The sequence below is a fragment of the Streptomyces sp. NPDC104106 genome (genome assembly GCF_055584345.1).
This window is the reverse complement of the sequence record NZ_JBVJMF010000007.1, coordinates 169599-283162: the sequence shown is the minus strand read 5'-3', so window position 1 is coordinate 283162 and position 113564 is coordinate 169599. Positions and strand designations below refer to the sequence as shown.

Sequence of the window (113564 nt, the reverse complement as noted above, 5' to 3'; positions counted from 1 at the left end):
CCCGGACCGCCTCGTCGTCCTCGGCGCTCAGGTCGTACAGGCCCGCCTTGCCCAGACCAGCCATCAGCACCTGGTGGCGGCGGTCCGTCATGCGCTCCGCGAGCTTGGCCGGTTCGTCGGCACCGGGCGCCAGGGCGTCCGCCGCAGGTGCCCGGACGGCCGCCGCTGCCGGGGCGGCGGGGGTGTCGAAGAGACGCCAGGAGCCGTCCTGCGGCCCGGGTCCCCACAGCGCGAGCGTCACCTCCTCGCCCCGCGCCCGTACGGTCCGGGTCATGTCGGCGACGGCGTACAGCACGGGAGTCCGGTCCGGCGACTCGGCGCCCACCACCCAGGAGTCCTCCGCGGGGGGTTCCTGTGCGGGCCGGCGGAACATCGCGACCCAGCGCGGAGCGCCGGGCGGGCACGGGGGACGCTTCTCCATGACACTCACCCCTTCGGGAACATCCGGCTGGGGCACGTTATCTGACGGAGCGTCAGATAGCCAGGACGAGGCCGGACCGGAAGCGCAGCCACAGTCGCAGTCACGGAAGAGCGCGTCACGCCAGCCCGAATAGGGCGAACTATGGGCGTATGTGACCAAGCGTGAACGTATGAGTACGGTATGAGTCCACCGCCCGCTCGGCACCGGTCCCTCCCCTCGTGGGGACCGGTGCCGAGCGGTACGGCCTGTCGACCCATGACGCGTCGGCTCGCCACGGGTCGCGCAAGGGGAGCCGGTCGCCGGACCGGGCGTGGAATCACGCGACGGCCCCGCAGCCGCTCCCTGCCTGCCGCGGAACCCGCTCGCTCGCCCTCGGCCTAAGTTGGCCGAGAACCTTCGGCGAGATGAGCCATGTCCGCGAGCGCCAGGCCGATGGCCTGTCCGGACGGTGTGTGACGGGTCCGCTACCCGGTCCGGATCCTGCCATCTGTTGCCGTCGCGCAGGAGGCTGCGACGTCCGGACCAGTGCTTCCCCGCAGGTCAGGCATATAAGGTGAGTTTTCCGGTCCGGACGTCCAGATGCGGGGGGAGAGAAAAGGGGAGGGGCCTTGAGTTCCGACTCAGGGGCACGCACAGCTTTCGCCGAGCGCCTCGCGCTGCTCTACAAGGAGGCCGGAAATCCTCCCCTCAAGAGCGTCGCCGAGGGGGTCGTACGGCTGCAGCGGGTCGACGAGCGCGGGCGGCCCGTGCGCGTGTCCGCGCAGCGGATCAGCGACTGGCGCCGGGCCAGGAACGTACCGGCGCAGTTCACCGCCCTCGCGGCGGTGCTGCACATCCTGATCCCGGAGGCGCGTCGGCTGCGGCCCGCGCCGGTCTCCACCGGCCTGTACGACCTCGCGCACTGGCAGCGGCTGTGGGAGCGCGCGCTGGCCGACCCGGTCGGCGACCGTCCCGCGCCGGCCGCCGAGGAGAACCGCCGGCCACCGGCCCAGGCCCCGCCCGTCACCGGAGGCGTGTGCCCCTACCGGGGACTCGCCTCGTACCGGCAGGAGGACGCCCGCTGGTTCTTCGGCCGGGAGCGCAGTACGAGCGCGCTCGTCACCCAGCTGCGGGCCGCGGAGCGCACCGGCGGTCTGGTGATGCTGGTCGGCGCGTCCGGAGCGGGCAAGTCGTCCCTGCTCAACGCCGGTCTGGTGCCCGCGCTCAGGGACGGCGCCCTGACGGGGGACCCCACCGGCCCGGCCGGCCCCGTGCTCCAGCTGGTCCCGGGTGCCGATCCGCTCGGCGAGCTGGTCGGCCGTGTCCCCGAGCTGGGTCCGGTCGCCGCCGAGGCACGCGAGGCGGAGCGGGAGGCGACACGGAACCCGTCCGTCCCCGGCTCCGACGCACCCCGGATCGCCCGCGCGGCCCGTGAGGCGATCACGGCCTGGGCGCGTCGCGGGGGCTGCGGCGCTCCCCGGCCGACCCCCGAACAGCCACGGACGGCCGACAGCGAGACTCGGAACGCGGGCGTCGGCGAGCCACAGAACGCCGGCGTCGGCGAGACACGGGACGGGGCCCCCGGCACGCCCGCGCCCGCCGGTCCCCCGACCCCCGAACCGGCCCCGGCCCCCGAATCCCACCCCCTCGCCCACCGCACACCCGACCAGCACCCCTCCCCGGCGCCCCCTCCTCTCCCCCGTCCGGTCCTCATCGTCGACCAGTTCGAAGAGGCGTTCACCCTCTGCTCCGACGAGGCGGACCGCCGTACCTTCATCCAGCTCCTGCACGCCGTCTGCACGCCGCCCGCCGGTGCCCAGAGTGCGGCGCCGGTCGTCGTCGTGCTCGGCATACGGGCCGACTTCTACGAGCAGTGCCTCGGTTACCCGGAACTCGCCGACGCCCTCCAGCACCGGCACATGGTGCTGGGCCCGTTGAGCAGCGGCGAGTTGCGTGACGCGGTGACCGGGCCGGCCAAGGCGGTGGGGCTGGAGCTGGAGCCGGGGCTCGCCGAGCTGATCGTGCGCGAGGTGAGCGCCGACGGCCCGCGCGGAGCGCACGACGCGGGCGTGCTCCCGCTGCTGTCGCACGCCCTGCTCGCCACCTGGCAGCGCCGCAAGGCCGGGCGGCTGACCCTGGCCGGCTACCGCGCGGCCGGCGGCATCCAGGGCGCCGTCGCCGCCACCGCCGAGCGCGCCTGGTCGGGGCTCGACCCCGCGGCCCGTACGGCGGCCCGGCTGCTCCTGCTGCGCCTCGTCCGGCTCGGCGAGGACACCCACGCCACGCGCCGGCGCGGCACCCGGCGGCAGCTCGCCGAGGAGTCGGCCGACCCCGGCAAGACGGAGGAGTCGCTGGAGGCGCTCGTCCGGGCCCGGCTGGTGACGCTGGACGCGGACACCGTCGAGATCACGCACGAGGCGCTGCTGCACGCCTGGCCGCGGCTGCGGCACTGGATCGACGACAACCGCAACGACCACCTGCTGCGCCAGCGGCTGGAGGAGGACGGCCGGGCCTGGGAGGACTCGGGCCGGGACAGCTCGCTGCTCTACCGGGGTTCCCGGCTGGAGCAGGCCCGCGGCTGGGCCAGGTCGGCCGGTGACACCGTCCTCACCCGCAGCGCGGTGGAGTTCCTGGCCGCCTCGGTGCGGCTGCGCCGGCGCTCGGTGCTGCTGAGCCGGGCCGCGGTGGCCGCGCTCGTCGTGCTGGCCCTGGTGGCCGGCGGGTCGGCGGTGATCGCCCGGCAGCAGCGGGACGACGCCGTCTTCGAGCAGGTCCTCGCCGAGGCCGACCGGGTCCAGCACACCGACCCGTCCCTGTCCGCCCAGCTCGACCTGGTCGCCCACCGGCTGCGCCCGGACGACGAGGGGACGTACAGCAGGCTGCTGTCGATCGTGAACGCGCCGCTGGCCACCCCGCTGTCCGGCCACACCGGCGCCGTCTACCTCACCTCCTTCAGCCCCGACGGCCGGACCCTGGCCACCGCCAGCTACGACCGCACGGTCCGGCTGTGGAACGTGGCCGACCCCGGCCGCCCGAAGCCGCTCGGCAAGCCGCTGACGGGCCACACGAGCTGGGTGAGCAGCGCGGTCTTCAGCCCGGACGGCAAGACCCTGGCCAGTGCCGGGGACGACGCCGCGATCCGGCTGTGGAACGTCGCCGACCCCGCCCACCCGGTGTCCCTCGGCGGGCCCCTGACCGGGCACCGGGGCACGATCTACCTGGTCGCCTTCAGCCCGGACGGCCGTACGCTGGCCTCCGCCGGCGAGGACCACGCCGTACGGCTGTGGGACGTGGCCGATCCGCGCCACCCGCGGCAGATCGGCGCCCTGCGCGGGCACACCGCCGCCGTGCGCAGCGTGGCGTTCAGCCCCGACGGCCGCACCCTCGCGGCGGGCGGCGACGACGACAGGATCATGCTGTGGAACGTCGCCGACCCGCGGCACCCGACGCAGTACGCCACGGCGCTGACGGGCCACACCGACCTCGTGCACTCGGTGGCGTTCAGCCCCGACGGACACACCCTCGCCAGCGGCAGCGCGGACGACACGGTCCGCCTGTGGAACGTCACCGACCCCGCCCACCCCGCCGCGCTCGGCGCCCCGATGGCCGGGCACACCGGGCCCATCTGGTCGGTGGCCTTCAGCCCGGACGGCAGTCGGCTGGCCGCCGCGAGCGCGGACAGCACGGCCAGCCTGTGGAACGTGACCGATCCGGCGTCCCCGTCGCAGATCGGGCAGTCGCTCGCGGGCAGCAGCGGGGAGATGTACGCCCTCGGGTTCAGCCCCGACGGACGGACCCTCGCCACCGGCAGCGGCGACAGCAAGGTGCGCCTGTGGTCGCTGCCGACCTCGGACATCATCGGCCGCACCGGCGCGTTCCGGCCGGACGGACGGGTGCTGGGCACGGCGGCGCGGGACGGCAGGCTCCGGCTGTGGAACGTGACGCGGTCCGACCGGCCGGTGCTGCTGAGCAAGCCGTTCATGCAGGGCGACGCCGGCCATCGCGCGCTGCGGTTCTCGCCCGACGGCCGCCTCCTCGCCGTCCTCACCTACGACCACCTGGTGTACCTGTGGAACGTCGGCGACCCGTCCCACCCGGTCGCCGCCGGATCGCCCATCGCCCTGCGGACGCGCTTCTCGGGGCCGAACACGCTCGCCTTCAGCCCGGACGGCCGGACCCTGGCCACCGCCTACGACGACACCACCATCCAGCTGTGGGACATCACCGACCCGGCGCACCCGACCGCGCTGGGCAGGCCGCTGGCGGGCCACCGGGGCTACATCAACGCGATCGCCTTCAGCCCCGGCGGACGGACCCTCGCCTCCGGCAGCGCGGACAGCACGGTCCGCCTGTGGAACGTCACCGACCCGGCCCGCGCCACACAGCTCGGCCGGCTGACGGAGCACACCGGCCCGGTCAACGCGATCGCCTTCAGCCCCGACGGCCACATGCTGGCCAGCGGCAGCGACGACGACACGGTCCGCCTGTGGAACATCACCCGCCCCGCCTCGGCGACCGCCCTGGGCGCCCCGCTCACCGGCCACACCGAGGCGGTCAAGCTGCTGACGTTCAGCCCGGACGGGCACGTTCTGGCCAGCGGTGGCAACGACAACACGATCCGGCTGTGGAACGTCGAGCACCCGTCCTCGGCCGCTCCCATCGGCCAGTCGATGAGCCCCAACGCCCCCTCTGGCACGTTCCTGTCCTTCGGCCCCGGGAGCAACGTCATGGGCGTCTCCAGCGGCACGAACACGGTCCGCCTGTGGAACCTGGACGACCAGGCGGCGATCAGCCACATCTGCTCGGTCACCCGGGGCGTCCTGACCCCCCAGAAGTGGCACGAGTACCTCCCGCGCCTCTCCTACGCCCCTCCCTGTGGTCGCTGATCGGCCAACCTGCCCGTTTTCCTGCCGACTTGGCCCCGCAACCCGCTCAACCTTGTTACCCTTGGCCATAACCCGATCGCTGGTGCATCCCCCGTCGCCAGCGGTCGGGCCTTTTCATTCCCCGCCCAAGCCGGGACCAACATCCACAAACGCCGAAGACCCCGGTCCAGTGGACCGGGGTCTTCGGCACATGTGGGGCTAACAGGATTTGAACCTGTGGCCTCATCCTTATCAGGGATGCGCTCTAACCAACTGAGCTATAGCCCCGCCGCGCTGTGCGGTGTGTGTCCCGCGCGCTGACTCCTGAAGATTAGCGCACGACCACGTCAGACCCAAAATCGGTTGTCGAGGGCCCGACAGAAGGGCTCCGGCGGGAGGATCACTCGTCCTCCGCCAGAGTCAGCTCGATGCCGCCCACGAAGCCCGCGGAGAGGTTGTAGATGAACGCGCCGAGCGTGGCGAGCGCCGTGGCCAGGACCACGTCGATGACCGCGATGACCGACGTGAACATGAGGACGTGGGGGAGGGACAGGAACGACTGCAGGTCGAAGCCGTTGGCCTCGTTGGAGCCGGTCGCCTCGGAGATCGTGCCGCCCACCGTGGAGAACACCCCCATCGCGTCCATGACCATCCACAGCACCGCCGAGGCGACGATCGTGCAGATGCCGAGCGCGATGGAGAGCAGGAAGCTGACCTTCATCACCGACCACGGGTCGGCCTTGGCCACCCGCAGCCGCGCCTTGCGGGTGCGCGGCGTGGTGCGCACGCCGGTGCGCGGGCGGCGCACGGCGCCCTCGGGCGCCTGCGCGGGGTAGGCCTGCGGCGGGTGGTACGGCCCGGCGGGCTGCTCGGGGCTCCGCTCACGGGGCAGCGGCGACGCCTGCGCCTCGCCGGCCGGGGCCGGGCCTCGGGTGTCCGTCACAGTTCCCCCCTGGGGTGCAGACGTGCCGGAGGAGGCCTTCCCCGGGGCCCCGGAGGCCCCTGTGTCCCTCACCGGCTTCAGGTTGGTCGTGTGCGGGTCGGAGGCACCGCCCGCACGCGTCCTGCTCGCGGCGGAGCCACGGCCGCCGCCGTCCGTTTCCGTACCCGGGGAGGTACCGGCCGATCCGGCGCCCGTGGCTCCGCTCACGATGACTCACTCCTCGTGCTACTCGGCCGAGGGCGCCTCACCCTCGTCCGTGCCGGCGGCCTGCGCGCCCTCGGCGGTCTCGTCGATGGCGTCCTCGCCGTCGACCTCCTCCGCCTCGCGCCCGGCCTCGGCGTTACGTGCGATGCCGACCACGGCATCGCGCTTGCCCAGGTTGATCAGTTGGACGCCCATGGTGTCACGGCCCGTCTCCCTGACCTCGCTGACTCGCGTACGAATCACACCGCCGGAGAGAGTGATCGCGAGGATCTCGTCACTCTCCTCGACGATCAACGCCCCGACGAGCGAACCGCGGTCCTCCACGATCTTGGCGGCCTTGATACCGAGGCCACCGCGGCCCTGGACGCGGTACTCGTCGACGGCGGTCCGCTTCGCGTACCCGCCGTCGGTGGCAGTGAACACGAACGTACCGGTCCGAACAACATTCATCGACAGAAGTTCATCGCCCTCGCGGAAACTCATGCCCTTGACACCGGAGGTGGCGCGGCCCATCGGGCGCAGGGAGTCGTCGGAGGCGGTGAAGCGGATCGACTGCGCCTTCTTGCTGATCAGGAGCAGATCGTCCTCGGCGGAGACCAGTTCGGCGCCGATCAGCTCGTCGTCCGAACCGTCCTCGCGCTCACGCAGGTTGATCGCGATCACACCGCCGGAGCGGGGCGAATCGTAATCCTTCAGAGGCGTCTTCTTGACCAGACCGGACTTGGTCGCGAGGACCAGGTACGGCGCCGCCTCGTAGTCGCGGATGGCGAGGATCTCGGCGATCGCCTCGTCCGGCTGGAAGGCGAGCAGGTTCGCCACGTGCTGGCCGCGCGCGTCCCGGCCGGCCTCGGGCAGCTCGTACGCCTTCGCCCGGTACACCCGGCCCTTGTTGGTGAAGAACAGCAGCCAGTGGTGCGTGGTGGAGACGAAGAAGTGGTCGACGATGTCGTCTTCCTTCAGCTTCGTGCCGCGCACGCCCTTGCCGCCGCGCTTCTGCGCCCGGTAGTCGTCCGTCTTGGTCCGCTTGACGTAGCCGCCGCGCGTGACCGTGACGACGATGTCCTCCTCGGCGATCAGGTCCTCGATGGACATGTCGCCCTCGTACGGGATCAGCTTGGTCTGGCGGTCGTCGCCGTACTTCTCGACGATGGCGGCCAGTTCCTCGCTGACGATCCCGCGCTGGCGGACCGGCGAGGCGAGGATCTCGTTGTACTCGTTGATCTTCGCCTGGAGTTCGTCGTGCTCCTGGACGATCTTCTGCCGCTCCAGGGCCGCGAGGCGCCGCAGCTGCATCTCCAGGATCGCGTTGGCCTGGATCTCGTCGATCTCCAGCAGACCCATCAGGCCGCCGCGCGCGACGTCGACGGTCTCACTGCGCCGGATCAGCGCGATGACCTCGTCGATGGCGTCCAGGGCCTTCAGCAGACCGCGCAGGATGTGCGCGCGCTCCTCGGCCTTGCGCAGCCGGAAGCGGGTCCGGCGGACGACGACCTCGATCTGGTGCGTCACCCAGTGGCGGATGAACGCGTCGAGGGAGAGGGTGCGCGGAACGCCGTCGACCAGCGCCAGCATGTTGGCGCCGAAGTTCGTCTGCAGATCCGTGTGCTTGTACAGGTTGTTCAGGACGACCTTGGCGACCGCGTCCCGCTTGAGGACGATGACCAGGCGCTGGCCCGTACGGGACGACGTCTCGTCGCGGACGTCCGCGATGCCGCCGATCTTGCCGTCCTTCACCAGGTCGGCGATCTTCTGCGCCAGGTTGTCCGGATTGACCTGGTACGGCAGTTCGGTGACGACCAGGCACTGGCGGCCCTGGATCTCCTCGACCTCGACCACCGCGCGCATCGTGATCGAGCCGCGCCCGGTGCGGTACGCCTCCTCGATGCCCTTGCGGCCCACCACCAGGGCGCCGGTCGGGAAGTCCGGGCCCTTGATGCGCTCCATGAGCGCGTCCAGCAGCTCCTCGTGGGAGACGTCCGGGTTCTCCAGGTACCACTGGGCGCCCGCCGCGACCTCGCGGAGGTTGTGCGGCGGGATGTTGGTCGCCATGCCGACCGCGATGCCGGCCGAGCCGTTGATCAGCAGGTTCGGGAAGCGGGCCGGCAGGACGGTCGGCTCCTGGGAGCGGCCGTCGTAGTTGTCCGTGAAGTCGACGGTCTCCTCGTCGATGTCGCGGACCATCTCCATCGACAGCGGCGCCATCTTGCACTCGGTGTAGCGCATGGCCGCCGCCGGGTCGTTGCCCGGGGAGCCGAAGTTGCCGTTGGAGTCCACCAGCGGCATCCGCATCGACCACGGCTGGGCGAGGCGCACCAGCGCGTCGTAGATCGAACTGTCGCCGTGGGGATGGTAGTTGCCCATGACGTCGCCGACGACACGGGCGCACTTGTAGAAGCCGCGCTCGGGGCGGTAGCCGCCGTCGTACATCGCGTACAGCACGCGCCGGTGGACGGGCTTGAGGCCGTCCCGGACGTCGGGCAGGGCACGCGAGACGATGACGGACATCGCGTAGTCGAGGTAGGAGCGCTGCATCTCCGTTTCGAGCCCGACGGGCTCGACGCGCATCTGCACGGCGTCGCCGCCCTCGGTCTCAGGAGTTGCCGGAGTGTTCTCGTCGGCCATTGCTGGTGAAGATCCTTCCTGGTGCGGTCAGCTGAGACCGACTCAGATGTCGAGGAAGCGGACGTCCTTGGCGTTGCGCTGGATGAACTGGCGGCGGGCCTCGACGTCCTCGCCCATCAGGACCGAGAACAGGTCGTCGGCCTGGGCGGCGTCGTCGAGGGTGACCTGGCCGAGGACCCGGTGCTCCTGGTCCATCGTGGTCACGCGCAGCTCCTCGGCGTTCATCTCGCCGAGACCCTTGAAGCGCTGGATCGAGTCCTCGCGGACGCGCTTGCCGCGCTGACGGCCCATCTCGATCAACGCGTCGCGCTCGCGGTCGGAGTAGGCGTACTCCACGTCGTCCCGGCCCCACTTGATCTTGTACAGCGGCGGACGGGACAGGTAGACGTGACCGGCCTCGACCAGCGGCCGCATGAAGCGGAACAGGAAGGTCAGCAGCAGGGTGCTGATGTGCTGGCCGTCGACGTCGGCGTCCGCCATCAAGATGATCTTGTGGTAGCGGAGCTTCTCGATGTCGAAGTCCTCGTGCACACCCGTGCCGAAGGCGGAGATCAGCGCCTGGATCTCCTGGTTCTGCAGGATCTTGTCGATCCTGGCCTTCTCCACGTTGAGGATCTTGCCGCGGATGGGGAGGATCGCCTGGTACTGCGGGTTGCGGCCGGACTTGGCCGAGCCGCCGGCGGAGTCACCCTCGACGATGAAGATCTCGCACTTGGTGGGGTCGTTGGACTGGCAGTCGGACAGCTTGCCCGGCAGCGACGCCGACTCCAGCAGGCCCTTGCGGCGCGTCAGGTCACGGGCCTTGCGGGCCGCCACGCGCGCGGTGGCCGCCTGGATGCCCTTGCGGACGATGTCCGCGGCCTCGACCGGGTTGCGGTCCAGCCAGTCGTTGAGGTGCTCGTAGACCGCCTTCTGCACGAAGGTCTTGGCCTCCGTGTTGCCCAGCTTGGTCTTCGTCTGGCCCTCGAACTGCGGCTCGCTCAGCTTGACCGAGATGATCGCGGTCAGGCCCTCGCGGATGTCGTCGCCGGTGAGGTTGTCGTCCTTCTCGCGCAGCAGCTTCTTGTCGCGCGCGTACTTGTTGATCAGGGACGTCAGCGCGGCGCGGAAGCCCTCTTCGTGCGTACCGCCCTCGTGGGTGTGGATGATGTTGGCGAACGAGTACACGCCCTCGCTGTAGCCGCTGTTCCACTGCATCGCGACCTCGAGGGACAGGCTCTTGTCCTTGTCCTCGGCCTCCAGGTCGATGACGGTGTTGTGAACCACCTCTCCCTTGCGGGAGTTGAGGTACCTCACGAAGTCGACGATGCCGCCCTCGTAGTGGTACGTGACCTCCTTGACCTCGGCCTTCTCGTCGGCGCCGGCCTCGTCCGCGCCGGACGTGGCCTTCGCCGACTCGCGCTCGTCGGTGAGCCGGATCGTCAGGCCCTTGTTGAGGAAGGCCATCTCCTGGAAGCGCCGGGACAGCGTCTCGAAGGAGTACTCGGTGGTCTCGAAGATCTCGGGGTCCGCCCAGAAGGTGACCGACGTACCGGTCTCCTCGGTCGCCTCGTGCTGGGCGAGCGGGGCCGTCGGCACGCCCATCTTGTACTCCTGCGTCCAGCGGTGCCCGTCGGTCCTGACCTCGACGGAGACCTTCGTGGACAGGGCGTTCACGACGGAGACACCGACACCGTGCAGACCGCCGGAGACCGCGTAACCGCCGCCGCCGAACTTGCCGCCCGCGTGGAGGACGGTCAGCACGACCTCCAGGGCCGGCTTGCCCTCGGAGGGCACGATGCCGACCGGAATGCCACGGCCGTTGTCGACGACGCGGACGCCGCCGTCGGGGAGGATCGTGACGTCGATGGTGTCCGCGTAGCCCGCGAGCGCCTCGTCGACCGAGTTGTCGACGACCTCGTACACCAGGTGGTGCAGACCGCGCTCGCCGGTGGAGCCGATGTACATACCGGGTCGCTTGCGGACCGCGTCCAGCCCTTCGAGCACGGTGATGGCGCTGGCGTCGTAGGAGGCGGAGGCGCCACCGGATCCGGCGGCCTCGCCGTTGACGGAGGCCTCGGCGGCCTCCGCGCTCACGCCGGCGTCGGTGGACGGGTTGTTCTCGTTGGGGTTGCCGGAATCGGCCACGAAGCGCCCTTTCTGGCACAGCACGAGCCGGGCTCGTCGGCGGTTTGCCGGAGCGGCTGCGGCATGTTGCGTTGGTAAGCCTTGATCAGCGTTGCTCAGCTTTTCCCGGGCGGTCCCCACGTTGGGGCGGGATTGTCTTCCAGTCTACCGGTAGCACTGACATCGATGGGGGTTTGCCGGTACCTGAGCCCCCATGTGCCGCCCTGAACCGTCCTCGGCCGGGTCCCGATATGCGGATGGGGGCTCCAAGCGGCTCACAGCGGCACTCAGAGCTTCGAGCCGTCAACCCTTGGCTACTGACGGGTCAGAGGGCACGGCACACGCGCGCGCGGCGGTGCGAACAGGCCGCGACAGGGGTACGCCGACCCCGCGCACCCCCGCTCAAGACGTGACGCACGTCACCCGTATGTGTCGCCGGGCCCACTGCTCCCCGGCGCTCTGAGCGGCCCGTAGCGGCGGGCCGGAGCCCCCGGGTTCAGCACCTTGATCATCCGTACGGTGCCGTGCCCGAGGTCCTCGTTGAGCCGGGCGACCAGCGCGGGCGCGAGATGGCGCAGCTGGGTCGCCCAGGCCGTGGAGTCGCACGCCACGACCAGCACGCGCTCGTCCTCGTCGTAGCGCTGCGGCACACAGTGCTTGGCCAGATCCTCGCCGACGATCTGCGGCCAGCGGCCCATCACGCCGCCCACCGCGGCCGGGGTCTCCCAACCGCGCTCGGTCAGCAGCCGGTTGATCGCCGCGCCCAGCGCCATGGGGTCCCGGCCGTCGGCGCGCGCGCCGGAGCGCAGCCCGCCGCGCCGGGCCTGCTTCTTCTGCCGCGCCGCGTCTCCTCGCGCGCGTGCCTGTTCCTTCGCCGCGCGCAACGCCACGCGCGCGAGGTCGACACCCGAGGCCTCGGGCGCCTTCTTCGGGGCCCCGGGAGCGGGCTCTCCGGTACTGCCCGTACCCCCGGTGCTGCCGGTGCTCATACGCGCTCCACCGTCCCGCCGGACACCGCGTACCGGGCGCCGGCCAGCACGTCCGGTACGTCGTCGTCCACGGCCGCGGTGACCAGCACCTGCTCGCCGGGCGCGACCAGCTCGGCCAGCCGCTCGCGCCGGCGCGCGTCCAGCTCGGCGAAGACGTCGTCCAGGACCAGCACCGGTTCGTTGCCCTCGGCGCGCAGCAGGTCGTAGGAGGCCAGCCGCAGCGCGAGGGCGTACGACCAGGACTCGCCGTGCGAGGCGTAGCCCTTGGCGGGCAGCTGCCCGAGCCTGAGGACGAGGTCGTCGCGATGGGGCCCCACCAGGGTCACCCCGCGCTCGATCTCCTGCCCCCGGGCATCGGCCAGAGCCGCCATGAGCTGGGCGTACAGCTCCTCGCGCGCGTGCGCCTCACCGGGCGCGGACGGCTTGTACTCCAGCGCGAGCGGCCCGCCGCCGGGGGCCAGCTGCTCGTAGGCCTTGTCCGCGAGCGGCTGGAGCGCGGCGATCAGGTCCAGCCGCTGGGCCAGCAGCTCGGCGCCCGCGCTCGCGAGGTGCTGGTCCCACACGTCGAGCGTGGACAGATCTGCGCCCCTCCGCCCGCCGTGCCGCCGGGCCAGAGCGGCCGTCTTCAGCAGGGTGTTGCGCTGCTTGAGCACCCGCTCGTAGTCGGACCGCACACCCGCCATCCGCGGCGACCGCGCGGTGATCAGCTCGTCGAGGAACCGCCGCCGCTCACCCGGATCGCCCTTGACGAGGGCGAGGTCCTCGGGCGCGAACAGCACGGTCCGTACGATGCCGAGGACGTCACGGGGTCTGACCTGGGAAGACCGGTTGACGCGGGCGCGATTGGCCTTGCCGGGGTTCAGCTCCAGCTCGACCAGTTGCTGCCGCTCGCCCTGGCGGACCTGCGCCCGGATGACGGCCCGCTCGGCGCCCATGCGGACCAGGGGCGCGTCGGAGGCCACCCGGTGGCTGCCCAGGGTCGCCAGATACCCGACCGCCTCCACCAGGTTCGTCTTGCCCTGCCCGTTGGGACCGACGAAAGCCGTGACGCCCGGGTCGAGCGGCACCTCGGCCCGGGCGTACGAGCGGAAGTCGGCCAGCGAAAGATGCGTGACGTGCATGGTCGTTTCGCCGGCCTTCCCCAGAGTGCTGATGGGCTGTGGATCACGGCACGCCGGGAGGCGGCCCTGTGGATCTCGGTGGATCCCTGTGGATTACTTCTTCTCCACGGCGTGACCGCCGAACTGGTTGCGCAGCGCGGCGATCATCTTCATCTGCGGCGAGTCCTCCTGGCGCGAGGCGAAGCGCGCGAACAGCGACGCCGTGATCGCCGGCAGCGGCACGGCGTTGTCGATCGCGGCCTCCACAGTCCAGCGTCCCTCACCGGAGTCCTGTGCATAACCGCGCAGGCCCTCCAGGTGCTCGTCGTCGTCGAGCGCGTTGACGGCGAGGTCGAGCAGCCAGGAGCGGATGACCGTGCCCTCCTGCCAGGAGCGGAAGACCTCACGGACGTCCGTGACGGAGTCGACCTTCTCCAGCAGCTCCCAGCCCTCGGCGTAGGCCTGCATCATCGCGTACTCGATGCCGTTGTGGACCATCTTCGCGAAATGGCCCGCGCCGACCTTGCCGGCGTGCACCGCGCCGAAGGAGCCCTCGGGCTTGAGCGCGTCGAAGACCGGCTGCACCTTGGCGACGTTCTCGGCGTCTCCGCCGTACATCAGCGCGTAGCCGTTCTCCAGGCCCCACACGCCGCCGGAGACGCCGCAGTCGACGAATCCTATGCCCTTGGCCGCCAGCTCCTCGGCGTGCTTCTCGTCGTCGGTCCAGCGGGAGTTGCCGCCGTCCACGACCACGTCGCCCGGCTCCAGCAGCTCGGCGAGCTGGTCGATGGTCGACTGGGTCGGCTCGCCGGCCGGGACCATCACCCAGACCACGCGCGGCCCGCTGAGCTTGCCCACAAGCTCTTCCAGGCTGTGGACATCCGCGAGGTCCGCGTTGCGGTCGTATCCGATGACGGTGTGACCCGCGCGGCGAATGCGCTCGCGCATGTTGCCGCCCATCTTGCCGAGGCCGACGAGACCGAGCTCCATCAGTTGGTTCCTTAGGTTGCTGTGTGGCGTGAGGGGCACCTGCGTACCCGGCTCCGAGCCTAGTCCCGGCCCCTCGTGCACAGCTGTGGGCCTACGCGCTCATACGCATGGCCTGACCTGCGGAATCCTGACCGTCGGCAGCGGACGCCGGGCACCCACAGGGGCGCCCGGCGCTGTGGACAACCGGTCAGCCGCTGAGCCGCACCGGCATGATCAGGTACTTATACGCGTCGTCGGCCTCGGCGTCCACCGCCGGCTTGCCGCTGAGCAGCGCGGGCTTCGTGGACGTCGTGAACGACAGCTGCGCCACCGGGGAGTCGATCGCGCTCAGACCGTCCAGCAGGAAGGTCGGGTTGAAGGCGATGGAGATGTCGTCGCCGTCCAGCTGGGCGTCGACCCTTTCCACAGCCTGTGCGTCGTCGCTGGAGCCCGCCTCCAGGATCAGCACACCCTTCTCGAAGCTCAGCCGGACCGGGGTGTTGCGCTCGGCCACCAGGGCCACACGCTTGACGGCCTCCACGAACGGCGCGGTCTCGATCACGGCGACGGAGTTGAACTCGGTCGGGAACAGCGTGCGGTACTTCGGCAGGTCGCCCTCGAGCAGACGCGTGGTCGTACGCCGTCCCGCGCCCTCGAAACCGATCAGGCCCTCGCCCGCGCCCGAACCGGACAGAGCCAGCGTGACGCTGTCACCGGCGCCGAGCGACTTGGCGGTGTCCAGCAGGGTCTTGGCGGGCACCAGGGCGACCGCCGAGGCGTCCGGGTTCTCGGGCTTCCACAGGAACTCGCGGACCGCGAAGCGGTAGCGGTCGGTGGAGGCCAGGGTGACCGTGTCGCCCTCGATCTCGATGCGCACACCGGTGAGGACGGGCAGCGTGTCGTCACGGCCGGCGGCGATGGCCACCTGGGACACGGCGGCCGCGAAGACCTCGCCGGGGACGGTGCCGGTGGCGTTCGGCATCTGCGGCAGCGCCGGGTACTCCTCCACAGGCAGTGTGTGCAGGGTGAAGCGGGAGGATCCACAGACCACGGTCGCCCGTACACCGTCTGTGGAAATCTCCACCGGACGGTTGGGCAGGGCGCGGGAGATGTCGGCGAGCAGACGGCCGGAGACGAGGACCGTGCCCTCCTCCTCGACCTCGGCCTCGACGCTCACGCGAGCGGAGACCTCGTAGTCGAAGCTCGACAGGCTCAGCTGACCGTCCTCGGCCTTGAGGAGAAGGCCGGCGAGGACAGGCGCCGGCGGACGGGCCGGGAGGCTGCGTGCCGCCCACGCCACTGCCTCCGCGAGTACGTCGCGTTCCACCCGGATCTTCACCGTAAGCCGCCTCCTGCTGCTGTTGCCTTCGAGTCCTCCGACTCGGTGTCACCGCCCACTGCGGAGGGAAGGACACCGGGGACCAGTCTGACGCACCGCACTGACAGTAGGTGCCCGTCGGGGTCAAGTCGGTCCGAGAGGCAGCCGGGCGCGAGACGGCGAGTTGTGCACAGCCCCCGCTTCAAAGCGATTGCCGAGCTCTCTCTAGTCGGGAGTAGTAGTAGGGCCTGTGGATACCGTGGATAACCACGTTTGCCCAGCTCAGCGCAGGAATTTTGTCCACTGGCCCTGTGGGTGGAAGCAGTGGACAACCCGGGCTCTCTGTGGAGAACGGAAAGTTCTGCACACACCGCCCACAGCCTGAGGGCAGTTCTCCCCAGGTGTGTCCCCAGGTTTACCCACGTTTCCCACACCCCAATCCGGCACCTTCGTGTGACGGCTTTCACTCGACGCGGTGAGCGGGTGCGTCGCGTTGCCGAACAGTGGACAGCCATGTGGAGAAGCGACCGATCACTGGGGAAAACCACCCCCAGCCCTGTGGGCGGTCAGTGGAAAACCTTATGCACAGCCTGTGGATCTTCTCTTCGTCCACACCCTGTGGAGATCGCTCGTCCACGTTTCCACAGGGGTCTGAGCTGCGCTGATCCGCAGTGAACAGGCTCCCTGTGGACGGCGTTCGGGACAACTCCACAGTCCCCAGCATGTGGACGGAAGAAACTCAGCGAATCTGTGGAGAGTGGCCGTAACCCGGCACGTAATCGAACACCAGGTGCCAATCGGGCAACGCTCCACAGCGCGCCGAAGCCCGCGCGCGTCCGTCATCCCCTCCGGGAAACGCGAAGGCGCCCCCGGGATGTGAGTCCCGGAGGCGCCCAGAAGCCGCGTGCGCCCGGCGCAGCCGCCCTCAGCCGTTCTTGATGCGGTTCGTCAGCTCGGTCACCTGGTTGTAGATCGACCGCCGCTCGGCCATCAGCGCACGGATCTTCCGGTCGGCGTGCATGACGGTCGTGTGGTCGCGCCCGCCGAACTGCGCCCCGATCTTCGGCAGCGACAGGTCCGTCAGCTCGCGGCACAGGTACATCGCGATCTGCCGGGCCGTGACCAGCGCGCGCCCGCGGGAGGTGCCGCACAGGTCGTCCACGGTCAGTCCGAAGTAGTCCGCGGTCGCCGCCATGATCGCCGTGGCCGTGATCTCCGGGGCCGAGTCCTCGCCACCCGGGATCAGGTCCTTCAGGACGATCTCGGTCAGGCCCAGGTCCACCGGCTGCCGGTTGAGCGAGGCGAACGCCGTCACGCGGATCAGCGCGCCCTCCAGCTCACGGATGTTCCGCGAGATCCGCGAGGCGATGAACTCCAGCACCTCGGGCGGGGCGTTCAGCTGCTCCTGCACCGCCTTCTTGCGCAGGATCGCGATGCGCGTCTCCAGCTCGGGCGGCTGGACGTCGGTGATCAGGCCCCACTCGAAGCGGTTCCGCAGCCGGTCCTCCAGCGTGACCAGCTGCTTGGGCGGCCGGTCGCTGGACAGCACGATCTGCTTGTTGGCGTTGTGGAGCGTGTTGAAGGTGTGGAAGAACTCCTCCTGCGTCGACTCCTTGTCCGCGAGGAACTGGATGTCGTCGACGAGCAGGATGTCCATCTCGCGGTAGCGCTTGCGGAAGCTGTCGCCCTTGCCGTCGCGGATGGAGTTGATGAACTCGTTGGTGAACTCCTCGGAGCTGACGTACCGCACGCGCGTGCCCGGGTAGAGGCTGCGCGCGTAGTGCCCGATCGCGTGCAGCAGATGGGTCTTGCCGAGCCCCGACTCCCCGTAGATGAACAGGGGGTTGTACGCCTTCGCCGGCGCCTCGGCGACGGCCACCGCGGCCGCGTGCGCGAACCGGTTGGAGGCGCCGATGACGAACGTGTCGAAGAGGTACTTCGGATTCAGCCGCGCCGTCGGCTCACCGGGACCGCTCGCCGGCGCCGGCTGCGCCGCCAGCGGGCCGGGGGCACCGGTTCCGGGCAGGTCCGGGCGCCCGTGGCCGCCCCGGTGCGCCGGGCCGCCCGTCGGCTGATCGGGCAGCTCCCGGCGGACGGGGTCGCGCTGGTCGTACTCGGTGCGGGACGTCTCGTAGTCACCGCGCCCGCTGTCGTAGTCCGGGCGGGACGGTTCGTAGTCACCGCGCGGGGCGTCGTAATCGCCGTAGTCGCGCTGCTGCTCGTACTTCGGCCGGTCCATGCCCTGGGGGCGGTAGTCCTGGGACGGCGGGGCGTAGGAATCGGGGCCGGGGCCGTAGGCGTCCTGGGACGACGGCGAGGCGTACGGGTCACGGTCCGGGAAGCCGAGCCGCGGCTGCTGCCAGCTGTACTCGTCCTGCTGCGGCCGCGGCCAGGTGCCCGGCTCCCGGCGCTGGAACTCGGACGGGTAGGCGGGGCGGACGACCGGAATCTGATCCGTGCGGTCGATGCGCTCGGCGCGGGACTGCGGCCCGTCGGCCGGTGCCTGGTCGGTGGCGCGGTGACGGCCGTAGCCCTCGTACGCCCGTTCGTCGTACGACGGGCCGGAGGGCAGCTCGGGCTCCTCGTAGCGTGGCTTGGGCGGCTGCTGCGCGGGCGGTGCGGCGGGGGCCGGCGGCTCGCCCGCGGAGTCGTCCACGGTGATCGCGATGCGGATGGGCCGGCCGCACTCGCGGCTCAGGGTCTCGCTGACGATCGGCGCGAGACGGCCCTCCAGTACGCCCTTCGCGAATTCGTTCGGTACGGCGAGCAGGGCGGTGTCCGCGACCAGCGCGAGCGGCTGGCAGCGCCGGATCCAGTGCTCGTCCTTCGTCTCGACACCCTGTCCGCGCTCCCCGAGGAGCTGTTCGAGTACTCGCGGCCACACTGCGGCAAGATCGGCGGGTACGTCAGCCACAGGGCACGCTCTCTCACAGGTCCCACGAACGTGTGACGCGGGACGGGTCGGGGTGTACTTCGGGGGTTTCGGTGGGGCAAACCCGCCGGGGCGGGGGACAAAAGAACGAATGGGAGTTCAGCCACGGTAGTCAGCGCGGCGGGTGCGGTTCAAGTTGTTGTCCCCAGCCTGTGGATAGTGTCTCTCCGTGACCCTCGGTTTGACCGGATGGCGTAGCCCCGCGTACCGTAACCAGGTCGAGTTGTCGATGGCTGCTGCCGCCTGCCTACCGATGGGCACAGATCACGTCAGGTGATCGGGAAGCGGTGCACTCGGGCGTGAAGCGAGCTACTCGTGGGCGCACGGTGACAGCCAAGACGGCACCCCGCCACTACCGATTTTCTGGAGCCCCCGAGTGAGCAAGCGCACCTTCCAGCCGAACAACCGTCGTCGCGCGAAGACCCACGGCTTCCGGCTGCGTATGCGCACCCGTGCCGGCCGCGCGATTCTCGCGTCCCGCCGTAGCAAGGGTCGCGCCCGTCTGTCCGCCTGATCCCGGTCAGGTCATGACATCGTGCTGCCCACCGAGAACCGGCTGAGGCGGCGCGAGGACTTCGCGACCGCGGTCCGACGAGGTCGCCGGGCAGGCCGCCCGACCCTCGTCGTCCACCTTCGAAGCGGTGCCACGGACCCGCACGCGCCTGGGGAGAGCGCTCCCCCGACGCGTGCGGGTTTCGTCGTGAGCAAGGCTGTGGGTGGTGCGGTCGTGCGCAACAAAGTGAAGCGCAGACTGCGTCATCTGATGCGTGACCGAGTCGTCCTCTTTCCCCCCGGTAGCCTGGTAGTCGTACGAGCGCTGCCCGGATCGGGCGACGCAGACCACGCACAGCTGGCCCGAGACCTGGATGCCGCACTCCAGCGGCTGCTGGGAGGGGGCGCGCGATGAAGTACCCGCTGCTGGCTCTGATCAAGCTGTACCAGTGGACGATCAGTCCGCTGCTGGGGCCGGTGTGCAAGTACTACCCGTCGTGCTCCCATTACGGCTACACGGCCATCGACCGGCACGGTGCGATCAAGGGAACGGCACTCACCGCCTGGCGCATCCTCCGGTGCAATCCGTGGTCGCTGGGCGGTGTGGACCATGTCCCGCCGCGCAAGCGTCCGCGGTGGCACGAAATGCTGCGCAACGCTTGGCGCGCACGCAAGGGCGGGCCCTCCGCCGCCGAACCGGCCACCGAAGCGAGGCCCGGGAGCCCTCCTTCCGAGCTTCCTCCGAGCCCGGCCGCAGAGACCTCGTCCCATGCCCAAGGAGCATGATTAGTGGACACGATTGCCAGCCTCTTCAGTTTCATCACCTGGCCCGTCTCCTGGGTCATCGTCCAGTTCCACAAGATGTACGGCGCGATCTTCGGCGCCGACACCGGGTGGGCCTGGGGCCTGTCCATCGTGTCCCTGGTGATCCTGATCCGCATCTGCCTGATCCCGCTCTTCGTGAAGCAGATCAAGTCGACGCGCGCGATGCAGACGCTCCAGCCGGAGATGAAGAAGATCCAGGAGCGCTACAAGAACGACCGGCAGCGTCAGTCCGAAGAGATGATGAAGCTGTACAAGGAGACGGGCACCAACCCGCTCTCCTCGTGCCTTCCCATCCTGGCGCAGTCCCCGTTCTTCTTCGCCCTGTACCACGTGCTGAACGGCATCGCGACGGGCAGCAAGATCGGCGCCATCAACGAGCCGCTGCTCGCCAGCGCCCGTAAGGCGCACATCTTCGGCGCCCCGCTCGCCGCGAAGTTCATGGACAGCTCGGACAAGGTCGTGGCGCTGGGCGCCACGCTGACCGACGTCCGGGTCGTGACCGCGGTCATGATCGTCCTGATGTCGTTCTCGCAGTTCTACACGCAGCGCCAGCTGATGACGAAGAACGTCGACACGACGGTGAAGACGCCGTTCATGCAGCAGCAGAAGATGCTGATGTACGTCTTCCCGGTGATGTTCGCCGTCTTCGGTATCAACTTCCCGGTCGGTGTCCTCGTCTACTGGCTCACGACGAACGTGTGGACCATGGGCCAGCAGATGTACGTCATCCGCAACAACCCGACCCCGGGTTCCAAGGCCCAGGCCGCCTACCTGGAGCGCCTGACCAAGCACGTCACGCACGCCGGCAAGGTCCGCCGCCGCAGCGAGAAGACCATCGTCAAGGCGATCGTCGCCAAGGGCCGCGACCGCAACGAGTTCGAGCGCAAGTTCATCAACGCGCTGAACAAGGCCGGTCTCGCCGCACAGGCAGACGGCTCCGTGGTGCAGAGCGTGGCCCAGGCCGCGGCGCAGACCGAGGACGGTGCCACCGCCACCGCGACGGCCGGCACCACCGCCACCGCCGTCAAGCGACAGCAGCCCAAGCGCCAGTCCAAGGCTCAGCGCCAGTCCGGCGGGACCAAGCCGGCCGATGAGTCCACCACGTCGCTGGAGAAGTCCGCCGAGCCGCAGGACACCCAGGCCTCCGCTGCCAAGCAGCCCGGCTCCGGCACCCGCAGCAGGGCCCAGTCCGGCCAGCGCAAGGGCGGCCCGCAGCGGCCCAAGTCCCCGTCCAAGAAGTAAGAAGGAGCCCATCCCGTGACGGAAGGCACCACCCCCGCCGCTGCCGAGGGTGCAGACACCCTCACCCGCCTGGAGCAGGAGGGTGAGATCGCGGCGGACTACCTGGAGGGTCTGCTCGACATCGCCGACCTCGACGGCGACATCGACATGGACGTCGAGGCCGACCGCGCCTCCGTGTCGATCATCAGCGACGCCGGCGGCCGCGACCTGCAGAAGCTGGTCGGCCGGGACGGCGAGGTGCTGGAGGCGCTTCAGGAGCTGACGCGCCTGGCCGTGCACCGGGAGACCGGTGACCGCAGCCGCCTCATGCTGGACATCGCGGGATACCGGGCCAAGAAGCGTTCCGAGCTGTCCGAGCTGGGCGCCAAGGCCGCCGCCGAGGTGAAGAGCACCGGTGAGCCCGTCCAGCTCAAGCCGATGACCCCGTTCGAGCGCAAGGTCGTGCACGACGCGGTCAAGGCCGCCGGGCTGCGTAGCGAGTCCGAGGGCGAGGAGCCGCAGCGCTTCGTCGTCGTGCTGCCGGCCTGATCGGCTTCCCATTCCACCGGCCCCGTCTGTTGAGCAGGCGGGGCCGAACTTTGTCAGCCTGGTAGTTCTGGTGGCCGGTGCGCGGAGCGCCGGCGCTGTACGGAAGGACGGTCCCCGTGACGGAGGCAGCGGAGCTTCCCCCCGCGCCCGAACAGGCGCGGGAAGTGTTTGGTGATCGCTTCGCCGATGCGGTCCGCTACGCGGAGCTGCTCGCCGAGGCGGGCGTGCAGCGAGGCCTGATCGGCCCGCGCGAAGTGCCCCGCCTGTGGGAGCGGCACATCCTCAACTGTGCGGTGCTCTCGGAGGCCGTTCCCGAGGGTGTGACGGTGTGCGATGTCGGCTCCGGTGCGGGGCTGCCCGGTATCCCGCTGGCCCTGGTCCGGGACGATCTGAACATCACCCTGCTCGAGCCCCTGCTGCGGCGTACCAACTTCCTCACCGAGGTCGTCGAACTGCTCGGCCTGGACCATGTCACGGTTGTGCGGGGCCGTGCCGAGGAGGTCATGGGCAAGCTGCCCCCCGTCCACGTCGTGACGGCTCGGGCCGTGGCGCCGCTGGACCGTCTGGCGACCTGGGGTATTCCGCTGCTGCGCCCCTACGGCGAGATGCTGGCGCTCAAGGGAGACACCGCGGAGGAGGAGCTGAAGGCCGCTGCCACGGCGCTGAGCAAGCTTGGTGCCGTGGAGACGTCCATCCTGCATGTGGGCGAGGGCATCGTGGACCCGATGTCGACTGTGGTTCGGGTCGAGGTCGGGGAGAGCCCGGGCGGTGTGCGGTTCGCGGCGAAGCGGGCGAAGGCCGCACGGACCGGCCGGACGCGCCGTCGTCGCTGAACCCCCGGCGGGTGGCGGCGGTGACGTCTCGTCCGTCCTGACGAGGAGACGTACTCCACACAAGCTGCCCCGCCTACGCCCGCCGGAGTGTCGCAGAGGTCCGGTCGTAGGCGCTGTGCATCGTGTTTCACGTGAAACGTCGCTCACTGCTGCAGGGCATCATCAGTCGTGGCCGCGCCGCGGCCGAACCTCGCGACCGCAAGCCTCTCGGTTCACTCGGAGGGGCATCGGAGTTGTCCACAGAGGTGGATTTCTCCACAGAACACCAGGCCTCACTGGTTCGCGACCCCGAAGACATGGGAGGCTCTGTTCATCGCGAGCCTGAAGTCGAGGAGAGTGAATCCTTGCGGTCCGACGCCAACATCGCGGGACCGATGACCGATCCGGTCCCCGGTCCCCGTACCGAGTCGATGGGGGTGGATGTTTCACGTGAAACACCGCCTCCGATGGACGACACCCCGATCGGTCGCGCGGCCCAACTGGCGGTGGAGGCGCTGGGCCGCGCCGACGAGGGTCTGCCCCGACCGGAGCAGACGCGTGTCATCGTCGTCGCCAACCAGAAGGGCGGGGTGGGTAAGACGACGACAACTGTGAACCTCGCCGCGTCGCTGGCCCTGCACGGTGGGCGCGTCCTGGTGATCGACCTCGACCCCCAGGGCAACGCGTCCACGGCCCTCGGGATCGACCACCACGCCGAAGTCCCTTCCATTTACGACGTGTTGGTGGAGAGCAGGCCGCTCGCCGAGGTCGTTCAGCCGGTACCGGATGTGGAGGGGCTCTTCTGCGCTCCCGCCACCATCGATCTCGCCGGTGCTGAGATCGAGTTGGTCTCCCTCGTGGCCCGGGAGAGCCGGCTTCAGCGGGCGATCCAGGCCTACGAGCAGCCGTTGGACTACATCCTCATCGACTGCCCGCCCTCACTCGGGCTGCTGACGGTCAACGCGCTGGTGGCGGGCCAGGAGGTCCTCATCCCGATCCAGTGCGAGTACTACGCGCTGGAGGGCCTGGGGCAGCTGCTGCGCAACGTCGACCTGGTGCGGGGGCACCTCAACCCCACGCTGCATGTGTCGACCATCCTGCTCACCATGTACGACGGCCGGACGCGTCTCGCCTCCCAGGTCGCCGAAGAGGTGCGCACCCACTTCGGCGACGAGGTGCTGCGGACGAGCATTCCCCGCTCGGTCCGTATCTCCGAGGCGCCGAGTTACGGGCAGACGGTGCTGACCTACGATCCTGGATCGAGCGGCGCCCTCTCCTATCTTGAGGCGGCCCGAGAAATCGCGCTGAAGGGCATCGGCATCAGTTACGACGCGAGCCAGGCCCATATCGGCGCTCAGAACGACCCGAGCATGGTGGAGGGGATCCAGTGAGTGAGCGACGGAGGGGGTTGGGACGTGGTCTCGGCGCACTGATCCCCGCTGCCCCGACCGAGAAGAACCCGGCCCCGGCCGCGCTGGGAGGCGGAGCCTCCGCCTCCCCGGCTGCCCTTCCGGTGCTGACGACCGACCGCGGGGTCGCCGCGGCGAAGGTGGCCACTCTGGCGCCGGTCACACCGGAGGCCAACGAGGAACCTCCGGCTTCCCCGGCATCGGAGGTTCCCACTCCTCCGATGGGCGCGCACTTCGCCGAGATCCCCCTCGACGCCATCTCCCCCAACCCGCGCCAGCCGCGTGATGTCTTCGACGAGGACGCGCTCCAGGAACTGGTCACCTCCATCAAGGAGGTCGGGCTCCTGCAGCCAGTCGTCGTACGGCAGCTGGGGCCCGCCCGCTATGAGCTGATCATGGGCGAGCGCCGCTGGCGGGCCTGCCGCGAGGCTGGTCTGGAAGCCATTCCGGCGATCGTCCGGGCCACGGAGGACGAGAAGCTCCTTCTGGACGCGCTGCTGGAGAACCTGCACCGTGCGCAGCTGAACCCTTTGGAAGAGGCGGCAGCCTACGACCAGCTGCTGAAGGACTTCAACTGCACGCATGACCAGCTGGCCGACCGGATCGGGCGGTCCCGTCCCCAGGTCTCCAACACACTGCGACTGCTGAAGCTCTCGCCGACGGTTCAGAAGCGGGTCGCCGCCGGAGTGCTCTCGGCCGGTCACGCCCGGGCGCTGCTGTCGGTGACGGATCCTGAGGAGCAGGATCGGCTGGCTCATCGCATCGTCGCCGAGGGACTGTCGGTGCGAGCTGTCGAGGAGATCGTGACCCTCATGGGCTCGCGGCCTCAGAAGCCCCAGCGCCCGAAGGGCCCGCGGGCCGGCTCCCGGCTCTCGCCGGCGCTGAACGAGCTGGCGACCCGTCTGTCGGACCGCTTCGAGACTCGGGTGAAGGTCGACCTTGGCCAGAAGAAGGGCAAGATCACCGTCGAGTTCGCCTCCGTGGACGACCTCCAGCGGATCCTGAGCAGTCTCGCTCCGGGCGAGGGGCCGGTGCTCCAGCACGAGCTGCAGGAAAGCGCCACGGAGGACCAGGACGACTGATCCTGTCCGACCCCGTCCGGCTCCCGGTCATACGGAATGCGGGCCGTGTCCGGTGCACGCCGGACACGGCCCGCTCTTTGCTTTGAGTCGGTATCGAGTGAATCGCTTCGTGGATACGATGCGAAAAGGTATGGCACATCCACCGGACAGCAGCTGCATCTCTGAGTGGGGAGACGGGGGCCATGCGAACGATGAGCCGCACCGGACTGGTGAGCGCGGGTCTGAGCCTTGGAGTGGTCGGCGGATTCGTCGGCAGCCTGCTCCGGGAACGGAGCGCTCTGACAGCCGCGCGCGATGCGGCGGGCGAAGGAAGCGAGGAACAGCCTTCATGGGGCGTCGGCTCGTGCCGCTCACGCTGGACAACCTTCAGGACCTCCCCCCACGCTGCCGGTCGTGTGTCTTCTGGGAGCTGGATCCTGTCAGCGGGGAAGCGGCGGTAAAGGCAGGCACCTCCGGACTGGAGAAGGAGGCCTGGATCTCCGCCGTCCTGCTGGACTGGGGATCCTGCGGCCGTGTGGTGTATGTCGATGACGTACCGGTGGGATTCGTGCTCTATGCGCCTCCCGCCTATGTCCCCCGCTCGACGGCCTTTCCTACCAGCCCGGTCTCCCCTGACGCCGTCCAGCTGATGACGGCCTTCGTCATGCCCGGCTATCAGGGGCAGGGGCTGGGCCGGGTGCTGGTACAGGCGGTCGCCAAGGATCTCCTGCGCCGGGGCTTCAAGGCGATAGAAGCCTTCGGGGACGCCCGCTGGAAGGAACCTGCCTGTCTGCTGCCTGCGGAGCATCTACTGGCCGTGGGCTTCAAGACGGTGCGGCAGCATCCGGCGCATCCCCGGCTGCGGCTGGAGCTGCGCTCGACGCTCTCCTGGAAGGAGGACGTGGAGATGGCCCTCGACCGATTGCTGGGCGCGGTCCAGAAGGAGCCGGCGCTGAGGCCGCTGTAGCCGTCAAACGAATGGGCCGACCGCCTGGGGTCGGCCCATTCGTGTTTCACGTGAAACGTCAGTTGGCGATGAAGTCCTCAAGGTCGCGGACGATCGCGGCCTTGGGCTTGGCGCCGACGATGGTCTTGGCGACCTCGCCGTTCTGGTAGACGTTCAGGGTCGGGATCGACATGACGCCGTACTTGGCAGCCGTGGCCGGGTTCTCGTCGATGTTGAGCTTGACGACCTTGATCTTCTCGCCGTGTTCGGCGGCGATTGCCTCCAGCGACGGGGCGATCTGGCGGCACGGACCGCACCAGGCGGCCCAGAAGTCCACCAGGACGGGCTTGTCGCTGTTGAGGACGTCCTCCTCGAAGGACGCGTCAGTCACATTCTGCAGGGTGCCGGCCACGGCGGGCTCCTTCACTTGATCGTGGGGTGAGGCGGGGGGAAAGGGGAGTTCAGACGGTGGCGGTCTTCTCGGGCTCCGCCTGGTCTTCGTCCGCGAGGGCGGACAGGAAGCGCTCGGCGTCCAGGGCCGAGGAGCAGCCGGTGCCGGCCGCGGTGATCGCCTGGCGGTAGGTGTGGTCGACCACGTCACCGGCGGCGAAGACACCAGTGAGGTTGGTGCGGGTGGACGGCGAGGACACCTTCAGGTAACCCTCCTCGTCCAGGTCCAGCTGGCCCTTGAACAGTTCGGTGCGCGGGTCGTGGCCGATCGCGATGAACAGACCTGTGACGGGCAGCTCGGACAGCTCGCCGGTCTTGACATTGCGCAGCTTCAGTCCGGAGAGCTTCTGCTCGCCCTGGATCTCGGCGACCTCGCTGTCCCAGACGAACTTGATCTTCGGGTCGTTGAACGCACGCTCCTGCATCGCCTTGGACGCACGCAGGGTGTCCCGGCGGTGGACGATCGTCACCGACTTGGCGAAGCGCGAGAGGAATGTGGCCTCCTCCATCGCGGTGTCACCGCCGCCGATCACGGCGATGTCCTGGTCCTTGAAGAAGAACCCGTCGCAGGTGGCGCACCAGGAGACACCACGGCCGGAGAGTGCGTCCTCGTTCGGCAGGCCGAGCTTGCGGTGCTGGGAACCGGTGGCGACGATGACGGCCTTTGCCTTGTGGACCGTGCCGGCGGTGTCGGTGACGGTCTTGATCTCACCGGTCAGATCGACGGAGACGATGTCGTCGGGGACCAGTTCGGCGCCGAAGCGCTCGGCCTGCGCCCGCATGTTGTCCATGAGCTCGGGGCCCATGATGCCGTCCTGGAAACCCGGGAAGTTCTCCACCTCGGTGGTGTTCATCAGCGCGCCACCGGCGGTGACGGCACCCTCGAACACCAGAGGCTTCAGCGACGCGCGGGCGGTGTAGAGCGCCGCCGTGTAGCCTGCGGGCCCGGAGCCGATGATGATCACGTTACGGACGTCGCTCACGGCTTGATTCCTCGTCTCTGGTCTGTGTCAGTCGACCGGTGGGAGCCCCTTTCAGAACTCTCACCCCACCCAACGGATCCTACGGGGCGCGCATTCCCAGTGTGTCGGGGCACACGCATACCGGCAGGGGGTGATGGACGGACCGCAGCGGCAGACTCAGGATCGGGTGAAGGAGTGCTTCAGGAGCACGGTTCCGGCGGTGCCGGGCTGCTGGTCGATGCAGGCCGCGTCGACGACGTACGCCGTGACACGCGCGCTGTCGCCGGGATACGGCAACACCACGAGGTAGGCGCTCTTTCCGCCGTAGCTTCCGGTCTTCGCCGCGAGCGCCTGATCACTGCGGGGGATCGCCCGGCGGACACAGTCGGGGATGGGGACTTCTGTCTGGAGCAGGGTGTTCGCGCTCTCGGTTCCCGTCGGCGCGCTCTGGTTCTCCGTGACTCCGGACCGAGGGTGCTGACTGTTGTAGCCCGGCTGCGCCTTCTTGGTGGTGAGCAGATCACGCACCTGGTTCTGGACGCTTGCGCCGGAGAACGCGCTGATGGCCGGGCTCGGTGTGCTGTGAGCCGTCGTGCTGGAGCTGCCGCCGGTGATCGCCTGGATCACCAGGGTTCCGGCTCCCAGGACGGCGGCGGTGAGCACCGTACCCAGCATGAGGGTCCTGCGGCGCCGACCGGGGCCGCTCTTCTTCCGTCCGGGACCGGTGGTCGCGTGTGGGCGTCCGGCGGGGCGATCTGCCGGGCGCTCGGCAGCTGCCGATGTTTCACGTGAAACACGCGCTTCGGTGTCGTCCCCGGAGATGCTGTCGTGTGTGAAGTCGCCGGCGCTCTCGCGGGGAGAGTCGAGGAGCGCCTCCGTCGCGAGGGCGGCATCGATCCGGGCGGCCACGTCCGCCGGCATGGGCTCTGTCTCCGGCACGGACCCCAGCAGCCCGCGGATCTCCTCCAGCGAGGCATGGACGCCTGCACAGGGCTCGCAGGTCTCGAGGTGGCGTCGTATGTCCGTGCTGCGGTCCAGAGGGAGCAGGCCTTCGGTGAGGTCGGAGATCTCCTCGACGTCCGGGTGCCCGGCCATGTCGGTCGTGGAAGTCACGCTCGCCCACCTCCGCCCTTCACTACGGCTGAATCACTCGGTCCCGTGTCGGTGGGGCCCTCGCTCGCAGTCCCCGTTGCCGGTGGGACGGCTGTCCCCTGCGCCCGGTTCCGTTCCGGCCCTGGTTCTTTTTCGCTCCCGCCGCCGTCGGGCCGTAGATGGGTGAGCAGGGGCAGGAGTCTCGCTCTGCCCCGGGCGCAGCGGCTCTTCACGGTCCCCGTGGGCACGTCGAGGATCCGGGCGGCCTCCGCCACGGGGTAGCCCTGCATGTCCACCAGGACGAGAGCGGCCCGCTGCTCCTGCGGAAGCGTGCCGAGCGCCTCGAACAGCTGGCGGTGCACGTCGTTGCGCTCGGCCGGCGCCGAGGCCGACTCGTGCGGATCCAGCAACTGCTCCAGCCGCTCGGTGTCGTCGACCGGCGACGTCTTGCGCGAGGCCGCCTTGCGGGCGCGGTCCAGGCAGGCGTTCACCGTGATCCGGTGCAGCCAAGTCGTGACGGCCGACTGCCCCCGGAAGGTGTGGGCGGCCCGGTAGGCGGACACGAGAGCGTCCTGTACCGCGTCGGCGGCTTCCTCGCGGTCTCCGAGCGTGCGCAGTGCGACGGCCCAGAGCCGGTCCCGGTGCCGCCGCACGATCTCCCCGAAGGCCTCGGGGTCGCCCTCCACGTGACGGGTGAGCAGGTCCTTGTCGCTCACCCCGTCGTATCCGGCGCCCTCCGCCATCTGCCCCCTCCGGTCCGGGTGAGACGTCAGCCCGTGAACTGCACTTCGCCGATGGCCTGCTTGTAGCCGGCACCGGAGTACAGGGCGGGGTCGTAAGCCGAGTTCGGCACGGCCGTCAGCCAGACGAGGACGTACCGCGTCTTCACCGACTTGGTCACCTTCACCGTAGCGGTGTTGCTCGTCGTCGTGGCCTTGCCGATCTGGGTCATCGAGCCCAGCGAGGACGGCGCCAGCGAGTCGGCCGCGTACAGCTCGACGGTCGTGTGGTCACCGCTGTAGCGCATGTCGATCGTGGCGGTGCTGAGCTGCTTGGCCGAGCCGAGGTCGTAGACGATGCCGACGCCCGGCTTGAACGGCGCGATGGTCGGGCCGGCGTTGAAGGTCTTGGTCCGCCAGTACGTGTTCTTGTCGCCGTCGTAGGTCTTCGGGACGTCGCCCGGATGCTGGGCGTCTCCCTCGGCGACGAACTCCTGGCCGCCCTGGATCTTTATCGGCGTCGGCTTCGACTGCGCGGCGCCCTTGTCGCCGTCGTCGGTCTGCTGGCTCTTGTGGGTGTCGTCTGACTTGCCGCCCTGGCCCATCAGTGCGTCCGCGAGCTGCCAGCTGCCCAGGCCGAGCGCAGCGATGAGCAGTGCCGACACCGCCCACTTCAGGGCCTTGCCGGTGCGGCTCTGCAGCGGGGGCGGCGGGGGCACGATCGGTTGGGCGACGCCGGGGTGCGGCGTCGGGCGACCGTAGGTGCCCTGCTGGTAGGTCGTGCGCTGGTACTCCGGAGGAGCCGTGAACGCCGGCTCCGGCGGGCGGATGCGGGGCATCTCACCGATCGCCTTCACCAGTTCCTCCGGCGTGGTGCACGGAGCCTCGTGGCGGGACGCGGTGGCCCCGTCGTTGGCGAGCGCACGCATGGCCAGTTCCGACAGGCCCCGGTGGACACCGGCACGCACCTGGTCGGGTGCGATGAGGCCCACCCCCTTGGGCAGGCCGGACAGCCCGTAGGCGTCGCTCTCGTACGGCCAGCGCTGGGTCAGTGCCGCGTACAGCAGGGCGCCGATCGCCTCGGTGTCCGTGCGCTGCGGGGTGTCGGAACTGATGCCGCGCAGCGCGGCGTTCACCGCGAGGCCGCGGATGCGCCACTGGCCGGTCGAGGTGCGCAGCACGGCGTTCGGGTTCAGCCGCAGATGGGCCAGGCCTTCGCGGTGCGCGGCCGCCATGGCGGAGGCGATCTGGCTGACCATCTGGTAGGCGTCGTGCGGCTCCAGCGGCGCGGCAGTGAGCAGCGTGGTCAGCTCGGTGGCGTCGGGCAGCCACTCGTGGACGACGTAGACGAGGTCGTTCTCCTCGACGGCGTCCAGGACCTGGACGAAGCGCGGATCGCCGAGCAGGGCGGAGGAACGGGCGGCGGCCAGGACGGAACGGGCCCGTGTGTGGTCGACGGGCAGGATGTGGACGCCGACGGCGCGGCGGAGTTTCTCGTCGACGGCACGCCAACTGCTGAATCCGTCCAGACGAGTGACGCACTCCTCCAGTCGGTAGCGTCTGGCGAGCTTGTGACCGCTGTGCAGTTCGGGCGGCGACGTCTTCTCTCCGGGACCGTCGATTCCGCTGCTCCCCTGCGCCTCGTCGCTGTCCTTGTCCCGCTCCGGGTTCTTGGCCACCCCGTCGGCCGTGGACTGGTCCGCCTTGGCGGTCAGCGGCTGCTCACCGCTGTTGTCTGCCACGTCGACGGCAGCCGTGCTCCGTTCCGCCACCGTCGTCCCTGCCTCCCCATCCGTTGCGCGCTGTCCGACGCCGAAACCAATTGTGCCCACAGTCCGCCGCTATGCACGACACACGACGGCGGACGATGGTTGTGCGCGTACCCCCGCCTCAGCGGCCCAGGCGCCCGCGGACCATGCCCACGAGCGAGTTGAGTTCGTCGATGCGCATCCGCCTGGCGGCGACGAAGAAGATGCCGAGCAGGACGGCACCGCCGACGAGCAGCGCGGCGAAGGAACCGGCGACGCCCTGGCCGAGCACGTGGCCGATCTCGTAGCAGGCCGCGCCGCTGAGCAGAGCCGCCGGTACCGAGGCGATGCACAGCCGCGCGTACGTCCGCAGCACCCGGGCACCGTCCAGGTCGCCACCGAGACGCTTGCGCAGCCGCCGCCAGGCGACGCCCACACCGATCGCGTAGGCCAGGCCGTATGCGGCGGCCATGCCGGCGACCGCCCAGCGGGCGGGCAGCACGAAGTAGCACAGTGCCGAGGCGCCCGCGTTGACGGCGGCGACGATGACGGTGTTGTAGAAGGGGGTGCGGGTGTCCTCGTAGGCGTAGAAGGCGCGCAGGACGACGTACTGCACCGAGTACGGGATCAGGCCGAGGCCGAAGGCCATCAGCATGTAGCCCATGTTGGTGGCCGAGTCCGTGCCCGCGGAACCGAAGATCAGCGTGCACATCGGGATGCCGAGCGCGAGGAAGCCGAAGGCGATCGGGACGATGGCGACGGCCGTGGTGCGCAGACCGTGGGAGATGTCGTCGCGGACGGCACCGGCGTCGCCCTCGGCGGCCGAGCGCGAGATGCGCGGCAGCAGGGCGGCCATCAGGGACACGGTGATGATGGCCTGGGGCAGGCCCCAGATCAGCTGGGCGTTGGCGTAGGCGGCGAAGCCGGTGCCCTTGACGCCGGAGTGCTCGCCGGCTGCCGTGGACAGCTGGGTCACGACCATGGCGCCGGCCTGGTTCGCGAGGACGAACAGCACCGTCCACTTGGCGAGCATCGCCGCCTTGCCCAGGCCGTGGCCCCGCCAGTCGAAGCGCAGCCGGATCCGGAAGCCGGTCTCCCGCAGGTACGGGATCATCGCCAGGGCCTGGACGACCAGACCGAGCAGCACACCGATCCCCAGCAGGCGCTGACCCTCCGCCGGGATGCTCGTGACCGTCATGTGGGAGTTCGCGGCGGTGCCGTAGACCCAGATGAACATGCCCAGCGTCACGATGATGACGATGTTGTTCAGCACCGGGGTCCACATCATCGCGCCGAATTTCCCGCGCGCGTTGAGGATCTGACCCATCACCACGTGAATGCCCATGAAGAAGATCGAGGGCAGGAAGTAGCGGGTGAAGGTGACCGCGACGTCGTTGGCGGCCGGGTTGGAGGCGACCGGGTTGGACAGCAGGCGGACCAGGAGCGGCGCCGCGAACATCGCCAGACCGGTCAGTGCGGCCAGCGCCACCATCACCAGGGTCAGCAGCCGGTTGGCGAACGCCTCGCCGCCGTCCTCGTCCTCCTTCATGGAACGCACCAGCTGGGGCACGAACACGGAGTTGAGGCCACCGCCGACGGTGAGGATGTAGATCATCGTCGGCAGCTGGTAGGCCACCTGGAAGGAGTCGGCGAGGAAGCCGAGGCCGAGGGCCGCGGCGATCAGCGCGGAGCGCACGAAGCCGGTGAGGCGGGAGACCATCGTGCCCGCCGCCATGACGGCGCTGGACTTGAGCAGGTTAGCCGCCTTGCCGCCCTTCTTCGCGGGCGCGGCGGGCACCGCGGTGGCGGTGGTGGTGCCGGCCTGAGCGGCGGCGGCCTCGGGCTCGGCCGGGCCGTGTGCGCCGACGGGATCCGGTGCCGCGGCAGGGGCGGGCACCGGCGGCTGCACGGGGTTCCCGGGCGGGTGGGCGGCCCCGGAGTACGAGGCGCCCTGCTGCGCGCCGCCCTGGCCATACCCCTGCGGATACTGGCCGGCCGCCCCGAACCCGGCGCTCCCCGCGGCCGGGCCGGGGAGGGACGAGGGTCCGGTGGGCTGGTGACCGCCGCCCTGCTGCTGGTCCTTGAAGAGGTGCGCGAAGGCGTCCGGCTCGTGGTATTGCTCGCCGGAGTGCGTGACCAGGTCGTCCACACCCACGTACTGGGTCGTGCGCGGGTCGTCGCCGTACGGCAGGTAGGTACCGGCGCCCTCCGGGTCCGGCGCCGGGGTCTGCGCCCACACCCGAGGGTCGGGCGCGTACGGCGACTGGGCGGGCGGGGCGTACATCTGCTGCTGGTCGTAGCTGTCCGGCGGGGGCGGGGGGTGCGCGGCGCGGTCGTAGAGCGCCTCGGCGACCGGGTCCTGAGCGGTCAGGTCGTGCGACCGGTAGGGGTCCTGGTCGTAGGCGTCCTGGAGGTACATGTCCGCCGCGTGCTGCGGCGGTACCTGGCCGGGCTCCGGCGGCGTCTCGGGGTAGCCCGAGCCGGCCGCGCCCTGGCCGCGATCACCGTCGTACGGCGCGTTCATGCTTACCCCACCTCATCGTCCCGGGCCCACCGGCCACGACATCGCTCAACGGTCCACTCTCTCACCCGTCCCGGACGGGTCGGCGCTTTCCGGTGCGGTGTCCGGCGCGGGGTCACTCGGCTGCTCCGGGGCGTCTGCCCCCGCGGGGGGATCGGATTCCTCCGGTTCCTGCGGGAGACGATCCGAGGGCGCGTCGGGGTTCCCCGGGGCGCCGGCTTCCTTCCCCGCCGGCTCGGGCCCGTTCTCCTCTGCCTGCCGGGCGGCCGCGCGCTTGCGCTGGGTGTACATCCGGAATCCGGCGAGGACGAGGAGCAGCACGCCGCCGCCGATGACCAGCATCACAGTGGGCGTGACCTCGGTGACCTTCACGTCGAAGCTGACGGCGTCGCCGTACTCCTGGCCGTCCTCGGTGTACAGCTGGGCGACGACCGTCACCCGGCCGTTGGCGTTGGCCGCGGTGGCGAACTTCACGGACTGGCTGTGTCCGCCGGAGACCTCCACCGGCTGCTCGGAGTAGGCCTTGCCACCGATCTTCAGACGCGTCGGGTTAGACGAGGTGAGGCGCAGGACCAGGTGGCCGACGGGCTGGACGAGGTTGTTCTGGACGGTCACCGGGATGGTGGCACTGCGGCCGGAGAGTTTGGTCTCCGACTTGTCGATCAGCTTCACCTGGGAGGTCAGGTCGTCGAGCCAGCCTTCGACCCCGTCGCGGAAGCTGTCCCCGCCGGCGCCGCCGCCGCGCCACGACGTGGACATCTCACGGTCTATGGCCCGCCCGAACGGCGTGACGACGCGGGAGCGGTCGGTGAGGACCACCTGGAAGTTGTTGAGCTTGTCCTGAGTGCGCGCGATCTGCTGGAACACCGACACGGGGAGTTCCTGCTTGCGCAGCGAGGAGGGGTAGTACTGGGTGGACGGGATCTGCGTGGTGGCGTCGGGGTCCGGCTTGTCCTTGGCCGCCGCGGTGAGGTCCTGGGACTGTGACCAGTTCGCGCCGTCGAGGGCCTTCAGCGCTGCCGCCATGGCCTGGGCCTGGCTCGCCGTGGGCATCCGCTGGGGGGCGACGACGATGCTGCGCTGTCTGTCGGTCTGCTCGTTCACCTCGAGGCTCTGGGCCAGGAACTGCTGCACGGACAGCGTCGAGGTGTCCGCCTTGGTCAGGTCGCCCTCGAAGGCCGTGGAGAGCCGGGCGTCGGAGACCACCGCCGTGGTGCCTCCCCCGACCGGGCGGGCGGCGGAGGGCGTGTACGACAGCCCTGCCGTCTCCTGGAGGCTGTCGCTGCGGGCGATCACGCGGTCGGCGCCCGCGGAGGTCGCGACCTTCATGATCGACGGGTCCACCGCGCCTTCCACCGGCCATGCGTAGTCCGTACTCGGTGTGACATGGAGCACGGTCTTGACGGTGGTGGCGGCGACATCAGTGGCGTCCTTGAGGTGGCTGAGAGAGCCGGTGACGCTGGTGCCGTTGTGTGCGAGGGACGCCAGGTCCGGGTCGCCGAACGGAAGCGCGACGACCTCCTTGCCCGCCACCGCCCTCTGGAGGTTCGCCAGCCACTGCTTGGCGACCGCCTGGTGCTCCTTGGGGCCGGGCGCTGTGGTGCCGTTGTCACCGGGGAGCCGGTAATTTCCGGTCGCCATCGCGTCCACCGAGGCCAGCAGGTCCGGGTCGATCACCCAGGTGACGTCGAGGTCCTTGCCGAGGTCCACCATCTGGGCGAGCCGGCCGCCCGGGGCCAGTTCCTTGGCCAGGTCGTCGTTGAGGAATACCGGCGTCTGCAGCTCGCCGGCGCCTGTCTTGGCCGTCATGTGGACCGTGGAGATCAGCGGCCACAGGAACGTCGTCTTCGTCTTGGTGTCGGCTTGGGACGGCTGCCACGGCAGGAAGGTCCGCTGGATGCCGAGGACCTGGGTCCAGGGCTGGGCGGCGGTCTGGCCCGACAGGGAGACGCCGAACTCGTAGACGCCGTTCGAGCCGAGGTCCAGCTTGTCCACGGGGACGGAGACGCTGAAGTGCTCGGCGACGCCGGGGTTCAGCTTGGCGAACTTCTCCACATACTTCCCGCCGACCTCGGAGCCGGTGCCGAGCTGGGGATCGTCGGAGTGCTGGGCGACATTGTCGATCGCCGAGCGGGTGGTCAGCGGGGGCCCCACTTCCAGGCCCACGTGCGCCGCGGTGACGGGCTGCTTGCCGTTGTTGGTCACCGTGCCCGACACGGTCAGGGTGTCGCCGTTCGTGGGGGCGCTGGGGGTGAGCGAGTCCAATGCGACCGACACGGTTCCGGAGGTGGCGGCCTGGGCGGGCGTGGCGGCGGGCAGCTGGAGCAGACCGGCCAGCAGGGGCGCCCCGGCGAGCAGTCCTCCGGCGCGCCGCAGCCAGCGGCGGGCAGGGGAGGCACTGTTTGCCTGGAAGTCAGCCGCCTCGGCCACGCGCTCGCCCGTCCCTCGTCGTCAGTGGTCGTCGGAATGTGCGTCCACGCATGGTAACGAGGCGCGGAGAGGGGAAGTGCCGCGGTCTCCGTCACAAGATCGAAGAACTCCGGCGAGCTGTCCTCTATATCCAGTATCGCGGGGAGACCTTCCGAACGCCGTAAGAGCAGCCCTTGCACGGGCATGCCGAAGGCGGTCCGTGGCCCTTTCACCGGGCGGTCCCGCGATCTTCACGGGTCGCTCCCGGAGGAAATCGAGGACACCCCCGGCCGCCGGGGCACGTACCCTCTTCTGTTGTGCCGAACCCCAACGAAGACACTCCCACCGCCCTGAGCCAGGCGCAGCAGCGCGCGGTCGCCGAGCTGCTGCGGGTGGCCCCCGTAGCCGACGATCTCGCCCGCCGATTCCAGGAGGCGGGGTTCTCCCTCGCCCTGGTCGGCGGATCGGTACGCGACGCGCTGCTCGGCCGGCTCGGCAACGACTTGGACTTCACCACCGACGCCCGCCCCGAGGACGTATTGAAGATCGTCCGGCCCTGGGCGGACGCCGTCTGGGAGGTGGGAATCGCCTTCGGCACGGTCGGCGCGCAGAAGGACGCCCGTGTCGGAGACACCGACTGGCGTTTTCAGATCGAGGTGACCACGTACCGGTCGGAGGCCTACGACCGGACCTCGCGCAAGCCCGAGGTGTCGTACGGCGACTCGATCGAGGCGGATCTGGTCCGCCGGGACTTCACAGTCAACGCGATGGCCGTGGCGCTGCCGCAGAAGGAGTTCATCGACCCGCACGGCGGCCTGGAGGATCTCGCCGCGCGGGTGCTGCGCACGCCGGGCACCCCCGAGGAGTCCTTCTCCGACGATCCCCTGCGGATGCTGCGGGCCGCCCGCTTCGCCGCCCAGCTGGACTTCACCGTGGCCCCCGAGGTCGTCACCGCGATGACGGAGATGTCCGGGCGCATCGAGATCGTCTCGGCGGAGCGGGTGCGGGACGAGCTGAACAAGCTGATCCTCTCCGAGCACCCGCGCAAGGGACTGGCCCTGCTCGTCGAGACCGGGCTCGCCGACCATGTACTGCCGGAGCTGCCGGCGCTCCACCTGGAGCGGGATGAGCACCACCGGCACAAGGACGTCTACGAACACACGCTGATCGTCCTGGAACAGGCGATCGCGCTGGAGCAGGACGGTCCGGACCTCACGCTCCGGCTGGCGGCACTGCTGCACGACATCGGGAAGCCGCGCACCCGCCGTTTCGAGAAGGACGGCCGGGTCTCGTTCCACCACCACGAGGTGGTCGGCGCCAAGATGACCAAGAAGCGCATGACTGCTTTGAAGTACTCCAACGAGCTGGTGAAGGACGTCTCGCGGCTGGTCGAGCTCCATCTGCGCTTCCATGGCTACGGCACCGGGGAGTGGACGGACTCGGCGGTGCGCCGCTACGTCCGTGACGCCGGTCCGCTGCTGGACCGACTGCACAAGCTGACCCGCTCGGACTGCACCACGCGAAACAAGCGGAAGGCGGCCGCGCTGTCCCGGGCCTACGACGGTCTGGAGGAGCGTATCGCCGAGCTTCAGAAGCAGGAGGAGCTGGACGCGATCCGCCCGGACCTGGACGGCAACCAGATCATGGAGATCCTGGGCGTCGGCCCTGGTCCGGCCGTCGGCAAGGCGTACAAGTACCTGCTGGAGCTGCGCCTCGACAACGGCCCGATGGAGCACGATGCGGCGGTGGCGGCGCTCAAGGAGTGGTGGGCCGAACAGGGCTGAGTTGCCGACGCGGGCCGTCGGCGCGGCCATGTTTCACGTGAAACATGGCTGAGGAGCTAGCACGGGGGCGATGTTTCACGTGAAACATCGCCCTTCTCGCTGTCCCGGTTCGCTTCGTAGCGGGCCATGGAGACGGCGACCCCGGCATAGATCAGGGCGACGAACACCACCAGCACTGTCGAGCGGCCGTCCGGCGGAAGTATCAGGGCGGCTACTGCGGCGGCACCGACGAAGGCGACGTTGAAGAGGACGTCGTACAGGGAGAAGATCCGGCCCCGGAAGCCGTCGTCCACGCCGGACTGGACGATCGTGTCCGTGGAGATCTTGGCGCCCTGGGTGATCAGCCCCAGTACAAAGGCCGTGACCAGCAGAGGTCCGGTGGTGAAGGAGAGGCCGAGGGCGGGTTCCAGGACGGTGGCGGCCGCCGCGCACACCACGATCCACCGGGCGGGGCCGAGTCGCCCGGCCACGCCCGGCGTCACCATGGCGGCCGCGAAGAACCCTGCACCGGACACCGCCAGCGCGAGCCCGAGCAGCTTGAGCCCCTCCTCGGGGGTCGCGGTCAGCGCGTATCGGCTCAGCATGAGCAGCAGGACGAGGAGCGCGCCGTAACAGAAGCGCATCAGCGTCATCGAGGCCAGCGCCCAGGCGGCCTCCCGGCGCTGGGGTTCGGCGAGGTGACGGATGGCCGCGATCAGTTCGCGCGCGGTCTCGACGATCGCGGTCCGTACACGGGGATGCGCCGGCTGCCGGTCGGGGCCGAGCAGTGCGGGTGGCATGCTCAGGGACGCCAGGCTCGCGCACAGGTAGAGGAGGGCGCCGAGCAGCACCACCGCGGCGTCGGAGTCCGACACCGCGAGCCGTACGACGAAGGCCAGGCCGCCGCCGGCGGTGGCGGCGAGGGTTCCGGCGGTCGGGGACAGGGAGTTCGCAAGGACCAGCCGCTCGGTGTCGACCACGCGGGGCAGGGACGCGGACAGCCCGGCGAGGATGAAGCGGTTGACGGCCGTGACGCACAGCGCGGAGACGTAGAAGAGCCAGTCGGGGACATGGCTGACCATGAGCACGGCGGTGACCGCCGCGAGTAGGGCGCGCAGCAGATTGCCGTGGACGAAGACCTGCCGGCGCCGCCAGCGGTCCAGTAGGACGCCCGCGAACGGGCCGACCAGCGAATAGGGGAGCAGCAGCACGGCCATCGCCGAGGCGATCGCGGTGGCCGAGGTCTGCTTCTCCGGGGAGAAGACGACGTACGCGGCGAGTGCCACCTGGTAGACGCCGTCGGCGCCCTGGGAGAGCAGACGGACGTACAGCAGACGTCGGAAGTACCGAAGACGCAGCAGGACGCGCAGGTCACGCACGACGGGCATGCCGCCCAGCCTCACATATGCGGAAGGTCCCCGGGTCGGGAAACCCGGGGACCTTCACAGCCCTGGCAGGAGCGTTCAGCTGTGTCGAGCCGGTGTCAGCGCTCGACCTCGCCGCGGATGAACTTCTCGACGTTCTCGCGGGCCTGGTCGTCGAAGTACTGGACCGGCGGGGACTTCATGAAGTACGAGGAGGCCGACAGGATCGGGCCGCCGATGCCGCGGTCCTTGGCGATCTTCGCGGCGCGCAGGGCGTCGATGATGACACCCGCGGAGTTCGGGGAGTCCCAGACCTCGAGCTTGTACTCCAGGTTCAGCGGAACGTCACCAAAGGCACGGCCCTCGAGGCGGACGTAGGCCCACTTGCGGTCGTCCAGCCAGGCCACGTAGTCGGAGGGGCCGATGTGGACGTTCTTCTCGCCGAGGTCCCGGTCGGGGATCTGGGAGGTGACGGCCTGCGTCTTGGAGATCTTCTTGGACTCGAGGCGCTCGCGCTCGAGCATGTTCTTGAAGTCCATGTTGCCGCCGACGTTCAGCTGCATCGTGCGGTCGAGGATGACACCGCGGTCCTCGAACAGCTTCGCCATGACGCGGTGCGTGATGGTGGCGCCGACCTGGGACTTGATGTCGTCACCGACGATCGGCACGCCGGCCTCGGTGAACTTGTCCGCCCACTCCTTGGTGCCGGCGATGAAGACCGGCAGGGCGTTGACGAAGGCGACCTTGGCGTCGATGGCGCACTGGGCGTAGAACTTCGCCGCGTCCTCGGAGCCCACGGGCAGGTAGCAGACCAGGACGTCGACCTGCTTGTCCTTCAGGACCTGGACGACGTCGACAGGCTCGGCGTCCGACTCCTCGATGGTCTGCCGGTAGTACTTGCCGAGGCCGTCGAGGGTGTGGCCGCGCTGGACCGTGACACCGGTGGAGGGCACGTCGCAGATCTTGATGGTGTTGTTCTCGGAGGCGCCGATCGCGTCCGCGAGGTCGAGGCCGACCTTCTTGGCGTCGACGTCGAACGCGGCGACGAACTCGATGTCGCGCACGTGGTAGTCACCGAACTGCACGTGCATCAGGCCGGGCACCTTGGACGCCGGGTCGGCGTCCTTGTAGTACTCGACTCCCTGCACCAGCGACGCGGCGCAGTTGCCCACGCCGACGATGGCTACGCGAACCGAACCCATTCCGGTTGCTCCCTGTGTGTACGAGTGAGGCCCTGACTGGGACTCACGTGGCGGTGTCGCCGGGCGTATCCGTGCGGGGGGTGTCCCCGCGACGGGGCAGGCCGCCCGTCGATCCAGTGGTGGTGTCCTGCTGAGCGGACCCCCCGGACGCGGAACCCCTGAGGTCTCGCCCGGCCCGCTCGCTCTCGATGAGCTCGTTCAGCCAGCGCACTTCGCGCTCCACGGACTCCATCCCGTGGCGCTGGAGCTCGAGTGTGTAGTCGTCGAGGCGCTCCCGCGTACGCGCCAGGGAGGCGCGCATCTTCTCCAGGCGCTCCTCCAGGCGGCTGCGCCGGCCCTCCAGTACGCGCATGCGCACATCGCGCGACGTCTGCCCGAAGAAGGCGAAGCGTGCGGCGAAGTGCTCGTCCTCGTACGCGTCGGGACCGGTCTGCGAGAGCAGCTCCTCGAAGTGCTCCTTGCCCTCCGCCGTCAGCCTGTAGACGATCTTGGCGCGGCGCCCGGCGAGCGGAGCGGCGAGGGCGTCCTCATGGGTGTTGCCCGGCTCCTCGATCAACCAGCCGTTCATGACCAGCGTCTTGAGGCAGGGGTACAGGGTCCCGTAGCTGAACGCACGGAACACTCCCAGGGACGTGTTGAGGCGTTTGCGCAGCTCGTAGCCGTGCATCGGGGACTCGCGCAGCAGGCCGAGCACGGCGAACTCGAGGATGCCGGAACGTCGGCTCATCGTCGCCTCCTCTCGGTCCCGCAGCTCGTCTCCACGGGTCTCGCAGTGCCTCTCAGCGGCTTTATCTCGCGCTGATGTATCGACTCGATACATCACGACGATAGAACGGCCGTCCGCGGGCGACAAGTGGGACGACGGTGAACGGGATCACATCACCGATTCATACGATGCAAGTTGCCTGGTTTGGGGTGAACTTCAGGGCTCGGCGGGTTTTGGTGATGCGTAGTCTGTGCGGCATGCAGATCGCCGGGAACCGAGGGACGCCTGGGGAGCGTCGTCGTCCCCGGTGCAGTACGGGTGAATGCGGGACCGACCACATCCGTACTCCGGGGGGACCGGAAACCAGCCGCCGTTCCAGGCGCGCACGGGTGCGCCTGCCCGAGGAGTAATCGTTCGATGAGCGAGCACCGTCGCAAACCGCCGCAGCCGCAGGGAGGCGGACGTGCCGCGGCCCGACGTGGTCAGTCCGGCTCGTCCTCCGGCCGCCGTGCGGCACCGCGTGGCGCCACCGGGTCTCCTGCCGACTCCTATGGGTCCAGTTCCTATGGGTCGGAAAACGGTCCGGGGGGTGAGGAGCGTTCCTACGGCGGCCGGGCCGAGGCCCGCCGTGCGGCGCAGAGAGGCAGCCGGCGCAGAGGCGCCGACAACGCGGGTCCGGGAGGTCGGCGCGGCGGCCCGGGGGGCCCGAGTGGTCCCGGACGCGGCAGGGGCCGCGCCTCGACCGCCCCCGGCAAGAAGAGGTTCATCGACTACCCCCGGTCCGGCAAATACGGCTGGCGCCGCTGGATGCCCTCCTGGAAGCTCGTCACCGGGATGTTCATCGGCTTCATCGGCAGCCTGGTCGCGCTGGTCGGTGTGGGCTACGCGATGGTCTCGATCCCCAGCGAGAACGACGCGGCCAAGTCGCAGAACAACGTCTACTACTGGGCCGACGGCACGCAGATGGTGGCCACGGGCACCGGCGTCAACCGGCAGAACGTCAGCATCGACCAGATCCCCGCGGCGATGCAGTGGGCCGTGATCTCGGCCGAGAACAAAAGCTTCTACCAGGACTCGGGTGTCGACCCCCAGGGCCTTCTGCGCGCCGTGGTCAACATGGCGCGGGGCGGCCAGACCCAGGGCGGTTCGACGATCACCCAGCAGTTCGTGAAGAACACCTACCTGAGCCAGCAGCAGACCATCTCCCGGAAGTTCAAGGAGATGTTCATTTCCATCAAGGTGGGCACGAAGCTCAAGAAGCAGCAGATCCTGCAGGGCTACCTGAACACCTCGTATTTCGGCCGCGGCGCCTACGGCATCCAGGCGGCGGCGCAGACGTACTACGGCAAGGACGCCAAGGACCTCACGCCGAGCGAGTGCGCGGTGCTCGCGGCACTGCTCAAGGGCCCGACGTACTTCGACCCGGCCGGCAACCCGGACTTCGACAAGTCGGCCACACAGCAGGCCAACACGCAGCGATCACAGGCCCGCTGGCGTTGGATCCTCGACCAGATGCACAACGACCATCACCTGACCGATGTCCAGTACCAGGACGCCATCAAGCAGTACCCCATGCCTGACGGCCGCAAGGCGACCAAGGGCATGACCGGCCAGATCAGCTACCTGGTGGACACGGCGAAGAAGTACGTCCTCAACCACTCCGACATCACGGAGACGCAGTTCGACCAGGGCGGCTACCAGATCCGGACGACCTTCGAGAAGGACAAGGTCAACGCGCTGGCGGCGGCGGTGAAGAAGATTCAGAAGGAGCGCATCGACCCGAAGAAGCGTGACCTGGACAAGTACGTCCAGTTCGGCGCGGCGTCGGTGAAGCCCAAGGACGGTGCGATCGTCGCCCTCTACGGCGGCGACGGCTACGAGAACGGGCACTTCACGAACAACGCCGACACCTCGGGTGTCCCGGTCGGTTCCACGTGGAAGCCGTTCGTGCTCGCCGCGGCGATGGAGTACGGCACCTACAGGTCGAACGGCGAGGGCATCTCCCCGCTGAGCAAGTACAACGGCGACGACCATCTCAAGGTGCTCAATCAGGACGGCAGCCCAGTCCTGACGAAGGACAACTCGGTCTTCTACCAGCGCAACGAGAGCGACTACAAGTGGGGGTACATCTCGCTGCGCAAGGCGATGGAGCAGTCCGTCAACACTCCGTACGTCCAGCTCGGCATGGATGTGGGGCTGACAAAGGTCAGGGATGTCGCCAAGGCGTCCGGGATCCTCGATGACAGCTTCGCCGGCCTGAACCCCTCCTTCGCCATCGGCACCTCGACCCCGAGCGCGATCCGCATGGCCGACGCGTACGCGACCTTCGCGGCCTCCGGTGAGCACACGGACCCGTACTCGGTGACATCCGTGAAGAAGGACGGTCAGGAGCTGCCTGGCTTCACCAAGCCGAAGGTCAGCACGGCGATGCCCGAGAACGTGGCGAACAATGTCACGGACGTCCTGCAGAACGTGATCCAGAACGGTACGGGCCAGAACGCCAAGGCCCTGGGCCGGACGGCCGCCGGCAAGACCGGTACGACCGACAGCAACAAGTCGGCGTGGTTCGTCGGCTACACCCAGCAACTGTCCACCTCGGTGGCGATGTTCCGTGAGAACCCGAAGGATCACGAGCTGCTGTCCATGAACGGCACGGCCGGCGTCCCGTCGATCCACGGTGGTGACATCCCCACATCGGTGTGGACCGAGTACATGAAGACCGCGCTGAAGAACGCCAACGACAACGGATTCCCCGGCGCCACCGAGATCGGCAAGGTCGTGGACGAGGCGGGCGCCCCGACTCCGAGCCCGAGCCCGAGCATCAAGCCGAGCCCGACGCCGAGCCAGTCGCCGAGCCCGAGCCCGAGCGCGTCGAACACCTCGCCGTCCCCGTCGGCCAGTGACACTTGCCAGTGGAACTGGGGCAACCCCTGTAACGGAAATGGCAACGGCACCGGCGGTACGGACACGGGCGGCACCACCGGTGGCACGTCGCCCTCACCCGGGCCCACGGACACGACCGGAAACGGCAACACCCGAGGCAACGGCAACGGGACCGGCAACGGAGGCATCTTCGCAGGTCCGACCGGATAGCAGCCGGGCCTGCCCGGTTGGCGCCTCTTTCGCCCGCCGCGGGTGTTTCACGTGAAACATGGGCCGCCGCACTCCTCCAGGTGCGGCGGCCCTCGGTTTTTTCCCAGGCTGGTACGGCAGGATGTGCCCCATGCCCAGTGCAGAGATGACGCCCGCGGATGTGCACGAGCCCGAGCCCGTGCGGTCCGCCGCGGCAGAACCGGTGCAGCCGACCAGGGAGGACGGGGTCGCCGCGGCCGGCAGTGAGCTGATCGGTGGCCCCATCGGACGGCGTGCCCTGCTTGGTATGTCCTGGTGGACGCCGGTGCGGGTCGTCGCGCTCGTGGTGATCGGCATGTTCGCCCTCGGCATGGTGCAGAAGGCGCCCTGCTACCACAGCGCCTGGTTCTTCGGTGCGAGCAGCCAGTACACGAAGGCCTGCTATTCGGACATCCCGCACCTCTACCAGGGGCGCGGGTTCGCCGACCATCTCGTGCCGTACTTCGACAGGCTCCCGGACGACATGTCCGGTGGCATGGGCTACCTCGAGTACCCGGTGCTGACTGGCGTGTTCATGGAGGTCGCCTCCTGGCTGACCCCGCACAGCGGCACCATCCAGTTCCAGGAGCAGTGGTACTGGTTCGTCAACGCCGGGATGCTGCTGGTGTGCGCCTCCGTCATCGCCGTATGCGTGGCCCGCACCCACCGCCGGCGTCCCTGGGACGGCCTCCTGGCCGCTCTGGCGCCCGCCGTCGCGCTGACCGCGACCGTCAACTGGGACCTGCTGGCCGTGGCGCTCACGGCCGCCGCGATGCTGATGTGGGCCCGCAGCCGTCCTGTCGCCTTCGGTGTCCTGCTGGGCCTCGCCACGGCCGCCAAGCTTTATCCCGTGTTCCTGCTCGGACCCCTGCTCGTGCTGTGCTGGCGGGCCGGCAAGTGGCGGCAGTTCATGCAGGCCACGCTGGGCACGGTGCTCGCGTGGGTCGTGGTGAACCTGCCGGTGATGCTGTTCGCCTTCAAGGGCTGGTCGAAGTTCTACACATTCAGTCAGGAGCGGGGCGTCGACTTCGGCTCTTTCTGGCTTGTCTGGGCGCAGAACTCCAGCAACCCGCCCTCCACGGGCTTCGTGAACACCGCCGCCACCGTGCTGGTGGTGCTGTGCTGCCTCGGGATCGCCGTGCTGACGTTCACCGCACCGCGCCGGCCGCGGTTCGCGCAGCTCGCCTTCCTGGTGGTGGCGGCGTTCATCCTCACCAACAAGGTCTACTCCCCGCAGTACGTGCTGTGGCTGGTGCCGCTGGCGGCCCTCGCCCGCCCGAAGTGGCGCGATTTCCTGATCTGGCAGGCCTGCGAGGTGGCGTACTTCCTGGGCATCTGGATGTACCTCGCCTACACGACCAGTGGAGACGCTCACAAGGGACTGCCGACGGAGGGCTACCACTGGGCGATCGTGCTGCATCTGGCGGGCACGCTGTACCTGGGCGCCGTCGTCGTACGGGACATCCTCATGCCGGAGCGGGACGTGGTGCGCCGCTCCGGTGACGATGATCCGTCGGGTGGGGTGCTCGACGGCGCAGAGGACGTCTTCGTGCTCGGTGCGGCGGCCTACGAGTCGCGCCACGCAGCCCACTTCGAGCAGCCTCAGGTGGACTGGGGCAGGCCCCTGCCGCCATCCCCCGAGGAGCGTTCGCTCTGAGCGAACAACCTTTCAGGGGCCATGTGGAAAGGCCGTACCCGGGTGCTGCGGGTACGGCCTCTTTCCCTGTTCTGGACGCGGCGTCCTGGGCTGTGCTCAGCGGTCCACGATGCGGTCGAACTGGGTCGTGGTGTGCCGCAGATGGGCCACCAGTTCGTCGCCGACCTTCGGCTCCGGGGCGTCCGCGGGTACGAACAGGATCGACACCTGCATGTGCGGCGGCTCGGCGAACCAGCGCTGCTTGCCGCCCCAGACGAACGGAGAAAGGTTCCGGTTCACCGTGGCGAGGCCGGCCCGTGCGACGCCCTTGGCACGCGGCATGACGCCGTGCAGGGCCTTCGGGGCCTCCAGGCCCACCCCGTGCGACGTACCGCCCGCCACGACCACCAGGAAGCCGTCCGAGGCCGCCTTCTGCTGCCGGTAGCCGAACCGGTCGCCCTTGGCCACGCGCGTGACGTCCAGGACGGCACCGCGGTACTCGGTGGCCTCGTGGTCCCCCAGCCACAGCCGGGTGCCGATACGGGCGCGGAACCGGGTCTGCGGGAACTGCTGCTGGAGCCGGATGAGTTCGTCGGCCTTGAGGTGGCTGACGAACATCGTGTGCAGCGGCAGCCGGGCCGCGCGCAGCCGGTCCATCCAGCCGATGACCTCCTCGACGGCGTCCGAGCCGTCGGTGCGGTCCAGCGGCAGATGGATGGCGAAACCCTCCAGCCGGACGTTCTCTATGGCCTGGTGCAGCTGCGGCAGGTCCTGCTCGCTGATGCCGTGGCGCTTCATCGAGGACATCACCTCGATCACGACACGGGCGCCGACGAGCCCGTACACGCCGTCGACGGACGACACCGAGCGCACCACCCGGTCGGGCAGCGGCACGGGCTCCTCGCCGCGCCGGTACGGCGTCAGCACCAGCAGGTCACCGCTGAAGAAGTCCTTGATGCGCGCGGCCTCGTAGGTCGTGCCGACCGCGAGCAGGTCCGAGCCCAGCCGCGTGGCCTCCTCGGACAGCCGCTCGTGCCCGAAGCCGTAGCCGTTGCCCTTGCAGACCGGGACGAGTCCCGGGAACTGCTCCTGCACGTGCTTGTGGTGCGCCCGCCAGCGCGCGGTGTCGACGTAGAGCGTGAGCGCCATGGCCGGACCCGGGACCTTTCTCGTGGCTGCGGTCGATCAGAGGTGTCTGAGCTGTGAAGGCTATGGAATCAGACGCCCGCGGCTCAACGGCGGGACATGTAGATGTCGAGCGCCTTGTGGAGCAGCTTGTTCAGCGGGAAGTCCCACTCGCCGAGGTACTCGGCGGCCTGACCGCCCGTGCCGACCTTGAACTGGATCAGGCCGAACAGGTGGTCCGTCTCGTCCAGCGAGTCGGAGATGCCGCGCAGGTCGTAGACGGTCGCACCGAGCGCATAGGCGTCGCGCAGCATCCGCCACTGCATCGCGTTCGAGGGGCGGACCTCACGGCCGATGTTGTCCGAGGCGCCGTAGGAGTACCAGACGTGCCCGCCGACGATCAGCATCGTGGCAGCCGAGAGGTTCACCCCGTTGTGGCGGGCGAAGTAGAGCCGCATCCGGTTGGGGTCCTCGGTGTTGAGGGCCGACCACATGCGCTGGAAGTACGACAGCGGGCGCGGCCGGAAGTGGTCGCGCACGGCCGTGATCTCGTACAGCCGCTGCCACTCGGCGAGGTCCTGGTAGCCGCCCTGGACGACCTCGACGCCGGCCTTCTCGGCCTTCTTGATGTTGCGGCGCCACAGCTGGTTGAAGTTCTTGTGGACCTCTTCCAGGGAGCGGTTGGCAAGCGGCACCTGGAAGACGTAGCGGGGCTGGACGTCGCCGAAGCCGGCGCCGCCGTCCTCGCCCTGCTGCCAGCCCATGCGGCGCAGCTTGTCGGCCACCTCGAAGGCGCGCGGCTCGATGAAGTCGGCCTCCATGTCGCGCAGCCGCTTGACGTCCTGGTCCTGGATGCCCTTCTTGATGGTCTCCGCGGTCCAGCGACGGATGATGACCGGCGGGCCCATCTTCACCGAGAAGGCGCCCTGCTGCTTCAGATGCGCCAGCATCGGCTGGATCCAGTCGTCCAGATTCGGCGCGAACCAGTTGATGACCGGGCCCTCGGGCAGGTAGGCCAGGTAGCGCTTGATCTTGGGCAGCTGACGGTAGAGGACCAGGCCCGCGCCGACCATCTCGCCCGTGCGCTCGTCGAACCAGCCGAGGTTCTCCGAGCGCCACTCCGCCTTGACGTCGGCCCAGGCCGGAACCTGCATGTGGCTCGCCGCCGGCAGGCTCTGGATGTAGGCCAGATGCTGCTCGCGGCTGATGGTCCTCAGGGTCAGGCTCATTCGGGGCGCTCCTCGGGCTGGTGTGTCCCCATGGGTACAGGGGCTCCGGCTCTCGCGCCGAAGCCTACTGCGCCGTGCGAGCGCCCCGACTGGGCGTACGGGCCTTATTCCCGGCCGGATGGGCGACCGGGGCCGTCCGTGCGGCCGGATGAGACGGGAAAAGGGGGGTCGGACGGACGCTGCGTCCGGGGGTCGAGCGGCTCAGCCGCCGATGAGCCCGCCGAACAGCCCGCCGTGCGCCATGCTGATCAGGAAGCCGATCCCCGAGGCGCCGAGACCCAGGATCAGGCCGAAGCGCTCACGGGTGGTCACGGAGATCCACTGTCCGTAGATGCCGACGAGCAGACCGACCAGGCCCGCCCACGAGGACAGCAGGTGGAGGCCATGGAAGAAGCAGGTGACGAGGGACAGGACGCCGAGGACGAGCGTGGCCCCCAGCAGGGCGTCCTGCAACGGGCGGCGCTTACCGTCCGTGGCGAAGAGGGAACCGGCGATGTTGGGATGCATTGCCTGTGCCATGGGCACCTCCTGCGGAAGGCGGCGCATAGTAGCGCCGTACACACCCGACGTGTACAGGGTGACGGTCTTCCCACCCGGATTTCAACCGGAAGCGGGTGTGCGGGTAGTCTGTACCGTCTGCACCGGTGTCTGCCCACTCCTGTCCAGGTCACACTGCGGGAGCCGGCATCGGCCCCTGATTGTCAGTGGTGGCCGATACCGTTGCGTACGCATCACAACCCTCCTGCCACGGAACGACCGTGGCCGCTGAGTCCAAAGGAGGTGGGTTCCACATGCGTCACTACGAGGTGATGGTCATCCTCGACCCCGATCTCGAGGAGCGTGCGGTCTCCCCGCTGATCGAGAACTTCCTGTCCGTCGTCCGTGACGGCGGCGGCAAGGTTGAGAAGGTCGACACCTGGGGCCGTCGTCGGCTCGCCTACGAGATCAAGAAGAAGCCCGAGGGCATCTACTCGGTCATCGACCTGCAGGCCGCGCCTGCGGTCGTCAAGGAGCTCGACCGCCAGATGAACCTGAACGAGTCGGTCCTCCGGACCAAGGTCCTCCGTCCCGAGACCCACTGAGCCCTTCCGCTCAGCTGATCTCGGGATTCGAGTAGCAAGCAAGCAGCCAGAGCAGCAAACCCGCCGAGAGGTTCCCCCATGGCAGGCGAGACCGTCATCACGGTCATCGGCAATCTTGTCGACGACCCCGAGCTGCGCTTCACCCCGTCCGGTGCGGCGGTCGCGAAGTTCCGCGTCGCGTCCACTCCCCGCACCTTCGACCGCCAGACGAACGAGTGGAAGGACGGCGAAAGCCTCTTCCTGACCTGCTCGGTCTGGCGTCAGGCGGCGGAGAACGTCGCCGAGTCGCTGCAGCGAGGCATGCGCGTGATCGTGCAGGGCCGGCTGAAGCAGCGGTCCTACGAGGACCGTGACGGCGTCAAGCGCACGGTCTACGAGCTGGACGTCGAGGAAGTCGGCCCCAGCCTGCGCAACGCGACGGCCAAGGTCACCAAGACCTCTGGCGGCGCGCGCGGTGGCCAGGGCGGTTACGGCGGCGGTGGCGGCCAGGGTGGCGGCGGCTGGGGCGGTGGCCCCGGCGGCGGTCAGCAGGGCGGCGGCGCTCCGGCCGACGACCCGTGGGCGACCGGCGCTCCCGCCGGTGGCAACCAGGGTGGCGGCGGCTGGGGCGGCGGCTCCGGCTCTGGCGGCGGTGGCGGCTACTCGGACGAGCCCCCGTTCTAAGGGCTCGCATCCCCACTTCTTGATCACACAGGAGAAACACCATGGCGAAGCCGCCTGTGCGCAAGCCGAAGAAGAAGGTCTGCGCTTTCTGCAAGGACAAGGTCACGTACGTGGACTACAAGGACACGAACATGCTGCGGAAGTTCATTTCCGACCGCGGCAAGATCCGTGCCCGCCGCGTGACCGGCAACTGCACCCAGCACCAGCGTGACGTCGCCACGGCCGTGAAGAACAGCCGTGAGATGGCGCTGCTGCCCTACACCTCCACCGCGCGCTAAGGGAAGGGTGACCGACTCATGAAGATCATCCTCACCCACGAGGTCTCCGGCCTCGGTGCCGCGGGCGACGTCGTCGACGTCAAGGACGGTTACGCTCGCAACTACCTGATTCCGCGGAACTTCGCGATCCGCTGGACCAAGGGTGGCGAGAAGGACGTCGAGCAGATCCGCCGCGCCCGCAAGATCCACGAGATCCAGACCATCGAGCAGGCCAACCAGGTCAAGGCCCAGCTCGAGGGCGTCAAGGTCCGCCTGGCCGTCCGCTCCGGCGACTCCGGCCGTCTCTTCGGTTCCGTCACCCCGGCCGACATCGCGTCCGCGATCAAGGCGTCCGGTGGCCCCGAGGTCGACAAGCGTCGCATCGAGCTGACCGCTCCGATCAAGACCCTGGGCGCCCACGAGACGTCCGTGCGTCTGCACCCCGAGGTTGCCGCGAAGGTCAACATCGAGGTCGTCTCGGCCTGATCGCCGAGTGATCGCAGCGCTCGTATGAGCAGCTGAAAGGGGCCGCACCCTTCTGAGGTGCGGCCCCTTTCAGCTGCCCGGACTCGCCGTCGTCACTGCGGGCCTCACGGCCTCGCCGGACCATGTTTCACGTGAAACGGTGAGCATCACGCGGGCAGGTGACTGGCGTTGTGCAGCTATCACGGATCAGCGGGTCGCGCCCGTCACGATCCAGCGCCCTGAGCGGGTGCGTAGCCACAGGGTCAGCATGCGGACCGTCATCATCAGCGTCATCGCGCCCCAGAGCGCGGTGAGACCGCCGCCGAGTGCGGGAACCAACAGGGCTGCTGGAGCGAACACTGCAAGGGTGACGACCATGGCCCCTGCCAGGTACGGCCCGTCCCCCGCGCCCATGAGGACTCCGTCCAGTACGAAGACGATCCCGCAGATGGGTTGTGACAGCGCCACCAGCAGCAGGGCGGGCAGCGCGGTGTCCTTGACTCCGGAGTCGCTGGTGAACAGCGGGAGGAAGAGGGGCCGGGCGGCCACCACGAGCACGCCGAGCACGACACCGGTCGCGATGCCCCACTGCACCATGCGACGGCAGGCCTCCCGTGCACCCTCAGCGTCGTCTGCGCCGAGATAGCGGCCGATGATGGCCTGTCCCGCGATCGCTATCGCGTCCAGCGCGAAAGCAAGCAGGCTCCACAGGGACAGGACGATCTGATGTGCGGCGATATCGGTGTCGCCCAGGCGCGCCGCGACCGCCGTGGCGATCATCAGGATCGCCCGCAGCGACAGGGTGCGCACCAGGAGGGGCACGCCGGCCTGAGCCGAGGCGCGGATACCGGCGGAGTCGGGGCGGAGGGAGGCGCCGTGCCGACGGGCCCCGCGTACGACGACGGACAGATAGACGGCCGCCATCCCGCACTGGGCGATGACGGTGCCCCAGGCCGAACCGGCGATGCCGAGCCCAGCGCCGTAGACCAGCCCCGCGTTGAGGGCGCCGTTGGCTACGAAGCCGGCGACCGCCACGTAGAGCGGGGTCTTGGTGTCCTGGAGCCCGCGGAGTACCCCTGTGGCGGCGAGGACGATGAGCATCGCCGGGATGCCCAGTGCGGAGACGCGCAGATACGTCGTGGCAGACGGGGCGGCGGTGCTGGAGGCGCCGAAGAGGTCCACGATGCCTGGGGCCAGGGGAAGGACGAGCGCGATGACGCCGATGCCGAGGAGCAGCGCCAGCCAGATGCCGTCCATGCCTTGCCGGATGGCTGCCGGCAGATCGCCCGCGCCGACGCGACGGGCCACGGCCGCCGTGGTGGCGTAGGCGAGGAAGACGAAGATGCTCACGGCGGTGGTGAGGAGGGCGGAGGCGACGCCGAGGCCGGCGAGCTGGGCGGTGCCGAGATGGCCGACGATCGCACTGTCCGCCATGACGAACAGAGGCTCGGCGACGAGTGCGCCGAAGGCCGGGACGGCCAGCGCGACGATCTCTCGGTCGTGCTGGCGGCGGGTGGCCCGGGGTATCGCGGGAGCCTGTGTCATGAGCACTAATCTAATCGTCCACAGGTAATAGATGCAACAGGCATGGGGCCCTTACTCTTCCTTGCGGGACGTGTCCTCTCGTCCGGTGTTCGAGGCGATCTTGGCCCGACTGGGGAAGTTTTTCTTCTGCACAGCCAGTGGACGGCAAACATGCAGGTCAGCGGCTCTCGGTGGGGCGGAGGGAGGGCTTGTTCACAGGGCTGTCCACCGGGTCGTGCACAGGTTTCGGGGAGTTCTCCACAGCATCGGGGCTGTCGTCCACATGGCCTGTGGGTAACCAGATTGGCTGACGGTGCCGAGGGGCCTACCGTGGTCCGGCGCCCGCTCCTTCCCTCGGCCTGGAGAGCCTCTCTCCCCTGGCCCTGGAATCGTCATAAACCCGACGCGTCAGAACCGGAGTTGGGCCTCTCATTTGTCAGTGTCGTGCCGTACAAAAGAGGACACGGCGAGGTCCGCCGTGCGGACGGGAGGAGGTGGCTCGGTGAGCATTTCCGAGCCCTTGGACGATCCGTGGGCCGACAGTGGGCCCAGTGATCGTCTGCCCGCCTCCCGCCGACGCGGCGACGGCGGCCGGGGCCGCGGCGAACAGCACGATCGGGGCCGGGAGAACGGCGACTGGGACGGCGGCGGAACCTCCTTCGAGCGGGTGCCGCCGCAGGACCTGGACGCCGAACAGTCGGTGCTGGGCGGCATGCTGCTGTCCAAGGACGCCATCGCCGATGTGGTGGAGATCCTCAAGGGCCACGATTTTTACAAGCCCGCCCACGAGACGATCTACCAGGCCATCCTGGACATCTACGCCAAGGGCGAGCCGGCCGATCCGATCACCATCGCCGCCGAACTGACCAAACGCGGCGAGATCAACAAGGTCGGCGGAGCGTCGTATCTCCACACACTCGTCCAGACGGTGCCGACGGCCGCGAACGCCGAGTACTACGCGGAGATCGTCCACGAGCGCGCGGTCCTGCGGCGCCTGGTCGAGGCCGGCACCCGCATCACGCAGATGGGATACGCGGCCGACGACGACGTGGACGAGATCGTGAACCGCGCCCAGGCCGAGATCTACGCCGTCACCGAGCAGCGCACCAGCGAGGACTATCTGCCGCTCGGCGACATCATGGAAGGCGCCCTCGACGAGATCGAGGCGATCGGCTCGCGCAGCGGTGAGATGACCGGTGTGCCGACCGGGTTCACCGACTTCGATTCGCTGACGAACGGCCTGCACCCGGGCCAGATGATCGTCATCGCGGCCCGTCCCGCCATGGGCAAGTCGACGCTCGCGCTGGACTTCGCGCGGGCCGCTTCCATCAAGCACAACCTGCCCAGCGTCATCTTCTCCCTCGAAATGGGCCGCAACGAGATCGCGATGCGTCTGCTGTCCGCGGAGGCCCGGGTCGCGCTGCACCACATGCGTTCCGGCACGATGACCGACGAGGACTGGACCCGCCTCGCCCGCCGCATGCCGGACGTCTCGGCCGCCCCGCTCTACATCGACGACTCCCCGAACCTGTCGATGATGGAGATCCGCGCCAAGTGCCGGCGCCTGAAGCAGCGCAACGACTTGAAGCTCGTCGTCATCGACTACCTCCAACTGATGCAGTCCGGCGGCTCCAGGCGCGCCGAGAGCCGTCAGCAGGAGGTCTCGGACATGTCCCGTAACCTCAAGCTGCTCGCCAAGGAGTTGGAGATCCCGGTCATCGCGCTGTCACAGCTGAACCGTGGTCCCGAGCAGCGCACGGACAAGAAGCCGATGGTCTCCGACCTGCGTGAGTCCGGATCCATCGAGCAGGATGCCGACATGGTCATCCTGCTGCACCGTGAGGACGCCTATGAGAAGGAGTCCCCGCGTGCGGGCGAGGCCGACCTGATCGTGGCCAAGCACCGAAACGGCCCGACGGCCACGATCACGGTCGCCTTCCAGGGCCACTACTCCCGCTTCGTGGACATGGCTCAGACCTGATCCCGGGCCGTGCAGGTTCTCAGGTGCTGTGTCGTCTTCTCCGCCGGCCGGTCATGGTGAGGCAGTCCTGACGCTCTGCCTCACGCCGTTACGGGCAGGCACTCGGTGAGCAGATCGATGAGGTCGCGCCGGGCCCGTTGGGCGTGCTCCGGGTGGTAAGCGACGCCGGGGAGCACGGTGTGGTCCGACCGGCGCGTGGTGGGCGTGCAGGGCTCCGCCGTAGACCACGAGGCGCCAGTCGACGCGCGCGGCCTGCATCTCGGCGGCGAACGCGTCATGTTGGGCAGGGGCGAGGGCATCGGCCCTGCGACGCTGTGGGTATGCGGCCGTACGCGTGGTGACCGTGACCGTCGTCATGAGCTGGACCGCTAGTGACCGCTGGGCCCACCGGCCCGGTCTTCTCCCACCAGCACAGCAGCGGGGATGCGGAGGTGACAGGGCGTCCGCGGGTCGGTCGTGGCGTGTCGGCGGTAGCCGACGTTCGGCCCCGGCCTCGTGACCGACATCGGTGTGCCTGCCCGTGTCTGCCCTGGTCCCGTCGAGCGGAACGGGGACGTGGCCGGCGTCGTCGCGTGAGAAGAGTGGGAGGACGTGCACCTGAAGCGGTTTCCACCGGGTGAAGACCCCGGTGAAGGTCCAGGCGAAGGCCGAGCTGGAGGTGGCTGCGGTCGGCAAATGGATTCGACGCCCGGTGTATGACGGGGTGGACTGGGTCCATGACGACATCTCAGGAAGACCTGCTCCCTGCCACCCGGAGAGCCCTGCTGCACCGGATCGCCGTCGCGCAGGCAGAAGGGCGGGCACCGTCGCTGGTCGCGGCGGTCGTACGGGGTGGGCGGACCGTGTGGCACGGGGCGCGGACCTCGGTGGACGGACACGCCCCGGACGAGACCGTGCAGTACCGGATCGGCTCCATCACCAAGACCTTCACCGCCGTGCTGGTGATGCGGCTGCGAGACGAGGGACTCCTCGATCTCGGCGACCTGCTGGAGAAGCATCTGCCCGGCACCGGCGTGGGAGAGGCGACGATCGCCGATCTGCTTGCGCACACCGCCGGGTTGGCCGCCGAGTCACCCGCACCCTGGTGGGAACGCACCCCCGGATCTCTGCGGCCTGAGCTGAGCGATGTGCTCGGCGAGCGCCCCCTGCTCCACCCCGTCGGTCGACGGCACCACTACTCCAACCCCGGGTACACCCTGCTCGGCGCGCTCGTGGAGGAGTTGCGCGGCGCCCCCTGGGAGGAAGTGCTGCGCCGCGAGATCCTCGAACCGCTCGGCCTGCGCCGTACGTCCACGCAGCCGCAGCCTCCGCACGCGGGCGGATGGGCGGTGCATCCGTGGGCCGACGCGCTGCTGCCCGAGCCGCTGGAGGACCTGGGCCGGATGGCCCCGGCGGGGCAACTGTGGTCGACCACCGGGGACCTGGCACGGTTCGCCGCGTTTCTGGCCGCGGGGGACGACCGCGTGCTGAGTGCGGAGTCGGTCCGGGCCATGCGGACTCCTGCCGCGCCCGCCGAAGCGTCGGATGTGCTGGACGGGGTCACCTACGGCCTCGGAATGCAGCTTCAGTCCCGCGATGGCCGTTTCCTCGTCGGTCACTCCGGTTCACTCCCGGGCTTCCTGGCGAACCTCACCATCAGCGTGGACGACGATGTGGCCGCGGTGGTGCTGGCGAACTGCACCAGCGGGCCATTGCTGGGAGCCGTGGCTGCGGATCTCGTCCGTATCGTCGCCGAGGCGGAACCACGGATCCCCGAACCCTGGCGGCCGCTGCGCGAGGTCGATCCTGCGGTCCTGGATCTTGCGGGACAGTGGTACTGGGGGACGAACGCCTACGGCCTGCGGGTGACCGCCGATGGCCGTCTCGCGCTGGGCCCGCTGACCGGCAACGGCCGGCGAGCGCGCTTCCGTTCCAACGGTGACGGGACCTGGACGGGTCTGGAGGGTTACTTCGCCGGGGAATTGCTACGGCCCGTGCGACGCCCGGACGGGGCGGTGAGCCACCTCGACCTCGGGTCGTTCGTGTTCACGCGGCAGCCGTACGACACGGAGGCCCCGGTGCCCGGCGGAGTAGACGCCGATGGATGGCGGGGGATCGGCTAGGCGACCAGGTGGCCGGGGTGTGTTTCACGTGAAACACACCCCGGCCGTGTCCCGGTTCTGCGGCGTCGGCAGGAAGTCGGCCTGGCGTGCCGTCAGAGGTTCAGCTTGAAGCCCTCGTGCGAGGCGGTGAAGCCCAGCCGAGCGTAGAAGCGGTGGGCGTCGGCACGCGTCTTGTCGGACGTCAGCTGTACCATCGCGCACCCGAGCTGCCGGGAGGTGTCGATCGCCCACTGGATCAGCGCGGTGCCCAGCCCGCTGCCCCGCTCGTCGGCATGAACGCGCACGGCCTCGATGAGAGCTCGGATCGCCCCCTTGCGGGAGAGCCCGGGGATGATCGTGAGCTGAAGGGTGCCGATGACGCGGTCCTCGCGTACGGCGACGACCAGGTGCTGGTTCGGATCGGCCTTCAGGCGCTCCAGTGCGGCCCGGTACGGGGTCAGGTCGTCGGGTGACTCGCGTTGGGCGCCCAGCGGATCGTCGGCGAGCATCTCGACGATCGCCGGCAGGTCGTCGACGGTCGCATGGCGTATCTCAAGATCTCCCATGGTCGCACCCTACGCGGGCACGTTCAAGGACTCCACGACCCGGACGAGCGGGGCCAGTTCGGGATTCCGGGAGGCGTCGTCCAGGGCCTCGCGCAGGGCGGCGTCGTTGGTGGGCCGTGCCTCTTCCAGCAGGCGCAGTCCCGCCTCGGTGACATTGGTGTAGATGCCGCGCCGGTCGGTGGGGCACAGGTAGCGCTCCAGCAGGCCGCGGTCCTCCAGCCGGGTCACCAGGCGAGTCGTGGCGCTTTGGCTGAGGACGACGGCGTCGGCGACCTGCTTCATCTGAAGATGACCGCCCTCGCCGTCGTGCTGCCGGCTGAGCACGTCCAGTAGGGAGTACTCGCGCACGCTCAGATCGTGCCGCGCCTGCAGAGCGCGCTCGATGTGCGCCTCGATCCTTCCGTGCAGCGCAGAGAGGGCGCACCAGCCCTGGGCGAGGGCGGTGAGCGCGGGGTCCGTCGCTGTCATGGGCGTTGTTCCTCCGTCCGGAGCGGCTGCCTCAAGGATAGGACAGTGCGGCAATTGTGTGCTGTTGCCGGTAGCCCGCGTATGCAATTATTGTTGGCGCAAGCAAAGCGCTCCTGCAATCGTCTGGAAGGGTTCACCCCTGATGCCTCTTGCGCTTCTGGCCCTCGCGATCGGGGCCTTCGGAATCGGAACGACCGAGTTCGTGATCATGGGTCTGTTGCCCGAGGTCGCGGGGGACTTCCGGGTCTCCATCCCCACGGCGGGCCTGCTCGTGACCGGCTACGCGCTCGGCGTGGTCATCGGCGCCCCGCTGATGACCGTGCTGGGCACCAAGGTCCCGCGCAAGCGGATGCTGACGCTGCTGATGGGCCTCTTCATCGCCGGAAACCTGCTCTCGGCGGTGGCTCCCGCCTTCGCGGTCATGCTGATCGGCCGGGTGATCGCCTCGCTCGCCCACGGTGCCTTTTTCGGCATCGGCTCGGTCGTCGCGGCCGGACTGGTGGCGCCCCACAAGAAGGCCGGAGCCATCGCCATGATGTTCACCGGCCTGACCGTGGCCAATGTCGTCGGCGTTCCGCTGGGCACGCTCGTCGGGCAGCACGTCGGCTGGCGCGTCACCTTCGGCATCGTCGCAGCCCTCGGCGTCGTCGGGCTCGCCGGTATCGCCAAGCTGGTGCCCGATCTGCCGAAGCCGGAGGGTGTGCACCTGCGGCACGAACTGGCCGCTTTCAAGAACGCCCAGGTCCTGCTCGCCATGGCGATCACCGTCCTCGGCTTCGGCGGCGTCTTCGCGGCCATCACCTACATCGCGCCGATGATGACCCACATCACGGGCTTCGCCGACAGCTCGGTCACGTGGCTGTTGGTCCTGTTCGGCCTCGGCATGGTCGGCGGCAACCTCGTCGGCGGAAAGTTCGCCGACCGCGCCTTGATGCCGATGCTGTACGTCTCCCTGAGCGCCCTGGCCGTCGTCCTGGCCCTCTTCACCCTCGCCGCCCACAACAAGATCGCGGCGGCCGTCACCATCGCCCTCATCGGCGCGCTCGGCTTCGCGACCGTCCCGCCGCTGCAGAAGCGCGTCCTCGACCAGGCACACGGCGCTCCGACCCTCGCCTCCGCCGTGAACATCGGTGCCTTCAACCTGGGCAATGCCCTGTCCGCCTGGCTCGGCGGCATCGTGATCACGGCAGGCTACGGCTACACGGCGCCCAACTGGGTCGGCGCCGGCCTCGCCGCGGCCGCCCTCGTCCTCGCTGTCGTCTCGTCGTCCCTTGAGCGCCTCGGTGCGGGGCAGAGCACCGTGATCGCCTCCGCCGCGCCCGCCGGGCAGCAGGCCCCGGCCCACCACTGAGCGCACCGGGGCACAGTCTTCGGCGGCGCTCCGCCGCCACCGGCGCCCGAAGACACGACAACCTCAGTCCGACCAAGCACCTCGACCACATCGAGGTCTCAGCACCACCCGAGGAGAACACCCCATGAGCACCTTCACCGCCGTCGCGCCGCTGTCCACCGAGGACGCCGAGCTGCTCGTCGCCACGGCCCGCCGTGCGGCTGAGGAAGCGGGAGTGACCGTCAGCGTCACCGTGCTGGACGCCGGCGGGCACCTGCTCGCCTTCCGCCGCGACGACAGGGCCGTGCTGATCTCGGGCGAGACCAGCACCCGCAAGGCCTACACCGCGCTCCAGCTGAACACACCCACCGCCGATCTGGTCGACGCCGTCCAGCCGGGCGGTCTCTTCCACACCCTGCCCACGGCCCTCGACCGCCCCCTGCTGTTCATCGCGGGCGGGCTTCCCGTCCACCGCGACGGGCGGCTGATCGGCGCCATCGGCGTCGGAGGCGGCGCCCCGCAGCAGGACCACGGCTTCGCCGCGGCGGCCGTGCGGGCGCTCGCCTGAGCGCAGTGCGCACGCACCGTCCCGGACGGACAGACGCCGGCTCCGCCACCTCTACGGCGGGACCGGCGCCGGCGCACTCCGCTGTGGTTCGGATCGCTTCGGCGTGCTCCGTCTGTGCTCCGAATCACCTCGGTGGGTGCCGGCCTCAGCCCGCCGCCACTGTCAGCGGGGCGAACCGCCGGGTCCAGTCCCCCGGGAGGTCCTGGATGCCGTATGTCATCACGGAGTTGGACGTCACGGAAGCCAGTCCACGTGCCTTCGCCCAGGCCAGCAGCTCCTCATGGCGTACGTCGATGTCGGTGCGCAGCGGGCGGTCCGTATGGGCCGCCAGTGAGGCGATGAGGGCCTTGGCGGTCGTCGTGTCGCGGGCGATCAGCGGGCCGACGACGTGCGTGTCCATGTTGGGCCAGGCGGCCGTGTAACCGGTGATCCGACCGCCCTCTTCGGCCACCCGCAGCTGGTCGGCGAAGGCGGGCAACCGGGCGAGCAGCGGGGTGCGGTCGGCGCCGAACACCTCCTCGTCGAGACGCAGGATCGAGGGAAGGTCCCCCGCGGTGGCGGCGCGGGTGGGCAGCCCGGTTTCCGAGCCGCCGGAGATGAAGCGTCCCATCAGCATCTCGGCCCGGCCCGTCGCCTTGAAGCCCAGTTCCTCGTAGAGCGGGCGGCCGTTCTCCGTGGCGTGCAGGGTCAGCGGAGTGGTCCCCATGGACGACACGACATGCCGCATCAAACGGCGTCCGACTCCCTGACGGGCGTGGCGTTCGGCCACGAGGACCATTCCGATGGCGCCGAGCTGCGGGCGCCCCCACGAGCCGTACTCCGTGACGACGCAGGTGGCGACGAGACCACCGTGAGGGTCGTCGATGCCGAAGCCCTTTCCGGCCGTGAGGAGGAAGCCCCACTTGTGTTCCTCGCGTGGCCACCCCCGGTCCTCGGACAAGTCGGCGCAGGCGTTGAGATCGCGAAGCGTCAGACGGCGGATGGGCAGAGCGGCGAGAGAAGGAGTCGGCACGCAGGTCAGGCTGTCCGACGGGCACCCTCGGCGTCCACCCGTTTCGATGGAGACGTACGTGCTTTTGGCCATGGCCGCGCCCGTGCGGGGCCGGGGAGAGTCGCCGGAGCGTTTCACGTGAAACATCGGCGGCCCATTAGCCTCGGGCCATGGCGAGACTTCATCTCTTCGATCTCGACGGCACATTGCTGCATGGCACAACCGCCCCGGTCGAGATTTCGCGCCAGTTGGGGCGGGAGGCGGAGACGGTGGCGCTGGACCGGGCGATCGCCGAGGGGCGGATCGGCCCACCGGAGTACGCGGCGCAGGTGTACGAGTTGTGGGGCGATCTGACCGAGGCGCATGTCCGTGCCGCGTTCGAGGCGGCGCCATGGCTGGCTCGCATACGCGAGGTCTGGGCGGAGATCAGGAACGCCGGAGAGTACTGCGCTGTGGTGTCCCTTTCGCCTTCCTTCTTCGTGGAGCGCCTGCTCGACTGGGGTGCTCATGCGGCCCACGGGTCGCGGTTCCCCGCGGTGCCGTTCACCGAGCCGGTCGATCCGGCCGGGGCGCTCAACGCGGCCGCAAAAGTCACCATCGCGGACCGGCTCTGCGCGGAGTTCGGGATCGCCCGGGCGGACTGTGTGGCGTACGGCGACTCGTCGTCGGACCGGGACCTGTTCGCCGTCGTACCGGTCTCCGTGGCGGTCAACGCGGACGCCCGCCTGGCCGGCCTCGCCACACACCGCTACCTGGGCAAGGACCTGTGGCAGGCCTATGAACTGGTCGCCGACGCAGGTTGATCGGCGGCTCTCTCCGCTCTCCGATCGGCCCCGTAGGTGGGGACGGAAGGGGGGATTTGTGTGCACAGCGGCGGCCGGTAGGGTCGGGGCGGGTTGCTACGGCTGGCCGCCCGCCGGGGGAAACACGCGTCTTCCAGGGAGATGCGCAGACCGACCGCAAGACGTTCGAGGCGAGGGCACACCACGGACGCTCCGACCACCACCCCGCGGGAGAACGGCACGTCCGACGGGGGCGGCTGGTTCACACCGCGCACGCTGGTGCACCGCGCCCGCCCCGGAGACGTCATACGGCTCGGCCCGCCGACCGGATCGATGACCGTCGACCACCGTAGCGACAGCGGACTGCTCTGCCTGGGCGGCGGCACCGGCATCGTGCCCATCAAGGCCCTGGTCGAGGACATCGCCGAGCACGGAGAGCGCCGACCGGTCGAGGTGTTCTACGGCGCCCGCACCGATCACGGGCTGTACGGCATCGACACCCTGCTCCACCTCGAACGGACCCACCCCTGGCTCTCGGTCCGGGCGATCACCGACCGGCAGGCCCCTCTCGGGCTCCCCGAGGCCGTCAGGGAGTACGGCCCCTGGAGCGAGTACGACGCGTACGTCGCGGGGCCGCCCGGAATGATCCGCAGCGGCGTCGGCATGCTGCGGGACATCGGCCTCCCGGCGGGCCGGATCCGGCACGACTCCCTGGAGGAACTGCTCGCTGCCGGAAGCTGAGGAGCCGGAGAACGAGCTGAGGAGGACGAGCCGCGGAGCCGGTGGGCCGGGAAGCGGCGGAACCCGGGGCGCTACCCGAGGTCAGGGGCGTGCATGGCTCGTACGCCTTCGATATTGCCGTCCAGGTAGTGGCGCAGCGACAGCGGGACGAGGTGGACGGAGGCGATGCCCACGCGGGTGAAGGGAACGCGGACGATCTCGTACTCGCCGCTGGGCTCGTCCACTTCGGGGCCGTGCCGCAGGGACGGGTCCATCGACCCCAGTCGGCAGACGAAGAAGTGCTGCACCTTCACGCCGGTCGCGCCGCTGTCTTCGCCGATGTGCTCCACCGTGTCCACGAAACACGGCACGACATCGGTGATCTTGGCGCCGAGTTCCTCGTACACCTCGCGGTGCAGGGCGTCCACGACGGTCGCATCCCCCGGCTCGACCCCGCCACCGGGAGTGACCCAGTAGGGATCGACACCGGGCTTGGTGCGCTTGATCAGGATCAGGTCGTCACCGTCCAGGAGAACGGCGCGGGCGGTGCGCTTGACCACGGGTCGGACGGTCATGGGAGAAATGTGGCCCGGCTGGTTCCACGTGAAACATCCCAAGGCGCCACCGTGCGACCGCATCCTGTTACACCGGCCGTGAGGTGGCCGTACGCCCTCTGGCCAGCCTCTCCGCGGCCCCGTGACGGGTGTCAGCACCAGGCCGTGGCCGCCCGCTGGAGCCACTCGTGGGCCCGAGCCACATGGGGCATGGCGAGGGTGCCCGTGCGTACCACCAGATAGTAGGTGCGCAGCGGCGGAACCGCGGGATCGTGCAGCGTGGTGATCGTGCCCGCGGCCAGGGCCGTGGCGCACAGATAGCGTGGCAGTACCGCCAGCCCGGCGCCGGCGATCGCGCAGGCGAGGACGGCGCGCAGATCCGGGACGACGACGGTGCCCGAGGCGGCTGGGCGGGAGTCGAAGACGGAGGCCCAGTAGTGCGAGATCAGGGGCAGCGACTCATGGACCTCGACGACGGGCAGGTTCTCCAGCGCATGCGCACCCTTCAGGCGCAGCTCCTCGGCACCGGTCCGTTCCGCCCAACGGGGGGCGGCGACCAGTACGTGCTCCTCATCGCAGAGTGGAGTCGCGGTGAGCAGAGCGCCGCGCGGCCGGGCCGTACTGATGGCCAGATCATGATGCCCGGCGGCCAGGCCCTCCAGCGTTTCCTCGGCCGTGCCGAAGGTGGCGCGCAGCGCGAAGGCCTGGCCGTCCTCGCCGGTCAGCGCGGTGAGGGCGGGCAGGGCGCGTTCGGCGGTGAACTCGGGCGGTCCCGCGAGGTGCAGGGTTCTCAGCGAGGAGTCGTCGTCCAGGCCGCTTTCGGCTATCTCCACCAGGGCGTCGAGGTGGGGCGCGGCCTTGTGCGCGAGCTCGTCGCCGATGGTCGTCGGGGTCACACCGCGCGCCTGCCGCAGGAAGAGCGGCTTGCCCAGCTGGCGTTCCAGCGTGCGGATCTGTGAGGTGACGGCGGGCTGGGACAGGCCGAGCAGTGCCGCGGCGCGGGTGAAGGAACCGGCCCGGTGCACGGTGACGAAGGTGCGGAGCAAGGCCAGATCCACGGTGTCCCCTCCCCTGTCCCTGCCTCCTCCGGCGCCCAGGCAGGCACCAACTATAAATATGTCGATAGGTCGCTGTCGCTAGCGTGATTGGACACTGACAGGCAGTCAACTAGCCTTGGTCGCACGGTTCTTCGTCGGGGAGAGCCGAAGACGGTCCGAGCCACGAGGGGGGAGGCTCGGACCGTCGTCGTATCCGCACGTCATGGGCCGCCGGAAGGTACGGACGAGACGCGGCTCATCCGGCGGAGCCGGCCGACTCGGCGGTTTCGTCCAAGGCGCGGAGCACGTCAGCGATCAGGTCCTCCGGATCTTCGGCGCCGACGGACATCCGGATGAAGCCCTCTGGCACGTCGTCCCCGCCCCAGCGGCGCCGGCGCTCGGCCGTCGAACGCACCCCACCGAAGCTCGTCGCGTCCTCCACCAGCCGCAGGGACCGGAGAAAACGCTCGGCACGCGCGCGTGTGGGCAGAGTGAAGGAGACCACGCAGCCGTAACGGCGCATCTGCCGCGCGGCGACCGGGTGCGCGGGGTCACCGGGCAGCCCGGGGTAGCGCAGACCGGTCACTTCCGGCCGCCTGCTCAGGGCCTCGGCGAGTGCGAGGGCGGTGGCGTTCTGCCGCTCGACGCGCAACGCGAGCGTGGCGATGGACCGGTGCGCGAGCCAGGCCTCCATGGGCCCGGAGATCGCCCCGACGATCTTGCGCCAGCGACGTACAGCGGTCATCGCCTCGGCGTCGCGACCGGCGACGTAGCCGAGGAGCACGTCACCGTGCCCGGTGAGCTGTTTGGTGCCGCTGGCCACGGAGAAGTCGGCCCCCAGCGCCAGCGGGCGCTGCCCCAGCGGGGTGGCGAGGGTGTTGTCGACGGCCACCAGCGCGCCCTGCGCGTGGGCCGCCGCCACCAGCCGCCGGATGTCGCACACGTCCAGCCCCGGGTTCGACGGGGACTCGATCCACAACAGCCGGGCACCGTCGAGGACCCCCAGCTGGCCGTCACCGCCGGTCGGCGCCGTGCGCACCTCGATGCCGTACGCCTCCAGCTGGGTGCGGACCAGCGGCAGCACCTGGTAGCCGTCACAGGGCAGGACGACCGCGTCCCCGGCGCGCAGCTGAGAGAACAGCACGGAGGAGATCGCCGCCATCCCGGACGCGAAGACCAGCGTCTCGACGTCGTCCTGCCCGGGCGCCTCCAGCTCGCCGATGGCCCGCTCCAGCAGCGTCCAGGTCGGGTTCTCGTCACGGCCGTACAGATACGGGCCCGTCGCGTCGCCGGGCAGGTGGAAGTGCGCCGCGAACACCGGACCGGGCAGGGTCGGTTCGTGCTTGACCGGCTCGGGCAGTCCCGCGCGTACCGCCCGCGTGCTCTCGCCGGACCGGCCCGTGCCGTTCGTGGCGTCGCTCATGCGGCCCGCCCCTCCACGCGCTCCCGTACGGCGGCGAGCAGCCCCGTGCCCGCCGCCTCCACCATCTCAAGGCACTCCTCGAAACCGTCGCGGTCTCCGTAGTACGGATCCGGTACGTCGAGGTCGTCGCCCGCGGCGGGGTCGTACGAGCGCAGCAGACGCACCTTGCCGGCGTCCTCCTCGGTGGGAGCGAGTCGGCGCAGGGCCTTGAGATGGCCGGTGTCGAGGGCGATGACGAGGTCGAGCCGGGCGAACCACGACGGCTGGAACTGTCGCGCCACGTGCTCGCTGTCGTAGCCGTGTTCGTCGAGCACCGCGACGGTGCGCGGGTCAGCGGGATCGCCCTCGTGCCAGCCACCGGTACCGGCGCTGTCGACCTCCACCCGGTCCTCCAGTCCGGCCTCGGCCACGCGCGCGCGGAAGACGGACTCGGCCATCGGGGAGCGGCAGATGTTGCCGGTGCACACGAAGCAGACGCGGTAGGTCATGGTGCGCTCAGTCCTCGTCCGGAAGGATCATGTGCAGGGCCCAGGAGACGACGGACACGATCAGACCGCCGATGACGGCCGTCCAGAAGCCCTCCACGTGGAAGCTGAGCGAGAGCTTGCCGCACACCCAGGAGGTCAACAGCAGCATCAGCGCGTTCACGACCAGGGTGATCAGGCCCAGGGTGAGGATGAACAGCGGAAAGGTGAGCACCTTCAAGATCGGTTTGACCAGCCAGTTCACCAGGCCGAAGATCAACGCGACCACGATCAGCGTGCCCGCCTTCTTGGCCGTGCTGTCACCGGTCAGGGTGATTTTGTCGAGCAGCCACACGGCGACCGCCAGGGCGCCCGCGTTGGCGATCGTCTTGACTACGAAATTCTTCATGTGTCTGATCGTGGCAGACCCGATCGGAACCGAGCAGTGAGACGAGGACGACAGCGGCGATGAAGGCATTCCGGCTGGACGAACTGGAGGCGGAGCGCGCCGCCAACGAGGGGGCATACCTGCAGTTCCTGCGGGAGCGGAACATGTCGGTCGGACTGTACGCGCTCAACGCGGGCGAGCACGACCCGCAGAAGCCGCACAACCAGGACGAGGTGTACTTCGTGGTGAGCGGCCGGGCGTCGATCACGGTCGGCATGGAGACGACCGAGGTGGCGCGCGGCAGCGTCGTGTACGTGCCGGCGGGCGTCGCCCACAAGTTCCACCACATCAGCGAGGACCTGAGGGTTCTCGTCGTCTTCTCTCCGCCCGAGGCGTGAGGGCGGACCCCGGGGTTCCCTAGGGGACGGGTCAGGGGAGGACAAGGGACGCGAGGCCCCCGCGGCACACCCTCGCGGCTCTAGCATCGAGAGCGGAACATCAAGGACGTACGAGAACGCAGACGTACGACAACGCAGACGACGCAAAGGACAAAGGCGATGCGAGAGATCTTCGCGGGACTGCCGTGGTGGGTGAAGTGGGTCGCGGTGCCGGTCATCGCCCTGGTCGTGTTCGGCGGTCTGATAGCGACCGTCGTCGGGTTCGTGATCGGCCTGCTGTTCAAGGCGCTGGTCTTCGTCGCACTGGTCGGCGGGCTCATCTACATCGTGCGCAAGTTCATGTCGAACTCCTCGTCGCGCAGCGACTGGTGACGGAACGCGGGGACTGGTGAACGAACCACGTGCTCACCGGTCCCGGCCAGGGTGACGGTTTCCCTCGCGTGAGGGAAGTTTCCCTCCGAGGGCATCTGTTCGCGGTGGCGGACGGTTAAAGTCCGGAACTCCCCACGGGGCCCTGCTCCGTGGGCGGCGCAGACCCCTCCGTGCTCTTCCCCGGCACGGACTGCCCCTCGTGCTCCGGGAGTACCCCTTGGCCACGGTTGACACCGCACCGGCAGAACCCCACGCACCCCCCGCCCCACCGAGTTCCTGCGCACCTCCCGCGCGACACCGGCCCGCCGTGGCCGTCCCCGGACAGCCGCAACGGGCGGACACCTGCGGACACACCCCTACCGCGGACCCCTCTGCGCACCCCGGCTTCCCGGACCCCGCCGGAGCCCCGCAGTCCGTCGTGCCCGTCAACCGGCCGCGCACGACCGACAGCTCCGGCCGCTCTCTCTCCCGGGCTCTACCCGTCCAGCCGGGCTCCGCGAGCGTCCCGGAGCCCGCGGGCGCCGCGACGCTCATCGGGTCCGTCCAGCGCGCGATGCGCCTGTTGGAGACCGTCGCCGGTCATGTCTACGGCGCGCCCGCCAAGCAGTTGGCCCGCGAGACCGGCCTCGCCCTGCCCACGACGTACCACCTGCTGCGCACCCTCGTCCACGAGGGCTATCTCCGCCGCGAGAAAGGGCTGTTCTTCCTCGGCGAGGCGGCCGAGCGACTGGGCAGCAGTGGAGCCCAGCAGAAACGTCGCAGCGCGGTCGCCGACACGCTCGCGCACTGGCGGGATTCCATCGGTGTACCCGTGTACTACGCGATGTACCGGGACGGCGAGATCGAGGTCATGTGCGTCTCCGACAGCCCGGAGGCACCGGCGGTCGAGGAGTGGGCGGACTTCCGTGCGACCGGTCACGCGCACGCTATCGGGCAGTGCCTGCTCTCCCAGCTGGACGAGGACGCCCGCCGCGACCATCTCGCCCGCTATCCCGTGCAGCCCGTCACGCCGTACACCGTGCGGGACAACGACGCCCTGCTGCGGAGACTGGCCCGGACGCGGCGCATGGAGCCGGTGGTGGAACGACAGGAGTACGCGCTCGGGACGGTCTGCGCGGCGGTCCCGATCACGGTCGGCACCACCGTGGCCACGATGGCCATGTCGCTGCCCGCCCGCCAGGCCGACCGGCTGCTTCCCGCCGCCCACCGCCTCCAGGCGGAGATCGGACGGCATCTGGGGACCCTCACCCTCTCTATCAGTATCTGAAAAATTACTCCTTGTGATGCGCCGTGCACTTTCAGCAAGATTTGACCACGCTTACAGGGACCACTCCCAGCCACTCGATGTCCTACGACGGGGTAGACGATGCGCGAGTTCGTGCAGGCCGAAGTCATGATGAGCTTTCTCGTCTCGGAGGAGCTCTCCTTCCGCATTCCCGTGGAGTTGCGCTACGAGACCTGTGATCCCTATGCCGTGCGGCTCACTTTTCATCTGCCCGGTGACGCCCCGGTGACCTGGGCCTTCGGGCGCGAGTTGCTGATCGACGGGGTCGGCCGGCCCTGCGGGGAAGGGGATGTGCGCATCGCCCCCGCCGACTCGGAGGTGCTCGGCGAGGTCCTGATCAGGCTTCAGGTAGGCGGTGACCAAGCGCTGTTCCGCTCCTCGACGCCGCCGCTCGTGGCCTTCCTGGACCGCACGGACAAGCTGGTGCCGCTCGGCCAGGAGGGCGCGCTGGCCGACTTCGACGCGCATCTGGACGAGGCCCTGGACCGCATCCTGGCGGAGGAACAGAGCGCCGGCTGAAGCGTTGCGGCAGGGGGGTGTTCCGCGTGCCACGTGGAGCTGTGCAGGAACGCTTCTTCGCCGCTCTGCCGCCGCCGTCCGGCGGCCTACCGCTTCCGGCGCCGTCCCCGTCCGCCGCGGGCCGGCACCGTCGGGGCGCCGGCCCGGGCCGGGGCGTCCGGTCCGGGCCGGTCGGCCGAGACCACCAGCGCGGCCAGCGCCGTGGTGACGGGCACCGAGGCGACCAGACCGATGGATCCGACCAGCGTGCGCACGATCTCCTCGGCCACCAGCTCGCTGTTGGCCACGGTCCCGACGCTGCTCTGCGCGATCGAGAACAGCAACAGCAACGGCAGGGCCGCACCGGCATAGGCGAGGACGAGGGTGTTGACGACGGACGCGATGTGGTCGCGGCCGATGCGGATGCCCGCCCGGTACAGCGCGCGCCAGCCCAGCGAGGGATTGGCATCGTGCAGCTCCCAGACGGCCGAGGTCTGCGTCACGGTGACGTCGTCCAGGACGCCGAGCGAGCCGATGATGACACCGGCGAGCAGCAGGCCGCTCATGTCGAGCTTCGGGTAGAGGCCATGGATCAGACCGGTCTGGTCGTCGGTGTTGCCGGTGAGCGCGGCCCAGCCGATGAACTGCGAGCCGAGGATGCCGATCAGGGCCAGTGAGACCAACGTGCCGAGCACCGCCACCGACGTCCGGGCGGACAGGCCGTGGCACATGTACAGGGCGATGAGCATGATGGCGCTCGACCCGACCACCGCCACCAGCAGCGGATTCGAGCCCTGGAGCACGGCGGGCAGGATGAACAGGGTCAGCACCACGAAACTCACCGCCAGCGCCACGAGCGCCATGACTCCACGCAGCCGGCCCACCACCACGACGGCGAGCGCGAAGATCCCCGCGAGCAGGTACATGGGGAGCTTGCGGTTCACATCGGCCACCGAGTACTGGAGGTCCTTCGGTGCCGAAGGCTCGTAGGCGACCACGACCTTCTCGCCCTGGTGCAGTTGGCGCGGCTGGTCCGGCTGCACGATCTCGGTGAACGTACGGCCCCTGTCCTTGCCGGTGTCGACCCGGACCGTCGCCTTCTTGCAGTCTCCGCTCGACTGCTGCTGTGCCGAGCTGCCCTCGGCGGTGGAGGTGTCACCGGTCGGAACGTCGCCCGAGGAGTTCACCGCCTTGCAGCTCACCTCGACGACCTGGGTGACCGTGGCCTGCTCGGTCTGCCGGTCGAAGCCGACGCCGGTGCGTTTGTGCGGCGGGGCTCCTCCGGGCCAGAGCACCACCAGCCCGACGATGACCGCCGCGGTGAACGGGACAAGGATCGCCGCGATGACCTTGCGCAGATGCCGGGAGACGGGGGCCGCGGGCCCGTGATGGTGGCCGTGGCCATGGCCGTGCGCGTGACCGTGGCCTTGCGGTTGACCCTCGCCCTGTGGCGCCCCGGCTCTGTGCCCATGGCCCTCCCCGTGGCCGCGGCCATGACGGTGGTGGCCGTCGTCGGCGTCGGCTCCACGCCGAGGGGCGGGGCCGGGGCTCGGTACGGCGACCGCGCGGCCGTGTCCGTCACCGGCTGCCGGGCCGCCCCCATGACGCGGCTCGGGTGGCTGGTACGGGTACTGCTCCATCCTGGTCACCGCCAGATCATCGCAAGAACGGTGGGGGCCCACTGTTCATCACGCCACATATGACGCTAGCGTGGAGTCACCTTTGCACACGCGGGAGCTCGGAGCACCGGGCTGAGAGGGCGCTGACCTCCGTATTCGCGATGTTTCACGTGGAACGAAGCCTGTTCCACAGGAAACACCGGCAGACGGAAACCGCTGCGTCGACCGCCGAACCTGTTACCGGGTAATGCCGGCGTAGGGAGTAGGTCTGATGACCAACAAGGACGCACGCACGCCTGTCTCCGCTCAGGACGAGAAGTCTCAGGAGACCGGGAAGTCCATCGGCTGGCACAAGGCGTATGTCGAGGGTTCGCGCCCCGACCTGCGGGTGCCGGTCCGCCAGGTGCACCTCACCAACGGGCAGTCGGTCACGTTGTACGACACGTCGGGCCCGTACACCGATCCACTCGTCGACACCGATGTCCGCCGGGGACTGCCGGCGCTGCGGGAGAACTGGATCATCGCTCGCGGCGACACCGAGGAGTACGCGGGCCGTCCCGTCCGCCCCGAGGACGACGGCGTCAAGCACACCTCTCCGCGCGGCGGGCTGCGCAACCTCGATGCGGTCTTCCCGGGACGACCGCGTCAGCCGCGCCGGGGCCGCGGCGGACAGGCGGTGACGCAGCTCGCGTACGCGCGCCGGGGCGAGATCACGCCGGAGATGGAGTACGTGGCCATCCGGGAGAACGTGGCGCCCGAGGTGGTCCGCGAAGAGATCGCGGCGGGTCGCGCGGTGCTGCCGGCGAACGTCAACCACCCCGAGACCGAGCCGATGATCATCGGCAAGCGGTTCCTGGTGAAGGTCAACGCCAACATCGGCAACTCCGCGGTGACGTCCTCCATCGAGGAGGAGGTGGAGAAGATGACCTGGGCGACCCGCTGGGGCGCCGACACGGTCATGGACCTGTCCACCGGCCGCAACATCCACACGACCCGGGAGTGGGTTCTGCGCAACTCCCCCGTTCCCATCGGCACGGTGCCGCTCTACCAGGCTCTGGAGAAGGTCGACGGCAGGGCCGAGGAACTGACCTGGGAGATCTACAAGGACACGGTCATCGAGCAGGCCGAGCAGGGCGTGGACTACATGACCGTCCATGCCGGCGTCCGGCTGCCGTACGTGCCGCTCACCGCCCACCGCAAGACGGGCATCGTCTCGCGCGGCGGGTCGATCATGGCCGCGTGGTGCCTGGCGCACCACAAGGAGTCGTTCCTGTACGAGAACTTCGAGGAGCTGTGCGAGATCCTCGCCGCCTACGACGTCACGTACTCGCTGGGCGACGGCCTGCGTCCCGGCTCGATCGCGGACGCCAACGACGAGGCCCAGTTCGCGGAGTTGCGCACGCTCGGGGAACTCAACCAGATCGCCAAGCGTTTCCATGTTCAGACCATGATCGAGGGCCCGGGACACGTCCCGATGCACAAGATCAAGGAGAACATCGACCTTCAGCAGGAGATCTGCGATGAGGCTCCGTTCTATACGCTCGGCCCGCTGACCACGGACATCGCTCCGGCGTACGACCACATCACCTCCGGCATCGGCGCCGCGATGATCGCCTGGTGGGGCACGGCGATGCTCTGCTACGTCACGCCCAAGGAGCACCTGGGCCTGCCCAACCGGGACGACGTCAAGACCGGCGTGATCACCTACAAGATCGCGGCACACGCGGCCGACCTCGCCAAGGGGCACCCGGGCGCGCAGGAGTGGGACGACGCGCTGTCCGACGCGCGCTTCGAGTTCCGTTGGGAGGACCAGTTCAACCTCGCGCTGGACCCGGACACGGCACGTGAGTTCCACGACGAGACCCTGCCGGCCGAGCCCGCCAAGACGGCCCACTTCTGCTCCATGTGCGGGCCTAAGTTCTGCTCGATGAAGATCAGCCAGAGCATCACGGAGCGGTTCGGTGGCGCGGCGGCTGAGGGGGCATCGCCCGAGGAGGTCAGTGAGGGGATGCTGCGCAAGTCGAAGGAGTTCGCAGAGTCGGGGCATCGGGTGTATCTGCCGATCGCGGACTGAGATCCGGATGCAAGCGGTCCGCGTTTCCGTGCCGACGTGAGGGCGTCACCGAAGCGCGGACCCCGCTCGGCCACCACCATCGGGGTCGGGGATCACGAGGTGGAGCAGGGCCAGGAGCCGGAATGACGGGAGTCGGTCGGTAACCCCGGCGCGCCGTTGAGCCTCCGGCCCCGGATCGCCGTTGCACGTCGGGCCACGGTCGTGGCTGGGCCCCGCGCCGGGCGCCCGAGGATGCCCGCTGGCCGCCGCGGCCCCGCTCTGGGCTCACCGTGGGTCACTCCGGTTGGTGTTCGGGGCCGCCGAAGTCCGGGCTGGTGTAGTCGGGGCTCGTGAAGCTCGGGCGGCTGGAGTCGGTGCCGTTGTCGGGGCTGCTGAAGCCGGGGCGGCCGTAACCCAGGCGGGGCATCCGCCCGGCCGGGCCGGGCGGGGTCGTACGCAGCCGCGCGGCGGCCGGTCCTGGCTCGGCGAGCGCCTCGCGCAGGAACGGCAGGATGCCGCGCTCCAGCAGGGCGTCGCGCCAGGCCTCCTTGGCCCTGTCCAGCTCGCGGTGCGCCGCGTCCAGCGCCTTGGCCTGTGCCGAGGAACCGTTGCGCAGGGCAGTCAGGAGCAGCCCGACGGCGGCGACGAGGATCGCGGCCGCGGTCACGGCGCCGAACACCCAGCCGGCGGTGAGCATGGTCTGGGCGAAGGCCTGACCGGGATTCAGCGTCTTCAGGATGTAGCCGATGAGCAGGAAGATCGCCGCGGCGGTCCCGGACAGGACGGGAGCGAGCACGGCGACGACCGCGACGGCGCCCGCGCCGCTGTTCTGGGCCGGCTCGCCGAGGGCGCCGGTGAGCCCCGCGCCGGCCGGACCAGGATCCGCGAAACCGGAATCGCCCGGGGCGGCGGAGGCAAGTACGGGATGGCGCAGTTCCTCGCGGACCTCGACGTAGTGCTGGTACTCGGCTGCGGCGGCCTCCGTGATCAGCGCGGTGGCGTTGAGCGCCATGGTGCGCAGTTGTTCGGAATTGAGCCGCTGTCCGACAGCGGCCAGTTCCGGTCGGTGTGGTGCGGAGCGCAGCGCCTCATCGAGGAGCCGCTCGAATTCCTGGCGGTCCTCGTTCAGCAGGTGCTGCGGAACGCTGTTCATGTGCATCCCCCGATGCTCCGTAGGGCTGGTGCTCGCACGCCGGCGAGCCGTCGGGCAGAAACGGAGGGGAGCCTGCTACGGATAAGCCGATGGTAGAGCCGTGACGGCGCGCGGTGACAGGGGGTTGCCGAAATTGCGTTCCGGCCTGCGCGTACTCCGCCGGGCGGACGCCTTCCCGGAGAACGGTCAGTTATCCAGAGGAAGTTGCCGGACCAGCAGCTTTCCGGCCATGGTCACTCCGCCGTCCATCGCGATGGCGAGCCCGTCGGCGTAGACGTGCGGCCCCTCCACGACCGGGCCGCTGCCCTCCTCGTCGTCCTCGGAGCCGACCTCACCGAGGAGGTAGGGAATCGGGCTGTGGCCGTGAACGATCCGGGTGCCGCCGTACGTATCGAGGAGAGAACGGACGGCGTCTGCACCACCCTCGTCACGGAAGGAGAAGCGCTTGGTGAACTTGCGGAACAGATCCCAGCACTCGTCCGCGTCGTTGCGGGTGAGGGTCTCGCGGACGGTGTCGTTGACCGCCTCGATGGAGTCGCCGTAGTCGAGGTAGGCGGTGGTGTCCGAGTGCACGAGCAGATAGCCGTCGACCACTTCGAGGGCGTCGAGGCGAGCCATCCACTGCAGGTGGTGGTCCTGGAGGCGGTCCATGTCGGTCTTCTGGCCGCCGTTGAGCAGCCAGGCCGCCTGGAAGGTGGCCGTGCCGGCGCCGGAGTTGACGGGGGTGTCGCCGAATCGCTTGGCGCCGAGCAGCAGCAGTTCGTGGTTGCCCATGAGAGCCTTGCAGTAGCCGCCCGCCGCGGCGGCCTCGGCGGACAGCCGCATCACCAGGTCGATGACGCCGATGCCGTCGGGCCCGCGGTCGGTGAAGTCGCCCAGGAACCACAGCCGGGCGTTGCCCGCGCACCACTGGCCCGAGGCGTCGATGAGGCCCTGCTCCTGAAGCGCGGTCACCAGTTCGTCGAGGTACCCGTGGACGTCTCCGACGACGAACAGCGGGCCGGGGCCGGTGGCGGGTTGCGGAGCCGGGACCGCGGCCACGGTCGGTTCCACGCGGACCTGGACGGTGTCGGTGCGGCTGATGACCGGCAGGTCGCGCTGGGTGGGCGTGTAGCCGTCGGGGTACGCCTCCTCGGCGGGCGGCACGACGTCCCCCGGATGCGGTGCCCTGGCCTCCGCCGGGTGCGGCGGAACGGCCTCCCCCGGGTGCGGCGGCACGGCGTCGCCCGGATGGGCGGTGCGGACGTACGGACCGGTCTCATGGACGTATGCCGGCACCCGGAAGTCGCGCAGCGTCGCCGTCCGCTCCACCTCGGGTCCCTGACCGGCCCCCTGAGTCATCAGACCCCTCCACCATCGCGCCGCAGCTGCACCGCTCGTGACTGCCTGGTCGCAGCGGTCCGCGGTGTCGTGGGCCCATCATAGGAATGCGCGTCGCGCCGTGTGATGACCCAGGGGTGGTGAATCGGAACAGGACTCCAGTTCACCGCCGCTTTCGCCCCGTTTGGGCAGGTGTTCGGCCCGGTTCGCGGCCGGCCGGACTCCCGGCCGGCCGGTCGCCGGCCTGCCGGGTCCCCTCCACCGGCCGCCGAGAGTACGGGGCGCGCGCCCCGGTCTTGCGGCCTTATGTCCCGTCCGGTGACCGCGGAGGGCTCACCGTCGTGCGCGGGGGACGTCGCTGGGAGGAGGTGCGCACGATCAGCTCGGTCGGTATCACCTGCTCGACCGGACGGTCCGAATCGACGCCCTCGATGGCGTCGATCAGCAGCTGGACCACCGCGGTGCCGATGCGGCGGGGCTTCAGGGAGAGCGTGGTGATGGGCGGCTCGGTGCTGGCGTACACGGTGGACTCGCTGCAGCACACCAGCAGCAGGTCCTCCGGGACGCGCAGCCCGTAGCGGCGGGCGGCGGCGAGCAGGTCGGTGCCGTTGGGGTCGAACAGTCCGTAGACCGCGTCGGGCCGGTCGGGGCGGGCGAGCAGCCGGTCGGCGGCGACGGCGCCCGCGCACGGGTCGTGCGCCGGGTAGGCCTCGTAGACCGGGTCCTGGCCGACGCGCTCGCACCAGCGCAGATAGGCCGTGGTCGACAGATGCGTGTACGTGTCCGTCGTGGTGCCCGTGAGCAGGCCGATGCGGCGGGCGCCGGCGGCGGCGAGATGGTCGAGGATGTCGAGGACGGCGGCCTCGTGGTCGTTGTCGACCCAGGCGGTCACCGGCAGCGCGCCGGCCGGGCGCCCGTCGGAGACGACCGGCAGTCCCTGCCGGACCAGCTCGCTGACCACCGGGTCCTGGTCGGACGGGTCGATGACGACGGTGCCGTCCAGGGCGACGTTGGACCACACGTCGTGGCGGGAGGTCGCGGGCAGGATGACGAGGGCGTAGCCGCGGGCGAGCGCGGCCGAGGTCGCGGCCCGGGCCATCTCCGCGAAGTAGGCGAACTCCGTGAAGGTGAAAGGTTCATCCCCGTACGTCGTCACGGTCAGGCCGATCAGGCCCGACTTGCCGGTACGGAGAGTGCGGGCGGCGGCCGAGGGGCGGTATCCCAGCCGGTCGGCGACCTCGCGGACGTGGCGCCGGGTGGCATCCGGGAGCCGGCCCTTGCCGTTGAGGGCGTCGGAGACGGTCGTGATGGAGACTCCGGCGGCGGCGGCCACGTCTCTGATGCCCGCCCGGCCCGGCCGACTGCCTCGACGTGAGGTTTCCGCGCGGCTCACCTGGTGCTTCCCTGCTGCTGTCATGGCGAGCCGATAGTAGGGCTCATGTGGTGGGGTAGTGCGGACGCATATGCACGCGTTGACAGGCACGTTTCTGCATGGTCATGTGCCACCAACTACCTCGGAAACAATGGTAGTTGAGCGCTCCAGTGGTAGGACGTGACGTGGCGACGCGCATGGGCCTGCCAAGTGTCCGATGTTTCGAAGAGGTCTCAACTCACCTGCACGGGGGACGCGCGCCAGGGCGCGAGCCACCGGCGCGTAGATATATGTACGGCGCGCCCCTGAAACGTACGCCTTCGTACAAGGATGCCCCTGATGCCCACGGGGCGGCCTGGCCGGCCACCTCGGCCCGGACTGGGAACGCCCTCGCGCCGATGGGCGAAGCCGTTCTCGATGCCGCTGATGGGAGGCGAGGTTCTTCTCATTGCCGTCCCCGCACCTGTACGCACCGGGGCCGAATCCTCATAAGGTGTGGAGTATTGGAAGCCGGCGGTGTCGACGGTCCGCCGGTGGTCGCGAGGAGGACTGCGGTGAGCGAGACGAGCCCGAAGCTGCGCGCCGAGCTGGAGGGTATCCCTACCTACAAGCCGGGCAAGCCTGCCGCGGCCGATGGGCCGGTCGCCTACAAGCTGTCCTCGAACGAGAACCCGTACCCGCCGCTGCCCGGTGTGATGGAGAGCGTGACGGCGGCCGCCGCCGACTTCAACCGCTACCCGGACATGGCCTGCACCGCGCTGATGAACGAGCTGTCGGAGCGCTTCGGCGTCCCGCTCTCCCACCTGGCCACCGGCACCGGCTCGGTGGGCGTCGCCCAGCAGCTCGTGCAGGCCACCAGCGGTCCCGGGGACGAGGTGATCTACGCCTGGCGCTCCTTCGAGGCGTACCCGATCATCACGCGGATCAGCGGTGCCCGGCCGGTAGAGGTGCCGCTCACGCCGGGTGACGTGCACGATCTCGACGCGATGGCGGACGCGATCACCGACCGGACCCGGCTGATCTTCGTCTGCAACCCCAACAACCCGACCGGCACGGTGGTGCGGCGGGCCGAGCTGGAGAGGTTCCTCGACCGGGTGCCCGGCGATGTACTGGTGGTGCTGGACGAGGCTTACCGGGAATTCATCCGCGACCCCGAGGTGCCCGACGGGGTCGAGCTGTACCGGAACCGGCCCAACGTCTGTGTACTGCGCACGTTCTCGAAGGCCTACGGTCTCGCGGGCCTGCGTGTCGGTTTCGCGATCGCCCATGAGCCGGTCGCGGCGGCGCTGCGCAAGACGGCGGTGCCCTTCGGGGTCAGCCAGCTCGCACAGGTGGCGGCGATCGCCTCGCTGCAGGCCGAGGACGAGCTGCTCGGCCGCGTCGGCTCGCTGGTGTGCGAGCGCATGCGCGTGGTCGACGCGCTGCGCGGCCAGGGCTGGACGGTGCCGGAGACGCAGGCGAACTTCGTCTGGCTGCGGCTGGGGGAGCGTACGGTGGCGTTCGCACAGGCCTGTGAGCAGCACGGAGTGGTGATCCGACCGTTCCCCGGCGAGGGTGTGCGGGTGACGGTCGGCGAGACCGAGGCGAACGACATCTTCCTGAAGGTGGCGGAGGCGTTCCGCAAGGAGCTGTAGCGAGCCGGAGTTCGGCTCGCCCTTACTCGTCGATCAGTTCCGCGCGGACGGGGGCACCGTCCCGGACGGTCGCGAGGATCCGGGGGTCTGCGTCCAGACTCCCCAGGATGTTGCACGGACTCGCGAGGCGGCACTCGTCGCCCCGCGAGATCGGTGTGGGGCCGTAGGGGAGGGCGAGCGCGTCGCCTTCCGTCCAGAAGGCCACGGTGCCCGGCTCCACGACCTGCCGGGCGTCCGTTTCACGTGAAACAGAGACACCTGTGTCGAAATAGACCTCCTCGCCCCAGGTGTGGGCGCTGGAGGTGAGCGGCAGGGCCTTGGCGAGGGCCTGCACGGTCGGCGTGTCTGCGTCGAGGGTCGCGGTGATGTGTCCCGCGGGCCAGGAGATCCGTATCTGCATGGCGCAATTCAACAAAATGTTGAAGTCGCTGCCAAGGTCTTGACTTCATGGCGCTAGGGCCACCCCGCCTCGGCGGGCTGAAAATCGGTGCGTCATAATGGCTTGTGAATGTGAACGCGTTCACAAGCGTGTCCCGGTTGCTCCCATGATGCGTGCGACAAAAGGGGCAATCTGTCGCTACCACGGCGAAGTAAGGAGCTGACGACGTGGAATTGGCTTTGGCGCCGGAGACACTGGCGCGCTGGCAGTTCGGCATCACCACCGTCTACCACTTCCTGTTCGTCCCCCTGACCATCTCCCTGGCCGCCCTCACGGCCGGGCTCCAGACGGCATGGGTGCGCACGGAGAAGGAGAAGTACCTCCGGGCGACCAAGTTCTGGGGCAAGCTCTTCCTGATCAACATCGCCATGGGCGTGGTCACCGGCATCGTGCAGGAGTTCCAGTTCGGCATGAACTGGTCCGACTACTCGCGCTTCGTCGGTGACATCTTCGGCGCGCCGCTCGCCTTCGAGGCGCTGATCGCGTTCTTCTTCGAGTCCACCTTCATCGGTCTGTGGATCTTCGGCTGGGACAAGCTCCCCAAGAGGATCCACCTGGCCTGCATCTGGATGGTCTCGATCGGCACGCTCCTGTCGGCGTACTTCATCCTCGCCGCCAACTCCTGGATGCAGCACCCGGTCGGCTACAAGATGGACAAGGCCAAGGGGCGCGCCGAGCTGACCGACTTCTGGGCCGTGCTGACCCAGAACACCGCGCTCAGCCAGGCGTTCCACACCCTGTCGGCGTCCTTCCTGACCGGTGGCGCCTTCATGGTCGGCATCGCCGCCTTCCACCTGGCCCGCAAGAAGCACATCCCTGTGATGAAGAGCTCCCTGCGGCTGGGCCTGATCACCGTGGTCATCGCCGGTCTGCTCACCGCGATCAGCGGCGACACCCTGGGCAAGATCATGTACAAGCAGCAGCCGATGAAGATGGCCTCCGCCGAGGCTCTGTGGGACGGCCAGAAGCCGGCACCCTTCTCGATCTTCGCCTACGGCGACGTGGAGAAGGGCCACAACACCGTGGCGATAGAGATCCCCGGCCTGCTGTCCTTCCTGGCCGACGACAACTTCACCTCGTACGTCCCCGGCATCAACGACGTCAACAAGGCCGAGCAGCAGAAGTTCGGACCGGGCGACTACCGGCCCAACATCCCGGTCGCCTTCTGGGGCTTCCGTTGGATGATCGGCTTCGGTATGAGCTCCTTCGCCATCGGTCTGGCCGGGCTGTGGCTGACCCGCAAGAAGTTCCTGCTGCCACAGCATCTGCGGGTCGGCGAGGACGAGGTGCCGCACCTGGTGCTGTTCAAGAACAAGGCGCTCAGCCCGAAGCTCACCCCCTGGTACTGGCGGATCGCGACCTGGACCCTGGCCTTCCCGCTGATCGCCAACTCCTGGGGCTGGATCTTCACCGAGATGGGCCGCCAGCCGTGGGTCGTCTACGGCGTCCTGCAGACCCGCGACGCGGTCTCGCCCGGGGTCTCCCAGGGCGAGGTCATCACCTCGATGGCCGTCTTCACCACGCTGTACGCGATCCTCGCCGTGGTCGAGGTCAAGCTGCTCGCGAAATACGTCAAGGCCGGCCCGCCCGAGCTGACCGAGGCGGACCTCAACCCGCCCACCAAGATCGGCGGCGACACCCGTGACGCCGACAAACCGATGGCCTTCTCTTACTAGGCCGGGGGAACAGTCATGCATCTTCACGACGTCTGGTTCGTCCTGATCGCGGTCCTGTGGACCGGCTACTTCTTCCTGGAGGGGTTCGACTTCGGGGTCGGCATCCTCACCAAGCTGCTGGCCCGCAACCGGCCGGAGCGGCGGGTACTGATCAACACCATCGGGCCCGTCTGGGACGGCAACGAGGTGTGGCTGCTCTCGGCCGGCGGTGCGACCTTCGCCGCCTTCCCGGAGTGGTACGCCACCCTCTTCTCCGGCTTCTATCTGCCGCTGCTGGTCATCCTCGTCTGCCTGATCGTCCGAGGCGTCGCCTTCGAGTACCGGGTGAAGCGGCCCGAAGAGAACTGGCAGCGCAACTGGGAGCACGCGATCTTCTGGACCTCGCTGATCCCGGCGTTCCTGTGGGGCGTGGCCTTCGGGAACATCGTGCATGGTGTGAAGATCGACCAGCACTTCGAGTACGTCGGCACCGTCTGGGACCTGCTCAACCCCTACGCCCTGCTCGGCGGTCTGGTGACGCTCACGCTCTTCACCTTCCACGGGGCGGTGTTCACCGCACTCAAGACCGTGGGCGACATCCGGCTGCGCGCGCGGAAGCTGGCCCTGTGGGTCGGTCTCGTCACGGCCGTCGTGGCGCTCGCCTTCCTGCTGTGGACGCAGGCCCACACGGGTAACGACAGGAGCCTGGTCGCCCTGGTCGTGGCGGTCGCCGCGCTGGTGGCCGCGCTCGTGGCCAACCAGGCCGGGCGTGAGGGCTGGGCGTTCGCGCTCTCGGGCGTCACCATCGTGGCCGCTGTGGCGATGCTCTTCCTGTCACTCTTCCCGAACGTCATGCCGTCCACCCTCAACGGGGACTGGAGCCTGACGGTCACCAACGCCTCGTCGAGCCCGTACACCCTGAAGATCATGACCTGGTGTGCGGCGATCGCCACCCCGCTCGTCATGCTCTACCAGGGCTGGACCTACTGGGTGTTCCGCAAGCGGATCGGCACGCAGCACATCGCCGCCGATACCGCGCACTGAGTCCTCCAGGGTGTGTTTCACGTGAAACACACCTCTTGGACCGAAGGGCACGTTTCACGTGAAACCAATCGATCCACGTCTGCTGCGCTATGCCCGCGCCACCCGGCTCTTCCTCGTAGCGGTCGTCGGCCTGGGTGCCGTCGGTGCGGGACTGGTCATCGCCCAGGCGATGCTCATCGCGGAGGTCGTCGTCGGTGCCTTCCAGCACCGGCAGTCCGTCGCTGAACTGCGCACTCCCCTGCTGCTGTTGCTGGCTGTCGCCGGGGGACGGGCGCTGGTCTCGTGGCTCACGGAACTGGCCGCCCACCGGGCCGGCGCGGCGGTGAAGTCCGAGCTGCGCCGACGGCTCCTGGCACGGGCGGCGGCGCTCGGCCCGGGGTGGCTGAGCGATCAGCGGACCGGATCGCTGGTCACTCTCGCCACGCGTGGCGTGGACGCGTTGGACGACTATTTCTCGCGCTATCTACCGCAGTTGGGGCTCGCGGTCGTCGTGCCGGTGGCGGTCCTGGCGCGGATCGTCACCGAGGACTGGGTCTCGGCGGCGATCATCGTCGGCACCCTGCCGCTCATCCCGCTCTTCATGGTGCTGATCGGCTGGGCCACGCAGTCCCGGACGGACCGTCAGTGGCGGTTGCTGTCACGGCTGTCCGGGCACTTCCTCGACGTGGTGGCCGGCCTGCCCACACTGAAGGTGTTCGGGCGGGCCAAGGCGCAGGCCGAGTCCATCCGCCGGATCACCGGTGAGTACCGGCAGGCGACCATGCGGACGCTGCGGATCGCCTTCCTCTCCTCCTTCGCGCTGGAACTGCTCGCCACGCTGTCGGTGGCCCTGGTCGCGGTGACGATCGGCATGCGGCTCGTCCACGGGGACATGGATCTGTACATCGGCCTGGTCATCCTGGTGCTGGCGCCCGAGGCCTACCTTCCGCTGCGCCAGGTCGGCGCGCAGTACCACGCGGCGGCCGAGGGGCTCGCCGCGGCGGAGGAGATCTTCACGGTGCTGCAGACACCGGTGCCGGCGTCCGGTACCGGTGCCGTACCCGAGGGTGCGATCGCCTTCGACGGGGTCACCGTCCGCTACCCGGGACGTTCGGCGGATGCGGTGACCGATGTGTCGTTCACCGTCGAACCCGGAGAGACCGTGGCGCTGGTCGGGCCGAGCGGTGTAGGCAAGACGACGCTGCTGAACGTACTGCTGGGGTTCGTGGAACCCGCCACGGGCCACGTGCGGATCGGCGGCGCCGACCTGGCCGGCCTGGATCTGGAGGAGTGGCGGTCGCGGATCGCCTGGGTGCCGCAGCGGCCGCACCTGTACGCCGGGACCATCGCGGAGAACGTACGGCTGGCCCGGCCCGACGCGGACGACAGTGCCGTACAGCGGGCGCTGCGGGACGCGGGGGCGCGGGAGTTCGTGGAGGCGCTGCCCGAGGGTGTGCGGACGGTGCTCGGCGAGGACGGGGCCGGGCTGTCCGCCGGGCAGCGGCAGCGGCTGGCGCTGGCGCGGGCGTTCCTCGCCGACCGGCCCGTGCTGCTGCTCGATGAGCCGACGGCCGCGCTGGACGGGGCGACCGAGGCGCAGGTCGTGGCGGCGGTGCGGAGGCTGGCGGTCGGCCGTACGGTGCTGCTCGTCGTGCATCGGCCGGCTCTGCTGGACGTGGCCGACCGGGTGGTGCGGCTGACTGACGAGGGTCGTGCCGGGCGGCTGAGCCGCCTGGAACCCCGTCCTCACGCGCAAAGTGACCCGGGGGCGCCGGCGCCCGGCGAGTGGGAAGGCGGCCCGGCGGAGTCTGCGGAGGAGCCTGGCAGGCGGGATTCCGCGCGGTCTCGGCGGCTGCTCGGCCGGGTCCGGGGGCTTGCCGGGGCCTGGCGGGGTCGGCTGGTGCTTGCCTTGGTGCTCGGCGCGCTGGCACTCGGCAGCGCGGTCGGGCTGATGGCGACGTCCGGGTGGCTCATCTCGCGGGCCTCGCAGCACCCGCCCGTGCTGTATCTGATGGTGGCCGTGACCGCGACGCGGACCTTCGGTATCGGTCGGGCCGTCTTCCGGTACGCCGAGCGGCTGGTGTCCCATGACGCCGTGCTGCGCATGCTGGCCGACACCCGGGTCGCGGTCTACCGGCGGCTGGAGCGACTCGCACCGGCGGGGCTGCGGACCGCCCGGCGCGGCGATCTGCTCACCCGGCTGGTCGCGGACGTGGACGCGTTCCAGGACTATTGGCTGCGTTGGCTGCTGCCCGCGTCGGTCGCCGTCGCCGTCTCCGCCGGGTCCGTCGGCTTCACGGCCTGGCTGCTGCCCGAGGCCGGCGCCGCCCTCGCGGTGGGCCTCGCCGCGGCCGGGGCCGGTGTCCCGATCGTCACCGCGGCCGTGGCCCGGCGCGCCGAGCGGCGGCTGGCGCCGGCCCGGGGTGTGCTCGCCACCCGCGTCACCGATCTGCTGACGGGGACCGCGGAGCTGGCCGTCGCCGGCGCGCTGCCCGCCCGCGAGGACGCGGCCCGGCGCGCCGACGCCACCCTCACCGGGATCGCCTCGCGCGCCGCCGTGGCCACCGCGCTCGGCGACGGGCTCACCGCGCTGATCTGCGGCCTGACCGTCGCGGCTACCGCGCTGTTCGGCGCCCAGGCGGTGGCGGCCGGCCGGCTCACCGGTGTGGCGATGGCCGTGGTCGTCCTCACTCCGCTGGCCGCCTTCGAAGCCGTGCTCGGGATGCCGCTCGCCGTGCGGCACCGGCAGCGGGTGCGGCGGAGCGCGGAGCGGGTGTACGAGGTGCTCGACGCGCCGGAGCCCGTGCACGAGCCCGAGCAGCCCCGGCAGGCGCCCGCCTCGCCGTTCCCCCTCGTGGTCAAGGGACTCGCCGCGCGGTACGAGGGACAGCGGCGCGAGGCGCTGGCCGGGTTCGATCTCACGCTGGAAGAGGGCCGGCGGATCGCCGTGGTCGGCGCGTCCGGCTCCGGCAAGACGACCCTCGCCCAGGTGCTGCTGCGCTTCCTCGACCCGGAGGGGGGCGCGTACACGCTCGCCGGTGTGGACGCGTACGCGCTGGCCGGCGACGACGTACGGCAGCTCGTCGGACTGTGTGCGCAGGACGCGCATCTCTTCGACAGCTCGGTGCGCGAGAACCTGCTGCTGGCCAGGAAGGACGCCACCGAGGACGATCTGCGCCGGGCCCTGGGCCGGGCCCGGCTGCTGGACTGGGTCGACTCGCTGCCCGACGGCCTGGACACGCTCGTGGGTGAACACGGCGCGCGGCTGTCCGGCGGGCAGCGGCAGCGGCTCGCGCTGGCCCGCGCCCTGCTGGCCGACTTCCCCGTCCTGGTGCTCGACGAGCCCGCCGAGCACCTGGATCTCCCGACGGCCGACGCGCTCACCGGCGATCTGCTGGCCGCCACCGAGGGCCGTACGACGCTGCTGATCACTCATCGGCTGGCCGGGCTGGCGGCGGTGGACGAGGTGATCGTGCTGGACGCGGGCCGCGTGGTGCAGCGGGGCGGCTACGCGGACCTCGTCGCGGTGGACGGGCCGCTGCGGGCCATGGCGCGGCGCGAGGAGGCGGCGGAGGCGCCGGCCGGGGCGCGCTGACCCCCCGGTCGCGCTGACCGCCCCTCCCGGCCGCTCGGGTCCTGGCCGAGTCCTTCGGCGGGACGACGGTGGTGTGGGAGGCGCCGTGCTTCAGGCGCCGTGACACGGCCGGGCGTCAGAGACGGTCGGCGAGCAGCTGCTCGATCACGACCGCCACGCCGTCCTCGTTGTTGGCGACGGTGCGGCCCGAGGCGGCGGCGAGGACGTCCGGGTGGGCGTTGCCCATCGCGTACGACCGGCCGGCCCAGGTCAGCATCTCCAGGTCGTTGGGCATGTCGCCGAAGGCCACGACTTCCTCGTGCGAGATGCCGCGCTCGGCACAGCACAGGGCGAGCGTGCTGGCCTTGGAGACGTCGGGGCCGCTCAGTTCCAGCAGCGCGCTGGGGCTGGAACGGGTGACGTTGGCGCGGTCTCCGATCGCGACGCGGGCGAGAGTGAGGAAGGCGTCGGGGTCGAGGTCGGGGTGGTAGGCCAGGATCTTGAGCACGGGCTGGTCGGCGACCGGTCCGTCGTGGGCGAGGAGCCGCTCGGCGGGCAGGAGGTTGTCCGGTATCTCCATGTGGAGCTTGGGATAGTCGGGCTCCTGGTGGAAGCCGTAGGTCTGCTCGACCGCGAACACCGTGCCCGGTGCCGCGTCACGCAGCAGTCGTACGGCGTCGAGGGCGTTGGACCGGGCCAGTTCGCGCACCTTCACGAACCGGTGGGCGCCGGGGCCGCCGTGCAGGTCGACCACCGCGGCGCCGTTTCCGCAGATCGCCAGCCCGTGGCCGTGAACGTGGTCGCTGACGACGTTCATCCAGCGGGCCGGGCGGCCGGTGACGAAGAAGACCTCGACGCCCGCTTCCTCGGCGGCGGCCAGCGCCGCGACCGTCCGTGGCGACACCGACTTGTCGTCGCGCAGCAGCGTGCCGTCGAGGTCGGTGGCGATCAGCCGCGGCCGTACGGCGGCGGACGGGGTCCCGGGCTGTCTGGTCGCTGAGGTCACCCGGTCATTCTCGCGCATATGCCCGCACGGCCGTGCATGACTCCGCACAGATGAGACGCAGATGACCCTCGACTGCCCGACGGCCCCCGGTCTCAGCCCAGTTGGGCGGTGCCCTCCATGGCGATGCGCTCGAAGACCTTCTCGTCCGCGGCGAAGTCCGTGTCCGGGATGGGCCAGTGGATCACGATCTCGGTGAAGCCCAGCTCCTGGTGCCGGCCGGCGAAGTCCACGAAGGCGTCCAGGGACTGAAGCGGCCCGGAGCGGTCCGGGGTGAAGCCGGTGAGCAGGACCTTGTCCAGCTCCGCCACGTCCCGTCCGGCGGCCGCGCAGGCCTCGGACAGCTTGGCGATCTGACCGCGCAGGGCCTCCACGGACTGCTCGGGCGTGCCGGTCTCGTAGAGCTTCGGGTCGCCCGTGGTCACCCAGGCCTGTCCGTGCCGGGCGGCGAGCTTGAGGCCGCGCGGACCGGTGGCCGCCACCGCGAAGGGCAGCCGGGGCCGCTGGAGGCAGCCCGGGATGTTCCGCGCCTCGTCCGCCGAGTAGAACCGGCCCTCGTAGGTCACCGCGTCCTCGGTGAGCAGCTGGTCCAGCAGCGGCACGAACTCGGCGAAGCGGTCGGCGCGCTCGCGCGGGCTCCACGGTTCCTGACCGAGCGCCGAGGCGTCGAAGCCGGTGCCGCCGGCGCCGATGCCGAGGGTGATCCGGCCGCCGGAGATGTCGTCGAGCGAGATCAGCTCTTTGGCGAGGGTCACCGGATGCCGGAAGTTCGGCGAGGTCACCAGCGTGCCGAGGCGCAGGCGCTCGGTGACACCGGCGGCGGCGGTCAGCGTCGGTACGGCGCCGAACCACGGGCCGTCGCGGAAGCTGCGCCAGGACAGGTGGTCGTAGGTGTACGCAGTGTGGAAGCCGAGCTGCTCGGCCCGCGTCCAGGCCGTGCGGGAGCCTTCGCTCCAGCGGCGGTAGGGCAGGATCACGGTGCTCAGACGCAGACTCATGCGTTCGAGGGTAAGCGGCCCCACCGACAACGGCCCACACGGTCACCGAACGTTCCTGCTCAACCACGGACTGAGCAGGATCAACGGTACGTACTCCGTGTGCGTTCGGTCGCCGGGCAGCGGGACGACCAGGCGGTAGCCGGGCGGGAAGCGGCGCGCCTTGACGTGGGCGAGGCCGTCGAAGACGGAGCGGAGGAAGGCCGGCACGTCGTCGCGCGGGATGTCCGGGCATTCGATGCCCTCCACGGTGATCAGCGCGTCGTCGTCCGGGTAGAGCAGTACGCTCACCCGGGGCACGCCGCCGAACTCGACGTACGCCTCGTGCGGCAGGGAGCCGTCCGGGTCGGTGGTCATGCCGAAGCCCGCGGTCTCGCGGCGGGAGGTCCGGTCGGCGCCGATGTCGTCGGTCACCTCGATCTCGCGCGCGTAGCGCTCGGCGAGGGCGCGCAGGGCGTTGACGGCGGCCTGGGTGGTCGGCAGATGCTCGTGCGGGTGGTCCATACCAGCGATGACGGTGGCTTCCGTATGAAGGTTCCTCGGACCGGAGGCGAAAGCGCAGGTCACGCCGGGTCGAGCGCAGGGGGCGGCGCGGGTGGACGCGGCGTCGCGCGGGCTCAGCGGGGGCCGGGGAGGCGCAGGTAGCGCGGTGGTACGTGCTTCGTCAGCCAGACACCGTTGGCGCTGCGGCGGAACACATGTCCGTCGCGGTGCATGGCGCCGGCGTCCACGGCGAGCACGACCGGGCGGCCGCGGCGGGCGCCGACCCGGGCGGCGGTCTCGCGGTCGGCGGACAGGTGGACGTCGTGCCGGGCCATGGGCCTGAGCCCCTCCGCGCGGATCGCGTCCAGGTTGCGGGCGACGGTGCCGTGGTAGAGGTACGGCGGCGGGGCCGCCGGGGGAAGGCCGAGGTCGACCTCGATGCTGTGGCCCTGGCTGGCGCGGATCCTGCCGCCCTCGACGGCGAAGCGCCGCTTGTCGTTGACGGCCACCACGTGGTCCAGTTCCTCGCGCGTCACCGGGAACCCGTGGGCGGTGGCCGCGGCGATCAGCGCGTCGATCTCCACCCAGCCGGCCGCGTCCAGGGTGAGACCGATGCGCTCCGGCTGGTGACGCAGGTGCTTGGAGAGGTATTTCGACACCTTCACGGTGCGTCTTTCGTCCATGCCTCCAGGGTGCGGGAGAGACGTGGATCACGCAGGTTTTTTTGTTCGCAGGTTTGATCCACAACCAACTGCAGTTATCCACAAGGGACTTGCGGGCCTTGTGGATAACTGGCGTACCCATTAGTCTGATTCGCGAAGTTCTCTGCTTTCAAAGGCCTCTGAAGCGAGATGGTCCAACGCGCGGGCGTGCACCTCGCGTTCTGCGGCCAGTGCGATGAACTCGGAGATGCGGTCGGAACCAACAAGCCCTTCCACCACGGTGATCGTGTCGACGGGCAGGGCCACGGGCCGGGTCGCGGTGGACGTGTTCGCCGACGTCTGCGCGACCAGTCGTGTGCGCAGGTGCCGCGTCGCCAAGCTGCGCATGGCGCGGGCCAGTTCGGCCTCCATCGTCTGCTGGGCCAGCGGGCGCAGCCTGCGCACCAGGCAGGCCGCTTCCGCCGCGTGCGCGTCCGTGCGGTGCCCGGGGTCGTCCAGGTAGCGCGCGAAGACGTACTCGGTGGTGAACTCCAGGAAACGCGAGGCGATGTGCTCGACCTGGCTCCTCAACTCCCGTAGATGGCCCGAGATGGCCGACAGCGGGACTCCAGCCGCGTGCAACTCGACGGCGGCGGACAGCTCTTGGGGACTCGGCACCAGGAAGGTGTCCGGGTCGCCGTCGATCCGCTCCAGCACGCCCAGCTCGACCGCCTCCGCCACGGCGCCGTCGTCGGGCGCGCCGCCGAAGCGGGAGTCCAGCTCGGCGCGGGTGACCCGGTCGGGCCGCTCGTCCGTCCAGGGGCCGTCCACCTCCGTGACCAGTCCGAGTACCCCGCCGAGGCCTCGTCCGGTGTCCCAGGCCTCCAGCAGCTCCTTGATCGAGGCCAGGGTGTAGCCGCGGTCGAGGAGATGGGCGATCTGGTGCAGCCGGGTGACGTGCGCCTCGGAGTAGAGGTTGGCGCGCCCCCGGCGCTCGGGCCGGGGGAGCAGACCGCGGTCCTGGTAGGCGCGGATGGTCCGCACCGTGGTGGCCGTGTGGTGCGCCAGGTCCTCGATGCGGTACGCGGCGGTCGGCGCTCCGGTCATGTCACAGCCTCGGCTCCACGCGCGCGACGCGCCGCAACGCCCCGGGCAGGAAACGGGACATGAGCTGGGCGCCGCGCGCCTCGGGGGTCACCGGGACGACCGCCCTGTCGCAGATCACCGCGTCCAGGATCGCCTCGGCCACCTTCTCCGGCGGGTAGTTGCGCCTGCCGTACAGCCGGGCGGAGTTCCTCTGCCGGCGGCGTTCCTCCGCCGCGTCGACCCCCGCGAAGCGGGCGGTCGAGGTGATGTTGGTGTTGACGATGCCGGGGCAGATCGCGCTCACCCCGATGCCCTGGCCGGCGAGTTCGGCCCGCAGGCACTCGGAGAGCATCAGCACCGCCGCCTTGGAGGTGCTGTAGGCGGGCAGGGCGCGGGAGGGCTGGAAGGCCGCCGCCGAGGCGATGTTGACGATGTGGCCGCCCTGGCCGCGCTCGCTCATCCGCGCGCCGAAGAGCCGGCAGCCGTGGATCACCCCCCACAGGTTCACATCCAGGACCCTGCGCCAGTCGTCGGTCGTGGTGGCGAAGAAGGAGCCGGACAGGCCGATTCCCGCGTTGTTGACCAGCACGTCCAGCACGCCGTACGCGCGGTGCACCTTCTCGGCGAGCTTCTCCATGGCCTGTTCGTCGGAGACGTCGGCGGTCTCCGCCCAGGCCTCGGGCGCGCCGATCAGCCGGGACAGCTCGGCGGTGCGGGCCGCGGCCTCGGCGTCGCGGTCGACGGCGACGACGCGCGCGCCGGCCTCCGCGAAGGCGAACGCCGTGGCCCGGCCGATCCCGCTGCCCGCCCCGGTGACCAGCACCAACTGTCCGCCGAACCGGGCGGCATGCCGGCTCGTGGCCTTCGGTCCGGGCCGGCCGCCGTCGACCGAGCCGACGAACTCGCTGATCCAGTCGGCGAGTTGGTCGGGCCGGGTGCGCGGGACCCAGTGCTTGGCCGGGATCGTGCGGCGGGTCAGCTGCGGCACCCACCGCTCCAGGTCGTCGTAGAGCCGCTCGGACAGGAACGCGTCGCCCTGTGGCGTGATGAGCTGCACGGGCGCGTGCGCGTACGCGTCCGGGCGGGGCCTGGTCAGCCGGGCGCGGACGTTGTCCCGGTACAGCCAGGCGCCGTGCGCCGCGTCGGAGGGGAGGGAGGCGGTCGGGTAGTCGCCGCCGGGCACGCGCTCGACCCGCCGCAGGATCCCAGGCCAGTGCTTGCCCAGCGGGCCGCGCCAAGCCAGCTCGGGCAGGGCGGGGGTGTGCAGCAGGTAGACGTACCAGGACTTGGCGCCCTGGCCGAGGAGCTGGCCCACCCGGCGGGGCGTCGGACGCTTCACGCGCGCGTTGATCCAGTGGCCGAAGTGGTCCAGGGACGGGCCCGAGATCGAGGTGAAGGAGGCGATGCGGCCCTCGGTGCGGCCCACCGTGACGAACTCCCAGGACTGCACCGAGCCCCAGTCGTGTCCGACCAGGTGCACCGGCCGGTCCGGGCTGACCGCGTCCACGACGGCCAGGAAGTCGTCGGTGAGCTTGGGCAGGGTGAAGCCGCCGCGCAGCGGCCGCGGCGCCGTCGAGCGGCCGTGGCCCCGGACGTCGTACAGGACCACGTGGAAGCGGCCCGCGAGCCGGGCGGCGACCTCCGACCAGACCTCCTTGCTGTCCGGGTAGCCGTGCACCAGCACCACCGTCGGCTGCTCCGGATCGCCCAGCTCGGCCACGCACAGCTCGACCCCACCGGTCGCCACCCGGCGCTCCCGCGCACCTTCCAGCGTCACTTCTCCTCCGCCCAGCGCCGCACGTGCGGCAGATCGTCGTCCAGCCAGAACGCGCTCTGTTCGGGGTCCCTGGAGTCGGTGACCACCAGGATCTCCTCGAACTTCGCGCCCGTACCCCTGAAGCCGAGGTGGGGTTCGACCGCCCACAGGCCCGGCTGCGGCGGGTGGTCGGAGAAGCGGTACGGCGACCACAGGGGCGACCAGCCCTCGCGGTGGCCGTGCAGCGCGTCGGAGGCCAGACCCTTCAGGGACTGCGTACCGAACCCGAAGAGGTGGGGTGACCAGCGGCGCTGTCGCACGCGGTCCACCTTGTGGGCGATCACGCCGAAGGGGTACGCGCGATGCCGGTTGGCGTAGCCCTGGCGGACCATGAGCCGGTCCACGTCCTCGTAGATCTCGCGCAAGGGGCGTCGCTCGCGCACCTCGCGCAGGATCAGCTCCCGGTGCGCCTCCAGGTCGGCCACCAGCCGGTCCTGCACCGGGTTCACGCCCAGCGAGCCCGCGTAGCCGATGTCCGCCGTGCAGCCCTCGTGGACCGGCGCCATGTCCAGGATGAACGGCATCCCGGGCTCCAGCGCACGGTCGGTGGGGAAGAACTGCAGGGGTACACGGAAGTTCACGAAGGCCGTGCGGTCGCCGAACCAGGCGAAGGGCAGGTGGAACCAGTCCCGCACCCCGCGCTCGCGCAGCCACTCGCGCTGCATCCGCGCCGCCTCGCGCTCCGTCACGCCCGGCTCCAGCCGTGCCGCGACCGCCTCCGCGCACTCGTAAGCGAGGCGCTGCACCCGCCTGAACCCTCGCAGCTCCGCGGAGAGTTCGCTGCTCACTGCCGTCGTCATGCCGCCCCGTCCCGTCGTGCCGCCGGTCCGACGCCGGCTGCGGTACGCGTCCGTAACTTGACACTGGTGAATGTGACAGTTGTTAGAGGTGGCGTCAATAGGGATGCTGGCAGGCTGTGGAAAACCCGCGGTAACCCTGAGGAGGGGCATCCCCTAGGGCCCCGTAATACCTGGGGCTGACTCCAAGACGGCTCTGAGGTCTGACGACCGGCGTGGCCCGCATCACTACCGTCGGAGGCGTGACTGTGATCGCGACCGAAAGCCTGAGCAAGCGGTTCCCGAGGGTGACCGCTCTCGACCGGCTGTCCGTGGACATCGGACCCGGTGTGACCGGACTCGTCGGAGCCAACGGCGCCGGCAAGTCCACCCTGATCAAGATCCTGCTGGGTCTGTCCCCCGCCACGGAGGGCCGCGCCGAGGTGCTCGGCCTGGACGTCGCCACCAAGGGCGGCGCCATCCGCGAGCGCGTCGGGTACATGCCGGAGCACGACTGCCTGCCGCCCGACGTCTCGGCCACCGAGTTCGTCGTCCACATGGCGCGCATGTCCGGCCTGCCGCCCACCGCCGCCCGCGAGCGCACCGCGGACACCCTGCGCCACGTCGGCCTGTACGAGGAGCGCTACCGCCCCATCGGCGGTTACTCCACCGGCATGAAGCAGCGGGTGAAGCTCGCCCAGGCGCTGGTGCACGACCCGCAGCTGGTCTTCCTGGACGAGCCGACCAACGGCCTCGACCCGGTCGGGCGGGACGAGATGCTCGGCCTGATCCGCCGCGTCCACACCGATTTCGGCATCTCGGTCCTGGTCACCTCCCATCTGCTGGGCGAGCTGGAGCGCACCTGCGACCACGTCGTCGTCATCGACGGCGGCAAGCTCCTGCGCTCCAGCTCCACTTCCGACTTCACCCAGACGACGACCACCCTCGCGATCGAGGTCACCGACAGCGACGCCCACCCGGACGGCACCCGCGCGGTCCGCGAGGCGCTCCACGCGCGCGGGGTGGACACCCAGGGCGAGGGCGCCGGGCTCCCCGGCGCCGGCCACATCCTGCTGCTGACCGCCGAGGGCGAGGAGACCTACGACCTCGTCCGCGACGTCGTCGCCGACCTCGGCCTCGGCCTGGTGCGCATGGAGCAGCGCCGGCGCCACATCTCCGAGGTGTTCACCGACGGCGACGCGCACAGCAGCGACGAGCAGCGGAAGGAGGCCGTCGGACATGGCGGTTGAGCACCCGATGCCGGTTCCGGCCGGTGACCAGACCCGCATCCACGACATCGGCTACCGCGGCTACGACGGCCCCCGCCTCGGCCGCGCCTACGCCCGCCGCTCGCTGTACGCGCAGTCCCTGCGCGGCGCCTACGGCCTCGGCCGCTCGGCGAAGTCCAAGGTGCTGCCGATGCTGCTGTTCGCGGTGATGTGCGTGCCCGCCGCCATCATGGTGGCCGTCACGGTCTTCACCAAGGCGCACGAACTGCCGGTGGCCTACACCCGCTACGCGATCATGCTGCAGGCCGTGATCAGCCTGTACGTCGCCGCGCAGGCCCCCCAGTCCGTCTCCCGCGACCTGCGCTTCAAGACCGTACCCCTGTACTTCTCGCGGCCCATCGAGACCGCCGACTACGTCCGCGCCAAGTTCGCGGCACTGGCCTCGGCGGTCTTCATCCTGACCGCCGCTCCCCTGCTCGTGATGTACGTGGGCGCGCTCCTGGCCAAGCTCGGCTTCGCCCACCAGACGAAGGTATTCGCCGAGGGACTGGTCTCCGTGGCCCTGCTCTCCCTGCTGTTCGCCGGCATCGGTCTGGTCATCGCCGCCGTCACCCCGCGCCGCGGCTTCGGCATCGCCGCCGTGATCGCCGTGATGACCATCTCCTACGGCGCGGTCTCCACGCTCCAGGCCATCGCCAGCGTGCAGAACCACACCTCCGCCATCCCGTGGATCGGCCTGTTCTCGCCGGTCACGCTCATCGACGGCGTCCAGTCGGCCTTCCTCGGCGCGACCGCCCGCAACCCCGGCGCGATCAGCCCCTCGGCCGGGCAGGGCGTGGTCTACGTCCTGGTCGTGCTCGCCCTGATCGCCGGCAGCTACGGCCTGCTGATGCGCCGCTACAAGAAGGTGGGACTGTGACCACGCTCAGCATCGACCACGTCTCCCGCTGGTTCGGCAACGTGGTCGCCGTCAACGACATCACCATGACGATCGGCCCCGGCGTCACCGGACTGCTCGGCCCCAACGGCGCCGGAAAGTCCACCCTGATCAACATGATGGGCGGTTTCCTCGCCCCCTCCACCGGCACGGTCACCCTCGACGGCCGGCCGGTCTGGCGCAACGAGGCCGTCTACAAGCACATCGGCATCGTCCCCGAGCGCGAGGCGATGTACGACTTCCTCACCGGCCGCGAATTCGTCGTGGCCAACGCCGAGTTGCACGGCCTCGGCGCCAAGGCGGCCCAGAAGGCCCTGGCCACCGTCGAGATGGAGTACGCGCAGGACCGCAAGATCTCCACGTACTCCAAGGGCATGCGCCAGCGCGTGAAGATGGCGAGCGCCCTCGTCCACGAGCCGTCGCTGCTCCTGCTCGACGAGCCGTTCAACGGCATGGACCCGCGCCAGCGCATGCAGCTGATGGAGCTGCTGCGGAAGATGGGCGACGAGGGCCGCACGGTGCTGTTCTCCTCGCACATCCTCGAAGAGGTCGAGCAGCTCGCCCGGCACATCGAGGTCGTCGTCGCGGGCAGGCACGCGGCCAGCGGCGACTTCCGCAGGATCCGCCGGCTGATGACCGACCGCCCGCACCGCTACCTGGTCCGCTCCAGCGACGACCGCGCCCTCGCGGCCGCGCTGATCGCCGACCCCTCCACGGCCGGCATCGAGGTCGACCACAGCGAGGGCGCGCTGCGCGTCCAGGCCGTCGACTTCGGCCGCTTCACCGCCCTGTTGCCGAAGGTCGCCCGGGACCACGGCATCCGCCTCCTCACGGTCTCGCCGTCCGACGAGTCCCTGGAGTCCGTCTTCTCGTATCTGGTCGCGGCGTAGGAGGCCGAAGATGTACGACCCCACTGTCGCCCGGCTCACCTACCGGGCCCTGCTCGGCCGACGCCGGGCCCTCATCCTCGGCGCACTGCCGCTGCTGCTGATCGTGATCTCCGTGGCCGTGCGCGCCCTGTCCGGAGCCGACGACCAGACGGCCGCCAACGTCCTCGGCGGGTTCGCGCTCGCCACGATGGTGCCGATCATCGGCGTCATCGCCGGCACGGGCGCGATCGGCCCCGAGATCGACGACGGCTCCGTCGTCTACCTGCTGTCCAAGCCGCTGAAGCGGCCCACGATCATCTTCACCAAGCTGATCGTCGCCATCGCCGTGACCATGGTCTTCTCGGCGGTGCCGACCCTGGTCGCGGGCCTGATCCTCAACGGCAACGGCCAGCAGATCGCCGTCGCCTACACGGTCGCCGCGCTGGTCTCCTCCATCGCCTACTCGGCGCTGTTCCTGCTGCTCGGCACGGTCTCCCGGCACGCCGTGGTCTTCGGGCTCGTCTACGCGCTGGTGTGGGAGGCGCTGTTCGGCTCCCTGGTGCCCGGCGCCCGCACGCTCAGCGTCCAGCAGTGGTCGCTGGCGGTCGCCCACAAGGTCGCCGGCGGTGACCTCGTGACCTCCACCGTGAGCCTGCCGACGGCCACCGTGCTGCTGGTCGCGGTCACCGTGCTGGCCACCTGGTACGCCGGCCAGAAGCTGCGGTCGCTGAAGCTCGCGGGCGAGGAGTAGGCCTCCGGCGCCTTGACGGTGACTTCATCTCGGCCCGGGCACACTGGACAAAGCGGATGAGCGGCTAGGAGGCCGGAGATGGCAGAGGAGATGCCGGGGAGCGACGGTCGCGGGCGGTCCGAGGGCGACGTCCGGGACGGGCTGGACGGCCTGGTCCTGGGCGAGGACTTCATACGCGGCGCCGAGACCTCCGAGCCGTCCGCACGGGCCCGTATGCTCGCCGCCCGCTGGCGGGCCGAGGAGCCGGAGCCCCAGCCGTGGCGCTCCGACGAGCCGCCGGCGGGCTGGTTCTTCAGCAAGGCGCGGCGTCGCAGGTGGCGCCGCCGCTAGGGCGGTCGGCCACCGGATAATTCGGTGGCGCCCAACTCGGCGGCGGGGCAGAGTGGTTGTGCCCCATCCGCCGGGAACGTCCCGGCGCCGCGATCCGGGAGTGGAGGTGGGCGATGCCCATGCACGGCAGTACGCCCAGCTCCCGTCAGGACGGCCCGAGGCCGGCTCCGGTGTAGTTACCCCGCCGTAGAGCCAGAGGAGCTGTCCGGGGCGGCCGCTTCGAGCACGCGAGCGTTGCGCTTGCGTGGGCCGCCCACCCGGAGGATTGGCCGAGTGGTAAGGCACCGGTTTGCTCAACCGTGGTCGGGTCTCACAGCCCCGCGCACGTTCGATCCGTGCATCCTCCGCAGAAGAAACCGAAAGCTCAGCCCAGCATCCGTTCCAGCACCACCGCGATCCCGTCCTCCTCGTTGGAGGACGTCACCTCGTCGGCCGCCTCCCGGAGCGACTCGTGGGCGTTGGCCATGGCCACACCTCGCGACGACCAGGCGAACATCGGGATGTCGTTGGGCATGTCGCCGAAGGCGATCGTGTCCGCGGCCTTCAGGCCCAGGCGGCGGGCCGCCAGGGACAGGCCCTTGGCCTTGGACAGACCGAGCGGCAGCAGCTCCACGATGCCTTCCCCGGCCATCGCCACGGTGACGAAGCCACCCGCCGCACGCTGGGCCGCCTCCGCCAGTTCGTCGTCGGACAGCGTCGGATGCTGTATGTAGATCTTGTTCAGCGGGGCCGTCCAGAGGTCGGACGCGTCCGTGAAGGGGGTCGCGGGCAGGGCGCCCGTGACCGCGTAACCCGGCCCGACCAGTACCTCGCCGTCCAGGCCGTCCCGGCTCGCCGCCAGGTACAGCGGGCCCACCTCGGCCTCGATCTTGGCCAGGGCCACGCCCGCCAGCTGACGGTCCAGGGTGACCGAGGTCAGCAGGCGGTGCGCGCCGGCGTCGTAGACCTGTGCGCCCTGGCCGCAGACGGCGAGGCCGTCGTAGCCGAGGTCGTCCAGGACGTGCCGGGTCCAGGGGACCGCGCGGCCGGTGACGACGATGTGGGCCGCGCCCGCCGCGGTGGCCGCGGCGAGCGCGTCTCGGGTGCGCCGCGAGATCGACTCGTCGGAGCGCAGGAGCGTTCCGTCGAGGTCGGTGGCGATCAGCCGGTACGGGAACCCGGTCACTTGGCGACCGGCTCCAGGACCTCCCGGCCGCCCAGGTACGGGCGCAGCACCTCAGGGATCCGGACCGAGCCGTCGGCCTGCTGGTGGTTCTCCAGGATCGCCACGATCGTGCGCGGTACGGCGCACAGCGTGCCGTTGAGGGTGGCGAGCGGCTTGACCTGCTTGCCGTCACGCATCCGGATCGACAGGCGGCGGGACTGGAACTCGGTGCAGTCCGAGGTCGAGGTCAGCTCGCGGTACTTGCCCTGGGTCGGGATCCACGCCTCGCAGTCGAACTTGCGGGCCGCCGAGGCGCCGAGGTCGGCGGTGGCGACGTCGATCACCCGGAACGGCAGCTCCAGCGAGGTCAGCCACTGCTTCTCCCACTCCAGCAGGCGCTGGTGCTCGGCCCGGGAGTCCTCGGGGTCGACGTACGAGAACATCTCGACCTTGTCGAACTGGTGCACCCGGAAGATGCCCCGGGTGTCCTTGCCGTGCGAACCGGCCTCGCGGCGGAAGCAGGGCGAGAAGCCGGCGTACCGCAGCGGCAGCTTGTCGGCGTCGATGATCTCGTCCATGTGGTAGGCCGCCAGCGGGACCTCGGAGGTGCCGACCAGGTACAGGTCGTCCTTGTCGAGGTGGTAGACGTCCTGGGCCGCCTGGCCGAGGAAGCCGGTGCCCGCCATGGACTGCGGGCGCACCAGTGCCGGGGTGAGCATCGGCGTGAAGCCGGCGGCGGTGGCCTGGGCGAGTGCCGCGTTCACCAGGGCCAGCTCCAGCAGGGCGCCGACGCCGGTGAGGAAGTAGAAGCGGGAGCCGGAGACCTTGGCGCCGCGTTCGACGTCGATCGCGCCGAGCAGCTGGCCCAGCTCCAGGTGGTCCTTGGGCTCGAAGCCCTCGGCGCCGAAGTCACGGATCGTGCCGTGCGTCTCCAGCGTGACGAAGTCCTCCTCGCCGCCGACGGGCACGTCGGGGTGGACGAGGTTGCCGAGCCGGAGCAGCAGCTCCTGGGTCTCGGCGTCGGCCGCGTCGCGCTCGGCGTCGGCGGCCTTGACGTCGGCCTTCAGCTGCTCGGCGCGCCCCAGCAGCTCCGCCTTCTCGTCGCCGGTGGCCTTGGGGATCAGCTTGCCGAGCTGCTTCTGCTCGGCGCGCAGCTCGTCGAAGCGGACGCCGGAGGACCTGCGCCGCTCGTCGGCAGACAGGAGGGAGTCGACGAGCGCGACGTCCTCTCCACGGGCGCGCTGGGACGCGCGCACACGGTCGGGGTCCTCACGAAGCAGGCGAAGGTCAATCACGAGGCCAAGGCTACCGGTGCGGGCTCGCGGCTCACGAATCACTATTCGGTGAGGTTCCGATCAGTAGCCATTTAGGCGTCTATGTTCCGTTATGCGTAATTTGCGGAACGTGCAAGGGTGCGTCCCGGGGACAGGTCGAGATCGCGTCAAGCGAAAGTGTCTCACTCCCTGGGACGGGGCGCGCTCGGGGTGCCCGGTTGACCGGATTCCCTTGTGGGGAACGGGACTTCACAGCCTCTCTGTCCACAGGGGGGCACACCCCCTCGAAGAGTTATCCACAGGCTGTGTGGAAGATCTGTGGACTTCGGAATTGATCACTCCGAAACTTCGGCGCGGACCGGAGAATTCCCAGGGCAAACCTGGGTGACACCCACCTTTAGGTGGAAAGCCGTCGCCCTAAAAGATGAATCCACGGAAACGGCTGGACGAAGGGTGAGGTGCGGGGTGGTGGCCGGAGCAAGGCCCCGAGGGGCGATTTGTCGACCGGTCCACCCGCCCTTGTCGACTTGTCCCCAGGTCGAGAAGCGGACCTGTGGATAACTTCTGTGGATAACGATGGTATGCAGGTAGGACTGGCCGGAACCGGTCCTCCGGTGGCCCTAGAACCGGCCGTCCTGGCAGCGCGCCACCCAGTCCGACGCTGCCATGAACTCCTCGTCCGAGGTCCACGCCGGGGTCGACCGCGCCTCGGCCGGCGTGATGTCCGCGCGCGGGTAGGAACCGAGGAAGCGCACCTGGAGACAGAGCCGCTTCAGCCCCATCAGCGCCTCGGCCATGCGCCGGTCGGCGATATGACCCTCGGCGTCGATGCAGAAGCAGTAGTTGCCGATCCCGGCGCCGGTCGGCCGGGACTGGAGCAGCATCAGGTTGATCCCGCGAGAGGCGAACTCGCCGAGCAGGTCCCGCAGGCCACCGGGGTGGTCGTCGCGCTGCCACAGCACCACCGAGGTCTTGTCGGCACCGGTCGGTGCGGCGGGCCGGGCCGGGCGGCCGACCAGCACGAACCGGGTCTGGGCGTTCTCGGCGTCGTGGATCCCGGTCTCCAGGGCTTCGAGGCCGTACCGGGCGGCGGCGAACTCGCCCGCGAACGCGGCGTCGTAACGGCCCTCCTCGACCAGACGGGCGGCGTCCGCGTTGGAGGCGGCCGACTCCCAGTGCGCGTCCGGGAGGTGAGCGCGCAGCCAGTTGCGCACCTGCGGCTGGGCCGCCGGGTGGGCGGAGACCGTCTTGATGTCCGTGAGCTTCGTGCCGGGCCGGACCAGCAGCGCGAAGGTGATCGAGAGCAGCACCTCGCGGTAGATGGTCAGCGGCTCGCCCGCGACCAGCTCGTCCAGGGTGGTCGTGATGCCGCCCTCTACGGAGTTCTCGATCGGGACGAACGCGGCCTCGGCCTCGCCCGCCCGCACCGCGTCCAGCGCGGACTGCACCGACACGTACGGGATCAGCTCCCGGGTGGCGGATTCCGGGAGTGTCCGCAGGGCGACTTCGGTGAACGTGCCCTCGGGACCGAGATACGCATAGCTCGCTGGCATGTCCTCACCCTAATGGCCGCGCGCCGCCCGGGCCCGGGTGTCTCACGAGAGTCGCTCGACCGGGTGGTTTGAACCGTGAAAGCCCACTAATACCGGTAAACCCAGTAACCCGCCGGCTCCTCCGGCGGACTCCGGGCGGGCTAGCCCTCCAGCAGCCGCTGCCCCACGTACTCGCCCGGCGCCGCCCCGCCCGGCACCGCGAACAGGCCGCTCGCCTCGTGCCGGATGAACTGCGAGAGGGCGTCGCCCCGGTCGAGCTTGCGCTGCACGGTGACGAAGCCGCGCAGCGGGTCCGCCTGCCAGCAGACGAAGAGCAGGCCGGCGTCCGGGGTGCCGTCCGGATCGAAGCCGTCGTGGTACGAGAACGGCCGCCGCAGCATGGCCGCGCCGCCGTTCTGGTCGGGCCGGGTGATCCGGGCGTGCGCGTTGAGCGGCACGACGTAGTCGCCCTTGGCGTCGGCCTTCTCCAGGTCCATCGGCGTCGTCTCGTCGCCCCCCGACAGCGGCGCCCCGTTCGACTTGCGCCGCCCGATGACCTGCTCCTGGGCCGCCACCGACAGCTTCTCCCAGTCGTCCAGGAGCATCCGGATGCGGCGTACGACGGCGAAGGAACCGTTCGCCATCCAGGCGGGCTCGCCCGAGGCGGGCACGAAGATCCGCCGGTCGAAGTCGGAGTCCGTGGGCTTGGGGTTGCGGGTGCCGTCGAGCTGGCCCATGAGGTTGCGGGCCGTCATCGGGTGCGCGGTGGCGCCCGGTGTGCGGTTGAAGCCGTTCATCTGCCAGCGCAGCCGGGCCGCGCCGCCCGCGTCCTTCTGGATCGCGCGCAGGGCGTGGAAGGCCACCAGGGCGTCGTTCGCACCGATCTGCACCCACAGGTCGCCGTCGCTGCGCGCCTTGTCCAGATGGTCGGAGGAGAAGTCCGGCAGCGGGTCGAGCCCGCTCGGCCGCTGCTTCTCCAGGCCGGTCCTGTCGAAGAAGCCGTACCCGAAGCCGAAGGTGATCGTCAGCGAGGAGGGTCCGGCGTCCCGGGCCACGTCGGTGTCGTCGTGCGGCGCGGCCTCGCCCGCCATCAGTCGCTCGGCCGTCGTCGACCAGCGGCGCAGCAGGGCCGCCGCCTCCTTGCGGCCGGCGCCCGCCACGAGGTCGAAGGCGGCGAGGTGGCCGCGCGCCTGGAGGCCTTCGGTGATGCCGGGCTGATGTTTCCCGTGAAACATCGCCCGGTCGGCGCCCACCGAGGTCAGGGGGGTGGCCTGGGCGGGCGTGGCCGCGTAGCCCAGGGCTCCGCCGGCCGCGCCGAGCACGAGCCCGGTGGCGCCTGCGGTGCCGAGCAGCGCGCGCCGGGAGACGCCCTGGCCGCCCGCGGACCGGGGGGACTGTGCGGCCTCGGCGGGGGCGGGGGCCTGCGGGATGGACTGGTCGGGCATGGTGGGGTTCAGCCGATCTGCGCGTTCTTGGAGACGGTCACCTGGTCGATGTCGGAGGTCCGCACGGTGACGGCGATCTTCCAGTCGCCGGCCATGGGGATCTGTACGCCGTTCGCCGACCAGTGGCCGGTGGTGATGTGGTCGGGGATCACGGGAAGGGGGCCGATCTTCTTCGCCTCAAGGGTGAACTCGACCTTCACCTCGGGGATGTCGAAGGCCTGCCCGTTGGGTTTCTGGACGTAGACGTGCATCTCGTTGGCGCCCACGTTCGCAGGGTCGAGGTCGATGCTGACCACGCCCTTGCCGTTCGTGCCACCGGTGTCGAACGGCATGTCCAGCGTCAGCGCGCCGTTCGTGGGCGCCGTCGCCGAACGGGCGGAGGACGAGGTGGCGGCCCTGGCCTCCAGCTCGGTGCGGCCGGGCTCGGTCTGGGTCAGCCAGGTGGTCACCGCGAGCAGGACGACCGCGACACCGGCCTCGGCGAGCACCGAGCGGCGTAGTCCGAAGCGGTGCGCGTCGCTGTCGCGCAGCCGCTTCTGCCGGGCGGTGGCCATCGCGGCCCGCTGCCGGGCGAGCTGCTCGGCGCGCTGCGGGTTGCCGCTCGTCCTGCCCTTGCCGGTGGACCGCTTGGCCGCTCCGGTGGCCACCCGCTCCTTCTCGGACTCCTCGGACGCCTCGGCAGCCTCCTGCACCGCCTCGGCTCCCGCGCCCGCGCCGGCGGTGTCGGCGAGGCGCCGCGTCCAGCGCCGGGACACCGACGCGATGCCGACCATCACCGCCACGAGCCCGATCTTGACCAGCAGGAGCTGCCCGTACCGGGTGTCGGTGAACGCCGACCACGAGCCGAGCTGGCGCCAGGACTGGTAGGTGCCGGTCGCCACGAGCGCGACGACCGAGCAGAAGGCCAGCCGGGAGAAGCGGCGGACGGCGGCGGCCTCCACCGGTGTCTCGGCGGGCGCCCGGTACAGCGCGACCAGCAGGGCGGTGAGCCCGCCCAGCCAGGCGGCGACGGCGAGCAGATGGACGACGTCGACGGCCATGGCGATGCCCGGCTGCAGCCCGACCGAGGCGTGCTCGGCCATCGCCCAGCTGGTGGCGAGCCCGGCCGCGACGACCGCCCCGCCGATCGCCAGCCCGAAGGTCAGGTCGCGCTTGTCCTGGCCCTCTTCCCGCTTGGTGTAGGCACCGAAGAGGACGGCGATGAACAGCGCGGCGGCGGCGAGCAGCAGCAGCCGGGAGACCAGGGCCGCGCCGGTCTTGGTCTGGAGCACCGGGCCGAGCAGCCCGAGGTCGAAGACGTCCCCGAACTTCCCACTGGTGGTGTACGCGCCGCGCAGGAGCAGCAGCCACAGGGTGGCCGCGGTGAGCGTGAGCCAGCCGCCGACGACCAGCCGCTGCACGGCCCGTACGCCCGCGCCGCGCTGCCAGCAGGCGATGACGAAGGCGGCGCCGCCCGCGAGCACGATGAAGCCGGCGTACGACGCGTACCGGCCGATCGCGTAGAGCGCGCCCACGGTTCCGCCGCCCGCGGTGGGCCCGGTGCCGGTGACGACCGTCGGCGAGGGCGCGCCGACGGAGAAGGTGTAGGCACCGGCGACGGGGTGGCTGTCGGCCGAGACGACCTGGTAGGTGACCGTGTACGTGCCCTTGCCCAGACCGCTCCTGAGCCTGACGGCGTACGTCGTCCCGCTCAGGTTGGCCGGCTTGCCGGTCTGGACCGGCTTGCCGCGGGGGTCGAGGACGCGCAGGGAGTCGTCGTTCATCGCCACCTTCTCGGAGAAGGTGAGCGCCACCTGGCTGGGCGCCTGTTTGACCACCACCCCCTGTGCGGGGTCGCTGCCGGTCAGCGCGGCGTGCGCGGAGGCCGGGGCGGCACCCGCGAGCAGCACGCCGGCGACGGCGAACAGCAGCAGCACCAGGCTGCGCAGGGCGCCGCTCCTCCCCTTGGGGGTGATGGTCCGGGTCACGGTGGTCCTTCCCTCAGCGGCCGGTCGACGGGTTGTACGTCGCGGACTTCACCGGCATCTCGACGGTGAGGGCCCCGGACTTGGCGAACCGGAGCGTCACGGTGACCGTCTGGCCCTGCTTCGGCTGTCGCTTCAGCTTGTCGAACATCAGATGGTTGCCACCGCTTTTGAACACGAGTTGACCGTGGGCCGGTATGGCGAAGGAGGCCTGCTCCCGCATGGCGCCGCCGGTGGTGCTGTGCATGGTGACCTGGCCGGCGTCGTCGCTCGTCACCGAGGTCAGCCTGTCGTCGGCGCCGCCCTTGTTGGTGATCGTCAGAAAGCCGGCCGCCATGTCGGCGGAGACCGGCTGCGGCATGTACGGGCCGTTCACCGACAGCTCGGCCCTGGCCGGCTGCGACCCGGAGTCGGAGCAGCCGGCGAGGGCCAGCGCACCGGCGAGGGCGGCGGCGCCGGTCGCGAGCGCGGACCGGCGGGTCAGAGGACGGCTCACGGGTTGGCTCCCTTGACGAGCTTGGGCAGGTCCCTGGTGTAGTCGTCGACGGTGGCGTTCTCGCCGTAGAGGACGTAACCGCCGTTCGTCTTCGGTGAGAAGACGATGACCTGCGTGCCGTGGACCGAGACCAGCTTGCCGTTCTTGTCCTTCGTCGTCGGCTCCACGGAGATGCCGAGGGAGCGGGCGCCGGCCCGGATGGTGGAGAAGTCGCCGGTCAGGCCGATGAACTGGGAGTCGATGCCCTTGAGCCACTTGCCCAGTTCGGTGGGGGTGTCGCGGCCGGGGTCGGTGGTGACGAACACGACCCGCAGGTCGTCCTGCTCGGCCTTGGGCAGCGCCTTCTTGGCGACGGCGATGTTGCTCATCGTCGTCGGGCAGATGTCGGGGCAGTGCGTGTAGCCGAAGTAGACCAGGGTCGGATGGCCCTGGGTCTCCTTGCGGAGGTCGTACTTCTTGCCGTGCGTGTCGGTGAGGACCAGGTCCGGCTTGGCGAAGGGCTGGTCGAGCACGGTGGCGGCCTTGCCGGGGTCCGACTCCTGCGAGACCACGGTGACCGGCGACTTGCCGTCGTCGCCGCTGCCGCAGGCGGAGAGGGTCAGACCGGCGGTGGCGGCGAGCAGCACGGCCGCTGCGAACGTCTTCTTGCGCATAGAGAAATGTCCCAGATGTGAGAACTCCGGTGCGCACCGGGGCCGGACGGGAGAGTCGTCCGCACCTGCCCGGAGGGCGGGCCGACGAGCGTGTCGTACGGCCCCGGTGCGCGGTCCGGAAGGAAGAGGGCTAGGCGGTGCGGCGGCGGCCCGCGAAGACGCCGTAGGCCACGCCCGCGGCGCCGACGACGATGCCGAGGACGCCGAGCACGCGCGCGGTGGTGTCGGTGCCGTGCGAGCCGGAGGCCGCGGCACCGGTCTTGTCACCGGTCGGGTCGGAGGCGTCCTTGGCGTCGGCGGTCCCGCCGTGGCTGCCGGCCGCGGCGGACAGGGTCAGCACGGGCGCCGGGTTCTCCGGCTCGTCCTGGCCGGCCTGCGGCATCTCGATCCAGCGGACGACCTCCTTGTCGGAGTACGTCTGAAGTGCCTTGAACACGAGCTGGTCGGTGTTCTCGGGCAGGGCGCCGACGGACAGCGGGAACTTCTGGAAGTAGCCGGGCTGGATGCCCTTGCCGTCGGCGGCGGTCCAGGTGACCTTGGAGACGGCCTCGTCGATCTTCTGGCCGTGCACGGTCAGCGGCTTGACCAGCTTGGCCTTGGTGACCTGCACGTTCCAGCCGGCGACCGGCTCGGGCATGACCGAGGCGAGCGGGTGGTCCGTGGGGAAGCTGACCTCGATCTGGGTGGTCGAGGCGTTGTCGCGCTCGTTGGGCACCTTGAAGTCGACGACCGCGTAACCGCCCTTGGCGGCGGCGCCCTCCGGCTGCACGGTGACGTGCGCGAAGGCGGGGACGGACAGGGCGAGGACGGCCGTGCCCGCGACGGCGGTGGCGGCGGTGAGCCGAGAGGCGATACGAGAAGCCTGCATGGCAGGAGCACTCCACTCTGAGAGTTTCCGGTGACGTAGAGAGGTACGCGGGCGCGTGCCGGTGCCGGTGGAGCGGTGCCGTCGGTTGATTCCGTGGGCTGTCCCGGGCTTTTCCGAGGCTTTCCGGATCGCGCACGCGCGCGTGCCGCGCGACGGCGGCCTCTCCACCGGGTCTCCACCGGGGGGAGTGCTCGCGTCGCGTCAGGCGGCGAGGACGAGGGCGGCGGCGGGCGGGCCGCGCCGGATCACCGTGTGCTGGAGCGCGGTGGTGTGCGGGGCGGGCGAGTCGTCCCGGGCGGCGCGCCGGGCGCGTGCGGTCGGCCCGGCGGGCAGCAGCCCGGTGCACAGGGCGCACGCCAGCGCGAACGCGGCGCGCAGCGACCGTACGAGCGCGCCCTCGGCGACTCCGTGCGCCGACAGCTCGATCAGCCGCAGCAGGGCCAGGTCGCCGCGCCGCAGCAGCCAGCCGGCGGCGACGGCCGCGAGCACGTGGCCGAGCAGCATCGGCAGCGAGGGCAGCAGTCCCCCGGTGGAGCCGGCGGCGTCGTGGGTGCCGGTCAGGACGCCCAGGGCGGGGGCGGGCCGGCCCGCGCGGTCGATGAGGTGCGCGTCGAGCAGCAGGTGGAAGGCGTGGCCGGGGGTGAGGGCGGCGGCGTTCGACCCGCACAGCAGCCGCGCGGCCTGCTCGACGAGCGCGCTGTCGCCGAGCGACGAACCCGCGGCGCCCGGGGCGCCGGTCGTGCCGACGGCGGGCGTCGCGCCCATGACCATGCCGCCGGAGGCCGCCGCGGCTCCGTGCTGGCCCAGCCCGAACAGCGCGTGCAGCGCGGTCTGGCCGAGCGCGAGGAGCGCGGCGATGCCGGGCAGCGAGCGGGCCCGCCCGGCGAGCGGCACCACGACCAGCAGACAGCCCAGGAACCCGGCGCCGAGCGTCCACAGCGGCACGCTCGCGCAGGAGGCCAGGGCGTGTCCGCACGCGGCCAGCACGACACAGACCGCGGCGAACACCGCGGCCCGCAGGACCTGGAGCCCGGCTCCGGGGTGCGCCGTGCGCGCGTGGGGGGCAGTCATGGCGGCCCCATCATCGCACTGCGCCTACCGGCTTCCTACGGCAGGGCGCCGGAGCCGTCCCTCATACACCGATTCCTCCCGTGGCGCATCGGCTGTATGGGCGGTGTCACGTCAACAGGGTGCTTACGGTCGCGCACGGGCGGCAATACGTAACGGTATGTCGAGCCGCGGCCAGGAGGCTGGAGCATGAGCATCTGGTGGTCACTCCATCTGCGCCGCGAGGCAGCGAGCGTGCCGCTCGCCCGGCGGTTGCTGATCGGCACGATGGAGACGGCGGGGGTGGACCCCGAGATCTCCTACGACCTGTCCGTCGCGCTGACCGAGGCCTGCGCCAACGCCGTCGAGCACGGCGGCGGATCCCGCGACGGCTCTGCGGAGGCGTACCGGGTGACGGCGTACCTCGACGGCGAGAAGTGCCGCATCGAAGTGGCCGACTCGGGGACCGGCTTCACCCGCACCCACGACCTGCGCCCCGCCCGCACGGACGCCGAGCACGGCCGCGGTCTGTGTCTGATCCGGGAACTGGCCGATCACGTCCACATCGGCGCCAAGCCGGGCCGGGGCGGGACGGTGGTCAGCTTCGACAAGATCCTGAAGTGGACGAAGGACCCGTCGCTGCTGACGGCGTGAGAGCGGCTGCCTCCTTCGTCCGCTGCCCTCTTCTTCGCCGGCTTCATCTGCCGAGCACCTTCGCCAGCGCCTCCAGCGCCTCCGGGTAGGTCCGTTCGCGAGGCGTGCCGTAGCCGACGACCAGGCCCTGGGGGCGGTCTTCGGCACCGGGGGTGTGCCAGTGGTCGCCCAGGGCGCCGAGGGCGAGGCCCTGGGCCTGCGCGCGGGCCAGGGCCTCGCCCTCGTCCGGTACGTCGATCAGCGCGTGCAGTCCGGCCGCGATCCCGCGTACGCCCCGGCCGCCGCCCAGCCGGTCCAGGAGCTGGTCCCGGCGGCGCCGGTAGCGCAGCCGGCACGCGCGCACGTGCCGGTCGTAGGCGTGGCTGTCGATCAGTTCGGCGAGCGCGAGCTGGCCGATGGTCTCGGTGTGGTGGTCGGTGTGCAGCTTGGCGTCGGCGACCGCGTCGACCAGGTGCGGCGGCAGCACCATCCAGCCGAGGCGGAGCGCGGGGCCGAGGGTCTTGGAGGCGGTGCCCAGGTAGACCACGTGCCCCGGTGCCATGCCCTGGAGCGCGCCGACCGGCTGGCGGTCGTAGCGGAACTCGCCGTCGTAGTCGTCCTCGACGATCAGTGCGCCACGCGCGCGTGCCCAGTCGCCGAGCGCGCGGCGCCGCTCGGGGTGCAGGGTCACGCCGGTCGGGTACTGGTGCGCGGGGGTGACCACCACGGCGGCCGCGTCGCCCAGTTCCGCCGGACGCACCCCGCGCGCGTCGACCGGCACCGGTACGACCGTCCCGCCGCCCCGCCGCACCACCTCCCGGTGGAACGGCAGCCCGGGGTCCTCCATGGCGACGGTGGCGCCGCCCAGGACGCGCGTGAGAAGCGCGAGGCCCTGGACGTACCCGGAGGTGATGACGATCCGTTCCGGGGGCGCGACGACGCCGCGGGCGCGGCCGAGGTAGCCGGACAGGGCCGTGCGCAGTTCGACGCGACCGCGCGGGTCGCCGTAGTCGTACGCCAGGGAGGGTGCCGTCGCGATGGCGCGGCGCAGCGCGCGCAGCCAGGCCGCCGCCGGGAACGCGCCGACGTCGGGGCTGCCCGGGCGCAGGTCGAAACGCGGCGCACGCGCGCGTGCGGCGGTCCGCGGGCCCGTGGTGTCCAGGGCGGGCGGCAGCGCGGCGACCCGGGTGCCCGAGCCCTGCCGGGCCGTCAGGTACCCCTCGGCCACGAGCTGGTCGTACGCCGCCTTCGCCGTGCCCCGGGAGACACCGAGGTCGGTCGCGAGCCGCCGGGTGGCGGGCAGCCGGGTCCCGGGGGTGAGCCGTCCGTCCCGGATGGCGTCCCGCAGCGCCCGTTCCAGTCCGGTCCGTCGGCCGTCTCCCGCGTCGGTCTCCAGATGCAGGTCCACTCCCGCGGCGGACCAGAAGTCGTCCACGAATACCCTCCCCCTAGGTATGCCAATGGCCGGGCACCTCCCCGGTACCCGGCCATTGAAACGCAGATCAGCCCTTGAGCGAGGCCATCCAGGCCTCGACCTCGTCGGATCGGCGCGGCAGCCCGGCCGAAAGGTTTCGGTTGCCGTCCTCCGTCACGAGGATGTCGTCCTCGATCCGGACGCCGATGCCCCGGTACTCCTCGGGCACCGTCAGGTCGTCGGCCTGGAAGTACAGGCCCGGCTCGACGGTGAGCACCATGCCCGGCTCCAGGACACCGTCGACGTACGTCTCGGTGCGAGCGGCCGCGCAGTCGTGGACGTCCATGCCGAGCATGTGGCCCGTGCCGTGCAGGGTCCACCGGCGCTGCAGGCCCAGCTCCAGGACGCGCTCGACCGGGCCCTCGGCCAGGCCCCACTCGACGAGCTTCTCGGCGAGCACGCGCTGGGCGGCGTCGTGGAAGTCGCGGTACTTGGCGCCCGGCTTCACGGCCGCTATACCGGCCTCCTGGGCCTCGTAGACGGCGTCGTAGACCTTCTTCTGGATCTCGCTGTACGAGCCGTTGACCGGCAGCGTGCGCGTGACGTCGGCCGTGTACAGGGTGTGGGTCTCCACGCCGGCGTCCAGCAGGAGCAGGTCGCCGGAGCGGACCGGGCCGTCGTTGCGGACCCAGTGCAGGGTGCAGGCGTGCGGGCCGGCGGCGCAGATCGAGCCGTAGCCGACGTCGTTGCCCTCCACGCGCGCGCGGAGGAAGAACGTTCCCTCGATGTAGCGCTCGGACGTGGCCTCCGCCTTGTCCAGGACCTTCACGACGTCCTCGAATCCGCGCACGGTCGAGTCGACGGCCTTCTGCAGCTCGCCGATCTCGAACGCGTCCTTGACCAGGCGTGCCTCGGAGAGGAAGACCCGCAGCTCCTCGTCGCGCTCGGCGGTGACCTTGTCCGTCAGCGCCGCCTCGATGCCGGCGTCGTAGCCGCGCACCACGCGCACCGGGCCGGTGGCCTCGCGCAGCGTGTCGGCCAGTTCGCGCACGTCGGCGGCCGGGATGCCGTAGAGCGCCTCGGACTCGGCGAGGGAGTGGCGGCGGCCGACCCACAGCTCGCCCTGGCCGGAGAGCCAGAACTCGCCGTTCTCGCGGTCGGAGCGCGGCAGGAGGTAGATCGTCGCCTCGTGGCCGTCGCCCTTCGGCTCCAGGACGAGGACGCCGTCCTCGGTCTGGTCGCCCGTGAGGTAGGCGTATTCGACGGAGGAACGGAAGGGGTACTCGGTGTCGTTCGAGCGGGTCTTCAGGTTGCCCGCCGGGATCACCAGGCGCTCGCCCGGGAAGCGGGCGGAGAGCGCGGCACGGCGGCGCGCGGTCTCGGCGGCCTGCGGGACCGGCTGCAGATCGCGCAGCTCCGTGTCGGCCCAGCCGGACTTCATGTTCTCGGCCAGCTCGTCGGAGACGCCCGGGTACAGGCCGTTCTTCCGCTGCTTGATGGGCTCCTCGGACTCCTCCGGCGTCTCCGGGTTCTCCGGGATCTCCGGGTTGAGTTCGTCGGCCACGTGCTCCTCCTCGGTACGGCGTGTGATCTCCCCCGGCGGCCCGCGCTGCTCGCGATCGTGTCCGAGCGGGGGCCTCCATCATCGTACGGTCGTACCGCGAGCGGACAGGGGCGGACGAGCTGCTATGCCCGGTCATGCATGCCGCTGGCTCAGTCGAAGCGCGCCGCCAGCAGCACCACGTCCTCCTCGCTCTCCGCCGCCTCCCGGCCGTCCGGCAGGACCACGCGCAGGACGTGGTCGGCGACGGCGCCGGGGTCGTGCCGCAGCGCGCGCGGGACGCTCGCGGCGGCCGTGTGCAGCCGGGCGAACGCCCGGTCCATGGGGTCGCCGGTACGGTGCAGCAGGCCGTCGGTGTAGAGCAGGACCGTCTCCCCGGCCTCGGCCTGGATCTCCATGCTGGGCGCCTCCCAGCAGGCGAGCATGCCGAGCGGGGCGGAGACGGAGGTCTCGGCGAACTCGGTGCGCCGCTCCCCGACGAGCAGCGGCGGGCTGTGCCCGGCGCCGGCCAGCGTGATCTTGCGCAGGGCGGGCTCGCAGTAGGCGAACAGGGCGGTGGCCGAGCGGGCGGGCTCGGTCAGCCGCAGCAGCAGCTCCAGGTCGGACAGGACGGCGACCGGGTCCTCGCCCTCCATCACGGCGTACGCCCGCAGGGAGGCGCGCAGCCGGCCCATGGCGGCGACGGCGCTCGGGCCGGAGCCGGTGACCGAGCCGACGGACAGGCCGAGGGCCGCGTCGGGCAGCGGCAGCGCGTCGTACCAGTCGCCGCCGCCGTGCGGGCCGGTGCGGTGCCGGGCGGCGAGCTGCACGCCGGCCACGCGGGGCAGCCGGGACGGCAGCAGTTCCTCGGTGATGGTCGCCACGCGCGCGCGTGCGCCTTCCACTTCCAGCAGGCGGGCGAGGTGCTCGGTGGCGTGCCGGACGTAGAGGCCCGCGAGGTGGCGCCGGCGCTCGTCGGGCTCGGCCGGTTCGTCGTAGAGCCAGGCGGCGGCGCCGAGGCGGCCGGCGCACTCGCCGACGAGGGGCAGGGCGTAGCTGGCGGCGTAGCCGAGGCGGCCGGCGACCTCGCGGTGGCGGGGGTCGAGGCCGTCCTCGGCGAGCAGGTCGGGGTGGAGGGTCTCGGTGCCGGCGCCGGTGTCGTAGGGCAGCGCGCCGCGCGGGACGGTCTCGATGTGGCCGAGGTCGGCGCGGCCGAGGCCCAGGCCGAGGGTGGTGCGCGGGCCGAGGCCGTCGGCGGGCTCCAGGACGACGAGGCCGCGGCGTGCGCCGACGAGGGCGGCTCCGGCGCGCAGCAGCTCGTGCAGGGCGGGTTCGAGCGCGTCCGTGCGGGACAGCCGCTCGGTGAGTTCGTGGAGGGTCGTGAGGTCCGAGACCCAGCCGGCCAGCCGGTCCTGGAGGAGGGTGCCGGGGGCGGGGCTGGTGGGGGCGGGGACGGGAGCGGCGTCCGGGGCGGGGGGAGCAGGCGCAACAGTGTGGGAGGGCGGGGGAACCGTTGAATCGATTCCGGCCACTTTCGGAGGGTGCGGGGCGTTCATGGCGTCCGGCCCTCAGACCGGTGCGTATTGCTGAAAAGCATCGCAAACCCCCATGTCATTCTGCGCCGCTAGCAGTGTCTCCACATGTACACGCACTCGTGAGGGGATGTCCAGCATTGTCCTGCGGGGATTCCTGGTGTCCATGAGGCGGGCGAGGTTTTGCCCGAACCCCTTGCCTTACCGCCAAGTTGGCTGAAAACTGCCTCAGGTATCGGTTCATTGCGGTCGACTGGCCTTGCTCGACGGAGCGTCACAGCGGTCGTGATGGGTACGTACTCGGTGAAGGCCAGGGGTGGTTGGGGGCCACCCGGAACCTGGCGACGGACCCGGGCGTCATAGCCACCGACGGCCGAGCCCCATCCTCCCTGGCGGAGGCGGAGAGAAATACGCGCGATGGCAAAACGCCATACTTCGCCACCCCTATGCCGCGACCGTGCTGTTGACCGACGCACCACGGACGCGGACGCGGCCCATGCTCGACCCCATGGGGACCCCCCTGCCGTGCACGGGGGTGTGATGCGCCAACAGGTACGCACAGTGAAGTGATCGACACATGATGTGATGTGGACCACGGTGTTGCCAGCGGTGCAACGGAAAGGAACGAGCGCTCATGCGCGAGATCCTCGGAAGGCGACGCAGGCTCCTGTCCAGGCGGAACGGCGGGAGGCCCGAGCTGATCGGCGCGGCCCTGACCTTCGCGGCCGAATGGCAGTGGCCGGTACTCCCGGGTGTGGCTCCGGACCCGCGGGCGCGGGCCCGCTGCGCCTGCCCCGACCCGGACTGCACGGTCCCCGGAGCGCACCCCTTCGACCCCGGCCTGCTCGCGGCCACCACCGACGAGCGCATGGTGCGCTGGTGGTGGACCAACCGCCCGAGCGCACCGATCGTCCTGGCCACCGGAGGCAAGGCGCCCTGCGCGGTCAGCCTGCCGGCGCTCGCCGCCTCCCGCGCGCTCGCCCTGCTCGACCGCCGGGGCATGCGCCTCGGCCCGGTGATCGCCTCGCCGAACCGCTGGGCCCTGCTCGTCGAGCCGTACTCCATGGAGCAGTTGGGCGAGTTGCTCTACGCCAAGGACTTCGTCCCGGGCTCCCTGCGCTTCCACGGCGAGGGCGGCTATCTCGCCCTGCCCCCGTCCGAGACCGGCGAGGGCACGGTCCGCTGGGAGCGCGCCCCGCTGCCGGGCTCGGCCGCGCCCTGGGTGCCCGATGTGGAGGCCGTGGTCGACGGCGTGGTCGAGGCCCTCACTCGTACGGGTGTGAGCGCGCCCGAGTTGTAGGGGGTGTCGGCGCGGGGCGGCGGACGGACCGCACTCGCTCGTTATCTTCCGCACATGCTGCCATTTTCCGGGGGAAACGGACTTTCTGGGGGGAATCGCGATTCCGGACGTCGAGGACCGCGATCCGGCGCAGACGGACGCGCCGATGGGGACAGACGCGCCGGCGGCGGCCGGCGCCGTCTGCCACGGCGCGGCGGGCCGGACGCCCAAGCGCTCCGGCTGATCGGCCTGATGGGTGTCGTGACGGCCGCCGTGGCGCTGCCGCTGGCCGTGGCGTCCGCCGGGCAGGTGGACGAGGCGGCCCACCGAGCCCTGGCGGACCGGCCGCGCGAAGCCGCCGTCCACCCGCCGGCGCCGGAGCGTGACGACGCCGTACGGCTCTTTGAGCACGGGGACGACAAGGTTCCCTCACCCAGCGCCTCGCCGCGGCTGCTCGGGCTCGGCCTCGCCACCGCCGCCCGCTGCGGCCCGTCGCTCACCTCGCCCGACGGCGTCGAGGCGCAGACCTGTGTGCTGACCCAGGGCGCGGACACCTGGGCGCGCACCTACTACCGCAACGCCACCGGCGAGTCGCTGGACTCCGTGCTCAGCCTGATGGGCCCGGGCGGCCGCAGTCTGCAGACGCACTGCGTCACCGGAACCGACGACGAGCCCGCCACCTGTGAGACGCCCCGTGAGCACACCCGGGGCGGAGCGGACGCCTACACGGCCGTCACCGAGTTCGCGAAGCAGGGGGCCGACGGCGCCCTGCTGCTGCGCTCGGGCAGCGATCCGGCGCAGGACGCGGGCAACTCGGGCAGCCCCGAGGGAAGTTGATCCGACGCCTGGCCGCGGAGCGCTTGCGCGGACATGGAAAGACCCGGTTGCTGGCGACGGGGGATGCACCAGCAACCGGGCTACAGGAACGGTAACAAGAGATCGGCGGTTCGCAAATTCCGGCTAGGGCATTCGGCCACCGATTTCCCTGCCGCGACGGCGAGTTGTGACGGGAGTCACGTGTCTCGGCGGCCCTGTCACGGCTGACCGACCAGTCAGCCGTGACGCGCGCGCCGAGGGTGTCAGCTGAGCGTGACCTGCCGATTGGTCAGACCGCCACGGGCCCGGCGCTCGTCCGCCGTGAGCGGCTCGGTGCCGGCGAGGGCGGTGGCGAGCCGCTCGGCGAACTCGGCGGCCGGCTTCTCCACGTCCTCCGCCGACATGCCGCTCGGCAGGTCCCAGACCGGCACCGTGAGCCCGTGAGCACGGAAGGAGCCCACGAGACGGGTGCCCTCGCCCAGGCCGGCGCGGCCCGCCGCGTGCAGCCGCGCCAGTGCGTCCAGAAGCCGCTCCTCCGGGTGCGGCATCACCCACCGAAGGTGGTTCTTCTCCGGGGTCTCGCACCAGTACGCCGCGTCCACGCCGGACAGCCGCGCCGTCGGGATGGCGGCGGCGTTGGCCCGCTCCAGGGAGGCGGTGACGTCCGGGGCGGCGTTCTCGGCGTCCGGCACCCAGAACTCGAAGCCGCTGTGCACGACCGGCTCGAACGGCGCGTCGGCGTCGAGCAGGTCCTGCAGCCGGGGGCCCTCGGCCGGTGCGCGACGGCCCTGCACGGGCGTACCCGGCTGGGCCTGCAGCGCACGCACGAGCGTGTCGGCGAGGTCGCGGCTGATGTCGCCGGACGCCGTGTCGTTCTGCAGGCCGAGCAGGACCGAGCCGTCGTCGCGGCGCAGCGCCGGCCAGGCCATCGGCAGCACCGTGGCGAGCGTGACCGACGGAACGCCCTCGGGCAGGCCGTCCTTGAGGGTCAGCTCGGCCGTCGCGGCCGGGACCAGCTCGCGCAGCGCCACCCAGTCGCACTCGCCGGCGAGGCCCTCGAAGGGCCGGTGCACCAGCTCGGTCACCGCGTGCGCCGCGGCCCTGCCGTGGCACGCCTTGTAGCGCCGGCCGCTGCCGCAGGGGCAGGGCTCGCGGGCGCCGACAACCGGGATCTCTCCGTCCGTGATCTGTGGCTTGGCCTTCGTCTGGGGTCGCTTCTTGGCCATCGTGGGTGTCTCCCGGTTACGGCTCTTCTGGTACGGCGGGAGCCTAGCCGTTTCGGCCGCGACCGACGGGAACCTGTGGACAACGCACGCGCGCTCGACGCCAGTGGTGTGAACCGGACGGCGTTCCGGGGACGCTGACGGACGGAAGGCAGAGCCCTCGCGTACGGACCGCCCGTCCCTCTCAGTCCAGATCGTCGAAGGCGTCCGCGAAGTCCAGGCCGGCCATCTCCACGTCCACACCGGCGA

At 70.3% G+C, this 113564-nt stretch carries 96 protein-coding genes, 2 tRNA genes and 2 pseudogenes (2 of these 100 cut by a window edge); 41 read left to right on the top strand and 59 right to left on the bottom strand.

The window, feature by feature from the left end:
* Positions 1-421, bottom strand: partial view of a hypothetical protein gene (locus tag ACZ60X_RS19240; RefSeq protein ID WP_469599731.1) — the 5' portion only. It extends 77 nt beyond the left edge of the window; only the first 421 of its 498 coding nucleotides appear in the window; its start codon is at positions 419-421; the stop codon falls past the left edge of the window.
* A gap of 608 nt (positions 422-1029) precedes the next feature.
* On the opposite strand from ACZ60X_RS19240, the gene ACZ60X_RS19235 reads away from it, so the two are divergent.
* On the top strand, positions 1030-5286 hold the full coding sequence (locus ACZ60X_RS19235; RefSeq protein ID WP_469599729.1) for an nSTAND1 domain-containing NTPase: 4257 nt from the start codon (positions 1030-1032) through the stop codon (positions 5284-5286).
* A gap of 193 nt (positions 5287-5479) precedes the next feature.
* Here ACZ60X_RS19235 and ACZ60X_RS19230 read toward each other — a convergent pair.
* The 9 genes from ACZ60X_RS19230 to dnaA form a co-directional block, all read right to left on the bottom strand.
* Positions 5480-5553: transfer RNA gene (locus ACZ60X_RS19230), tRNA-Ile, on the bottom strand.
* Positions 5554-5665: 112 nt separating this feature from the next.
* Positions 5666-6415 (bottom strand): DUF3566 domain-containing protein, encoded by a 750-nt coding sequence (locus tag ACZ60X_RS19225; protein WP_469599726.1) that lies wholly within the window; start codon positions 6413-6415, stop codon positions 5666-5668.
* A gap of 18 nt (positions 6416-6433) precedes the next feature.
* Positions 6434-9034, bottom strand: coding sequence for a DNA gyrase subunit A (gene gyrA / locus ACZ60X_RS19220; protein WP_469599724.1), 2601 nt, complete (start codon positions 9032-9034; stop codon positions 6434-6436).
* Positions 9035-9076: 42 nt separating this feature from the next.
* Positions 9077-11161: a DNA topoisomerase (ATP-hydrolyzing) subunit B gene (gene gyrB, locus ACZ60X_RS19215; protein WP_469599722.1), complete on the bottom strand. Its 2085-nt coding sequence runs from the start codon at positions 11159-11161 to the stop codon at positions 9077-9079.
* A 398-nt stretch (positions 11162-11559) separates the two neighbouring features.
* Positions 11560-12129: a DciA family protein gene (locus tag ACZ60X_RS19210; RefSeq protein WP_469599720.1), complete on the bottom strand. Its 570-nt coding sequence runs from the start codon at positions 12127-12129 to the stop codon at positions 11560-11562.
* Positions 12126-13250 (bottom strand): DNA replication/repair protein RecF, encoded by a 1125-nt coding sequence (gene recF / locus ACZ60X_RS19205; RefSeq protein ID WP_469599718.1) that lies wholly within the window; start codon positions 13248-13250, stop codon positions 12126-12128. The genes ACZ60X_RS19210 and recF overlap by 4 nt, the downstream gene beginning before the upstream one ends.
* A gap of 93 nt (positions 13251-13343) precedes the next feature.
* On the bottom strand, positions 13344-14219 hold the full coding sequence (gnd, locus tag ACZ60X_RS19200; RefSeq protein ID WP_469599717.1) for a phosphogluconate dehydrogenase (NAD(+)-dependent, decarboxylating): 876 nt from the start codon (positions 14217-14219) through the stop codon (positions 13344-13346).
* Between the two features lie 187 nt (positions 14220-14406).
* Positions 14407-15537, bottom strand: a complete 1131-nt coding sequence (gene dnaN / locus ACZ60X_RS19195) for a DNA polymerase III subunit beta (protein ID WP_363214135.1) — start codon at positions 15535-15537, stop codon at positions 14407-14409.
* Between the two features lie 904 nt (positions 15538-16441).
* Positions 16442-18430, bottom strand: coding sequence for a chromosomal replication initiator protein DnaA (gene dnaA, locus ACZ60X_RS19190; RefSeq protein WP_469599716.1), 1989 nt, complete (start codon positions 18428-18430; stop codon positions 16442-16444).
* Between the two features lie 394 nt (positions 18431-18824).
* Between dnaA and rpmH the strand changes: the two genes are divergently transcribed.
* From rpmH to ACZ60X_RS19145, 9 genes are all read left to right on the top strand, one after another.
* The gene (gene rpmH, locus ACZ60X_RS19185; RefSeq protein WP_003956500.1) at positions 18825-18962 is read left to right on the top strand and encodes a 50S ribosomal protein L34; all 138 of its coding nucleotides are present in this window, start codon (positions 18825-18827) and stop codon (positions 18960-18962) included.
* Positions 18963-18983: 21 nt separating this feature from the next.
* The gene (rnpA, locus tag ACZ60X_RS19180; RefSeq protein WP_469599714.1) at positions 18984-19355 is read left to right on the top strand and encodes a ribonuclease P protein component; all 372 of its coding nucleotides are present in this window, start codon (positions 18984-18986) and stop codon (positions 19353-19355) included.
* Complete coding sequence (yidD, locus tag ACZ60X_RS19175) at positions 19352-19726, top strand: membrane protein insertion efficiency factor YidD (protein WP_469599712.1); 375 nt, start codon at positions 19352-19354, stop codon at positions 19724-19726. The genes rnpA and yidD overlap by 4 nt, the downstream gene beginning before the upstream one ends.
* A 3-nt stretch (positions 19727-19729) precedes the next feature.
* Complete coding sequence (yidC, locus tag ACZ60X_RS19170) at positions 19730-21007, top strand: membrane protein insertase YidC (protein ID WP_469599710.1); 1278 nt, start codon at positions 19730-19732, stop codon at positions 21005-21007.
* Between the two features lie 15 nt (positions 21008-21022).
* Positions 21023-21535 carry a Jag family protein gene (locus ACZ60X_RS19165; protein WP_469599708.1) on the top strand — a complete coding sequence of 171 codons (513 nt, stop codon included), beginning with the start codon at positions 21023-21025 and terminating at the stop codon, positions 21533-21535.
* A 116-nt stretch (positions 21536-21651) separates the two neighbouring features.
* Positions 21652-22368: a 16S rRNA (guanine(527)-N(7))-methyltransferase RsmG gene (rsmG, locus tag ACZ60X_RS19160; RefSeq protein WP_469599705.1), complete on the top strand. Its 717-nt coding sequence runs from the start codon at positions 21652-21654 to the stop codon at positions 22366-22368.
* A 296-nt stretch (positions 22369-22664) separates the two neighbouring features.
* Positions 22665-23738: a ParA family protein gene (locus ACZ60X_RS19155; RefSeq protein ID WP_469600058.1), complete on the top strand. Its 1074-nt coding sequence runs from the start codon at positions 22665-22667 to the stop codon at positions 23736-23738.
* Complete coding sequence (locus ACZ60X_RS19150; protein WP_469599703.1) at positions 23735-24838, top strand: ParB/RepB/Spo0J family partition protein; 1104 nt, start codon at positions 23735-23737, stop codon at positions 24836-24838. Before ACZ60X_RS19155 ends, ACZ60X_RS19150 begins: the two co-directional genes overlap by 4 nt.
* A gap of 328 nt (positions 24839-25166) precedes the next feature.
* Entirely contained in the window at positions 25167-25784 is a 618-nt protein-coding gene (locus ACZ60X_RS19145; RefSeq protein ID WP_469599701.1) for a GNAT family N-acetyltransferase, read from the top strand.
* Between the two features lie 58 nt (positions 25785-25842).
* On the opposite strand, the gene trxA is transcribed toward ACZ60X_RS19145, so the two are convergent.
* The 7 genes from trxA to ACZ60X_RS19110 all read right to left on the bottom strand — a co-directional run bounded on the left by trxA (position 25843) and on the right by ACZ60X_RS19110 (position 35685).
* Positions 25843-26175, bottom strand: coding sequence for a thioredoxin (trxA, locus tag ACZ60X_RS19140; protein ID WP_469599699.1), 333 nt, complete (start codon positions 26173-26175; stop codon positions 25843-25845).
* Between the two features lie 49 nt (positions 26176-26224).
* A complete protein-coding gene (gene trxB / locus ACZ60X_RS19135; RefSeq protein WP_469599697.1) occupies positions 26225-27196 on the bottom strand; it encodes a thioredoxin-disulfide reductase in 972 nt (323 codons plus the stop codon).
* 156 nt (positions 27197-27352) lie between these two features.
* Positions 27353-28288, bottom strand: a complete 936-nt coding sequence (locus ACZ60X_RS19130; RefSeq protein WP_469599695.1) for an anti-sigma factor family protein — start codon at positions 28286-28288, stop codon at positions 27353-27355.
* A complete protein-coding gene (gene sigM / locus ACZ60X_RS19125) occupies positions 28285-29010 on the bottom strand; it encodes an RNA polymerase sigma factor SigM (RefSeq protein WP_469599693.1) in 726 nt (241 codons plus the stop codon). Before sigM ends, ACZ60X_RS19130 begins: the two co-directional genes overlap by 4 nt.
* A gap of 26 nt (positions 29011-29036) precedes the next feature.
* The gene (locus ACZ60X_RS19120; protein WP_469599691.1) at positions 29037-30758 is read right to left on the bottom strand and encodes a serine/threonine protein kinase; all 1722 of its coding nucleotides are present in this window, start codon (positions 30756-30758) and stop codon (positions 29037-29039) included.
* Between the two features lie 118 nt (positions 30759-30876).
* Positions 30877-33258, bottom strand: a complete 2382-nt coding sequence (gene murJ, locus ACZ60X_RS19115) for a murein biosynthesis integral membrane protein MurJ (protein ID WP_469599689.1) — start codon at positions 33256-33258, stop codon at positions 30877-30879.
* A gap of 45 nt (positions 33259-33303) precedes the next feature.
* Positions 33304-35685 (bottom strand): DUF6049 family protein, encoded by a 2382-nt coding sequence (locus ACZ60X_RS19110; RefSeq protein ID WP_469599687.1) that lies wholly within the window; start codon positions 35683-35685, stop codon positions 33304-33306.
* Positions 35686-35981: 296 nt separating this feature from the next.
* On the opposite strand from ACZ60X_RS19110, the gene ACZ60X_RS19105 reads away from it, so the two are divergent.
* A complete protein-coding gene (locus tag ACZ60X_RS19105) occupies positions 35982-37448 on the top strand; it encodes a CCA tRNA nucleotidyltransferase (RefSeq protein ID WP_469599685.1) in 1467 nt (488 codons plus the stop codon).
* Between the two features lie 56 nt (positions 37449-37504).
* On the opposite strand, the gene ACZ60X_RS19100 is transcribed toward ACZ60X_RS19105, so the two are convergent.
* The 3 genes from ACZ60X_RS19100 to ACZ60X_RS19090 all read right to left on the bottom strand — a co-directional run bounded on the left by ACZ60X_RS19100 (position 37505) and on the right by ACZ60X_RS19090 (position 40720).
* Entirely contained in the window at positions 37505-38815 is a 1311-nt protein-coding gene (locus ACZ60X_RS19100; RefSeq protein WP_469599683.1) for an MFS transporter, read from the bottom strand.
* Between the two features lie 95 nt (positions 38816-38910).
* A complete protein-coding gene (locus ACZ60X_RS19095) occupies positions 38911-39993 on the bottom strand; it encodes an inositol-3-phosphate synthase (RefSeq protein WP_388764262.1) in 1083 nt (360 codons plus the stop codon).
* 43 nt (positions 39994-40036) lie between these two features.
* Complete coding sequence (locus tag ACZ60X_RS19090; protein WP_469599680.1) at positions 40037-40720, bottom strand: PadR family transcriptional regulator; 684 nt, start codon at positions 40718-40720, stop codon at positions 40037-40039.
* Between the two features lie 786 nt (positions 40721-41506).
* On the opposite strand from ACZ60X_RS19090, the gene ACZ60X_RS19085 reads away from it, so the two are divergent.
* Both ACZ60X_RS19085 and ACZ60X_RS19080 read left to right on the top strand, forming a co-directional pair.
* Complete coding sequence (locus ACZ60X_RS19085; RefSeq protein ID WP_469599676.1) at positions 41507-43792, top strand: transglycosylase domain-containing protein; 2286 nt, start codon at positions 41507-41509, stop codon at positions 43790-43792.
* A gap of 130 nt (positions 43793-43922) precedes the next feature.
* The gene (locus ACZ60X_RS19080) at positions 43923-45467 is read left to right on the top strand and encodes a glycosyltransferase family 87 protein (RefSeq protein WP_469599674.1); all 1545 of its coding nucleotides are present in this window, start codon (positions 43923-43925) and stop codon (positions 45465-45467) included.
* A 96-nt stretch (positions 45468-45563) separates the two neighbouring features.
* Here ACZ60X_RS19080 and ACZ60X_RS19075 read toward each other — a convergent pair whose 3' ends face one another.
* From ACZ60X_RS19075 to ACZ60X_RS19065, 3 genes are all read right to left on the bottom strand, one after another.
* A complete protein-coding gene (locus ACZ60X_RS19075) occupies positions 45564-46595 on the bottom strand; it encodes an alanine racemase (protein WP_469599672.1) in 1032 nt (343 codons plus the stop codon).
* A gap of 83 nt (positions 46596-46678) precedes the next feature.
* Complete coding sequence (femX, locus tag ACZ60X_RS19070) at positions 46679-47800, bottom strand: peptidoglycan bridge formation glycyltransferase FemX (protein WP_469599670.1); 1122 nt, start codon at positions 47798-47800, stop codon at positions 46679-46681.
* A 201-nt stretch (positions 47801-48001) separates the two neighbouring features.
* A complete protein-coding gene (locus ACZ60X_RS19065) occupies positions 48002-48319 on the bottom strand; it encodes a hypothetical protein (RefSeq protein ID WP_469599668.1) in 318 nt (105 codons plus the stop codon).
* Positions 48320-48591: 272 nt separating this feature from the next.
* On the opposite strand from ACZ60X_RS19065, the gene rpsF reads away from it, so the two are divergent.
* The 4 genes from rpsF to rplI all read left to right on the top strand — a co-directional run bounded on the left by rpsF (position 48592) and on the right by rplI (position 50288).
* Complete coding sequence (rpsF, locus tag ACZ60X_RS19060) at positions 48592-48882, top strand: 30S ribosomal protein S6 (RefSeq protein ID WP_351208588.1); 291 nt, start codon at positions 48592-48594, stop codon at positions 48880-48882.
* A gap of 78 nt (positions 48883-48960) precedes the next feature.
* Positions 48961-49545 (top strand): single-stranded DNA-binding protein, encoded by a 585-nt coding sequence (locus ACZ60X_RS19055; RefSeq protein ID WP_469599665.1) that lies wholly within the window; start codon positions 48961-48963, stop codon positions 49543-49545.
* A 41-nt stretch (positions 49546-49586) separates the two neighbouring features.
* A complete protein-coding gene (gene rpsR, locus ACZ60X_RS19050; RefSeq protein ID WP_003949403.1) occupies positions 49587-49823 on the top strand; it encodes a 30S ribosomal protein S18 in 237 nt (78 codons plus the stop codon).
* A gap of 18 nt (positions 49824-49841) precedes the next feature.
* Positions 49842-50288 carry a 50S ribosomal protein L9 gene (gene rplI, locus ACZ60X_RS19045; protein WP_469599663.1) on the top strand — a complete coding sequence of 149 codons (447 nt, stop codon included), beginning with the start codon at positions 49842-49844 and terminating at the stop codon, positions 50286-50288.
* A 186-nt stretch (positions 50289-50474) separates the two neighbouring features.
* Here rplI and ACZ60X_RS19040 read toward each other — a convergent pair whose 3' ends face one another.
* Complete coding sequence (locus ACZ60X_RS19040; protein ID WP_469599661.1) at positions 50475-51812, bottom strand: MATE family efflux transporter; 1338 nt, start codon at positions 51810-51812, stop codon at positions 50475-50477.
* Between the two features lie 481 nt (positions 51813-52293).
* Here ACZ60X_RS19040 and dnaB point away from each other — a divergent pair, with 481 nt between their 5' ends.
* Entirely contained in the window at positions 52294-53772 is a 1479-nt protein-coding gene (gene dnaB, locus ACZ60X_RS19035; RefSeq protein WP_469599658.1) for a replicative DNA helicase, read from the top strand.
* Positions 53773-53852: 80 nt separating this feature from the next.
* Here dnaB and ACZ60X_RS19030 read toward each other — a convergent pair.
* A pseudogene (locus ACZ60X_RS19030) lies at positions 53853-54066 on the bottom strand (dienelactone hydrolase family protein); the annotation flags it as partial.
* 422 nt (positions 54067-54488) lie between these two features.
* On the opposite strand from ACZ60X_RS19030, the gene ACZ60X_RS19025 reads away from it, so the two are divergent.
* Entirely contained in the window at positions 54489-55874 is a 1386-nt protein-coding gene (locus ACZ60X_RS19025; protein WP_469599656.1) for a serine hydrolase domain-containing protein, read from the top strand.
* Positions 55875-55966: 92 nt separating this feature from the next.
* Here the strand turns inward: ACZ60X_RS19025 and ACZ60X_RS19020 are convergent, their stop codons facing one another.
* Positions 55967-56419 (bottom strand): GNAT family N-acetyltransferase, encoded by a 453-nt coding sequence (locus tag ACZ60X_RS19020; RefSeq protein ID WP_469599654.1) that lies wholly within the window; start codon positions 56417-56419, stop codon positions 55967-55969.
* A 9-nt stretch (positions 56420-56428) separates the two neighbouring features.
* On the bottom strand, positions 56429-56887 hold the full coding sequence (locus ACZ60X_RS19015) for a MarR family winged helix-turn-helix transcriptional regulator (protein ID WP_469599652.1): 459 nt from the start codon (positions 56885-56887) through the stop codon (positions 56429-56431).
* A gap of 142 nt (positions 56888-57029) precedes the next feature.
* Here ACZ60X_RS19015 and ACZ60X_RS19010 point away from each other — a divergent pair, with 142 nt between their 5' ends.
* Both ACZ60X_RS19010 and ACZ60X_RS19005 read left to right on the top strand, forming a co-directional pair.
* Entirely contained in the window at positions 57030-58238 is a 1209-nt protein-coding gene (locus tag ACZ60X_RS19010) for an MFS transporter (RefSeq protein WP_469599650.1), read from the top strand.
* A 124-nt stretch (positions 58239-58362) separates the two neighbouring features.
* Complete coding sequence (locus tag ACZ60X_RS19005; protein WP_469599648.1) at positions 58363-58785, top strand: GlcG/HbpS family heme-binding protein; 423 nt, start codon at positions 58363-58365, stop codon at positions 58783-58785.
* 145 nt (positions 58786-58930) lie between these two features.
* On the opposite strand, the gene ACZ60X_RS19000 is transcribed toward ACZ60X_RS19005, so the two are convergent.
* Entirely contained in the window at positions 58931-59797 is an 867-nt protein-coding gene (locus tag ACZ60X_RS19000; RefSeq protein WP_469599646.1) for a GNAT family N-acetyltransferase, read from the bottom strand.
* A 149-nt stretch (positions 59798-59946) separates the two neighbouring features.
* Here ACZ60X_RS19000 and ACZ60X_RS18995 point away from each other — a divergent pair, with 149 nt between their 5' ends.
* On the top strand, positions 59947-60579 hold the full coding sequence (locus tag ACZ60X_RS18995) for an HAD family hydrolase (RefSeq protein WP_469599643.1): 633 nt from the start codon (positions 59947-59949) through the stop codon (positions 60577-60579).
* 252 nt (positions 60580-60831) lie between these two features.
* Positions 60832-61299: pseudogene (locus ACZ60X_RS18990) on the top strand (ferredoxin reductase domain-containing protein); the annotation flags it as partial.
* Between the two features lie 71 nt (positions 61300-61370).
* Here the strand turns inward: ACZ60X_RS18990 and ACZ60X_RS18985 are convergent.
* The 5 genes from ACZ60X_RS18985 to ACZ60X_RS18965 all read right to left on the bottom strand — a co-directional run bounded on the left by ACZ60X_RS18985 (position 61371) and on the right by ACZ60X_RS18965 (position 65165).
* The gene (locus ACZ60X_RS18985; protein ID WP_469599641.1) at positions 61371-61853 is read right to left on the bottom strand and encodes an NUDIX hydrolase; all 483 of its coding nucleotides are present in this window, start codon (positions 61851-61853) and stop codon (positions 61371-61373) included.
* A 131-nt stretch (positions 61854-61984) separates the two neighbouring features.
* Entirely contained in the window at positions 61985-62890 is a 906-nt protein-coding gene (locus ACZ60X_RS18980; RefSeq protein ID WP_469599639.1) for a LysR family transcriptional regulator, read from the bottom strand.
* 235 nt (positions 62891-63125) lie between these two features.
* Positions 63126-64292: a cystathionine gamma-lyase gene (locus tag ACZ60X_RS18975; protein WP_469599637.1), complete on the bottom strand. Its 1167-nt coding sequence runs from the start codon at positions 64290-64292 to the stop codon at positions 63126-63128.
* The gene (locus ACZ60X_RS18970) at positions 64289-64780 is read right to left on the bottom strand and encodes a low molecular weight protein-tyrosine-phosphatase (RefSeq protein WP_469599635.1); all 492 of its coding nucleotides are present in this window, start codon (positions 64778-64780) and stop codon (positions 64289-64291) included. The genes ACZ60X_RS18975 and ACZ60X_RS18970 overlap by 4 nt, the downstream gene beginning before the upstream one ends.
* 7 nt (positions 64781-64787) lie before the next feature.
* The gene (locus ACZ60X_RS18965) at positions 64788-65165 is read right to left on the bottom strand and encodes a phage holin family protein (protein WP_469599633.1); all 378 of its coding nucleotides are present in this window, start codon (positions 65163-65165) and stop codon (positions 64788-64790) included.
* A gap of 59 nt (positions 65166-65224) precedes the next feature.
* Here ACZ60X_RS18965 and ACZ60X_RS18960 point away from each other — a divergent pair, with 59 nt between their 5' ends.
* The 4 genes from ACZ60X_RS18960 to ACZ60X_RS18945 all read left to right on the top strand — a co-directional run bounded on the left by ACZ60X_RS18960 (position 65225) and on the right by ACZ60X_RS18945 (position 67718).
* The gene (locus tag ACZ60X_RS18960; RefSeq protein ID WP_071374950.1) at positions 65225-65542 is read left to right on the top strand and encodes a cupin domain-containing protein; all 318 of its coding nucleotides are present in this window, start codon (positions 65225-65227) and stop codon (positions 65540-65542) included.
* A 159-nt stretch (positions 65543-65701) separates the two neighbouring features.
* Positions 65702-65914, top strand: coding sequence for a DUF5326 family protein (locus ACZ60X_RS18955; RefSeq protein ID WP_073887226.1), 213 nt, complete (start codon positions 65702-65704; stop codon positions 65912-65914).
* Positions 65915-66467: 553 nt separating this feature from the next.
* Positions 66468-67181, top strand: a complete 714-nt coding sequence (locus ACZ60X_RS18950; protein ID WP_469600056.1) for an IclR family transcriptional regulator — start codon at positions 66468-66470, stop codon at positions 67179-67181.
* Positions 67182-67280: 99 nt separating this feature from the next.
* Positions 67281-67718, top strand: coding sequence for an SsgA family sporulation/cell division regulator (locus tag ACZ60X_RS18945; protein ID WP_469599630.1), 438 nt, complete (start codon positions 67281-67283; stop codon positions 67716-67718).
* An 86-nt stretch (positions 67719-67804) separates the two neighbouring features.
* Here ACZ60X_RS18945 and ACZ60X_RS18940 read toward each other — a convergent pair whose 3' ends face one another.
* On the bottom strand, positions 67805-69337 hold the full coding sequence (locus tag ACZ60X_RS18940; RefSeq protein ID WP_469600054.1) for a YibE/F family protein: 1533 nt from the start codon (positions 69335-69337) through the stop codon (positions 67805-67807).
* 250 nt (positions 69338-69587) lie between these two features.
* Here ACZ60X_RS18940 and thiC point away from each other — a divergent pair, with 250 nt between their 5' ends.
* Positions 69588-71390 (top strand): phosphomethylpyrimidine synthase ThiC, encoded by a 1803-nt coding sequence (thiC, locus tag ACZ60X_RS18935; protein ID WP_469599628.1) that lies wholly within the window; start codon positions 69588-69590, stop codon positions 71388-71390.
* 274 nt (positions 71391-71664) lie between these two features.
* On the opposite strand, the gene ACZ60X_RS18930 is transcribed toward thiC, so the two are convergent.
* The 3 genes from ACZ60X_RS18930 to ACZ60X_RS18920 all read right to left on the bottom strand — a co-directional run bounded on the left by ACZ60X_RS18930 (position 71665) and on the right by ACZ60X_RS18920 (position 75259).
* Positions 71665-72528 carry a hypothetical protein gene (locus tag ACZ60X_RS18930; RefSeq protein ID WP_469599626.1) on the bottom strand — a complete coding sequence of 288 codons (864 nt, stop codon included), beginning with the start codon at positions 72526-72528 and terminating at the stop codon, positions 71665-71667.
* Positions 72529-72708: 180 nt separating this feature from the next.
* Positions 72709-73863: a metallophosphoesterase gene (locus ACZ60X_RS18925; RefSeq protein WP_469599624.1), complete on the bottom strand. Its 1155-nt coding sequence runs from the start codon at positions 73861-73863 to the stop codon at positions 72709-72711.
* A 283-nt stretch (positions 73864-74146) separates the two neighbouring features.
* Positions 74147-75259 carry a LacI family DNA-binding transcriptional regulator gene (locus tag ACZ60X_RS18920; protein ID WP_469599622.1) on the bottom strand — a complete coding sequence of 371 codons (1113 nt, stop codon included), beginning with the start codon at positions 75257-75259 and terminating at the stop codon, positions 74147-74149.
* A 509-nt stretch (positions 75260-75768) separates the two neighbouring features.
* Between ACZ60X_RS18920 and hisC the strand changes: the two genes are divergently transcribed.
* Positions 75769-76848, top strand: coding sequence for a histidinol-phosphate transaminase (gene hisC, locus ACZ60X_RS18915; protein ID WP_469599620.1), 1080 nt, complete (start codon positions 75769-75771; stop codon positions 76846-76848).
* A gap of 22 nt (positions 76849-76870) precedes the next feature.
* On the opposite strand, the gene ACZ60X_RS18910 is transcribed toward hisC, so the two are convergent.
* Complete coding sequence (locus ACZ60X_RS18910; RefSeq protein WP_469599618.1) at positions 76871-77248, bottom strand: cyclophilin-like fold protein; 378 nt, start codon at positions 77246-77248, stop codon at positions 76871-76873.
* Between the two features lie 206 nt (positions 77249-77454).
* Here ACZ60X_RS18910 and ACZ60X_RS18905 point away from each other — a divergent pair, with 206 nt between their 5' ends.
* Genes ACZ60X_RS18905 through cydD form a run of 3 tightly spaced genes read left to right on the top strand, consistent with a single transcriptional unit; the run spans position 77455 to position 83560 of the window.
* On the top strand, positions 77455-78963 hold the full coding sequence (locus ACZ60X_RS18905) for a cytochrome ubiquinol oxidase subunit I (RefSeq protein WP_469599616.1): 1509 nt from the start codon (positions 77455-77457) through the stop codon (positions 78961-78963).
* 15 nt (positions 78964-78978) lie between these two features.
* On the top strand, positions 78979-79986 hold the full coding sequence (cydB, locus tag ACZ60X_RS18900; protein ID WP_469599614.1) for a cytochrome d ubiquinol oxidase subunit II: 1008 nt from the start codon (positions 78979-78981) through the stop codon (positions 79984-79986).
* A 58-nt stretch (positions 79987-80044) separates the two neighbouring features.
* Positions 80045-83560: a thiol reductant ABC exporter subunit CydD gene (cydD, locus tag ACZ60X_RS18895; RefSeq protein ID WP_469599612.1), complete on the top strand. Its 3516-nt coding sequence runs from the start codon at positions 80045-80047 to the stop codon at positions 83558-83560.
* A 115-nt stretch (positions 83561-83675) separates the two neighbouring features.
* On the opposite strand, the gene ACZ60X_RS18890 is transcribed toward cydD, so the two are convergent.
* From ACZ60X_RS18890 to ACZ60X_RS18860, 7 genes are all read right to left on the bottom strand, one after another.
* Positions 83676-84563: an HAD hydrolase family protein gene (locus ACZ60X_RS18890; protein WP_469599609.1), complete on the bottom strand. Its 888-nt coding sequence runs from the start codon at positions 84561-84563 to the stop codon at positions 83676-83678.
* A 74-nt stretch (positions 84564-84637) separates the two neighbouring features.
* Positions 84638-85540, bottom strand: a complete 903-nt coding sequence (locus ACZ60X_RS18885; protein WP_469599607.1) for an LLM class flavin-dependent oxidoreductase — start codon at positions 85538-85540, stop codon at positions 84638-84640.
* Positions 85541-85582: 42 nt separating this feature from the next.
* Entirely contained in the window at positions 85583-86041 is a 459-nt protein-coding gene (locus ACZ60X_RS18880; RefSeq protein WP_469599605.1) for a hypothetical protein, read from the bottom strand.
* A gap of 113 nt (positions 86042-86154) precedes the next feature.
* The gene (locus tag ACZ60X_RS18875) at positions 86155-86703 is read right to left on the bottom strand and encodes an RNA 2'-phosphotransferase (RefSeq protein ID WP_469599603.1); all 549 of its coding nucleotides are present in this window, start codon (positions 86701-86703) and stop codon (positions 86155-86157) included.
* Positions 86704-86823: 120 nt separating this feature from the next.
* Positions 86824-87768, bottom strand: a complete 945-nt coding sequence (locus ACZ60X_RS18870; RefSeq protein WP_469599600.1) for a MerR family transcriptional regulator — start codon at positions 87766-87768, stop codon at positions 86824-86826.
* A 1-nt stretch (position 87769) separates the two neighbouring features.
* Positions 87770-89524, bottom strand: coding sequence for an SDR family oxidoreductase (locus tag ACZ60X_RS18865; protein WP_469599598.1), 1755 nt, complete (start codon positions 89522-89524; stop codon positions 87770-87772).
* Positions 89521-90363: a M24 family metallopeptidase gene (locus ACZ60X_RS18860; protein ID WP_469599596.1), complete on the bottom strand. Its 843-nt coding sequence runs from the start codon at positions 90361-90363 to the stop codon at positions 89521-89523. Before ACZ60X_RS18860 ends, ACZ60X_RS18865 begins: the two co-directional genes overlap by 4 nt.
* Before the next feature lie 245 nt (positions 90364-90608).
* Here ACZ60X_RS18860 and ACZ60X_RS18855 point away from each other — a divergent pair, with 245 nt between their 5' ends.
* The 6 genes from ACZ60X_RS18855 to ACZ60X_RS18830 all read left to right on the top strand — a co-directional run bounded on the left by ACZ60X_RS18855 (position 90609) and on the right by ACZ60X_RS18830 (position 94802).
* Entirely contained in the window at positions 90609-91589 is a 981-nt protein-coding gene (locus ACZ60X_RS18855) for an ABC transporter ATP-binding protein (protein ID WP_469600052.1), read from the top strand.
* Complete coding sequence (locus tag ACZ60X_RS18850) at positions 91579-92487, top strand: ABC transporter permease subunit (protein WP_469599593.1); 909 nt, start codon at positions 91579-91581, stop codon at positions 92485-92487. Before ACZ60X_RS18855 ends, ACZ60X_RS18850 begins: the two co-directional genes overlap by 11 nt.
* On the top strand, positions 92484-93395 hold the full coding sequence (locus tag ACZ60X_RS18845; protein ID WP_469599591.1) for an ABC transporter ATP-binding protein: 912 nt from the start codon (positions 92484-92486) through the stop codon (positions 93393-93395). Before ACZ60X_RS18850 ends, ACZ60X_RS18845 begins: the two co-directional genes overlap by 4 nt.
* 10 nt (positions 93396-93405) lie before the next feature.
* On the top strand, positions 93406-94125 hold the full coding sequence (locus ACZ60X_RS18840; RefSeq protein ID WP_469599589.1) for an ABC transporter permease subunit: 720 nt from the start codon (positions 93406-93408) through the stop codon (positions 94123-94125).
* Between the two features lie 78 nt (positions 94126-94203).
* The gene (locus ACZ60X_RS18835) at positions 94204-94455 is read left to right on the top strand and encodes an SGM_3592 family protein (protein ID WP_469599587.1); all 252 of its coding nucleotides are present in this window, start codon (positions 94204-94206) and stop codon (positions 94453-94455) included.
* Positions 94456-94714: 259 nt separating this feature from the next.
* A tRNA-Ser gene (locus ACZ60X_RS18830) sits at positions 94715-94802 on the top strand.
* 17 nt (positions 94803-94819) lie between these two features.
* Here ACZ60X_RS18830 and ACZ60X_RS18825 read toward each other — a convergent pair.
* The 9 genes from ACZ60X_RS18825 to ACZ60X_RS18785 all read right to left on the bottom strand — a co-directional run bounded on the left by ACZ60X_RS18825 (position 94820) and on the right by ACZ60X_RS18785 (position 104902).
* Complete coding sequence (locus ACZ60X_RS18825) at positions 94820-95620, bottom strand: HAD family hydrolase (protein WP_469599585.1); 801 nt, start codon at positions 95618-95620, stop codon at positions 94820-94822.
* Positions 95617-96894, bottom strand: coding sequence for a serine--tRNA ligase (gene serS, locus ACZ60X_RS18820; protein WP_469599583.1), 1278 nt, complete (start codon positions 96892-96894; stop codon positions 95617-95619). The genes ACZ60X_RS18825 and serS overlap by 4 nt, the downstream gene beginning before the upstream one ends.
* A 599-nt stretch (positions 96895-97493) precedes the next feature.
* A complete protein-coding gene (gene pheA / locus ACZ60X_RS18815) occupies positions 97494-98426 on the bottom strand; it encodes a prephenate dehydratase (RefSeq protein WP_469599581.1) in 933 nt (310 codons plus the stop codon).
* A gap of 140 nt (positions 98427-98566) precedes the next feature.
* Positions 98567-99850, bottom strand: a complete 1284-nt coding sequence (gene efeB / locus ACZ60X_RS18810; RefSeq protein ID WP_469599578.1) for an iron uptake transporter deferrochelatase/peroxidase subunit — start codon at positions 99848-99850, stop codon at positions 98567-98569.
* 8 nt (positions 99851-99858) lie between these two features.
* Positions 99859-101817 (bottom strand): copper resistance CopC/CopD family protein, encoded by a 1959-nt coding sequence (locus tag ACZ60X_RS18805; protein ID WP_469599576.1) that lies wholly within the window; start codon positions 101815-101817, stop codon positions 99859-99861.
* A 13-nt stretch (positions 101818-101830) separates the two neighbouring features.
* On the bottom strand, positions 101831-102310 hold the full coding sequence (locus ACZ60X_RS18800) for a copper chaperone PCu(A)C (RefSeq protein ID WP_469599574.1): 480 nt from the start codon (positions 102308-102310) through the stop codon (positions 101831-101833).
* Complete coding sequence (locus ACZ60X_RS18795) at positions 102307-102963, bottom strand: SCO family protein (RefSeq protein WP_469599572.1); 657 nt, start codon at positions 102961-102963, stop codon at positions 102307-102309. Before ACZ60X_RS18795 ends, ACZ60X_RS18800 begins: the two co-directional genes overlap by 4 nt.
* A gap of 130 nt (positions 102964-103093) precedes the next feature.
* Complete coding sequence (locus ACZ60X_RS18790; RefSeq protein ID WP_469599570.1) at positions 103094-103831, bottom strand: YcnI family copper-binding membrane protein; 738 nt, start codon at positions 103829-103831, stop codon at positions 103094-103096.
* 201 nt (positions 103832-104032) lie between these two features.
* A complete protein-coding gene (locus ACZ60X_RS18785; protein ID WP_469599568.1) occupies positions 104033-104902 on the bottom strand; it encodes a hypothetical protein in 870 nt (289 codons plus the stop codon).
* Between the two features lie 186 nt (positions 104903-105088).
* Here ACZ60X_RS18785 and ACZ60X_RS18780 point away from each other — a divergent pair, with 186 nt between their 5' ends.
* Complete coding sequence (locus tag ACZ60X_RS18780; protein WP_469599566.1) at positions 105089-105532, top strand: ATP-binding protein; 444 nt, start codon at positions 105089-105091, stop codon at positions 105530-105532.
* Positions 105533-105575: 43 nt separating this feature from the next.
* Here ACZ60X_RS18780 and pdxR read toward each other — a convergent pair whose 3' ends face one another.
* The 3 genes from pdxR to ACZ60X_RS18765 all read right to left on the bottom strand — a co-directional run bounded on the left by pdxR (position 105576) and on the right by ACZ60X_RS18765 (position 110021).
* Positions 105576-106946: a MocR-like pyridoxine biosynthesis transcription factor PdxR gene (gene pdxR / locus ACZ60X_RS18775; protein ID WP_469599563.1), complete on the bottom strand. Its 1371-nt coding sequence runs from the start codon at positions 106944-106946 to the stop codon at positions 105576-105578.
* Positions 106947-107013: 67 nt separating this feature from the next.
* Positions 107014-108489 (bottom strand): aminopeptidase P family protein, encoded by a 1476-nt coding sequence (locus tag ACZ60X_RS18770; RefSeq protein ID WP_469599561.1) that lies wholly within the window; start codon positions 108487-108489, stop codon positions 107014-107016.
* Between the two features lie 149 nt (positions 108490-108638).
* The gene (locus ACZ60X_RS18765) at positions 108639-110021 is read right to left on the bottom strand and encodes a PP2C family protein-serine/threonine phosphatase (protein ID WP_469599559.1); all 1383 of its coding nucleotides are present in this window, start codon (positions 110019-110021) and stop codon (positions 108639-108641) included.
* Positions 110022-110631: 610 nt separating this feature from the next.
* On the opposite strand from ACZ60X_RS18765, the gene ACZ60X_RS18760 reads away from it, so the two are divergent.
* Entirely contained in the window at positions 110632-111297 is a 666-nt protein-coding gene (locus ACZ60X_RS18760) for a bifunctional DNA primase/polymerase (RefSeq protein ID WP_469599557.1), read from the top strand.
* A gap of 231 nt (positions 111298-111528) precedes the next feature.
* A complete protein-coding gene (locus ACZ60X_RS18755) occupies positions 111529-112113 on the top strand; it encodes a hypothetical protein (RefSeq protein WP_469599555.1) in 585 nt (194 codons plus the stop codon).
* Between the two features lie 242 nt (positions 112114-112355).
* On the opposite strand, the gene ACZ60X_RS18750 is transcribed toward ACZ60X_RS18755, so the two are convergent.
* Complete coding sequence (locus ACZ60X_RS18750; protein WP_469599553.1) at positions 112356-113318, bottom strand: DUF5926 family protein; 963 nt, start codon at positions 113316-113318, stop codon at positions 112356-112358.
* A 181-nt stretch (positions 113319-113499) separates the two neighbouring features.
* Positions 113500-113564: the 3' portion of an ATP-binding protein gene (locus ACZ60X_RS18745; protein WP_469599551.1), read on the bottom strand. It continues 586 nt past the right edge of the window; 65 of the gene's 651 nt are visible here — the last part of the coding sequence; its start codon lies off the right edge, out of view — the gene reads right to left on this strand; its stop codon occupies positions 113500-113502.

What these genes read in the sequence shown, in the direction of transcription:
- ACZ60X_RS18945 (WP_469599630.1), top strand. Translation starts at nt 67,281, where the DNA reads ATGCGCGAGTTCGTGCAGGCCGAAGTCATGATGAGCTTTCTCGTCTCG.
- ACZ60X_RS18890 (WP_469599609.1), bottom strand. Translation starts at nt 84,563, where the DNA reads ATGCGCGAGAATGACCGGGTGACCTCAGCGACCAGACAGCCCGGGACC.
- ACZ60X_RS19155 (WP_469600058.1), top strand. Translation starts at nt 22,665, where the DNA reads ATGGGAGGCTCTGTTCATCGCGAGCCTGAAGTCGAGGAGAGTGAATCC.
- ACZ60X_RS18920 (WP_469599622.1), bottom strand. Translation starts at nt 75,259, where the DNA reads ATGACAGCAGCAGGGAAGCACCAGGTGAGCCGCGCGGAAACCTCACGT.
- ACZ60X_RS19015 (WP_469599652.1), bottom strand. Translation starts at nt 56,887, where the DNA reads ATGACAGCGACGGACCCCGCGCTCACCGCCCTCGCCCAGGGCTGGTGC.
- murJ (WP_469599689.1), bottom strand. Translation starts at nt 33,258, where the DNA reads ATGAACGCGCCGTACGACGGTGATCGCGGCCAGGGCGCGGCCGGCTCG.
- ACZ60X_RS18840 (WP_469599589.1), top strand. Translation starts at nt 93,406, where the DNA reads ATGTACGACCCCACTGTCGCCCGGCTCACCTACCGGGCCCTGCTCGGC.
- ACZ60X_RS19020 (WP_469599654.1), bottom strand. Translation starts at nt 56,419, where the DNA reads ATGGGAGATCTTGAGATACGCCATGCGACCGTCGACGACCTGCCGGCG.
- ACZ60X_RS18785 (WP_469599568.1), bottom strand. Translation starts at nt 104,902, where the DNA reads ATGACTGCCCCCCACGCGCGCACGGCGCACCCCGGAGCCGGGCTCCAG.
- ACZ60X_RS19090 (WP_469599680.1), bottom strand. Translation starts at nt 40,720, where the DNA reads ATGAGCCGACGTTCCGGCATCCTCGAGTTCGCCGTGCTCGGCCTGCTG.
- ACZ60X_RS19040 (WP_469599661.1), bottom strand. Translation starts at nt 51,812, where the DNA reads ATGACACAGGCTCCCGCGATACCCCGGGCCACCCGCCGCCAGCACGAC.
- ACZ60X_RS18965 (WP_469599633.1), bottom strand. Translation starts at nt 65,165, where the DNA reads ATGAAGAATTTCGTAGTCAAGACGATCGCCAACGCGGGCGCCCTGGCG.
- gnd (WP_469599717.1), bottom strand. Translation starts at nt 14,219, where the DNA reads ATGGAGCTCGGTCTCGTCGGCCTCGGCAAGATGGGCGGCAACATGCGC.
- ACZ60X_RS18755 (WP_469599555.1), top strand. Translation starts at nt 111,529, where the DNA reads ATGGGTGTCGTGACGGCCGCCGTGGCGCTGCCGCTGGCCGTGGCGTCC.
- ACZ60X_RS18975 (WP_469599637.1), bottom strand. Translation starts at nt 64,292, where the DNA reads ATGAGCGACGCCACGAACGGCACGGGCCGGTCCGGCGAGAGCACGCGG.
- ACZ60X_RS18985 (WP_469599641.1), bottom strand. Translation starts at nt 61,853, where the DNA reads ATGACCGTCCGACCCGTGGTCAAGCGCACCGCCCGCGCCGTTCTCCTG.
- ACZ60X_RS18750 (WP_469599553.1), bottom strand. Translation starts at nt 113,318, where the DNA reads ATGGCCAAGAAGCGACCCCAGACGAAGGCCAAGCCACAGATCACGGAC.
- ACZ60X_RS18925 (WP_469599624.1), bottom strand. Translation starts at nt 73,863, where the DNA reads ATGACTCAGGGGGCCGGTCAGGGACCCGAGGTGGAGCGGACGGCGACG.
- ACZ60X_RS19085 (WP_469599676.1), top strand. Translation starts at nt 41,507, where the DNA reads ATGCCCTCCTGGAAGCTCGTCACCGGGATGTTCATCGGCTTCATCGGC.
- thiC (WP_469599628.1), top strand. Translation starts at nt 69,588, where the DNA reads ATGACCAACAAGGACGCACGCACGCCTGTCTCCGCTCAGGACGAGAAG.
- ACZ60X_RS18790 (WP_469599570.1), bottom strand. Translation starts at nt 103,831, where the DNA reads ATGCAGGCTTCTCGTATCGCCTCTCGGCTCACCGCCGCCACCGCCGTC.
- ACZ60X_RS19080 (WP_469599674.1), top strand. Translation starts at nt 43,923, where the DNA reads ATGCCCAGTGCAGAGATGACGCCCGCGGATGTGCACGAGCCCGAGCCC.
- ACZ60X_RS18930 (WP_469599626.1), bottom strand. Translation starts at nt 72,528, where the DNA reads ATGCACATGAACAGCGTTCCGCAGCACCTGCTGAACGAGGACCGCCAG.
- ACZ60X_RS18850 (WP_469599593.1), top strand. Translation starts at nt 91,579, where the DNA reads ATGGCGGTTGAGCACCCGATGCCGGTTCCGGCCGGTGACCAGACCCGC.
- ACZ60X_RS18765 (WP_469599559.1), bottom strand. Translation starts at nt 110,021, where the DNA reads ATGAACGCCCCGCACCCTCCGAAAGTGGCCGGAATCGATTCAACGGTT.
- ACZ60X_RS19095 (WP_388764262.1), bottom strand. Translation starts at nt 39,993, where the DNA reads ATGGGTTCGGTTCGCGTAGCCATCGTCGGCGTGGGCAACTGCGCCGCG.
- ACZ60X_RS18795 (WP_469599572.1), bottom strand. Translation starts at nt 102,963, where the DNA reads ATGCGCAAGAAGACGTTCGCAGCGGCCGTGCTGCTCGCCGCCACCGCC.
- ACZ60X_RS18875 (WP_469599603.1), bottom strand. Translation starts at nt 86,703, where the DNA reads ATGGACGAAAGACGCACCGTGAAGGTGTCGAAATACCTCTCCAAGCAC.
- ACZ60X_RS18835 (WP_469599587.1), top strand. Translation starts at nt 94,204, where the DNA reads ATGGCAGAGGAGATGCCGGGGAGCGACGGTCGCGGGCGGTCCGAGGGC.
- ACZ60X_RS19010 (WP_469599650.1), top strand. Translation starts at nt 57,030, where the DNA reads ATGCCTCTTGCGCTTCTGGCCCTCGCGATCGGGGCCTTCGGAATCGGA.
- rpsF (WP_351208588.1), top strand. Translation starts at nt 48,592, where the DNA reads ATGCGTCACTACGAGGTGATGGTCATCCTCGACCCCGATCTCGAGGAG.
- ACZ60X_RS18880 (WP_469599605.1), bottom strand. Translation starts at nt 86,041, where the DNA reads ATGGACCACCCGCACGAGCATCTGCCGACCACCCAGGCCGCCGTCAAC.
- ACZ60X_RS19055 (WP_469599665.1), top strand. Translation starts at nt 48,961, where the DNA reads ATGGCAGGCGAGACCGTCATCACGGTCATCGGCAATCTTGTCGACGAC.
- rpsR (WP_003949403.1), top strand. Translation starts at nt 49,587, where the DNA reads ATGGCGAAGCCGCCTGTGCGCAAGCCGAAGAAGAAGGTCTGCGCTTTC.
- ACZ60X_RS19025 (WP_469599656.1), top strand. Translation starts at nt 54,489, where the DNA reads ATGACGACATCTCAGGAAGACCTGCTCCCTGCCACCCGGAGAGCCCTG.
- yidD (WP_469599712.1), top strand. Translation starts at nt 19,352, where the DNA reads ATGAAGTACCCGCTGCTGGCTCTGATCAAGCTGTACCAGTGGACGATC.
- ACZ60X_RS19005 (WP_469599648.1), top strand. Translation starts at nt 58,363, where the DNA reads ATGAGCACCTTCACCGCCGTCGCGCCGCTGTCCACCGAGGACGCCGAG.
- ACZ60X_RS18995 (WP_469599643.1), top strand. Translation starts at nt 59,947, where the DNA reads ATGGCGAGACTTCATCTCTTCGATCTCGACGGCACATTGCTGCATGGC.
- ACZ60X_RS18910 (WP_469599618.1), bottom strand. Translation starts at nt 77,248, where the DNA reads ATGCAGATACGGATCTCCTGGCCCGCGGGACACATCACCGCGACCCTC.
- ACZ60X_RS18780 (WP_469599566.1), top strand. Translation starts at nt 105,089, where the DNA reads ATGAGCATCTGGTGGTCACTCCATCTGCGCCGCGAGGCAGCGAGCGTG.
- recF (WP_469599718.1), bottom strand. Translation starts at nt 13,250, where the DNA reads ATGCACGTCACGCATCTTTCGCTGGCCGACTTCCGCTCGTACGCCCGG.
- sigM (WP_469599693.1), bottom strand. Translation starts at nt 29,010, where the DNA reads ATGGCGGAGGGCGCCGGATACGACGGGGTGAGCGACAAGGACCTGCTC.
- rplI (WP_469599663.1), top strand. Translation starts at nt 49,842, where the DNA reads ATGAAGATCATCCTCACCCACGAGGTCTCCGGCCTCGGTGCCGCGGGC.
- gyrA (WP_469599724.1), bottom strand. Translation starts at nt 9,034, where the DNA reads ATGGCCGACGAGAACACTCCGGCAACTCCTGAGACCGAGGGCGGCGAC.
- pheA (WP_469599581.1), bottom strand. Translation starts at nt 98,426, where the DNA reads ATGCCAGCGAGCTATGCGTATCTCGGTCCCGAGGGCACGTTCACCGAA.
- ACZ60X_RS18760 (WP_469599557.1), top strand. Translation starts at nt 110,632, where the DNA reads ATGCGCGAGATCCTCGGAAGGCGACGCAGGCTCCTGTCCAGGCGGAAC.
- ACZ60X_RS18955 (WP_073887226.1), top strand. Translation starts at nt 65,702, where the DNA reads ATGCGAGAGATCTTCGCGGGACTGCCGTGGTGGGTGAAGTGGGTCGCG.
- ACZ60X_RS19100 (WP_469599683.1), bottom strand. Translation starts at nt 38,815, where the DNA reads ATGCCCGTCGTGCGTGACCTGCGCGTCCTGCTGCGTCTTCGGTACTTC.
- ACZ60X_RS19210 (WP_469599720.1), bottom strand. Translation starts at nt 12,129, where the DNA reads ATGAGCACCGGCAGCACCGGGGGTACGGGCAGTACCGGAGAGCCCGCT.
- ACZ60X_RS19065 (WP_469599668.1), bottom strand. Translation starts at nt 48,319, where the DNA reads ATGGCACAGGCAATGCATCCCAACATCGCCGGTTCCCTCTTCGCCACG.
- femX (WP_469599670.1), bottom strand. Translation starts at nt 47,800, where the DNA reads ATGAGCCTGACCCTGAGGACCATCAGCCGCGAGCAGCATCTGGCCTAC.
- ACZ60X_RS18940 (WP_469600054.1), bottom strand. Translation starts at nt 69,337, where the DNA reads ATGGAGCAGTACCCGTACCAGCCACCCGAGCCGCGTCATGGGGGCGGC.
- cydB (WP_469599614.1), top strand. Translation starts at nt 78,979, where the DNA reads ATGCATCTTCACGACGTCTGGTTCGTCCTGATCGCGGTCCTGTGGACC.
- ACZ60X_RS18970 (WP_469599635.1), bottom strand. Translation starts at nt 64,780, where the DNA reads ATGACCTACCGCGTCTGCTTCGTGTGCACCGGCAACATCTGCCGCTCC.
- ACZ60X_RS18950 (WP_469600056.1), top strand. Translation starts at nt 66,468, where the DNA reads ATGCGCCTGTTGGAGACCGTCGCCGGTCATGTCTACGGCGCGCCCGCC.
- ACZ60X_RS18860 (WP_469599596.1), bottom strand. Translation starts at nt 90,363, where the DNA reads ATGACGACGGCAGTGAGCAGCGAACTCTCCGCGGAGCTGCGAGGGTTC.
- ACZ60X_RS19145 (WP_469599701.1), top strand. Translation starts at nt 25,167, where the DNA reads ATGGGGCGTCGGCTCGTGCCGCTCACGCTGGACAACCTTCAGGACCTC.
- ACZ60X_RS18885 (WP_469599607.1), bottom strand. Translation starts at nt 85,540, where the DNA reads ATGAGTCTGCGTCTGAGCACCGTGATCCTGCCCTACCGCCGCTGGAGC.
- ACZ60X_RS18960 (WP_071374950.1), top strand. Translation starts at nt 65,225, where the DNA reads ATGAAGGCATTCCGGCTGGACGAACTGGAGGCGGAGCGCGCCGCCAAC.
- ACZ60X_RS19075 (WP_469599672.1), bottom strand. Translation starts at nt 46,595, where the DNA reads ATGGCGCTCACGCTCTACGTCGACACCGCGCGCTGGCGGGCGCACCAC.
- efeB (WP_469599578.1), bottom strand. Translation starts at nt 99,850, where the DNA reads ATGCCCGACCAGTCCATCCCGCAGGCCCCCGCCCCCGCCGAGGCCGCA.
- ACZ60X_RS18870 (WP_469599600.1), bottom strand. Translation starts at nt 87,768, where the DNA reads ATGACCGGAGCGCCGACCGCCGCGTACCGCATCGAGGACCTGGCGCAC.